Genomic DNA, 114539 nt, shown 5'->3' on the forward strand with positions numbered 1-114539 from the left:
TGTGTGGCGCACGACGAGCCGGCAGCAGATCCATATCCTCGCCTTCACCTGTGTCATCGCGCCCCTCACGATGGCGCCATTGGAGCTTCAGAGGCGGATCGTCGACGATGCGATTTCCGGCGGCTCGCTCTCGCTGATCGGCCTCTATGGCGCGGTCTATCTCGCCATCTCCCTCATCCAGGGCGGCCTCAAATACGCGCTGAACATGCAAAAGGCGCTGGTGCTCGAGACGGTGGCGCGAAGCCTGCGCCTTCAGATCCTCAGCGTCAGCCGGCCTCATATCGCAGGGGGCGAGGCCGAGCCGCCGCCCAATGTCGGCACCATGGTGTCGATGCTCCTGTCGGAGGCGGAGGATGTCGGCGGATTTGCGAGCGACAGCATCGCGGTTCCGGCGCTTCAGATCTCCACCATGTTCTGGGTCCTCGCCTACATGCTCTGGATCGAGCCGCTGATCGCAGTGCTCGCCGTCGCGATCTACCTGCCGCAGGCCGTCCTCGTGCCGCTGGTGCAGCACAAGATCAACCGCCTCATCAAGCGCAAGACCGAGCGGATGCGCCGGCTCGGCGCGACGGAAGTCCAGATCACGGGCGGTTACGGGTCGACGCGGCTCGCGCACATCCTCACCAACCACATCTTCACGCTGCGGATGATCATCTACAGGCTCAAATATTTCCTCACGTTTCTCGGCAATTTTCTCGATGCGCTCGGGCCGATCATGGTCCTGTGCGTCGGCGGCTATCTCGTCATCGCCGAGCAGACGAGCGTTGCGACGCTCGTCGTGTTCATCTCCGGCCTGCAGCGCATTTCCGATCCGTGGGACGTGCTGATCAACTTCTTCCGCACGACGCAGATCGCCCGCGTCTCCTACGGCATGATCGACGAGGCGTTGACGGTGGCGGGCCGCCCGCGCGCCTGAGGCGGCCAGTCAGGCCCGAACGTTCGCCCACCCCACCCGCGCGACATCCGGCACGAGCGTCGGGACGATGGCCGCCGCGCCGCGCAGTCCGCCATCGGCCGCCGTGATGACATGAACGGGGATGTCGCTCAGATAACGCGCCATGCGGCCCTTCGCGACGAAGGCGGCGCGGAACACCTCGCTGTCCAGGAAATCGAGGATTTTCGGAGCGATCCCGCCGCCGAGAAAGACGCCGCCGGTCGCGCCGACCACGAGGGCGACGTCGCCGGCGACGCGGGCGAGGATCCGCACGAAGGCGTCCAGCGTGCGCGGCGCCGTGCCGCCCTCCCCGCGCCGCGCCGATTCCACGATCTCCCGCGCAGTGCGCCCCGGTCCGCCGAAGGCGATGTCGATCGCCTCCAACCCGGCGCCGGACAGCACCCGCTCGACCGAGACGTGATCGTAAAGCGCCGAAAGGTGATCGTGGATGACCCATTCTTCTTCATTGATCGCGCCGAACGTCATGTGTCCGCCCTCTCCGGGCAACCCGGTCCAGCCGCGGGCGCACGGCACGAGGCTCGCAACGCCGAAGCCGGTGCCCGGACCGAGGACCGCGAGCGTCGCGCCGTCCTCGGCGCGTCCCGCCTTGATGGCGACGAGATCGTCGGGATCGAGTTGGGGGACCGCCCGCGCCAGAGCCTCGAAATCGTTGACGAGATGGGCGCCGAACACACCCGCCACCCGCCGAATGTCCGCCTCGCTGAACGACCATGGCGCATTGGTCAGCCGCGCGGCACCGCTTTCCACCGGCCCCGCGACCGCGAGGCACGCCGTTGCGGCGTGCACGCCGGTCTCGCTCAGATAGGTGGTCAACGCGTCCTCGAAGCTGGCGAAGGCCTTCGTCGACAGCGTTCGGCGGTTTCGGATGGTGTTGCCGAAGAGATCGCAGGTGGCGAACCGCGCGTGTGTTCCGCCGATATCGCCGATCAAGGCCTCACGTGAGGTCCATGGCATGGCGTTTCTCCCGTGCTCTGGCGTTCTGCGACGCCGATGTCGAATTCGGCGCGTGGGTCGACCATGGCGCCCCGCACCGTTCTGTCGAGGATCCTCACCCGATGGTCCGGTCGGATCCTGGTCTGGCCTTCGTGTCCGTCGCTGGTGTCGATGGGAATCCGGTGTCAGTTGGACAGGCTGTCGGCTTGCACGCGAAGGCGGACGACCTCCGAGTCGGACGTCTGGCTGAAATCGTTATAGTAAAGCCCCACGCCGACGAACGGCTCAGGCGTCTTCAGCGCCACCACCTCGTCGGCGATCTCGCGCAAGGCCGTCACCGCGTCTTCCGAGGCGACCGGCGCAGCGACCACGATCCGCGCCGGGTTTTGCGCTGCGACCGCCTGCGTCGCCGCGCGCATGTCGGCCCCCGTCGCGATCCCGTCATCGACCAGAATGACGGTGCGGCCGGCAAGCACCGGCGCGGCGCAACCGGCGCGATAGAGCGCATTGCGGCGGATCAGCTCGGACCGCTCCCGCTTGGCGACCGCCTCGATCACCTTGCGTCCGATCCCGAGCTCGGCGACGATGTCGTTGTTCAACACCTCGACATTGCCGTTGGCGATCGCGCCCATCGCGAGCTCCTCATGACCGGGGACGCCGAGTTTGCGCACCAGCATGATGTCGAGCGGCAATTCCAGCGTGCGGGCGACCTCGAAGGCGACGGGAACCCCGCCGCGCGGGAGTGCGAGGACGATCGCATCCATTCCCCGATACTTCGTCAGCTTGGCCGCGAGCCGTCTGCCCGCCTCGCGTCGGTCCACAAAGAACATGCCCACCTCCCGCAAAGGTTGACGGAGCGCGCTTGAAGATTGCGGCTGGCGCCGTGGTCCGTTTGCGATGTGTCAATCGCCTCCGAGATGCGCCTCCAGACGGTCGAGAAAGGGAAGCTGCCCGGCGAGAAGTTTGACGCGCGCCGCGTCGAGCCCGAACCAGGCGGCGCGGTCGACCTCCGGGAAGGTCTCGCTGCGCCCCGTCCCTCGCGGCCACTCCACGGTGACGAGGCCGCCGCCCCGGATTTCGGACACCGCCGCGTCGCCTTCGAGACAGAAGGCCTCGACCGTCTTGCCGCCGGCCTGGCGAACCCGGCCGAGCGACTGGAGCGCGCCGCTCGCGGTCGTGCCGATTTCTTCCGCGAACTCCCGCCGTGCGGCGGCATCGAGCGCCTCACCCGGCTCGGCGAGGCCCTTGGGGATCGACCATGCCCCCGCATCCCTGCGACGCTAGAAGGGGCCGCCGGGGTGGACGAGCAACACCTCGACGCCCCGATCGGGTGAACGGCGGTACATCAGGAGGGCAGCGCTTACGACCATCACGGAGACGGGATATCGCGCCGGCGGCCGTCGGTCACGAATGGGCCATGATCCAATCGGCGATGCTCGGCCAGGTCTCGGCATTCGCGCGCCGCCCGGCGAGTACGGCGAGATGCTGGAGCCCGACGCCGATCTCCGCCGGATGCTCCACGACATCGGTGTCGACGCCGTTCATCCTCGCGAAAAACGGGTCGACCGTGGCGCGCGGGCCGATCTCGTCCGCATCGTTCACCACCGCGAGCACCGGGGCTTTTAGGTCTTCCGGCCCGAGCGCGCGATTTTCGAGGAAAAGCTTTCCCTCGCCGAAGCGGTCTTCGCAATAGAGCCAATCGACGATCTGTTGCACGAGACGGCCGGGAAGCGGCACCTCGTCGAGGGCCCACCGCTCGATCCGAACATGGATGTCGAACGCGGCCGGGTCGGAAACGCTCAGGAATCCGTCGATCCACCGTGTCCACACGAAGGTGCTCGGAGCCAGAGCGGCGCACGATTGGGAGAGTTCCGACCCGGCGACGGTGCCAAAGCCCGACAGATGCCGCCCGTTCGCGCCGACGAGATCGCGGAACGGGCTCGAACCCGGCGCGAAACTGAGCGGCGCGCCGAGAAGGACGAGGCCGCGCACCCTGTCCGGTCGCAGCGTCGCGGCGATGGCGGCGAGCGTTCCCCCGAGCGAATGGCCGATCACGACCGGCGGCCCCTCGGCCGCGGCGTGCACCTCGGCCGCCTCGCTCGCGTCGGCGATCGCCTGCGCATAGGCCTCGATCCCGGCATTGCCGTCGCTTGTACCGGGCGGCCTCCATTCGAGGAGATAGACGCCGAACCCGCGATTGAGGCAGAACCGCACAACGCTCACATTCGGCAGAATATCCCAGATATAGGGCCGCTTGATGGGTGCCGGCACCATCAGGAGCGGAACGTTTCCGCCCCCGCTCCCAGCCTCGCCGAGATAATGGCGCAAGCGCCAGCGCGGGCCTTCCGCGATGACCTCATAGGGGCACTCCCTGACGCCGAAACCGAACATGTCGAGGGTTCGCGCCTGGGTGCGGCGCCATTCGTCGATCGCCCCGTGGTGAAGAGCGCGCAGGTTCGCGAAGAGTTTCGGATCGTTGGGGGGTGGTGGCTGGTGCTGCATCATCGTGCCCTCCGCGAGGCCGCGGCGCCGTCGGGACGGATCGCTCGCGCGGCCATCCCGGCGAGATGCCGGGCAATCACGGCTCGCGACGTGAACGGCCCGTGTGGCCTGCGCGCCTCCGCGGTGCCACGGGCCGGACAATCGACCGGCGCGCGGGCGTCACAGCGTCGCCTCGGCGGCGCGTCGCACAGCCCCCACGCCGCCGCAATGGCGGTCCGCGCCGCGCGCCTCGCTTCGGTGGGCGCTGTCCCTGCAACCATCGCACCGCTCCTGTTCACGATCATCATCGATGGCGGCGCGATCGGGCAGAACACTTGACGATCGTCAAGACACGCCGGAAAAAACCGGCCTTCGCCCCATCCCGCCGGCCGCGATTGGCCTTCCAGATGGCCGGAAATGGCCGGCGACATCGATGCCAATCCGCGCCAAAGCCGCGTAGGGTCGACGATGATCGATCGTCTCGCGCCGACCGCCGTCCGAGAGACGGCAAGGCGCGGGCGGCAACGGATGCGGGGGTTTCATGCGGACAGGCGAGACGGAGACGCACGATGTCGTCATCGTCGGCGCGGGCTCGGCCGGTTGCGCCGTCGCCGCGCGCCTGTCGGAGCGGGCCGACCTTTCGGTCGCCATCATCGAGGCCGGCGGGTCGGACCGCAGCATCTGGGTGCGGATGCCGATCGGCTATGGCGGCGCGTTTTACCACCCGGCCCTCAACTGGCGCTATTATACCGAGCCCGAGGCCGAGCTCGGCGGCCGGAAAGCCTACTGGCCGCGCGGCAAGGTGGTCGGCGGCTCCTCGTCGATCAACGCGATGGTCTATATTCGAGGCCAGGCGGCCGATTATGACGGGTGGGCGGCCGCCGGCAATCCCGGCTGGTCCTATGCCGACCTCCTGCCTTATTTCCGCCGTCTCGAGACGAACCTCGCCGGGGCCAACGAATGGCGCGGCGGCGACGGTCCGATCACCGTTTCCGACGTCAGCGAGGCCGCCCATCCCCTTTCGCACGCCTTCGTCAGGGCCGCCCAGGAGGCCGGCTTCGCCTATAATGGCGACTTCAACGGGCGCGATCAGGACGGCGTCGGTTTTTATCAGATCACGATGCGCCGGGGTCTGCGCTGCTCGGCGGCGACCGGCTATCTCCACCCCGCCCTCCGGCGACCCAATCTGCGCCTTCTCACCGAGGCAGCGGTCAGCCGCATCCTCTTCGACGGACGGCGTGCGGTCGGCGTCGAGTATCGCGCGCACGGCACCGTCCGCCGCATCATGGCGCGGCGCGAGGTGGTGCTGTCGGCCGGCGCCATCGGCTCGCCGCAGATCCTGCAACTGTCCGGGATCGGTGCGCCGGACAAGCTCGCAGCACTCGGCATCACGCCGGTCGCGAGCGCTCCCGCGGTCGGGCGCAATCTCATGGATCATGTCGGCTTCGATCTCGTCTACGAGGCGACGGTGCCGACCCTCAATGCGACGCTCGGGCCGCTCCTTGCCCGCGGCAAGGCCGGCCTTCGCTATCTCCTGACGCGCGGCGGGCCGCTGTCGCTCAGCGTCAACCAGGCGGGCGGCTTCGTGCGGGGCGACGCAAGCCGGACGCGGCCGAACCTCCAACTCTATTTCTCACCCCTCTCCTATACCCGCGCGGTGCCGGGCAAACGGCGCCTCACCGCGCCCGATTCCTTCCCGGGCTTCATGCTCGGCGTCTCGAACTGTCATCCGAAGAGCCGAGGCTGGTTGCACATCCGCTCGGCGGACGCGGCCGAGGCCCCGGAAATCCATCCGCTCTATTATTCCGCTCCTGAGGATCTCGACGAATTGTTGCGATCGGTCGACCTCATGCGCGCGATCGCCGCCCAGCCGGCCCTTGCCCCGCTGATCGCGCGGGAGCTGTCGCCCGGCCCCGACGTCACCGACCGCGATGGCCTGCTCGCTTATATCCGTGCCACCACGACATCGGTCTTTCATCCGTGCGGGACATGCCGGATGGGACCGGATGCCGAAGGCGGCGCCGTCGTCGACCCGGCCTTGAAGGTCCACGGGGTCGCCGGTCTGCGCGTCGCCGACGCCTCGATCATGCCGGCGATCACCGCGGGCAATCTCAACGCCCCGTCGATCATGATCGGCGAGAAGGCGTCGGACCTCATCCGCGCCGATCTCTAGCCGCTCTGCGCGCCCCTTCTCCGACCGGGCCGGTTAGCCGAGCGCCCGCAGGGCGGCAGCGAGGCGCTCCACCCCCTTTTCCATCTCGTGCGGCGCGACCGCGCTGAAGCCGAGCGTCAGCCCCTTCACGGCGAGGGGCGACAGCGCAAAGCGCGATAAAGGGGCCGTGGCAAGGCCGGCGGCGGATACCGCCTCGACGACGCGGGCCTCGTCGGCCCCCTCCGGCAGGAGGCCGACGGTGTGGAACCCCGTCTCGGTGGGAAGAAGCATGAGGCGTCCGTCGAGGTGCCGGGCGCCGGCAGCGAGCAGCGCGTCGCGCCGCGTCCGGTAGAGGTCGCGCATCCGGCGCAGATGCGCCGAGAAATGCCCTTCCGCGATGAAGTCCGCCACGATCGACTGCATCGCGTGCGAGACCCCGTGCGCGGCCGCCCCCAGCGTGCGCTCGAAGATGTCGACGAGGCCCGAGGGGACGACCGCATAACCGAGGCGGATCGCCGGAAAGAGCGCCTTCGAGAAGGTGCCGACATAGACGACGCGGCCCGCCCCATCGAGCGCCTTCAAAGGCGGGAGCGGCGAGCGGCCATAATGGAACTCGCCGACATAGTCGTCCTCAACGATCCAGGCCCCGCTTTCTTCGGCGGCGGCCAGAAGCTCGAAGCGGCGGTCGCGGCTCATCGTGTAGCCCATCGGGTGCTGATGGGCGGGGGTGACGAAGGCCATGCGCATGTTCGGGCAGGCACGCCGTCCGGCCGCGACGTCGAGCCCCTCCGCATCGACCGGGACGGGAACGAGTTCCGCCCCGCGCGACAGGAAGGCGTTGCGCGCGCCGATCGCGCCGGGGTTCTCCATCCAGACCCGATCGCCGGGATCGAGCAGCATCTGCGCGATCTGGAGGAAGGCGTCCTGCGCTCCGGCGAAGACGAACACCTCCTCCGGCTCGCAAACGAGGCCGCGATTGGCGCGCAGATGCCGGCAGATCGCCATCCGCAATTCCGGCAGGCCCGTCGCGTCGGGATAGGACATGATGTCGGCCCGCGCCCCACGCCAATATTTCGCCGACAGGCGGGACCATTGGGCCATCGGAAAGGCGTCGAAGGCCGGCATTCCGGTCACGAAGGGCCGCGGCGAGCAGGGGTGCGTGAGGCGCGGAAAGAACTGCTCGGAGATCTCGCGGCTGAAATGGGCAAGGCGCGGCAGATGACCGTCGGCCTCGAATGGCGTGCGATGGGCCGGCGGAGTGCGCACCTCGTCGCTGATATAGGTTCCGGCGCCCACGCGGCTGACGAGAAGCCCTTCGGAGGTGAGCTGTTCGTAGGCGGCGACCGCCGTCGTGCGCGAGACACCTTGCTCGCTGGCGAGCACGCGACTGGCGGGCAATCTTGTTCCCGGCGGAAGATCTCCCGCCAGAATGAGCTCGCGCAGGTGCGTCGCGAGCTGCATCGAAAGATTGGCCGCATCGTCCCGCTCGACCCTGAGTGTCGGGATCAATGCTCCTCCGGGATACTTCGTCACCGTCGCCCGTGTTTCGATTGGTCCGCCAGGTTCTGCGAAGTGGACCTTATCGGCAGACCGATTTGCAAGCGAAATTACGCCAAAGGCAACAAGTGAGAATGTCATGCGGCTGACACGCATCGAAACCTTCACGACTCCCAACGTGGGATTCGTGCGCGTGACCGACGCGACGGGCGCGGTCGGATGGGGGCAGGTTTCCGCCTATCATTCCGACATCACGATGACGGTGCTGCACCGCCAGATCGCCCCGTGGGTGCTCGGCGTCGAGTTCGAGGATCAGGACGACCTGTTCGACCGGGCGGCCGAAAAGGAGCACAAGTTTCCGGGCTCCTATATCTGCCGCGCCATCGGCGGGGTGGACACCGCGCTCTGGGATCTGCGCGGCAAGGTCGAGGGCGTTCCGGTGACGACGCTTCTCGGCGGCTCGCCGGGTCCGCTGCGCGCCTACGCCTCCTCCATGAAGCGCGACATCACCCCCGAGGCGGAGGCCGAGCGGTTCAAGCGGCTGCGCGACGAGAAGGGTTTCGACGCCTTCAAGTTCCGCATCGGCGCCGAATGCGGCCGCGGGCTCGACGAATGGGAGGGGCGGACGGAGGCGATCATTCCGGCGATCGCGAACGCCTTCAAGGACGAGAGCGTCACGCTGCTCGCCGACGCCAACTCGTGTTACGCGCCGCCCGCCGCGATCCATTACGGGCGGATGCTCGAGGATCACGGCATCACCCACTATGAAGAGCCGTGCCCCTATTGGGAGATGGAGCAGACCGCCGAAGTCGCCGCCGCGCTCGATATCGACGTGACGGGCGGCGAGCAGGATTGCTGGCTGCCGACCTGGAAACGGATGTTCGAGCTGCGGGCCGTCGACATCGCCCAGCCCGATATTCTTTATGCCGGCGGCATCGGTCGCACCTTGCGGATCGCCCGGCTGGCCGACGCGCACGGCCTCACCATAACGCCCCATTCCGCCAATCTGTCGCTGGTGACGCTGTTCAGCATGCACCTGTTGCGGGCCATTCCGAACGCCGGGAAATATCTGGAATTCTCGATCGAGGAGGCGGACTATTATCCCTGGCAATATGGCCTCTTCGTCAACGATCCCCATCCCGTCGAAGACGGCCATGTGCATGTGAGCGACGCGCCCGGCTGGGGCGTCGAAATCGACCCGGAATGGCTCGCCAAATCCGAATACGCCGTGAGCGAGGACGAGGCATGAACATCGACGCCACGATCGGCACCTATCTCACCACCGGCGCGCTCCCGGAGCTGCCCGCCGATCACTTCATCGCCGGCGCATGGACCGCGCCGGCCGCGAACCAGCGGATGGAAACGTTCGACGCCGGCCTCGGCAAGCCGTTCCACGACTTCGCCGCCGGCAATGCCGAGGACGTCGACCGCGCGGTGACGAGCGCGCACGAGGCGCAGGCGGCCTGGGGCCGGACCAAGGCGTCCGCACGCGGGGCGATCCTGTCACGGGCGGCGGCGCTCCTGCGCGAAGAGGCGGCGTGGTTCGCCTTCGTCGAGAGCCTCGACAGCGGCAAACCCTTGCAGGAAGCGGAGGGCGATGTCGCCGGCGCGGCGCGGGCGTTCGAGTATTATGGCGGCGCGGCCGACAAGATCGAGGGCGACACCTTCCCGATCGGCGATGCCTATCTCGGCTATAGCGAGCCCGAGCCGGTCGGCGTCACCGCGCACATCATCCCCTGGAACTTTCCGATCTCCACGGCGGCGCGCGGCATCGCCCCCGCCCTCGCCGCCGGCTGCACGGTCGTCGCCAAGCCCGCGGAGACGACGCCGCTCACGATGCTGATGCTCGGCGAGCTTCTGGTGCGCGCCGGCCTTCCGGCGGGCGTTTGCAATGTCGTCACCGGCACGGGAGCGGATGCGGGCGCGGCGCTCGTCTCCCATCCGCGCGTGCGGCACATCACGTTCACCGGCTCGGTGCCGACCGGCCAGGGCGTCATGCAGGCCGCATCGCGCCATGTGGCGAGCGTCGTCTTGGAGCTCGGCGGCAAGTCGCCCCTCGTCGTCCTCGCGGACGCCGCGCTCGACCAGGCGGCCGACGGGGTGATCGGCGCGATCTACGAAAATGCCGGTCAGGTGTGCTCGGCCGGCTCCCGCCTCATCGTCGAGCGCGGGGCCCACGATGCGTTGTTGGAGCGCGTCCTCGCCCGCGTCGCGGCGCTGCGGATGGGCCATGGCCTCCGCCGCTCGACGCTCGGCCCCCTCAACTCGGAGCCGCATTTGCAGCGCGTCACCGCCAAGGTCGACGCCGCGAAGGCCCGCGGCCTCGCCCCGATCGCCGGCGGATCGACGGCGGCCGACCCGGAGACCGGCTCCGGCTGGTTCTTCGAGCCGACGATCTTCGACGATGTCCCGTCCGATGATCCCGTGGTGCAGGACGAGATCTTCGGGCCGGTCCTCGCCGTACAGATCGCCGAGGATGCCGAGGACGCGACGCGCCTTGCCAACTGCACCGACTACGCCCTCGTCGCCGGCATCTACACGAACAACTTTTCCGCCGCCCACCGCATGGCGCGCGACATCGATGCCGGCCAAGTCTTCATCAACGAATATTTCGCCGGCGGGATCGAAGTCCCGTTCGGCGGCAACCGGATGTCCGGTTTCGGACGCGAGAAAGGGCTCGCCGCCATGCACAATTATTTACGCGTCAAAAGCATCGCGGCGAAGATCGGTTGACGCCCTTGGAGCCGAAAACCACGCCCTATTGGTGGGACTTCACCCCGCCCCCCGCCATCGAGCCGGAGGCCGTCCCGGCGAAGGCGGACGCCGTGATCGTCGGCTCGGGTTATACCGGCCTTCATGCCGCGCTTCGCATCGCCCGCGCCGGCCGGCGGGTGGTGATCCTCGAAAAAGGCGTTCTCGGCGAAGGTTGCTCCACCCGCAATGGCGGGCAGATCTCGACCTCGATCAAGCCCGGCTTCGACACCCTCACCAAGCGTCACGGCGCCGAGACCGCGCGCGGGATCGTCGCCGAAGGGGTCGCCTCGCGCGCCTTCGTGGAAGATTTCATCCGCGCGGAGACGATCGATTGCCATTTCGAGGCGTGCGGCCGCTTCCATGCCGCCGCGACGCCCGGCGCCTATGAGCACCTCGCCCGGATCGCCGACGGCCAGTCCGTCACCCTCGTTCCGCGCGAGCGTCAGCGCGAGGAGCTCGGCACCGACGCCTATCATGGCGGCGCGGTCTTCCACCGCCACGCCGCGGTCGATCCGGGCCGCTATTATGCCGGTCTCCTCGCCAAGGTGCGCGAGGCCGGGGCGACGCTCCTGCCCCAGACGCCCGCCATCGCGATCGACGACGGCCCGAACGCCGTCACGGTCTCGACCCCGCGCGGATCGATCAAAGCGCGCGACGTCGTCCTCGCGACCAACGGCTATAGCGGCGCCCTCTCCCAATGGCATCGCCGCCGGATCATCCCGATCGGCAGCTACATCATCGCGACCGAGCCGCTCGAGCCGAGCCTCGTCAAACGCCTCTTCCCAACAGGGCGGATCGCCTCCGACAGCCGGCGCGTCATCTATTATTATCGGGTGTCGCCGGACGGGCGCAGCATCCTGTTCGGCGGCCGCACGAGCGCGGGCGAGGTCGGCGCGAAGGTCGCCGGAGAGCGGTTGCGGGACGCCATGTGCGCGCTCTTTCCCGACCTTGCCGGGGCGCGGATCAGCCACGCCTGGATGGGCTTCGTCGCCTATACGTTCGACGCGCTCGCCCACACGGGCCATCGGGGGCGCATCCATCACGCGATGGGCTATTGCGGCTCCGGCGTCGGCATGGCCTCCTATCTCGGCATGAAGATGGGCTTGCGCGTGATCGGTGATCCGGCCGGCGAGACGGCTCTGATGCGTCCCGATTTTCCGACCCGTCCTCTTTATCGCGGCGATCCTTGGTTTCTTCCCGCCGCGGTCACGGCCTACCGCGCCCTCGACAGGCTCGGCCTATGACCAATCGGAATGCAAAACCGCGCGAAATGGACCTTTCACGTGGCACACTGGTGCGTTCCATTTTCAAAGTTCACGGCAATACGAACAACATTCACAACACGGGAGAAGACCATGACGTCGATACTACGCGCCCTTCTCGGTGGTACGGCGATTGCGCTGCTGGCCGGCAGCGCGAACGCTGAAACGCTTCGGCTTTTGACCTGGGGCAGCTACGCTCCCGATGAACTTGTCCAGAAATTCGAGGAAGAGTATCCCGACATCGATGTCGAGGTGACCTTCTCGAACAACGAAGAAATGATCGCCAAGCTTCGCGCGACCGGCGGCACGGGCTTCGACCTCGCCCAGCCGAGCCATGACCGGGTCTACGCCGCGCAAACGGAATACAACATCTACAAACCCCTCGACCTGTCGAAGATCGACGTCGACAAAATGACCCCGAAGCTCGTGGAAGGCGTCAAAGCCAACACCACGATCGACGGCGAGGTCTATTCCGTCCCCCACCAGTGGGGCACCTCCGGCATCATGGCGAACATCAAGGAAGCGCCGGATGCGAAGGGTTGGGGCGACCTGTGCGATCCGAAATATAAGGGCCGCACGTCGATGCGCCTGCGCCGGACCATCCTTCTCGGGATGGGGTATGCGCTGGGTTACGACCCCTTCTCCCTCTATGACGACAAAGCCGCCTATCAGGAGATGCTCGACAAGGTCACGGCGAAGCTGATCGACTGCAAGCAGATCATCAAGACCTATTGGACCGGCGGCGACGACCTGTCCGCGCTGATGCTCTCCGGCGAAGTCATCCTCTCCGAGACGTGGGACTCGACCGCCTTCAAGATCTACGCCGAGAACCCGGACATCGTCTTCATTCCGCCCGAGACCGGCGCGCTCGCCTGGATCGACACATTCACCCTGCCGCGCGGCGGTCAGGCCGACGACGCCGCCTATAAGTGGATCAACTTCGTCCTCCGGCCGGAAAACGTGAAGATCATGTCGGCGTCCACCGGCTCCCTCGCCGCCGTGCCGAACGCGGTCGAGCTTCTCCCGGACGACAAGCGGGCCGCCGTCGAAGCCGCATTCCACGATCGCGACATCGAAAACCTCAAATTCTTCGCCAACATCCCGCCGGGCCTCGAGGATATGGAAGGCATCGCGCTCGAGCGCATCAAGGCCGCATCCAACTGACCATGTCGAACGGGGCGGTGCGCGATGACGCGCCGCCCTCCACCGCCACCGAAGGGCCCGCGATGTATGACTTGAGTTGTTCCCGTGTGACGAAGAAGTTCGGCGCGTTTACCGCTGTGTCGGACGTGTCTCTCGACATTCCCTCGGGCTCTTTCTTCTCGATTCTCGGCCCGTCAGGGTGCGGCAAGACCACCTTGATGCGGATGATCGCCGGCTTCGAGACGCCCTCCGAGGGCGACATCAAGATCAAGGGCGAGAGCGTCGTGGCCGTTCCGCCCAACCGGCGCAACGTGAAGATGGTGTTCCAGCATCTGGCCCTCTTCCCGATGATGAGCGTCGGCGAGAATATCGCCTATGGCCTGCGCTGCCGCGGCGAGAGCCGGGCCGAGATCGGCAAGAAGGTCGCCGGTATTCTCGACCGGGTCGGCCTGCCGGGCACGACTGACAAACGGATCGAGCAGCTTTCGGGCGGCCAGAAACAGCGCATCGCGATCGCCCGGTGCATGGTGCTCGAGCCTGACGTCCTCCTCCTCGACGAACCGCTCGGCGCGTTGGACCTCAAGTTGCGCGAGCACATGAAGATCGAGCTGAAGCTGCTGCAGCACCAGTTCGAGACGACCTTCCTCTACATCACGCACGACCAGTCCGAAGCGCTCGTCATGTCCGATCAAGTCGCGGTGATGAACGCCGGGCGGTTCGAGCAGATCGGCAGCCCCAAAGCGCTTTACGACGCGCCGGTGTCCGGCTTCGTCGCCGGCTTCGTGGGCGACGCCAACTGCCTTCCCGGCACCATCGCCGATATGAGCGGCACCGAGGCGCGCGTGATGCTCGATGATGGCGGCGCCGTCGTCGGCACGGTCTCCGACGGCAGCACGGTCGGCGACGCGGTCGAGCTGTTCTTGCGGCCCGAAGCGCTCTCACTGCGGGACGGCGAGGACGGGATGCGCGTCGCCGGCACCGTCGACAGCCTCCTCTTCAACGGCGCCAACTCGCGTATCCTCGTCAAGATCGACACGGGGCAGATGATCGAGGTCGCCGACCCCTCCCACACCGCCGCAATGGCGGAAGGTGACCCGGTCAGCGTCTCCTGGCGGCCGGAGCGGGCGCGCGTCTTCGCGCGGAGAACGCGCTGATGGGGCGTGACGCGGGGCGCCTGTCGCTGTTCCTCCTCTTCACGCCGTTCGTGCTGTGGATCGGCCTCCTGATCGTGCTGCCCCAGATCGGGATCGGGTACGTGTCGCTGCGCGAGAAGATCGGGATCAACGAATTCTCGTTCGGCCTCAAGAACTATGCCGACTTCTTCAACGAGCCGATCTATCGCAACACGTTGTTGCGCACGGCCTGGATCTCGATCCTCGTCACCGCGCTCGCTTTGGTCATCGGTTTTCCGGTCGCTTATTATATCGCCAAGATCGCGAAGGAACGCAGCCGCGCCGCGCTCTTCCTGATGTGCCTCATCCCGCTCTGGGTGTCGGACCTCGTGCGCGCCTATGGCTGGATCGTCCTCCTGCGGGAGACCGGCGTCATCTCCACCGTGCTCCTGCGGCTCGGCATCATCTCCACGCCGATCGAGATGCTCTATAACGACGTCACCGTCATCATCGGCCTCGTCTATACGGTCATCCTGTTCATGATCGTCCCGCTGGTCTCGACCCTCCAGGGGATGGACGACGCGCTTCTCGAGGCGGGCTACAATCTCGGCGGCTCGCGCTTCACCGTCTTCCGGCGCATCATCGTGCCGTATGCGATGCCCGGCATCGTCGCGGGGTGCATTATCACCTTCATGCTGACGGCCGGCAGTTACCTCACGCCGGTTCTGCTCGGCGGCAAGAATTCGAGCTGGTTCACCGAGCAGATCTACAACCAGTTCATCACACGCTACAATTGGGAGGCCGGGGCCACCTTCGGCGTCCTCCTCCTCCTCTTCACGTCGCTGGTGGTGTGGGCCGGGCTGATGCTCACCGGGCAGAGCCTCGCGACGACGGTGGCGAAGGATTAGAGCATGCCCTCAGCCCCGCATCTTCGCTGGATCTACCGCGCCTATGTGGCGATCTTCTTCCTCTATCTGATCGCCCCGCTCATCGCGGCGGGGGCGTTCGCCTTCAACGATTCGCTGTTTCCGTCTTTGCCCTGGCGCGGCTTCACGCTCGACTGGTTCTTCTCGCCGACCGAGCCGAAACTCGGCCTCCTCCACGACAGCCGCCTCCTACGCGGCATGGGCAATTCGCTTTATATCGGCCTTCTCGTCGCCGCGCTCGCCGTGGCCGCGGGCACGTCGAACGCGTTCTTGTTCGAGCGCAAGCAGTTTCCGTTCAAGTCGACGCTCTACATTCTGATGATCGTACCGCTGGTGATTCCGGGCGTCATTCTCGGCATCTCGATCCTCGTGTTCGCCTCGATGATCGCCAATTTCGCGGACCGGCAACTCGGTCTCTTCGTCACCTGGCTGCGCCCCGGCATCCCGCTGATCGTCCTCGGCCAGGCGGCGTTTTTGACGACGATCACCTCGCTCGTCATTTCCGCCCGCCTTAAGAAGTTCGACATCTCGCTCGAAGAGGCGGCGCTCAATCTCGGCGCGTCCAAGCTGAGGGTGCTGATGACCGTGACGCTGCCGTTCCTGTTTCCGGCGATCTTCTCGGCCTTCATCGTGGCGTTCCTGGTCTCGTTCGAGAACTTCAACACCACCTTGATGCTGGTGGGCTCGGACGCGCCTTTGACGATCACGATGTACGACCGGATGGTGAAGGTCGGCTCCACCCCGGTCCTCAACGCCGTCTCGGTTGTGTTGATGCTGGGCTCGGGACTGCTCGCGCTGGCCTCCGTCCTCGTTCAGAGGCCGAGCAAATCCGCCTGAGGTGGCCGCCCGGCGCGGCCGATCCCGGCCCCCGGACATGAAAACGCGCCCCGCCCGCACGCCGAAAAAGCGTGCGGGCGGGGCGCGCGAGCGCAAGCGGCGCTAGGCGATCGAGGCGAAGGCCTCCGGCATCCAATGGACCTCGCGCCGGCTCGCCCGGAAGAAGCATTGCCCATATTTTGCGAGCTTGTCCTCGTCGATCTCGACGCCGAGGCCCGGCGCCTGGGGCATGTCGAACCAACCTCGATTGTGAAGGAGCGGCGTCTTGAAGATCGCATCGCGTGCCTCGGGCACCCAGCCCGGCGGCGACAGCGGATATTCATAAAGCATCTCATCGGCAAAGCCGCTCGCCGCGAACACGTGCGCGTTGACGATGAAGCCGAAGCTGGTGGACCAGCAATGCGGCGTGAATTTCAGCCCCGCCTCGCGGCAGAGCTTCGCAATGTCGAGGCATTGCTTGACGCCGCCCGCCCACATCGCGTCCGGCTGGAAGATGGCGTAGGCGCCCATCCGCAGCATCCGCGCGAGCTCGCTATAGCCGGCGAAATGCAATTCGCCCCCGGCGATCGGCACGCGCGAATAGGCCGTGAGCTCGGCCATCTCTTCATGCCACTCGCCGAAAAGCGGCTCCTCCACCCAGGCGAGCCCCACATCCGCCGCCGCGTCCGCGAACCGCTTCGCCCGGTCGAGCGACCAGAGCGGCGCGTCGCCGTTTTGCGTCAAGCGGAACGCCTGATTGCAGTCGACGGCGATCTTCATGCGTCCCGCCATGTGGGTGGCGACATCGCTGATATGGGCGATGTCGACCGCCTCGTCCCAGTCGTGGACGCGGATCTTCATCGTCTCGAAGCCTTCGGAAAGGCGCGCTTCCGCCTCCTCGCGCCGGGCCGCGGGCTCGCGCAATTCACCGGACGAAGCGTAAAGCTTCAGCCGGTCATGCGTGCCACCGAGGAGCTTGTAGAGCGGCATGTTCGCGGTCTTGGCGTTGATGTCCCAGAAGGCCGGCTCGATCCACCAATTGAAGTTGCCGCCGACCGCCATGATGTGGATCCGCTCACTGAGCCGGTCGATATCGGTGGGGCTTTCGCCGAGAAATAGGCTCGCGAGGAGATCGCCGAGGCCGGCTCGTTCGCGCCCGGCCGCCGGAAACGCGCTCCATCCGTCGACACCATCGTCGGTGATGAAGCGCACGACGCAGGAGGTGGTCTTCTCCCGTATCGTTCCGGGGATCCAGGATGGCGCGAACGGCGCCGGCAATGGCGCGCTCACATGATAGAGCTCGACGCGATCAAGCACCTGCATTCGTGGCCTCTTCTCAATCGGCTGATGGGTATCACGGCTGGCGCGGCGACCGCCGAAGGGCCGCGCCATTTTTGCGAGCCTATGGGGGGAATGAAGGCCGGTTGATATCCAATGCGATCATTGGGCGAGGCCAATCCGTGAGCCCGTGAGCCCGTTCCCGACCGACGCGTTGGCGTGACGAGCGCCGCCTTACGGCAGGGGCGTCGCATCTGGCGGGGCAGAAACTGCCTTTAGGCAATAATCCACATCGCCTATATGCCGCTTTTAGGGAGTTGGCATCATGACCAGAGCAGACCATGCGCTCGATATTCAACTCACCTGCGCGCTTCCGACGCGCCCAGTCTGCTGCGCCCGGCGGGTGCGCCGGGCGCAGCAGGATCCGTGAAATATGTGGTCACACCATGATCGAGCCACGTCGCCGGTGAGGCCAGTGCATGCAGAGCCGAGCAGCCCCCGGAGCTATCGCCCAATTGGCGACCGCACCGATCGCGCGACATCGCTTTGTCGCCACGGATCCTCCCAGCGCATAGAGATTGCACCGCCACCGGGCAGCACGCCCGGCCTCGACGGATCACAGCTCATTTATCCGCATCGTGGAATGTAAGTTGTTATACCAGTTGACAGTTAGGCCCATGCGCGCAAACCTTCCGACTGCAACGCTGCGAGAAGCCACACTGCTTTTATACAAGCGACGCCAATTGATATATCCGACGCGAGTTCGGACGGGAGGAAACAATGTCGAGACTGACGATCGCCACGATGGTGGCGAGCGGATGCGTCCTTGCGCTTGCGACGACCGCGTCTGCTCAAGATCTCAATGTTTGGTCGATTTCCTATAATAGCGACGCCCAGCGCAACGCGCTTCGCGGCGCGGCCGCGGCGTTCGAGGAGAAGAATCCCGGCACGAATGTCGAGATCACGATGCGCGGGACCGACGAGCACAAGACCGCACTGCGCGTGTCGGCGGGCTCGGACCGGGGACCGGACATCTATCTGAGCTGGGCCGGCCGTGGCCTCGGCGGCGAATATGTCCTCGCCGGACTGAGCCGCGACCTTACCGAATATTATGAGGGCACCGACCTCGCGGACCGCTTCTCGACGCCTGCCCTTGCCTTCGTCGACCAGTTCGGGGACGGCATGCACGGCGTCCCCTTCCGGTTTACCGGCGAAGCCGTGATGTACGACAAGCGGGCCTTCGAGAAGGCCGGCATCACCGAAGAGCCGCAGAGTTACGAAGAACTCGTCGCAGCCGCCGAGGCACTCAAGGAAGCCGGCATCCCCGCCTTCGCCTTCGGCGGGACCGTCAACTGGCATCTGATGCGGCTGATGGACAACATCCTCGAGGCGGTCTGCGATGCCGAAACGCACGATGCGTTGATGGAGATGCAGCTCGATTGGCGCGAAACCCCGTGCGCAGAGGAATCGTTTGCCGAGCTCGAAATGTGGGCGAACAACTACATCCTCTCCCCGTTCATGGGTATCGACAACAAGCAGGCCTTCTCCCTCTTCGTCGGCCAGCGGGCGGCGATGGTTCTCGAGACCGATTCCCAGGTGAACACCCTCGTCGAGGCCGGCGCTGATCTCGACGATTATGGGCTGTTCAAGTTCCCGACTCCGTCCGGCCGCCTCTACGGCTTCGCCGAATATCTCTACGTCTCCTCCAAGACGCAGAATCCCGAGCTCGCCATGGCGTTCATCGACATGTTCACCGGCGCGGAATATCAGAGCCAGATCAAGGGTGCATTCGGTGCGCTTCCGGTCAATGTCGAGGTCGATCCCGGCAGCGACAACGAGCTTTACAACACATGGCTCACGTTGCTCGAAGAAGCGCCGGGCACGTTTGTGAATGGCGACCAAGCCTTTCCGCTCGATGTCACCACCGAATATTTCCGCGTCATCAACCAGGTGGCGACCGGTGACCTGACGCCCGCCGAGGCGGCCGACGCGATGGCGACGTTCATCGACAACCGAGACTGAGCCACGCGCGCCCCGCAGTGCGGGGCGCGTCCTGCCGTCCGCCCCGGCCGCATGCGGCCATGCCAACGGATTTCGCGATGCTGAACCCGCGCCTTCTGCAGACGCCGCGCGCGCACGCGCTCATTCTGCTTGCACCGGCGCTCATCGTCTACACGGTGTTTGCCATATGGCCGATGATCAACGTCATCGTCCTCAGCGTGCAACGATGGGATGGGCTGTCCGATGCCCGAACGTTTGTCGGGCTCGCCAATTACGAGCATATCTTCTTGCGGGATCCCGTCTATTGGGTCGCATTCCGCAACACGATTTTGTGGACGGTGCTGTCGGTCATCTTCCCGCCGGTCATCGGCCTCTTGCTGGCCCTCGGCCTCAATGAACGCCTGTTCGGACGGGGCGCGCTGCGCGTCGTCTATTACTTGCCCGTGATCATCGCCCCGATCGCGGTCGCCACCATGTGGCGGTGGATGTACGACCCATTCTTCGGGCTGTTCAATCAACTCCTCACCAATGCCGGGCTCGAATGGCTCATCCGCGACTGGCTCGGGGACCGGACGATCGCCCTTTATTCGGTGTTCGTCGCCTACACGTGGCAATCCGTCGGCTTTTCCATGGTGCTGTTCCTCGCGGGGCTGCAAAGCGTCGACCGCTCCCTCGTCGAGGCGGCGCACATTGACGGCGCGAACCGTTGGCGTGTGTTCCGCCATGTGACGTTGCCGGCGCTGAAGCCTGTCCTCACCATCGTCCTTGTGCTGTCGATCATCAATTCCCTGAAGGCGTTCGACATCATCTACGGCATGACCCAGGGCGGCCCCGCCCAGTCGACGCAGATGCTCGCCCTCTGGGCGTTCACCCAAGCCATGCAGATCTTCGATTTCGGCCGCGGCGGTGCGATCTCCGTGACGCTGCTCGTGATCACGCTTCTGATCGTCGTGCCGTATCTGCGCTGGACGCAACGTGAGGAGGGCCGGCCATGACCGCTGTCACGACCACCCGCCCGGCCGACGAGATCGTCCCCGCGAAACGCCGTGATCCGCTGCTGATCGCGCTGTGGATCACCTTGGTGGTGATCGCCCTCATCTGGATCGCGCCGTTCGTCTTCATCTTCTTCACGTCGCTGAAGTCGAATGCGGAGGTAATGTCGTCGAGCGCCTTCGCCCCGCCGGCGTCGGTCCACTGGCCGAACTTCGAGGGAGCCTGGCGCAACGGCGATTTCGGCCGCACGCTCATCAACAGCACCATCATCTCGTTCGTGAAGGTGCCGCTCGGGCTGCTGATCTCGGCGATGGCCGCCTACGCCCTCGCCCGGATCCGCCTCCGGTGGAACAAGGCGCTGGTGCTCTTCGTCCTGTTCGGCACGATGATCCCCTTCCAGGTCATGCTCGCGCCGCTCTTCACGCTCGTGAACGGGCTCGGCCTCATCGACACCTATGTCGGCATCATTCTGCCCTATCTCGCATTCGGCGTGCCCTACCAGGTGTTCATCCTGCAAGGTTTCTTCCGCGCCGTGCCGAAGGAGCTGTCGGAGGCCGCTTTGATCGACGGCGCCTCCCACATCACCGTCTTCCGCCGGATCTTCCTGCCCATCTCGCTGCCGGTGCTGGCAGCGCTCCTGATCCTGGACTTCGTCAACACCTGGAACGAGTTCGCCATGGCACTCGTGATCCTGCAGGACAGCGCCATGTGGACGCTGCCGCTCGGGCTGATGTCGTTCCAAGGCCAATTCTCGAGCGATTACGGACAACTCAACGCGGCCATCGTGATGACCGTGCTGCCCGCCATGATCGTCTACCTGATCTTCCAACGATACTTCGTGAGCGGCCTCACCTCCGGCGCCCTCAAGGGCTGAAGATCGCGTCCAACCGAACCGAGGACCACACTTCCATGACGAACGCTACTGTCGCCCGCTGGGATATCTTCGAACATACGATGCAAGGACCGGCGGAGGGCAATCCCTACCTCGACGTGACCGTCGGCGCCGTGTTCCGACACGGCAACCGCACGCTGACGGTGCCCGGCTTTTACGATGGGAACGGCGTCTACAAGGTCCGCTTCTCCCCCGACACGGAGGGCGAATGGCACTTCTCGACGACCTCGGACGTCGCCGCGCTCGACGGCGCCAGCGGAACCTTTGTTTGCGGCCCGGCGCGGCCCGGCGTGCGCGGCCCGGTGCGCGTCCACAATCAGTTCCATTTCGCCTATGAAGACGGCACGGTCTACCTGCCCTTCGGCACCACCTGTTACGCCTGGACCCACCAGCCGCTCGACCTCCAGGAACAAACGCTGGAGACGCTGAAGACCGCTCCCTTCAACAAGGTGCGCATGGGCGTCTTCCCGAAGGATTATATCTACAACACCAACGATCCCCTCCACGACGTGTTCGAGAAGAAGGCCGACGGGACGCACGACATGGATCGGCCCGGCTTCGAGGCGTTCCGCCACTTCGAGAACCAGGTCGGCACGCTCGCCGAGATGGGCATCGAGGCCGACATCATCATTTTCCACCCCTACGATCGGTGGGGGTACTGCACGATGACCGAAGAGCAGGACAACCGCTATCTGCGCTATCTCGTGGCCCGTCTCGCGGCCTATCGGAACGTGTGGTGGTCGCTCGCCAACGAATACGACTTCCTCCTCGACACCAAGCCGATGGAGCGTTGGGACACCTTCTTCAGGATCATCGAGGAGAACGATCCGTCCCAGCATCTGAAGTCGATCCACAATGGCGATCCGGCGAAGAGCTACAATCACCGCCGCCCCTGGGTGGACCATTGCTGCATCCAGAACTGGGAGGTGAAGAAGACCGCCGAATGGCGCGAGGAGTACGGCAAGCCGGTCATCAACGACGAGCCGGAATATGAAGGCAACGTCCCGAAACATTGGGGCAATTGCGAACCGCACGAGCTCGTCAACCGCTATTGGATCACGATGGTGCGCGGCGGCTATATCGGCCACGGCGAGACCTTCATGCGGGATGACGATGTCCTGTGGTGGGCCAAGGGCGGCACGCTCGAAGGCCAATCCGTCGCTCGGATCGCCTTCATCCGCGAAATCATGGAAGACTCCATCATCGACGGACTGACGCCGGTGTCGACGACGACGAGCCGCGTCAGCCGACGCGTCGCCATGTCGACCGACGGCGACACGCGCTTCATCTACTGGTCGGAGCATCAGCCGCTGCAATGGGATGTCGGCCTGCCGGAGGACGACGGCGACTACGAGATCGACCTCATCGACGTTTGGAACATGACCGTGACGCCGCTTCCGAAGGGGCCGAACCCGCGCGTCCACAGCCAGCGGATCTCCGGCGGCGGCACGGTCAGCAATGTGTCGGGCGCAGCGTTCGGGGTCGAGTTGCCCGGCAAGCCATATCTCGCGCTGCGCGTTCGCCCGCGCCGCACTGGGAAGGAAACCGGCCATGGCAACGGTTGAGATCGCCGACGTCCGCAAGTCCTATGGCTCGGTGGATGTCATTCACGGCATATCGATGGCGATCGAGGATGGCGAGTTCGTCATCCTCGTCGGTCCATCCGGGTGCGGCAAGTCCACACTCCTGCGGATGATCGCAGGGCTCGAGGAGATCTCAGGCGGGCGGATCTCGATCGGCGACCGGGTGGTCAACAACCTGCCGCCGAAGGATCGCGATATCGCGATGGTCTTCCAGAATTATGCGCTCTATCCGCAGATGACCGTGGCGCAAAATCTCGGCTTCTCCCTGGAGATGGCCGGGCTCAAGAAGCCGCAGATCCGCACGAAGGTGGAGGAGACGGCCGAGATTCTGGGCCTCACGCCGCTCCTGTCGCGCAAGCCCGCGCAGCTTTCCGGCGGCCAGCGCCAGCGCGTTGCGATGGGCCGCGCCATCGTCCGCGATCCGGCCGTCTTCCTCTTCGACGAGCCGCTATCGAACCTCGATGCGAATTTGCGGGTGCAGATGCGGGCCGAGATCAAGGCGCTCCACCGGCGCCTCGGCTCCACGATCGTCTATGTCACGCACGATCAGATCGAGGCGATGACGATGGCCGATCGCATCGTCGTCCTGCGCGCCGGCATCATCGAACAGATGGGCACGCCGCTGGAGCTCTATGATCGGCCGGAGAATATGTTCGTCGCCCGCTTCCTCGGCTCACCGTCGATGAATTTCCTCAAGGGAACGTTGGCGGAGGGCGAGGAGCCGGCGCTCGTGCTGCCCGGCGGAGACCGCATCGTGCTCGCCTCTCGGCCCGAGGCGCGCGGCGAGATCGTGCTCGGCGTTCGCCCCCAGGAGGTCACGATCGACCCGGTGCGCGGGACGCCGGCGCGGATCGTCGTGACGGAGCCGACGGGGGCGGACACGCACATTGTCGCCCGCGTCGGCGACACGGATGTGACCTGCGTCGTCCAAGGCCGCGTCGAAGAGGGCCCGGACGACATCATCCCCCTCTCCTTCGCCGTCCCGTCGGCACATTATTTCGATCCCGAAACCGAGCAGCGCATCGACGCGGCGGGATCGGTCCTGGAACTCGCGGCAAGAAGCCAGCGCGCCGTGCAATGACGTGGTCCCGCCCCGCCGCGCCATCCCTCGGACGCAGCCGGACGCCGGACCGGAACCGCCCGATGCGGTGGCGGGGACCCTCCCCCGCCACATCATGTGCGATCCGCGCCGCCGTATAACCGACGGGCGGTTGCGCGGGTCTCAGGCGGCGGCGACGATCGGCTCGCCGATCGTGACGGTGAGGCTGCCGAGGCCTTCGATCGTGCCGACGAGCGTGTTGCCCGGCACCACCGGCCCGACGCCTGAGGGCGTACCGGTCATGATGATGTCGCCCGGCTCCAACGAATAATAGCGCGACAGCGTGGCGATGATCTCCGGCGTGCGCCAGATCATCAGATTGAGGTCCGAATCCTGCCGGACCGCGCCATCGACCTCGAGGCGGATCGAGCCGCTCGCGGGATGTCCCACGGTCTCCACCGGATAGACCGGACCGCACGGGGCGGAATGGTCGAACGCCTTCTTCAATTCCCACGGCAGGCGCGGCGCGTCAGGCGAGCCGAGCACCGTACGGCGGGTCATGTCGATGCAGATGCCGTATCCGTAGATGTGCGACAGCGCATCCTCCGGCGTGATCATGTAGCCGCCGGACTTCATGGCGACCATCAGCTCCAGCTCATAGTGGAGATTGTCGGTGCCCGGCGGATAGGGAACCGTGCCCCCGTCCTGGACCACCGCGTCGGCGGGCTTTTGGAAGATCAGCGGAAAATCGCGGGTCTCGTCGCCGCCCATCTCGCGCACATGCGCCACATAATTGCGGCCGACACAGTAGATCCGGCGCACCGGAAACCGATCGCTCGACCCCACGATGGGCAATGTCGGGCGAACGGGGGCCGCAACGGCCAGCGTACCATCGGATGTCATCGTCAATCCCAAATCCTAGCTGGCGCGTAGAATATTCATCAAATGGCCCTCGTCCAGAAGAATCTGCATTTTTTGATGATGCTCTGACGATAATGAATTTTCGTTGACAGCGGCGACCGGCGGTGCATGCTGATGCAAAGCAATACAGCCGAGAGGGTGCTGAATGTTTGGACGCCGGACTATTTTTGCCGCCATTGCGGCGTTGCCGCTCGTCATGTCGTCGACTTCATCGGGACTCACGCAAGACTTGACCGAGCTCACCTTGGCCCTCCCGAGCCCGGGTGGCCTGGGTTACTTCGGCCTCTACAACGCCATGGGCGAAGGATACTTCGAGGAGGAGGGCCTTGAGATCATTCCGCAGAGCGTGAACGGCTCCGCGCAGGTGATCCAGGCGCTTCTGTCCGGTCAGGCCCAGCTCGGCCATCCGGGGCCCGGCCCGGTCCTCAACGCCGTCGAGAACGGCGCCGAGATCGTTTACATCTACAATTACTTCGCCCGGAGCCAGTTCAACCTGGTCGTCCCGGAAGCGTCCGACTATCAGTCCCCGACCGACCTCAAGGGCAAGGTCATCGGCGTCGGCACCGCGGACGGTGCGGAGGTCGCCTTCGTGCGCTCCATCCTCGACGATGCCGGGATGACCGAGGGCGAGGATTACTCCTTCATCACCGTCGGTGAAGGCGGCATGGCGGTCGCCGGCTTCATGCAGAATTCGATCGACGCCTATGCCTCCGACACGGCGGGCGTTGCGACCCTTCAGCTTCGCGGCATTCCGCTGCGCATCCTCACCCCGCCGAAATTCCAGTCTTATTTCGGCAACGGCTACGCGGTCACGACCGAGTATTTCGAGAACAACCAGGACATCCTCACCCGCTTCGGACGGGCGCTCGTGAAGGGGATGAAGTTCGGCATGGATCCGGCGAACCGGGCGGCCACGCTGGAGCACGCCAAGCTCGGCAATCCCCAGCAGCTCGAAGACATGGAATTCGCGGACGCCCTTCTCGACGTCTATTTCAACCTCACGAGCCCGCTCGATCCCGACAAGGGCTTCGGCTATCAGGCCCCGGAAGCCTGGCAGCAATGGCATGATACACTCGTCAATGCCGGCGATCTCGACGCCCCGATGGACAATCTCGAGGCCGCCTATTCCAACGCGCTCATCGAAGCGTGGAACGCCGATTGATGGCAAGCGCGACTGCGATGGCCGGGTCCTCGACCCGGCCAAAGCCGGTTTATCAACTGGCGAACGTCTCGAAGACCTATGCCGACGGCGAGGTTCGTGCCCTCGAGGGTGTGAGCCTTACGGTGCGTGAGGGGGAATTCCACTCCGTCATCGGCTCATCCGGTTGCGGCAAGTCCACCCTCCTCAAGATCATGGCCGGCCTGACGCCGCCGACCAAAGGCCGCGTCGTCCTGTCCGGGACGCCGGTGAAGGGCGCACGCCCCGATATCGGCATGATGTTCCAGCAGGCGACGCTGTTTCCCTGGCGGACGACGCTGCAGAACATCCTCCTCCCGATCAAGATCCGCGAGGGCAAGCGCGCCGCTTTCGCCGCGCGGGAGCGGGCGGTCGCTCTCCTCGAACTCGTCGGCCTCAAGGGCTTCGAGGACGCCTACCCGGCCCAGCTATCGGGCGGCATGGCCCAGCGGGCCGCGATCTGCCGCATGCTCGTCACGGAGCCGCAAATGCTCCTCCTCGACGAGCCGTTCAGCGCCCTCGACGAGATCACCCGCGACTTCATGAATATGGAGCTGCAGCGGATCTGCCTGGAGCGCAGCGCCTCCGCCTTCCTCGTCACCCATTCGATCGCCGAGGCGGTCATCCTGTCCGACGTCGTCCACGTGATGTCGGCGCGGCCCGGCCGCATCGTCCGCTCGATCGAGATCGACCTGCCCCGCCCCCGCACCCTCGACATGGCGACGTTGCCGGCTTTCGGCGCGCACGTCAGCGAGATCCGCAACCTTCTCGACAAGGGAGCCTTCCTGTGAGCGAGCTGTCGCCGGCCGAACCCGTTCTCGAGGAACGAACCGCCTTCGAGGAGATGGAAGACACCGTCTGGACCGAGCACGTCTCGCTCGGCTCACTGGTGCCGCGCTGGATCGCGATGACCATCCTCCTCGTGTTCTTTCTCGGCGTGTGGCAACTCGTGACCTCGATCGGGATCGTCTCTCCGCTGATCCTGCCCGGCCCCGTCGCAACGTTCGAGGACGTGCTTTTCGTCGGCCAGAATCTGATCTCGGGCGGCTACACGCTTCCGGCCTTCTGGGTGACGGCGCAGGAGGTCATCTGGGGCTTCGTCTGGGCCGTCGTCATCGGCGTCACGCTCGGCGTCATCGTCGGCGAAACCTCGATCGGGGAACGGGCCGTGATGCCCTATATCGTCGCCATCGACACGATGCCGAAGCTCGCCTTCGCGCCGCTCTTCGTCGCCTGGCTTGGCTTCGGGATCGCCTCCAAGGTGGCGCTCGCGGCGTTCATCGCAGTCTTCCCCATCGTGGTGTCGACGGCGGCGGGCCTCCATGCGGCCGACGAGAATGCGCGGATGCTCTTTCGCAGCATCGGCGCCTCACGTTGGCAGACGCTGATCGAGCTCAAAATCCCGACCGGCCTGCCGCACTTCTTCACCGGCCTCAAGATCGCCGCCATCGGCGTCGTCTCCGGCGCGATCGCCGGCGAGTTCCTCGGCGGCGGACGCGGCTTCGGCGAGCTGATCCGCGTCGCGGCCGCGCAACTCGACACCTCGCGCGTTTTTTCGCTGATCATCTATCTCAGCCTGCTCGGGCTGTTGATGTTCGGCCTCGTCTCCTGGATGCAGTACAAGTTCGTCTTCTGGCACCGCTCCTCCCACGGGCGCGCGAAGGCGAGATCATAAGTCACCAGGATCCGACGGAGCATGTCACAGACGGACAAGACCACCCGCGCGACCACGATTTACCAGAAGGTGCGCGCCGACATCATCCACGGCGCCTATGCGCCCGGCGCCAAGCTGCGCATCGACGGTATCGCGGCGAAGTACGATGTCGGCAGCAACGCCGTGCGCGAGGCGCTCTCGCGCCTGTCGTCGGAACGGCTCGTGGAGCGGCACGAGCAGCGGGGCTATACGGTCCCCCCCGTGGCGCTCGACGATTGGCGCGTCCTCGCCCGCACGCGCTGCTTCCTCGAGGGTCACGTTCTCGCCGAATCGATGCGCCGCCGGGACGACCTCTGGGAAGAGGCCATCGTCGTCGCCTTTCATCGTCTGTCGCGGGTCTCTCGCGCCGCGCGCGAGACGGCGCGCGAGGAATGGGAAGACGCGCACCGCAACTTTCACAGAGCGCTGATCGCCAATTGCGGCTCCCCCTGGCTGATCGACTTTTGCGACATCCTCGCGGACCACGCGGCCCGCTATATCTCGTTCTCGAACGCCTTTCGGAAGGCGCCCCGCGACGGTCTCGCCGAGCACGAGGCGCTGATGAAGACCGTCCTCAACGGCACCCCGGGTGAAGCGAGCGACTGTCTGACGCGTCACTATACCCACACGCTCGAAGTCATCGAGGATCTCTTCGAGCGTGACGAGCTTGCGGGCGGTGGGCCGAGCGCCGGCCTTGCCGAACTCACCGGCTCGATCGCGGGCCTCGTCCGCAAAGACTGACGGCTCGCCCCGCGCCCTCCTTCCGTCGACACCAACCATGGTCCGGGACGGCCGCCCGCTCGCTCGCGGCGGTCGTTGCGGCCATTTCGGCCATGGCGGCCCACGCGGGGGCATGGGCGATCCGGCCCATTACCCAAAATGACCCAAACTTCCCATCGCCGCGCTTGTTGCGGTTCCGGCAACGGCATCAGGTTGGCGTGCCGCCCCCCACACGTGGGTCGGCCACGAAACCCGAAAATCGGGCAATGGGAGGAATACGATGCTTCGCCGACGGCTACTTTGTGCCTCTGCGCTCGTTGCGTGCCTGAGCGCCCCCGCAACGGCTCAAACGACGGTCGACCTGTGGCATGTCTTCAATATCGAGACGGACATGATCCACCAGGCGATCAAAGACTACAATGCGAGCCAGGACGAATACCGTATCGAACCGCGCGTTCTGCCGTTCGTGCAGTTGCAGACCGAGCTCATCAAGGCGGTCGCGACGGGTGACGTTCCCGACCTCATCACCGTCGACAATCCGGTTCTCGTCAGCCTCGCCGCGCAAGGCGCTCTCGAGGATCTCACCGATCTCGTTTCCGAGTCGGAGAATATCGACCCGGAGGTCTACGTCGAAGGGCCGTGGCGGTCCAATGTTTGGCGTGACCAGATCTACGGCGTGCCGCGCGACGCGAACACGATCGGCGTTTACTACAACAAGGACATGTTCCGCGAAGCGGGTCTCGACCCGGAAAGCCCGCCCGCCACGTGGGACGAATTGCGCGACGCCGCGCAAACGCTTGCCGGCGACGGCGTGAACGGCATCGCCTTCTCCGCCATCATGAGCGAGGAAGGCCCCTTCCAGTGGCTGCCCTTCCTCTACCAGGCCGGTGGCAGCCTCGATAACATCAATTCCCCGGAGGCGGTCGAGGCGCTGCAATTCTGGGTCGATCTCGTCGAGAGTGGATCGGCCTCGCCCGATGTCGTCAACATGCGCCAGTACGAGGCGGCCAACACCTTCATGGCCGGCAACGCGGCGATGGCGATCAGCGGGCCGTGGGAATTGCCGCGGATCGAGCAGGAGGCCGACTTCGATTGGTCGCTCGCCCTCCTCCCGGTCAAGGCCGACAAGAACATCCGCGCCTCCGCTCTCGGCGGCTACAACTGGGCGATCCCGGCCGGTGCGGAGAATGTCGACGGTGCGTTCGAGTTCATCGAGTTCATGAGCCGCCAGGACGTGCTGCAGAACGGTTGGGACACGGGCCGCCTGCCGCCGCGCACCGACATCACGGTGCCCGACCCGCGTTGGCCGGAGGCGTTCGCGACCTTCAACGAGCAACTTCAGACCGCGATCCCGCGCGGCCCGCACCCGCGCTGGCCGGAGATCTCCAAAGCGTTGCAGATTGCGATCCAGGAGGCGTTGACCGGCCGCAAAAGCGCGCAGGATGCGCTCGATTCGGCCGCCGCGACGATCAATCCGATCCTGCAAGAAACGCCGCTCTGATCCGCGCCAAGCGCCGCCGGTAAGCGGTCCCGACCGCAATCGGCGGCCGTCGGGCAAACCCGAATTCGCCCGAGGCCCGCAAGCGCTTCCGCCGATGGCGGGTGGCACCCGGGCAATCGCCCGAGCGCCACCCATGGTCCGTCCGGCATCGCCGCGCGGGCCGCGATCGCCGCGTTCCGCCACGAAGGTAATCCTCATGCAAACCCGTCGCGATGCCGCGATATTGTGGCTCTTTCTCATCTTGCCCGTCGGCTACATGGTCGCGTTCGTCGGCTATCCGGTGGTCTACAATCTCGTCATGAGCGTTCAGGACGTGACGCTCGGGAACCTCGCCACCTGGGACCGCCCCTTTGTCGGCCTCGGCAACTATGTCGAGTTGATCGCGAACGAGCGCTTCCGGCTCGTGGTGCGCAACTCGGTCATCTTCGTCACGGTGAACGTGGTGCTGCAGATCGCGTTCGGCCTCGCGATCGCGCTCTATTTCGAGAACCGCTTTCCCGGCGCGCGTTATATGCGCGGCCTCTTCCTCGCCGCCTGGATGTTGCCGCCATTGGTGATCGGCGCGCTGTGGAAGTGGATGTATGCGGCCGATTACGGCCTCATCAACTATGTGCTGGAGAGCATCGGACTGTCGGACGGGCCGATCTACTGGCTGTCCAATCCCGACATCGTCCTCGCCGCCGTGATCGCCGCGAACATCTGGTTCGGGACGCCCTTCATCATGCTGCTCCTGTCGGCCGGGATCGCCAACATCCCGCGCGAACTCTACGAGGCCGCCTCGCTCGACGGTGCCGGTGCGATCCAGCGCTTCCGCTTCGTCACCCTGCCGATGCTGAAGGCGACGCTCCTCGCCGTCGCGTGTCTCGCGACCGTCTACACGATGCGCGCCTTCGACCTCATCTGGGCCCTGTCCCAAGGCGGGCCGATCGATGCGAGCAACGTCCTGCCGCTCTACTCCTACCAGCTCTCCTTCGAGCAGTTCCGCTTCGGCGGCGGGTCGGCGGTCGCGACCTTCTCCTTCGTCGTCGTCTTCATCGTCGCGCTTCTTTATGTGCGCACGATCCGTCACGAAAAGGCCATGTGATGAGCGCCACCGCACCTTCGGAGGGTTTCGGCCTGCGCGGCAGCACGCTGACCCTGATCGGCATCGCACTCGTCGGGCTTTATCTCTTCCCCGTCTATTGGATGTACATTTCCGCGTTCAAAACCTCGTCGGAAATCTTCGCCGATCCGCCGACGATGTTTCCAGAAAACGGAACACTGAGCTCGTTCGTCTGGATCTTCACGCAGGAGCACGTCGGCCGTTACCTGCGCAACTCGCTGATCATCGCGGTCTCGACGATGGCTCTCACGATCGTCCTCGGCTCGCTCGGCGCCTACGCCATGAGCCGGATCCGATCGCGCGCGGTCGACGTCGCACTCGTCACCGTGGTCGTGTTGCAGACTTTTCCGGAGGCGCTGCTCGCGACGCCGATGTTCGTGATCTTCCGCGAGCTCGGCCTCCTCAACACCCATCTCGCCGTCGTCCTCGCGACGACGACGAAGACGCTGGGCTTTGCCCTCGTCTTCCTCCGGCCGATCTTCGCGCAAGTGCCGTTCGCCCTCGAAGAGGCCGCCTTCATCGACGGCGCGTCGCGCCTCCAGTCCTTCCGCCTGGTGGTGTTTCCGATGGTCCGAGTGGGCGTTCTCGTCGTCGCCGCCCTCACCTTCGTGATGGCCTATGGCGAGTTCGTTTATCCGCTGACGTTGCTGACACGGGCCGAACTCCAGCCCGCGCCGGTCGGAATCTATCAATTCGTCGGCGCAGAGTACGCCGATTGGCACCGGGTCATGGCGTTCGCCTCCGTCTTCGTGACGCCCGTCCTTCTCATCTTCCTCCTTTTGCAGCGGCGCATCGTGTCCGGCCTCACCAGCGGGGCGCTCAAATGATCCGTCGCACCGCGATAGCCTTCGGAGCACCCCGATGACGAACGAACCGCGTATCCTGGTGTGGAACGAGTTCCGCCACGAGCGAGAGAACCCGGCCGTCGCCGCCCATTATGGCGAGGGGATCCACACCGTCCTCGCCGCAGCCCTCACCGAGGCGGGCTATGCCTCCGTCGGGACCGCGACGCTCGACGAACCGGAGCACGGCCTCGCGGAGGCGCGCCTTGCCGAGACCGATGTTCTCCTCTGGTGGGGCCATCGCCATCACGACGCCGTGTCGGACGCTGTGGCGACGCGCGTCGTGGAGCGGGTCCAGCGGGGAATGGGGCTCATCGTCCTCCATTCGGGGCACTACTCCAAGGTTTTCAAGCGCTTGATGGGGACGCCGTGCTCGCTCAATTGGCGGGCCGACGGGGAGCGGGAACGGGTCTGGGTGGTCAAGCCCGAGCATCCGATCGCGGCCGGGCTCGGCCGTTATTTCGAGATCGCGCAGGAGGAGATGTACGGCGAGGTGTTCGAAATTCCCGAGCCCGACGAGCTTGTCTTTCTGAGCTGGTTCGAGGGGGGCGAGGTGTTCCGCAGCGGCTGTTGCTATACGCGCGGCCGCGGCCGGATCTTCTACTTCCAGCCCGGTCACGAGACCTTCCCGACCTATCACGACGCCCACGTCCGCCGCGTCATCGCCAACGCCGTCGGCTGGGCACGGCCGGACGCGATCGCCGACCCCTTCGCCAATGTGCGCCGCGATCCGCTGAGCCCCCTTGCGTCCGGCGCGGCCTAGGAGAACTGACATGGCACCCGTCAATATTCGCGATGTGCGCAAGGCGTTCGGTCATGTCGAGGTCCTGCACGGTGTCGATATCGACATCGAGGACGGCGAATTCGTCGTCCTCGTCGGCCCGTCGGGCTGCGGCAAGTCCACCTTGTTGCGCATGATCGCCGGCCTCGAAAGCGTGACCTCCGGCGATATTTCGATCGACGGCCGCACCGTGAACCGCTTGCCGCCGAAGGCGCGGGACATCGCGATGGTGTTCCAGAATTACGCGCTCTATCCGCACATGAGCGTCGCCGAGAACATGGCCTTTTCGCTCCGCCTCAAGGGCGCTTCGCGCGAGACGATGCATGAGGCGGCGAGCGGGGCGGCCGGCATTCTCGGCCTCGGCGACCTCCTGGCGCGTTATCCGCGCGAGCTGTCCGGCGGCCAGCGCCAGCGCGTCGCGATGGGCCGCGCCATCGTACGCGATCCGAAGGTCTTCCTGTTCGACGAGCCCCTCTCGAACCTCGACGCCAAGCTGCGCGTCTCGATGCGCTCGGAGATCAAGGCGCTTCATCAGCGGCTGCGCACCACCATCGTCTATGTCACGCACGACCAGATCGAGGCGATGACGATGGCCGACAAGATCGTCGTCATGCACGACGGGGTGGTCGAGCAGATCGGCGAGCCGCTCGAGCTTTATGACCGGCCGGCCAACCTCTTCGTCGCCGGCTTTCTCGGCTCGCCGTCGATGAACTTCCTCAACGGCACGATCCGCGCGGGCGGCGACCGGGCGGAGTTCGAGGTCGATGGCGGGGCGCGTCTTCCTTTGCCGACCGCGCCCGCGGCCTCCGACGGCCGTCCGGCCGTCTATGGGATCCGCCCGGAGCACCTCCTTTCCGACGCCGGCGGGACGGACGCCGAGATCGTCCTCGTCGAGCCGACGGGGGCGGAGATCCATGTCGTCGCCCGTCTCGGCAATGACGACGTCACTGCCGCGCTGCGCGAACGCCGACCCTATAGGGCTGGCGAGCGGATCCCGCTGGTGCCGGATCTCGAACACGTTCACCTCTTCGACCGCGACAGCGGCCGACGTCTCTGAGGAGTTCCCAATGCCGAGCATTCTCGTCGTCGGCACTGCCGACACGAAGGGGGCCGAGCTCGAGTTCGTCCGATCCCGGATCGCCGAAGAGGGGCTCGAGGCTGAGATCGTCGACGTGTCGACGACGCCGACGCCCTCCTCGCGCATCGTCGCGCAGGCTCACCCCGAGGGAGCCCGCGCGGTCTTTACCGGCGAGCGCGGCAGCGCGGTCGCCGCGATGGCGGAGGCGCTCGAGGCCCACATCACGGCGCGTCACGCGGCGGGCGACGTCGCGGGGGTGATCGGCCTCGGCGGATCGGGCGGCACGGCCCTCGTCACCCGCGCGATGCGAGCGCTTCCGGTCGGCCTGCCGAAGCTCATGGTCTCGACCGTCGCATCGGGAAACACTGCGCCCTATGTCGGCGCCAGCGACATCACGATGATGTACTCGGTCACCGACGTCGCCGGGATCAACCGCATCTCCCGCACCGTGCTCGCCAACGCCGCGGGGGCGATCGCCGGAATGGTGCGTCGCGCACCGGACACGGCGGCGGACGACCGGCCCGCCCTCGGCATTACGATGTTCGGCGTCACGACGGCGTGCGTGACGGCCGTCGTCGACCAGCTCGCGAACCAGTTCGACTGCCTCGTCTTCCATGCGACAGGAACCGGCGGGCAGTCGATGGAAAAGCTCGCGACCTCCGGTCTTGTCGACGGCATCATCGACGTCTCCACCACCGAGATCGCCGACCGGATCGTCGGCGGCATCATGCCGGCCTGGGAGGAGCGGCTGTCGTCCCTCGCGCCGACGGGCCTTGCCTATGTCGGCTCCTGCGGCGCGCTCGACATGGTGAATTTTGGCGCGCGCGACAGCGTCCCCGCCGCATTCGCGGGCCGCCTCCTCTACGAGCACAACCCGCAGATCACACTGATGCGGACAACGGCGGAGGAGAACGCCGCGTTCGGCCGCTTCATCGCCGAACGGCTCAACCGGTTCATCGGCCCCGTCACCTTCCTCATCCCGGAAAAAGGCGTCTCGGCGCTCGATGCGCCGGGTCAACCCTTCTGGGATCCCGAGGCCGACGCCGCGCTCTTCGAGGCGCTCGAACGCGGTTTCGAGAGCCGCGCCGATCACACGCTTCGCCGCCTTCCCCATCACATCAACGACCCGGCGTTCGCCACCGCGCTCGCCGACGCGTTTCAAGCGAATCTGAAAGGCCGCTGACATGCTCAGCTTCAAGAGATCCGACCTCCTCGCCCGGTTTCACGCCATGGCGGCGGAGGGCGTGCCCATTGTCGGCGGCGGCGCGGGCACCGGACTGTCCGCCAAGTGCGAGGAGGCCGGCGGCATCGACCTCATCGTGATCTATAATTCCGGCCGTTATCGCATGGCGGGCCGCGGCTCCCTCGCCGGTATGCTCGCCTTCGGCAACGCCAACGAGATCGTGCTCGAAATGGCGCGGGAGGTTCTTCCCGTCGTGAAATCCACCCCGGTGCTCGCCGGCGTCAACGGCACCGACCCGTTCTGCAATTTCGATCAGTTCCTGGAGCTCGTCCGCGCGGCCGGGTTCGCCGGGATCCAGAATTTCCCGACCGTCGGGCTGATCGACGGGGTCTTCCGCGCCAATCTCGAAGAAACCGGGATGGGCTACGACAAGGAGATCGAGCTCGTCGCCCTCGCCGCCCGGAAGGATCTCCTCACCACCCCCTACGTTTTCGACGAGGACCAGGCGCGCGCGATGGCGGCCGCGGGGGCCGACATCATCGTCGCCCATATGGGTCTCACCACCGGCGGCTCGATCGGGGCGGAGACGGCGATGACACTCGCGGAAGCCTCCGCCAAAGTCGGCGCGATCGCCGATGCGGCGCTTGCCGCGCGGCCCGATGTCCTCGTCCTGTGCCATGGCGGGCCGATCTCCTCGCCGGAGGATGCCGAGCGGGTCTTGCGCGACTGCCGCAATTGTCACGGCTTTTACGGCGCATCCAGCATGGAGCGTCTGCCGACCGAGGTCGCGCTCGTCGAGCAGACGAAGCGCTTCAAGGCGATTTCGCTCGCCCAATAGCTGCACGATCAACGACAAAACCGGGAGAACGCCGCATGGCGACCGTTTATGTGAGTGGCATCATCGACGCGCCGGCCGACGAGGTGTGGGCTTATGCGCGGGATTATAATGGTCACGACGAATGGCACCCCTTGATCGCCGAGAGCACGATCGAGGACGGGCTTGCGTCCGACACGGTCGGCTGCGTGCGCAATTTCACGCTCACCAATGGCGGGCATCTGCGCGAACGATTGATCGAGTTCTCCGACCGCCAGCGCTCGTTCACCTACGAGATCATCGTCTCGCCGATGCCGATCGCGAATTATGTCGCGACCTTCCATGTGATGCCGGTGACGGAAAGCGGCCAATCGTTCGTCGAATGGTACGCCAACTTCGACGTGTCGCCGGAGGACGAGCCGACGATCCGCGAACAGGTCGGGCGCAACACGTTCGCGGCCGGTATCGCCGCGCTCGAAAAGGCGGTGCACGCGCGGCGGACATGACCGCCGCGCTCACGCCTCCCGGCCGGAGCGGGTGTCGAGACCGAGACGGCGCATCCGGTTGTAGAGGGTCTTGCGGGAAATGCCGAGAAAGTCGGCGGTCGCGCCGCGGCGAAAACGATTGCGGCGGAGCGCGTCGAGGATCCATTCGCGCTCCGAACCGAACGCGCTGACGGGACGGGCGGCCCCGCCCTGCCCGATCAGGGCGGACAGCTCCGGCACCGTGATCAGCTTTGCTTCGGCGCGAAGGGCCGCCTGCTCGATCTCCCGCTGCAGCTCCATCACGTCTCCCAGCCACTGGTGATCGGCGAGGATCCGGTGCGCGCCGCCTTCGAGCGCGAGATCGGGCCGCCTCAAACGGACGCGCACCTTGCGCAGGACCGCCTCGATCACCGCCGGTAGATCCTCCTGCCGGCGCAAGAGAGGCGGCACCTCGAACGTCGCAAAGCCCGCCGCCTCCAAGGCGATTTGCACACTCGCGGCGTTTTCCGCGTGCGGGTCCGTCGCGACGATCACACGGACGTCGACATCGTGCGCCGCGGCGTCGCCGAGCGGACGGACGCGCCGCTCCGTCGCGACGTCGGCGAGCTCGCGGACGATATCGAGCGTCGCACTCGCGATCTCGTGGACCAAGAGGGTCGAGCTCGCCCCGACATCGACGAAGCCGAGCTGCGCCTTCTCGGCCCCCGGCGCGGCTCCGGTGGCCGCCCCGAAAAGGGCCACGCGCTGAGCCGTCGGATCCTTTCCCGATAGATGAAGCGACAGGAGGTGCCGGACACGCCGGCGGGAAAGCGCGTGGAGATGCTCCGCGATATCCTGCACACCCTGCTCCGGGCGAGCCAGAAGCAAGATCGGCACGTCGGCTCCGGCAAGGCGCTGGAGGACCGCCCGCGCCTCACGGGCCTCGGCAGAGCTGCCGACGAGGGCCGGCGGCACGGCGGCCGAGGCGCGTGCCGTCGGCTCCGTGCGCGACCGGATGCGTTCGATCGTCTTAAAGCTCGCCGTCGTGGCCTCGATCGCGCTTTCGAGCGGCACGCGGTCGATCGTCGAGCCGCCGATATAACCGTCGATGCTCGTGATCCGGCACAGCGCTTCGAGATGCTTGGGGCTCACGATCGGGCCCCCCTCGACCATGCACACCGCTTCCGGTGCGATCGAGCGGACTTTGCGCGCCACCTTGCTGACATGCAGCGCCGCCGCCTCGACGTCCGCGAGCAGCTCGAGCCCCCGCGCACCACCCTGGTTCCAGCCGAGGCCGATATTGACGGCATCGACGCCGCGCCGCGCCGCCGCCTCCGCCTCGGCCGGATCGTGGGTATAGGCGATGGTGAGAAGGCCGACATCACGCGCCGCGGCGAGGAGATCGAGCTCGCGCGCAAAGCCGAGCCCGTTCTCTTCGAGCACGTCGCGAAAGCGGCCGGTGACCATCGTGGCGGTGGGGAAATTGGTGAGCCCGGCGAACCCGTCGGCCTTCGCACGCGCGACGATCGCCTCGATCGACTGGCGCGGATCGAAAACGCAGGCGCCGAACACCACCGGCACGATGGCGCGAGGCAGGATCTCGCGCACGGCAAAATCGCGCACGAAGGCGTTCGACTCGCCGAACGGCAACATCGCGGTGAGCGAGGGCTCGCCCATCGATCGCAAACGCCCGGCATTGATGGCGATCAGGAGATCCGCGCCCCCCCGAATCGCGAAGTTCGCAGCCATCCCCGTTCCGATGGCCGCACCGAGCAGCAGATCCTGCCGGCGTCGCAGAAGGCGGGCAGACGGCCGTTCGATCGGCGGCTCGCACCGCTCCGCCGTTTCCGGTCGGACCGGTGCGGGATCCACCTCACGCACTGCGGCTGATATAATCCTGGACATCGATCGCCGCGCCGGTGCGCTGGCTTTCGATCGCGGCGAAAATCAGCGCCGTCGACTGAAGGTTCACCGACACTTCGGTCTCCATCGCGGGGCCGCCATCGAGCCAGGCGCAGAATTTCTCGATCAGCCACGTGTTGAGCCACTTAGGCTGGGTGATGAGCTGGAGCTTCTGCCCCGCCCCTTCCCGGCTCCTCTGGCGCACGAGATCCTGCCGCTGGAAGATCTCGACCTCGCGGTTGGACAGGATCGCCGTCCCCTCCTCGCACTCGACCCGCACATATTCGCGCGTCCAGTCGTTCATCCCGACCGCGGCCGAGGAGGAGCCCTCGTAAACGCCGCGCACGCCATTCTCGAACACCATCGAGACGATGCCGTCGGTGTCGCCGGCATACTCGGCCCAGTCAGGCTTCCAGGTGGAGGCGAAGAGCGTCTTGCAGGGCGCGCCCGCGAAATCGGCGACGAGATCGAGATGATGGACGGCTCCCTCGATGAGCAGCGGGTCGGCCATCGTGTGACGGAACAAGGCGCCCCAGGCCATGTGCTTGCGAAGGTCGGCCATATAGCGGCAGGAGACGAGGTTCACCTTGCCGAGCTTGCCGGAGCGGACGACCGACCGAAGCGTCGTCTTGTCCTGGTCGAAGCGATGGCTCATGGTGACGGCCATCTTCCGACCCGCCTCCCGCACCTTGCGCGCGATCCGGACCGAGCCCTCCATGGTATCGGCGATCGGCTTTTCGCACAGGATGTCGACGCCTGCCGCGATCGCATGGTCGATGACCGTCTCGTGGTGGTTGGGCGGGACCACGACGGTGCAGAAATCCGCCTCGACCTCAGCGAAGGCCTTCGCGGGATCGGTATAACATTTGCTCTCCGGCAGTCCGAGCAGCCGCGCGCCGAGCGCGAGGGCCTGCGGGTCCGTGTCGACGACGGCGACCACCTCGACCGTGCCGTCGGCCACGTTCGCGGACAAGAATTCGGAACACCAGCGGCGGCCGAACACGCCGACGCCGACATGAATGAGACGTTTTCGAGCCATCAGACCCGCTCCTCCTGGGGAATTGCTGTGCCGTGAGTGTGCGTCCACAGGTGCCCGACGCGTTTGCGGCCTTCGAGCGTCGTCTCGAAGAACACCGCTTTCACCGCCTCCGGCGCTTCCGGCATGTCGTGATGATGGCCCATTCCGATGGCGAGACAGTCGCCGGGCCGCATCTCCGCGCTGGTCGGACCGACGACGACACGGCCGCGCCCTTCAAGAAGGATCCAGTATTCGTCACAGTCGTGATAATGCGCGTCGACGCGGGTTTTCTTCGGATAGGCGACGGGATCGCCATGATCGGACGGGTTCGCCTCCTCGGCGACGCGGAAGATCCCGCACCCGCCCATCTCCTCGCCCCAGTCGCCTTCGAGGACGACGGCCTGCGCGGCCGGGCCCGGCGCGCTCAAGACACATTTCGATGGCGCAAGATCGAAGAATTGCGCCTCTTTCAGGACCTGCGAGCGATCGGCGCTGCGAAGCTGAACCGTTCCCGACGTGACGAGGACACGGCCACGCGGAGCCGCGATCTCGACCGCGACATCACCACCGGAGGGAAGGTCGACGATGCGAAACCCGCGCAGCCCGCACCATGCGGGCGGAGTCTCGCCCTGACGGAATATCGTACCCATGTCCTCCCCTTGCGGTTCTCGTTATTGGGTTGCTATCCCGTTTGCCGTGGGCACGGTGATGAGGAAATAGCACGGCGGCGGGCTATGGGTAATTTTGGGCAAAGCGCGCAAGCGGAGCGCACCGTGGTCCTCACCGCGCATTGGCCACCGGCCCGTGCGGTGGACGACCTTGCGATCTATTGCCCGGCGCTCGCCGGATTGCCCGACGCGATCGCACCTTGGCTCGCGATATTGCCGGTCCACGACGCAAATGCCGTCTTGCTCGAGGCGCTCGAAGGCGCCGCCTTCTCGGCCGCGCCGACGCGCCCGGATTTCGCGGGCGTCTGCCTCGTCGATCCGTTCCGCCAACGGCGCAAAGTCCTGCAAGCGGTCATCGATGCCGGGATCGGCGGGATCGCCAACCTTCCGACCGTCGCGACCTTCGCCGGCCCGGTCCTCGGCGACCTCGAAGCGCTCCGGGTCGGGCTCGACCGCGAGCTCGACGGCCTCACCGAAGCCGCCGCCATGGGCCTTGCGACCGCTGCCGTCGTGACCGATCGGGCCATGCTGTCGCGCGCCGAGCAAGGCGGCTTCGACACCGTCCTCATGTGCGAGCCGTCAGGCGCCTTGTCGATCCTGAAGTAAGCGGCCAACGCGCGCCGATCGCCGCCCGGCCGCAATTCCGGTCGAGCGGCAAGGTGGATCAGAGGAGGATCACGTCGCCCGGATCGAAGCCGATCGCCATTCCGGGGCCGATCAACGTGATCGAGCCGGCCTCGCCGAAATCGAACACGCCGAAGCCGAAGCCGCCGTCATAGGCAAGCGCGACCTCAAGCTCGGTCAGGCCCGAATTCTCGATCACGAGAGTGTCCTGGAACGGGTTGAAATAGACCGTGTCGTCGCCGATCGGGGCCGAGAAGTCGAAGACGACGACATCGGCGCCGCGGCCGCCATACATCGTGTCGTCCCCGGCACCTCCGTTCATGACATCCTGGCCGCTCTGCCCGAAGATGAGATCGTTCCCCGCTCCGCCGAGAAGCCAATCGTCCCCGCCGCCGCCGACCAGCACGTCGTTGCCGTCGAACCCTTCGAGGGAATCGTTGCCTGTGCCCGCGACGATCCGGTCGTCATCGTCGCTGCCGATGAAGTAAATATCGGCGCCCAGATGATCGGTGACGGTGGAGGCCCGCACCGTTCCGATGAAATCATCCACGACGACCACGGAATCGCGCGTCATCTCGTCGTAGAATTCCGATCCGAGGATCTGCGTGATGCCGTTGATATAGTTTGGAATGTTATGGACGAGGAGAAGGTTGACGGCGAGGTCCGCGATTTCGAGCGCCGTCTGCCCGGCCTGCGGTGTCGGGAAGACATATGACGCGTCATAATAGACGATGTTGTTGGTGGCCGTCGCATAGTCCGGCTTGCCGGGCTCCTCCGACTTGAACACATCGTCATTCTCGTAGCCGATATTGAGAATGCCGACGTCATCGGGAAAGAACTCCGGGTTGGCGAACGACACATACACCGCGTCGTCGAACGCGCCGCCATACTCCGTCGCCGAGACATTGCGCAGCTGGGCGACCGCGCCCGCGCCGAGACTATGGCCGGTGATCCAGATGGTATCGATGTCGTTGCCTTCGTCCGCCGCATAGGCCGCGACGGCTTCGAGCAGCGCATCGAAGTTCTGGATATACTCGTCGTTGCCGTCGATCTGCGGATAGAGCACCGTTTCGAGAAGGCTTTCGGTGCCCTGGAACGACACCACGAGCGTGCCGTCCTGTTCCATGACCCGCGCGGCGGCGCTGAAATAGGACTGGTAGCCCGAGATAAAGTAATTTCCTCGAAAGAACCCGTCGGTAATATTGCCGACATATCCTAAATCTTCGCCGACCAATGTGTTCCATCCCGCCGGGGCGGTGCCGGGAACGTTCGGAAGCGAATTGGGCTCATAGGCGGCTTGCGCCAGGTCGACGAACGTCAAAATTTGTTCCGGCGTTAGATGCCGCCGCAATTCCGGCCGTGCGCGATGTCGAGGTTCGGTCGCGGACGGGAAGCCTGATCCTGCGCCATGATGGGCCGCTCGATGCCGTTCTCGCCGCGCTCTGCGAAGCCGGGCTCCTCGAGATCCTGCCCGAGGAAGCGCCGACGTTCATCGACCCGATCGGCACTGCGACGGCGCGGCTCGCGGCGGCCGACCGCTACATGACACGCGTGACCTTGGGCCGGGCCGATCTGTCGGGAACGGCCTTCGCCGTGCTCCTCATCGCCGGGATGTTCCAGGTGGCGCGCGGCCGCATTCTGAGCCCGGCCGTCACGCTGCTCGGACAGGCGGCGACGATCGCCCTCCTCCAGCATCCGCAGTCGCGGCCGAACCCACGCGCGCATGACGCGCCTCCGCCACCGCAAACGCCAGCGCCGTAAAGAGCGCCGCGACCGCGGCCTCGCGGGCGCGAAGGCGGCCGATCCCGAGCGCCCTCCCGAACCCTCGCGCCACGAACGGCACCGCGAGGATTCCCGCCGCCGCGCCGAGCATCGCCACGAGCCGGCGCTGCGACAGGCGCGCCGCCACGCCGTCATTGCGCGATCGATCGCGAAGCACGAGACCGTGCACGATCTGCCCGAGCGCCAGAGTGAGGAACGTGACGGTCCGCGCCCGCGGGCCGGTGCCGCTGCGGGCCATCATCGTGAAGTGCGCCGCAAGGGCGGACACCGCGAGCCCCGCCGCGTCGAGCATGATGGTGCCGGTCTCCGTCCGCTCGAACAACGGCGCTGCCGCCTGTCGCGGCGGCCTCAGCATCACGTCCCCGCGCGCCTCGGCGAGGGCGAGGCCGAAGGCCGGCATCGTGTCGGTCACGAGGTTGAGCCAGAGAAGCTCCATCGCCGTCTCCATCTCGCCCCGGCCGTGCAGAGATTCCACCAGCATCACCATCAGCTCCGACAGGTTCGTCGAGACGAGATAGCGGATCGCGGCGCGCACATTGTCTTCCGCGGTGCGCCCGCGGCCGATGGCGCGGCCAAGGCCGACGAGATCGCCGGCGATTACGATATCCGCGACCTCGCGCGCGGTGTCGGTGCTTTTCTGACCGATCGCGACGCCGACGGCCGCCGCCCGAAGCGCCGGCCCGTCATTCACCCCGTCGCCGATCATCGCGACGGACCGCCCCTCGCGCTGCAACGCGCGCACGATCCGCAGCTTGTCGCCCGGCCCGACGCGGGCGAACACCGACGTGCCGCGGGCGAGCCGGCCGAGCGCCGCCTCGTCGAGCCTCGCGATCTCAGCCCCCTCCACCACCGTGAGCACGCCGGTCCGCGACAGGCTCAGCGCCTGCGCGACAGCGAGCGCCGTCGCCGGTTGATCGCCCGTGATCATCACCGTGCGCACCCCCGCTCTGTGGAAGAGGTCGATCGCCGTGTGCGCCTCGGGCCGGATCGGATCGGCGAGCGCCACGAGCCCCAGAAAGACGAGGTCGCCGATTGCCCCGTCCCCCATCGCCCCGCCCCGGCGGGCCACGCCGAGAACGCGAAGGCCACGCCGTGCGAGCGTGAGATTGACGGCCATGATCTCCTGCCGCCGCGCCTCGTCGAGAGGCCGCACGCCGGCCTCGCTGAGCTCGGCCGTGGAGAGCGCCGACAGCTCGTCCGGCGCGCCTTTCACTGCGATTTCGGCGCCCTCTCCCCGGCGGTGCTCGGTCGCCATCCAGCGGCGCAAGTGATTGCGCGCGCGCGAGGCGGTGACGGGCGCGGCATCGCGCATCCGGTGATGGTCGACGCCGACGGCATCGGCAAAGCGCAGAAGCGCCGTCTCGGTCGACGAGCCCGTGCCGCGCGAAAGGCTCGCCTCGTTGCACAGCGAAACCGCTTCCGCGAGCGCCACCAGCTCCGCATTGGAGGTGGCACTCCACGCCTCAGCCCCACCCGTCTCCCACAGTCGCCCGGCGGTCGCCGCATAGACGACAGCCATCCGGTTTTCGGTGAGGGTGCCGGTCTTGTCGAAGGCGATCGTGTCGATCGAGCCGATCGCCTCCACCGCCGGCAAGGCCCTCACATAGGCGCGGTCCTTCTCCATCGCGCGCGCTCCGAGGGCGAGGACGGAGGTCGCCACCGCCGGCAGCCCCTCCGGGATCGCGGAGACGGCGAGCGCGGCGACCGATTTCAGGAGAAGCGCCACCGGCTCGCGGCGCAGGAGGCCAACGCCGAGAACCGCTCCGCAGATCGTGAGCGAACCGAGCGTCAGCACCGTCGACAGCGATGCGAGCTTGATTTCGAGCGGCGGTCGCGGCGGCGTCGCCGCGCCGATCAGCGCCCGCATCCGCGCAAGGTCAGTGTTCGTCCCGACACCGAAGACGACCGCGCGCCCGTCCCCGCCGGTGACGACCGTTCCCGCGTGGACGATGTTCGCCCGCTCGGCGATCGGCGCGGTGATGGCGGTGCGCATCGGCGACTTCGCGGCGGGCACGCTCTCGCCGGTCAACACGCTCTCGTCGACCGTCAGATCGCGCGCGTCGATCACCCGCGCATCCGCCGGCACGAGAACGCCGGGCGCGAGGACCACGACGTCGCCGCGGACGATCTCGTGCGCCGGACATTGGCGGACAGCGCCACCGCGAACCACCCGCGCGCCATGGTCCACCGGCTTCGACATCCGCCGGATGAGCGCCTCGGTCGCGTTCTCCGAGGTAAAACCGATGCCGGTGTTGAGCGCGATCGCCCCGATCGTCACCAGTGCATCGATGATCCCGCCGGTCGCGATGGAGAGGACCGCCGATCCAGCGAGCAGCGCCATCGGCAAGGTCGCGATCTGCTCGAAGAGGATGTCCCCGCGGGAGCGGCCGCGCGGTGCGGGACACGCGTTCGCTCCCTCGGCCGCACGCCGCCGGCGGACTTCGCCCTCGTCGAGCCCTTCGGACGCACTCTCCAATGCGGCGAGCGCACCGCTGACATCGAGGCGCGCGGCCACCTCCACCGAGACCCCATGCCCGGCCGGGGGCGCCGGCCCACAGCCGGCCGAAAGGTCCGACAGAGCTGCGTCGAGCCTCGCCGCCACCTCGCCTGCGCTTTGCGATGGGGAATGCGTCAAGAGGATCGAGCGCGTCGCGGCATGGGCCGAACGCAGCGTGATCCCGTGTGCGCCCAACGTCGCCGCGAGGATCGACACGGCGGACGCGCCGGGCCATGCCGCGAGAGCAAAACGCGTACGCCCCGGCAGGTGGTGCCGCACAAAGGTGGCAGGCCGGCGCGCAATCTCGTCCATCGGATGTCCCGGTGCCGAGGCGCGGGCCGCGTGGGCGGACGGCCGCGCCTCATCGCGCCATCACTCGGCCGCGCCGGGGCCCTGCGCTTGACGCTCGTCAACCGCAACGGAGGAATTCGTGCCGAATGACTTTCGTCAAAGGATGCGGGACCGAAGACGCCGATCGTCGCCGTCCAATCCGAGAGGACGAGGGCCATGACACGCACAGACGTTCGCTTGCACCAAGGCGATTTCGTCCTCGTGGCCGACGGCGGCAAGGCGCTTTTGTTGACCAACGAAGGCACCCCGGCGGCGCCGCGCCTCAGGACATTGCACGTCGTCGAGATCGACAACCCACCGACGCACGAGCAAGGCGTCGAGCGCCCCGGCCACTTCGACAAGGACACCAGCTCACGGCGTGGCGCGTTCGAGGCCGCCGACCTTCACGCCGCTGCCGAATCCCGCTTCGCCGCGACGATCGCGCAGATGCTGGCGCGGGAGTGCACGGCTGCCGGCACCGGCCGCATCATGATCGTCGCCGCGCCGCGCATGTTGGGCGCCTTGCGCGGGATGATGTCGGACGGGGTTCGCCGGAAAGTGGTCGCCGAGATCGACGCCGACCTCACGAACAAGCCGCTCGACGCGATCGAAACCCTGATCTCGAAACATTAACGCGCTGGCGCAGAGCCCCGCCGACCGGCGCCGGGGCCGCGCGCGCACCAACGCCGGCGAGGTGGCTCGATGCTTCAGCGAGAGCAACAGATCCATTTCTGGTATATCGTCCTCGCCATTCTCGGCGTCGTCTTCCTGCGCGATCTGTGGACACAGTATAGCGCCGTCGAACCTATTCCCTACAGCCAGTTCGAGACTGATCTCGCCGCGGGCTCGATCAAGGATGTCGTCGTCGGACCCGACACGATCCGGGGAACCTACACCGCCCCGCGCGAGGGTCGGACCGCGTTCGTCACGACACGGGTCGATCCGGCGCTTGCCGAGACGCTGCGCAAGTCCAACGTCACCTTTTCCGGCCAGGCGCAGAACACGCTCCTCGTGACGATCCTGTCGTGGATCCTGCCGACGCTGTTGTTCTTCGGCGTCTGGGCCATCCTCGTGCGGCGCATGGCGGGCGGCGGCGTCGGCGGGCTCATGGCGATCGGCAAGAGCCGGGCGAAAATCTACATGGAGACCGACACCAAGGTCGGTTTCGACGATGTCGCGGGGGTCGACGAGGCGAAGGAAGAGCTGCGGGAGGTCATCGAATTTCTGAAGGCGCCCAAAGAATATGGCCGTCTGGGCGCTCATGTGCCGAAGGGAATCCTCCTCGTCGGCCCGCCGGGGACGGGCAAGACGCTCCTCGCGCGCGCCGTCGCAGGTGAGGCCGGTGTGCCTTTCTTCTCGATCTCGGGCTCGGAATTCGTGGAGATGTTCGTCGGCGTCGGCGCGGCGCGGGTGCGCGATCTCTTCGAGCAGGCGCGGCAGAAGGCACCCGCCATCATCTTCGTCGACGAGCTGGACGCCCTCGGTCGCGCGCGCGGCGCGTCGCAGCTCGTCGGCGGACATGACGAGCGCGAGCAGACGCTGAACCAGCTCCTGTCCGAGCTCGACGGGTTCGATCCGAGCGTCGGTGTCGTCCTCCTCGCCGCGACGAACCGGCCGGAAGTCCTCGACCCCGCCCTCCTGCGGGCGGGCCGGTTCGACCGGCAGATCCTCGTCGACCGGCCCGACCGGCTCGGGCGCATTCAGATCCTCAACGTCCACCTCAAGAAATTGACCCTCGCGAGCGACGTGGACGTCGACACGATCGCCGGCCTCACCACCGGCTTCAGCGGCGCGGACCTTGCCAATCTCGTCAACGAGGCCGCCCTTCTCGCGACACGCCGGCGGGCGCTCGCGGTCGCGCTGGAGGACTTTACCGGCGCCGTCGAGCGGATCGTCGCCGGGCTCGAAAAGCGCAACAGGATCCTCAATCCCCGCGAGCGCAAAGTCGTCGCCTATCACGAGATGGGCCATGCGCTCGTGGCGATGGCGCTGCCGGGGGCCGACGAGGTGCACAAGGTCTCGATCATTCCGCGCGGCATCGGCGCGCTCGGCTACACGATCCAGCGACCCACCGAAGACCGCTTTCTCATGTCGCGGGAGGAGCTCGAGAACAAGATCGCCGTGCTGATGGGCGGCCGCGCGGCCGAGGACGTGGTGTTCGGCGAATTGTCGACCGGGGCTGCCGACGATCTCGTGAAAGCGACCGATATCGCCCGCTCGATGGCCGCCCGCTATGGCATGGTCGAGGCGCTCGGCAATGTCAGCTACGAACGCGAGCGAAGCCTCTTCCTCAACGATGACGGCGGCGTGCCGCATTTTGAACGCGGCTATAGCGAGCGGACCTCCGAACGGCTCGACGACGCGGTCCGCGCGATCATCGACGATGTATATGTGCGGACCCGCGAGATCCTGAACCGCAATGCCGACCTCCTCCATCGCGCCGCGGCGGACCTCCTCGCCCGCGAGACGCTCGATGCCGCTGCGCTCGGTCAGTACCGAGCCGCGTTGGCCCCCTCACCGGCCACCGCGACGCCCGGTTCGCTGCTTCCCCCGGCGGCGGAATAGGCTCGGCCAAACCCCTCGCCCCCTGCCGCGAAGGGGTCATCTCGGCGGCGTGCGGCTCCCCTCCGTCGAAAGGGCATCGGCGAATGCGACGGCGAACCACTCCGCCGCCGCCTCGGCGACGGCCTTCAGGGCCCCCGTCTCCTCGAAGAGGTGCGTCGCGCCTGGGACGACGAGGAGCCGCGACCTCGCATTCAATCGGCGCAGTGCCGCGCGATTGAGGGCGAGGACGTCGGTGTCGCTCCCGCCGACGATCAGGAGCGTCGGCGCGACGACATGGGCGAGCGCGTCGGTCGCAAGATCGGGCCGCCCACCGCGCGAGACGACGGCGGCGACGCCCGCGCCCTGTCGCGCTGCCGCGATCAGCGCCGCCGCAGCCCCCGTGCTCGCCCCGAAATAGCCGAGCGCGCGGTGGGAACCCCGGTCCGCCTCCCGGATCGTCCACTGGCCGACGGATTGGAGCCGTCCGGCGAGCAAGGGAATATCGAAGCGGAGGTGCGCGGTGCGCGCGTCCTCGACCTCTTCGGCCTCGGTCAACAGATCGATCAGGAGCGTCCCGAGCCCGTGATCGCGCAGAACCCGCGCCACGAACCGATTGCGCGGACTGTGCCGGCTCGACCCGCTGCCATGCGCGAAGACGACGATCCCCTCCGCCTCCTCCGGCACCTCGAGGCTACCGCGAAGGTCGGTATCACCGACCCGCACCATGATCTCGCCGGATCGCGCAAACTCCATCAGCGCCTCCCGATGGCCGCCGCCGCGGTCACAGGCCGGTGGGGTAGGTTTCGGCCACCTCGTCGGACGGCCGCGGGCGGGCGTGGGCGAGCGGCTCCAGCGCCCGCGTCGCATCGATATGGACGACGGCGTCGAACTGGTCGGAAAGCCGGGCGTAGAAATAATGGCTCTGCCGCTCCGTCTGCGGCAAATAAAGCACCCCGATCGCCCGTTGCAGCCGCGACAGGTCGAGATGGCGGTGAAGAGCCTCGTTCTCGCGCAAGAACAGGAGGAAGGCCGGCAGGCCGACATCGTGGAAGATCTGTTCCGTGCTCTCCGCGATCGCCGGACGGACCGGCTTCACCTCCCCCGGCCCGTCCCAGGCGCTTGCCGCCCGGACGCTGCCATGATGGGTGGAAAAGCCGATGAGGACGGCGCTCCGCCCATGCGCCTCACGCACCAGGGAGCCGATATTCCACTCCCCGCGCTCACCCATCTCCGTCGCCCGCGCGTCACCGATATGGGAGTTGTGCGCCCACACGACGATTTTGACCGGCCGTCCGCGCTGGGCATGGAGATGGTCGGCGATCCCGTAGAGCGTGCTCGCCATGTGCTTGTCGCGCAGGTTCCAGGAGGTGACGCGCCCCTCGAACATGGTGCGATAATAAAGCTCGGCATTGCGCACCACGGCGGCATTCTGCTCGGCGCAATAATAGTCTTCGCCGGCGGCGAACCCGTCGCGCGCCAAATATTGATACCGGCTGCGGCGCAGCGTGACGAGCTGTTCGAGCACCTCCCGCTCACACCCGTGGGATAGGCCGAGCATCGTCGCATAGCCATATTCCTGCGGGTTGCGCACATGGCGGTCGAAGCACCCATAATGTGCCCGCGCGGTCGCCGCCGCCGCCGGGTCGACCCGGTCGAGATAGGCGACGACCGCCGCGATCGAGGATTCGAGGCTGTAAAGGTCGAGGCCGTAAAAGCCCGCCTTCTCCATCGGATCGGCGATCGTGTCGTTGTGCGCCCGCAGCCAGGCGAGAAAGTCCCGCACGACGGTGTTGCGCCACATCCAGCTCGGAAAGCGCTCGAAATCGACGAGCGCGTCGTCGGCATCGTCGATCGTGGGATCGCCGCGGACATAACGGTTGGCGCGGTAGGCGTCCGGCCAGTCCGCCTCCGCCGCCACCGCCGCGAAGTCGTGCTCCTCGATGAGGCGCTTCGTGAGCGCGGCGCGCAGAGCATAGAACTCTTCGGTGCCGTGCGTCGCCTCGCCGATGAGCACGAACCGCGCCTCTGCCGACAAAGCGAGGAGACGGTCCAACGCGCCATCCGATCCGGCGAGCGGCATCGCCTCGGCCCGGATCTCGTCGATCAATCGTTGCGCTGCGTGCATGGGGCTCACCATTCGTCCGGGCGCATCGGATGGCGCTTGCGCCGATGCCGGCGGGCGAGCGTCGTCGCCGCAACGCCGGCCAGCATGGGGCGAGCCTCTCCGCCTTACGCGCGCGTCGATTGATGAACGTCAATCCGGGGCCGGCGCGTCGGCTCGACGCTGGCCCTCGCCGCATCGCCCTTTGCCGAGTTGCGACGGCGGCCCCTCTATCCATCGGAGATCAGCAATGGACGACATAACGCTCCGGCAGGAAGTCCTCGACGAGCTCGAATTCGAGCCGGGACTCGATGCCGACCATATCGGTGTCGCCGTCGACAAGGGGATCGTCACCCTCTCCGGTCACACGAGCAGCTACCACGAGAAGATATTGGCGGAGGAAACCGTCCAGCGCGTCAAAGGCGTGCGCGGGATCGCCGAGGAGATCGAGGTTCGCTATCCCTTCGAGAAGAAGACTGCGGACGATCAGATCGCCAAACGGGCCGTCGACGTCCTCACATGGGACGTTCGCGTGCCGCACGACCGGGTCAAGATCAAGGTCGAAGACGGTTGGGTGACGCTGTCGGGCGAGGTCAACTGGAATTTCCAGCGCCAGGCGGCGGTCGACACCGTGCGCAGACTGGGCGGCGTCGTCGGCATCAACAACCGCATGACCGTGAAGCCCCGAGTGTCGGCGACCGACGTCAAGAAGAAGATCGAGGAATCGATGAAGCGCAGCGCCGAGATGGAGGCGAACGGGATCCGCGTCAGCGTGACCGACGGGTGCGTGACGCTCGATGGCCACGTAAAGGCCTGGTACGAGCGGCGCCTTGCGGAAAAGGCCGCCTGGTCCGCCCCCGGCGTCGCCGCCGTCGAGGATCGCATCAAGATCGGCTGACCCCGTCTTGCCGCGAGACGGTCAGAGCGACAGGGCGGCGCGATGGACGAGATCGTCGAGCCCCTCGCCGCCATCGGCGATATAGGCGCGGAGCTGCTCGCGCATTCGCGGCTCCCAGAAATCCTTGATGTGGGCGGCCACGCGTTCGGCCTGGTCGTCCCCCGGCTGGCTGCGGAAGAAGACGGCGATCTGGTTCGCCATATGGACCATCTTTTCAGGCGCCATCAGACTCGCTCGAATGAGGCCACACGGGCCGATTGAACCGTTTCAATCGGCGGCATATCGGCCCCGACGCGTCATGACCGTATCGTGTGAAGCGCATCACCGCCTCATTCCGCCGCGATGATGCGGCGGGAGCGCTCGGCCTGCGCCGTATAGTCCTCCTGCCAGTCGGTCGGACCGTTCGACAGGCCGACCTGCACCGCGGTCACCTTGTATTCGGGGCAGTTGGTCGCCCAATCCGAAAAGTCCGTGGTGATCACGTTCGCCTGGGTGCGAGGGTGGTGGAAGGTCGTATAGACGACGCCCGGCCCCACCCGATCGGTGAGGAGCGCGCGCATGGACGTCTCGCCCGCTCGCGAGGTGAGCTTGACCCAGTCGCCATCCTCGATGCCACGCACCTCGGCGTCATGCGGGTGGATCTCGAGGCGGTCCTCCTCGTGCCACGCGACATTCTCGGTCCGCCGCGTCTGCGCCCCGACATTATATTGCGACAGGATGCGCCCGGTCGTGAGGAGGAGCGGGAAGCGCGCGCCGGTGCGCTCGTCCGTCGCGACATAGTCGGTCACGATGAAGCGGCCCCGGCCGCGCACGAAGCTATCGACATGCATGATCGGCGTTCCCTCCGGCGAGGCGTCGCCGACCGGCCATTGCACCGAGCCTTTCTCGTCCAGAAGCTCGTAGCTGACCCCGGCGAAGGACGGTGTCGTCGCCGCGATCTCGGCCATGATTTCGGCGGGATGGGTGTAGCTCCACCCCGCGCCCATCGCATTCGCGAGGCGCTGCGTCACCTCCCAGTCGGCATAGCCGTTGCGCGGCTTCATCACCTCACGCACGCGGTTGATTCGCCGCTCGGCGTTCGTGAACGTCCCGTCTTTTTCGAGGAAGGTGGAGCCCGGCAGGAAGACGTGGGCGTAATTGGCGGTCTCGTTCAAAAAGAGATCGTGCACGATCACGCACTCCATCGCCGCCAAGCCGGAGGCGACGTGTTTCGTGTCGGGATCGGATTGCAGGATGTCCTCGCCCTGGCAGTAAAGCCCCTTGAAGGTGCCACCCACCGCCGCGTCCAGCATGTTCGGAATACGCAGGCCCGGCTCCGGATCGATCGGCACGCCCCAAGCCGCCTCGAAGATCGCCCGCACGTCGGCATTCTTGACGTGACGGTAGCCCGGAAGCTCATGCGGAAAGGAGCCCATATCGCACGAGCCCTGCACGTTGTTCTGGCCGCGCAGCGGGTTCACGCCGACACCGGGGCGGCCGATATTGCCCGTCAGCATCGCAAGGTTCGCAATGCCCATCACCGTCGTCGAGCCCTGGCTGTGCTCGGTGACGCCGAGACCATAATAGATCGCGCCATTGCCCCCGGTCGCATAAAGCCGCGCGGCGGCGCGCAGATCGGCCGCCGGAACGCCGGTCAGCGCCTCCGTCTCCTCCGGCCCGCGCGCGGGATCGGAGACGAACTCGGCAAAGTGCAAGAACTCGTCCCAGTCGCACCGGGCGCGGATGAACGCCTCGTCATAGAGCCTTTCGGTGACGATGACGTGAGCCATCGCGGTGACGACGGCGACGTTGGTGCCGGGCCGCAACGGCAGATGATGCGCCGCCTCGACATGGGCCGAGCGGACGAGATCGATCCGGCGCGGATCGATGACAATGAGCTTCGCCCCCGCCCGCAGCCGCTTCTTGAGGCGCGAGGCGAAGACCGGATGTCCGTCGGTCGGGTTCGCGCCGATCACGATCACGGTGTCGGTGTGCTCGACGGAATCGAAATCCTGCGTGCCGGCGGAGGTGCCGAAGGTCTGGCCGAGCCCGTAGCCGGTCGGCGAGTGGCACACCCGCGCGCACGTATCGGTGTTGTTGTTGCCGAAGACGGCGCGGGCGAGCTTTTGGACGAGGAACGTCTCCTCGTTGGTGCAGCGGCTCGACGTGATGACGCCGATGCTCTTCTGGCCGTATCGCTCCTGGATCGCGCGCAGGCGGCCGGCGGCGAAGGTCAGCGCCTCGTCCCACGAGACTTCTCGCCACGGCTCGTCGACGCTGTCGCGGATCATCGGCGACAGGATCCGGTCCTTGTGGCTTGCATAACCATAGGCAAAGCGGCCCTTGACGCAGGAATGACCGCGGTTCGCCTTGCCGTGCTTGTAGGGCTCCATGCGCACCAAAGTGTCGCCCGCAAGCTCGGCCTTGAACGAGCAGCCGACACCGCAATAGGCGCATGTCGTGACGACGGAGCGGGTCGGTGTCCCGAGCGCGGCGACGGACTTTTCCTGCAATGTCGCCGTCGGGCACGCCTGGACGCACGCCCCGCACGAGACGCAATCGGAGGAGAAAAAGTCGTCCGACGCGGCGCCCGCCTTGACGCGGCTGTCGAAGCCGCGGCCCTCGATCGTCAGCGCGAAGGTGCCCTGCACCTCCTCACACGCGCGCACGCAGCGGCTGCAGACGATGCATTTCGACGGATCATAGGTGAAATAAGGGTTCGATGCGTCCTTCGCGATATAACGCGGGTTCGCCTCCCCCTCCGGCATCCGAAGCCGCGCCTCGGCTTGCGAGCGCGCGCCGGTGCCGGACGGGTCATAATGGTTCTCGCCCGGCGTATAGCGCACGTCCCGCAGGCCCACGGCGCCGGCCATGTCCTGCAATTCGCAATCGCCGTTCGCCGCGCAGGTGAGGCAGTCGAGCGGGTGGTCGGAGACATAGAGCTCCATCACCCCCTTGCGGATCTTGCGGACCCGCTCCGACTGGGTGTGCACCACCATCCCGTCGGTGACCGGCGTCGTACAGGAGGCCGGCGTGCCGCGCCGCCCGTCGATTTCGACGACGCACAGACGGCACGAGCCGAACGCCTCGAGACTGTCGGTCGCGCACAGCTTCGGGACGGAGAGCCCCACCTCGGCCGCGGCGCGCATCACCGAGGTTCCGGCCGGAACCGTCACGGAAAAACCGTCGATGGTGAGCCTCACGGGCGCCCCCTCGCGGGCGGGCGTTCCCATATCGCGATCGTCGAGACCCATCGTGGCGGTCATTCTGCGGCCTCTTTCATGATGTGGAAATCGCCGGGAAAATGGTCGAGCGCCGACATCACGGGATAGGGCGTGAAGCCGCCGAGGGCGCACAGCGAACCATCACGCATCGTCTCGCAAAGATCGGTGAGGAGCGCCGACGCGGCGGTGTCGCCATCGGCGATACGGTCGATCGTCTCGACCCCGCGCACCGCGCCGATACGGCATGGCGTGCACTTGCCGCAGCTTTCGACGGCGCAGAACTCCATCGCGAACCGCGCCATTGCGAGCATGTCGACCGTGTCGTCGAAGACCACGATCCCCGCATGGCCGATCAGCCCGCCTTCGGCGTCGAACTCCTCGTAGCCGAGCGGAGTGGCGAACTTCTCACGCGGAAAATAAGCGCCGAGCGGGCCGCCGACCTGCACCGCCTTCACCGGCCGCCCGCTCGCCGTGCCGCCGCCGATCGTGTCGACGGCATCGCCGAGCGTCATGCCGAAGGCGGTCTCGAACAGGCCGCCCCGCTTCACGTTGCCGGCGATCTGGAGCGTCACGGTCCCGCGAGAGCGGCCGACGCCGAAGGCGGCATAATGGTCCGCCCCCTTCTCGAAGATCACCGGGACCGTGGCGAGCGAGATGACATTGTTGACGACGGTGGGCTTGCCCAAAAAGCCCTCCAGCGCAGGCAGCGGCGGTTTTGCGCGAACCGTCCCGCGCTTGCCCTCCAGCGAATTGAGAAGCGCCGTCTCCTCGCCGCACACATAGGCCCCCGCGCCGACGCGGATCTCCATGTCGAACGCCCGGCCGGAGCCCAGAATGTCGTCCCCGAGAAGGCCGCGATCGCGGGCGATGCCGACGGCGGCGTTCATCACCTCGATCGCGTCGGGATACTCGGAGCGCAGATAGACGAAGCCTTTCGACGCGCCGACGCCGAGGCCGGCGATCGCCATGCCTTCGATGAGGCTGAAAGGATCGCCCTCCATGATCATCCGATCGGCGAAGGTGCCGGAGTCGCCCTCGTCCGCATTGCAGACGATGAATTTGCGGTCCGCTTCGGCGTCGAGAACCGTCTTCCATTTGATGCCCGTCGGAAAGCCCGCCCCGCCCCGGCCGCGCAACTTCGAGGCCGTCACCTCCGCGACGATCGCCGCGCCGGTCATCGCGAGGGCGCGCCGAAGGCCGGCGAGACCGCCATGGGCGGCATAATCGTCGAGGTCGAGGGGATCGATCACGCCGCAGCGGGCGAAGGTCAGCCGGGTCTGACGGGCGAAGAAATCGATCTCCTCCACCCGGCCGAGACCGGCCAGCGTTCCGTCGAAGAAAGCCGGTATGTCGGCGGTGCGGAACGGGCCGAACGCCTCCCGCCCGTCGCCCCGATCGACCTCCACGAGAGGTTCGAGGAACACCATCCCGCGGGAGCCGTTGCGCACGATCTCGACCGGAACGCCGCGCCGCTCCGCCTCCGCCCGGATCGCCGCCGCGACATCGTCGGCGCCGAGCGCCTTGGCGGCGCTGTCGCGGGGAACGTAGACCCTCACGCGCCCGCCTCCGACAGGATCGCCTCGATCCGCGCCGCGTCGACCCGGCCGACGACCTTACCGTCGACCATCGCCGCCGGACCGCACGCGCAAAGGCCGAGACAATAGACCGGCTCGACCGTCACCGCCCCGTCGGGGGTCGTCTCGTGCCAGCCGATGCCGAGGCGTTGCAGCGTGCGCGCGGCGACCTCCGCGCCCCCCACCGACTGACACGCTTCGGCCCGGCACAGCCTGACGACGCGGCGGCCGGTCCGTTCCCGTCGGAAGTCATGATAGAAGCTGACGACGCCGTGAACTTCGGCCCGGCCGAGATTGAGCATCTCGGCGATGACGGGCACCGCCGCCTCAGGGATGTGGCCGAACCGGGCCTGCACGGCATGGAGGATCGGCAGGAGCGGACCGTCGAGCGCCCGATGCGCGTCGACGATGGCGCGGACGCCGTCCAACTCGAACGGCGGGGGTGCCGGCGTCACATTCGGCGGACGTTGCATAGCAGCCATTCATCATCGAACCCGCTTGCGTTGTGACGCCCTCATACACCGCGGGTCAATATCGACATACCGTCAATCGATAGACGCTATCGATCGTCAGAGGCTGGCGATCCCCTTCGCCTCCCCCAGCAATGCGGTGAGGAGCGGGGTGTGCGGCTCGCGATAGGGCGCGACGAGGCCCACCCTGTAATGATGCTGATGGCCGTCGAGCGGAATCTGGCGGATCGGTTTGCCGACCGCGAGGAAGTCGGCGAGATCGCGCGGCAGGACGGACATTGCGGCCCCCGCCATCACGGTCGCCGTCAGGACGACGGTCGAGTTCGATTCCACCACCGTCTGCGGCGCGGCGTTCGACGCGGCGAGATTGGCGTTGATGATACGCCGGTTCTGCATGTCCGGCGTAAGGAGGCAGAGCTTTGCCTCGGCAAGCTCGCCCCAGGCGACCGATCGGCGCTCGGCGAAGGGCGAGGCCTCATCGCACAAGAGCACATAGACCTCCTCGTAGAGCGGCACGGTGCTCACCCGATCGAGGGGCTCATTGTCGAGATAGGAGACGCCGGCATCGACCTCGAGATTGTCGAGCATCGAAAGGATATCGCCCGAATTGCGCGACAGGATCGTGAACTGGACCTTCGGATGCTTCTCACTGAACGTCGTCGCGAGCTTGGCCGCCCACGTGAGCGCGGTCGGGATCACCGCGATCCGCAAGCGCCCGGCGAGGCCATGGCGCGAGGCTCGCATCTCCTCGCGCATCTGGCGCGTGTCGGCGACGATCCGCCGTGCCCAGAGGAGCGTCGTGTGCCCCTCCGGCGTCAGCCCGCCAAAGCGCGAGCCCCGGACGACGAGTTGCACGCCGAGCTGCTCTTCGAGCTGCTTGATGCCGTGCGACAGGGTCGGCTGGGTGATGCCCAACACCCTGGCGGCGCGCCCGAAATGCTTCTCGGTGGCAACGGCGATGAGCATTTCGAGCCGGTCGATCACGACGGAGATATCCCGTAGATTGCGCGATCGTCGACCCTAGGCGCCGCCTCGCTCCGCCTTCAAGAGGACGCCCGCCGCTTCCGCCGCGCAACGGGGGAGCGTTCAGTCGAGATCGCGGCGCATCGTGGCCATGCCGGACCGGCGCGACAGCTCCTCATAACCCGCACTCTCGTAGATCTTGAGGGCCGGCGCATTCTCGGTCTCGACCTTCAGGCTGAGCGACAATGCTCCCAGCTCGCGCGCCTTGTCTTCCGCCATTTCGACGAGGGCGTGACCGGCGCCGCCCCTCACCTCGGGCGCGACATAGACATAGGCAAGGTGGCGCACCTCTGGGCCGACGCCGACGCGCAGCGCGAAGAAGCCCACCTCACGCCCCTCCCCGTCGAGCACATAATAGGACGCGTCATCGGGCTCGCAGAGCCACGTTTCGGACCATTCGAGCGGGTCGAACGGATGCTTTGCGCTCGGATTGACGAGGGCGAGATCGGATTCATCGGTGAGGAGGGACGACAGCGGCGTCAGATCGAACGGAGCGTTCGGACGGACGGATAACGTCACGTTGGGGCCTCTTGCGTTGGCGTGGGGCTTTGGCGTGTTTGGGCCGCGCCTCGCATGAAAAAGGGGCCGATGGCAACCGGCCCGGGCCACCGACGCGGGTGGGCGATTTGCTTTTCGGCCGGGCGGCGTGCATGTCGCCTCGGTCTCAATCTCTGCGAACCGTCCGATGCCCGCATTCCGCAATCTGTCCGCGATCGGCCGCGCGCTCCTGCCGGCCTTGCCCGCCCCCTCGCCCGCCGAGACGTGGCGGGCGCCGCTCGGCGCCTGTGTCGGCCTCACATTGTGCGCGCTTTGCGTCCTCGCGATGCAGGCGGCGCATGGCGGGCTCTGGTTCCTCGTCGCCCCGCTCGGGGCATCGGCCGTGTTGCTCTTTGCGGTGCCCAACAGTCCGTTGGCACAGCCCTGGTCGGCCGTCGTCGGCAACACGGTGTCGGCGGTCGTCGCGGTCGCCGTGCTCCAGGTCGTGCCGCCGCCCTTCGATTTCGGGATCGCCGTCGGCGGCGCGATCGCGGCCATGATGATCACCCGGTCGCTCCATCCACCAGGCGGCGCGGTGGCCCTCCTCGCCGTCATCGAAGCGGAGACGGTGCGGGAGATCGGAATTCTCTTCGCACTCGTTCCCGTCGGCGCGACGACCACGCTCCTCGTCCTGTCGGCGATCGTCTATAACCGCCTCACCGGACGGGTCTATCCGTTCCGCCAACCCCACTCGCAACCCGGCGCGGAACGCCGCCTTGGTCTTTCGAGCGAAGAGCTCGGCGCCATTCTCGGGCGCTTCAACCAGGCGAGCAATGTGGGTGTCGCCGATCTCGCCCGCCTCCTCGCGGCCGCCGAGCACGAGGCCGCCGCCCATCGCTTCGATCAGACGCGCTGCGCCGATCTGATGACGAAAGACCTGATCACCGTCTCGGCCGAGACGCCCCTCACCCGCGCCGTGTGGCTGTTTCAGAAGCACGCGATCAAGAGCCTCCCGGTCGTGGGCGCGGACGGTGCACTCCTCGGCATCCTTCTCCAGGGCGATCTCATCGAAGCGCTCACGCTCGGCCGGCCCGTGCGGCGCTCCCCCAATGCGCGCCGTCTGCGCCGACCCTTGCGGGATCTCCTCGCCGAGGACGCGATGCAGGACGCCGCGACGACCGTGACCGAGGACACACCCGTCGGCGCCCTGTTGAACCGCCTCGCGAGCCAGGCCGTCCAGGTGGTACCGGTGATGCGCGGGCCGAAGGTGGTCGGCATCATCACGCGCTCGGACATCATCGGCCTTCTCCTGCGCGGTTCGGCCGAGCGGAAGGCCGCATAAGGTCGGCCCGCCGGCGACATCGCACCGCAGCGCGGACGCGCCCCGACTTGCGCAACGTCAAGGCCGGACGGCGCGGGCGTCGTAGCATGGCCCCGACGCCGGAAAATGTTCAGCGGAGGGGACGACGATGGCCAAGACGATGCGAGCGGCCGTGGTGCGCGAGTTCGGCGCGCCCTTGCGGATCGAGGACGTTCCCGTGCCCGATCCCGGCGACGACGCGATCCTGGTGAAGGTCGAAGCCTGCGGCGTCTGCCACACGGATCTTCACGCCGCCTCGGGGGATTGGCCGGTCAAGCCCGCACCGCCGTTCATTCCCGGCCATGAGGGGATCGGCCGCGTCGTCGGCGTCGGGCGCAATGTGCGCGGCGTCAAGGAAGGCGACCGGGTGGGCGTGCCGTGGCTCCATGCCGCCTGCGGCCATTGCCACCATTGTGTGGGCGGCTGGGAGACCTTGTGCGCCGAGCAGACGAACACCGGCTACAGCGTCAACGGCGCGTTCGCGGACTATGTGCTCGCCGCCAACGGCTTCGCCGCCCCGATCCCGGACGGGCTCGACCCGGTGAAGGCCGCGCCGCTTTTGTGCGCCGGGGTGACGGTCTACAAGGGCATCAAGGAGACCGAGGCCCGCCCCGGTCAGACGATCGTCGTCTCCGGCATCGGCGGCCTCGGCCATATGGCGGTGCAATATGCCAAGGCGATGGGCCTTTACGTCATCGCCGTCGACGTTGCGGACGACAAGCTGGACCTTGCCCGCCGCCTCGGCGCGGACGAGACGGTGAACGCCATAACCACCGACCCGATCGAAGCGGTGCAGGCTGGCGGCGGCGCAGAAGGGGTGCTCGTCACGGCGGTGAGCCGCGAGGCGTTTCGCCAAGGCGTCGGGATGCTTGCCCGCCACGGCACGATGTCCCTCGTCGGCCTGCCTCCCGGAACGTTCGATCTCGACATCTTCGACATCGTTCTCGGCCGCAAGACGATCCGCGGCTCGATCGTCGGCACACGGCTCGATCTCGACGAGGCGCTCGATTTCGCCGCGCGCGGGATCGTCTCCGCAAACGTCGCGCCGGTACCGCTGGAGGCGGTCAACGACGTGTTCGACAAGATGCGCGCGGGGACCATCGAGGGCCGTCTCGCTCTCACTTTGTGACCGGGTAAGTCGGCCGGTCCGCGCCCTCAGCGCCGGATCCAGCGCGCGCCGTCTTTCACATAAGAGCGCTTCACGGCCGCCCAGGCGATGCGGTGGGATCGCGCCTCGCGGTCCCGCTCCCTCGGATCGCTGTCGAAGGCGTGATTGAACGCCGCGCGGTAGATCTCCTGCGCGTGCGGCGGCAGGTGCGTGCGCAGCGAGATCGGCAGATCCTCTTTCGCATCATACGGCATCGCCGCTCCTCCTCGCCTCATCCCACCGTCCGGCCGGCGGGCCGTCTCAGATGTCCAGCTCCGGCTCCGGCGTGCGCTTCGGCTCCTCCGGCAACTCCGTCATCGTCGCTTCCGTGAGGAGGAGGATGCTCGCCACCGAGACGGCGTTTTCGAGTGCGACCCGCACCACCTTGGTCGGGTCGACGATGCCGGCCTCCATCAGATCGACATAGGTCTTGCGTCCCGCGTCGAAGCCTTCGCTCCCGCCTTTCTCCAGCATCCGCGCGACCACGACGCCGCCATCGGCCGCCGAATTCTCGGCGATCTGCCGCGTCGGCGCTTCGAGGGCGCGCTTCAGGATCTGGATGCCGGTGCGCTCGTCCCCCTCGCTGTTCGCCTCTTCGTCGGCCACCGCCGCGATACAGCGCAGCAGCGCGAGACCACCTCCCGGCACGATGCCCTCCGCGACAGCCGCCTTCGTCGCGCTGATCGCGTCGTCGAGCGCCTCCTTGCGTGCCTTCATTTCCGACTCCGACGGCGCGCCGACCCGGATCACCGCGACGCCGCCGGCGAGTTTGGCGAGGCGCTCCTGCAATTTCTCGCGGTCATAGTCGCTCGTCGACGTCTCGATCTCGCGGCGAATCTCGGCGATGCGCGCGTCGATCGCCCGCCGCTCGCCGCCACCTCCGACGATGGTCGTCGTATCCTTGTCGATGACGATGCGCGCGGCCTTACCGAGATGCTCGACGGCGACATGCTCGAGCGCGGTGCCGAGATCCTTGGAGATCACCTGCGCACCGGTCAGGACCGCGATATCCTGGAGCATTGCCCGACGCCGATCGCCGAACCCCGGCGCCTTCACCGCGCAACACCGCAGCGCCGCCCGAAGCTGGTTGACGATCAATGTCGCAAGCGCTTCGCTCTCGACGTCCTCCGCGATGACGAGCAGCGGACGGCCGAGCTTTGCGACCTCTTCGAGGAGCGGAAGAAGATCCTGGAGCGTGCCGACCTTCTGATCCGACACCAGCACCAGGGCATCCTCGAGGACGGCTTCCATCGCCTCGGGGTTGGTGACGAAATAGCGGGAGAGGAAGCCGCGATCGAACTGCATGCCCTCCACCACCTCGAGGACGGTATCGGTCGTCTTCGATTCTTCGACGGAGACGACACCCTCGTCGCCGACCTTTTCCATCGCGTCCGCAACCAGCTCGCCGATCGCCGGATCGTTGTGGGCGGAGATCGTCGCGACCTGCGCCTTTTCGAGGCGGGTCTTCACCGGCCGGGACAGATCCCGCAACGCCGCGACGGCGCGCCAGGTGCCACGATCGAGGCCGCGCTTGATGTCGATCGCGCTGGCGCCGGCGACGACATTGCGCACGCCGTCGGCGAAAATCGCGTGGGCGAGGATCGTCGACGTGCTGGTGCCGTCTCCGACCATCTCCCCGGTGCGCTCGGCCGCCTGCCGCAACATCCGCGCGCCGAGATTCTCCTCCGGGTCCTTGAGGTCGACCTCTTTGGCGATCGTCACCCCGTCATTGCAGACGAGCGGCGCGCCCCACTTCTTTTCGATGAGCACCGATTTCGAGCGCGGGCCGAGCGTCACGCGCACGGCGTCGGCGAGCTGGGTCGCGCCGCGCAAGACCTTCTCTCGCGCCGCCGAATGAAACAGGATTTGCCGATGCGCCATCTCGCCGCCCTTCTCGCCTCGACCAGCGATAAAAGCGGCGCGAGAACGGCGCTTGACGAACGTCAACGCCCGCGCGGCCGCGTGTCCGGGCCGCGCTATGTGGTCGTGACGACCTTGACCGCCGTGTCACGGCGCAGAACGTCCACCACCACCTGCGAGCCGGTCCCATAGAGCGCGATGTCGATCGTTCCGCCGACCACCGCGATCCGGCTCAGGCGGACCTCCTGGAGGAATCGCGGCAAGACGGGATGGTCGAAACTGACGATGTTCGTGGCCGGATCGAAGTCGAAGCCCAGGCAGGGGCGGAGGGCCGAAAGCGGCGCTGCCGCCGCCCAGGCCTGGGGAATGCAGGCGACGGGGTAGAAGGTCGGCCCGCGGCTGCGCTGACGTCCGAAGCCGCAAATCAGCTCCGGCAGCCGGCTGAGATCGAGATAGAGCGAGGCGTCGAATATGCCTTCGAGGATGCGCGCCGCGTCCCGGCGATAGCCGTAACGGGCAAGGCCGGCGGCGACGAGCGCGTTATCGTGCGGCCAGACCGATCCGTTGTGATAGCTCATCGGATTATAGCGCGCCTCACCGGACGCGATCGTGCGCACCCCCCAACCGGAGAACGATGCCGGCGCCATCAGCGTGCTTGCGACGACGGCCGCGCGGTCCTCGAAGGCGATGCCGGTGAAGAGGGCATGACCGGCATTGGAGGAGCGGACGCGGCAGGGTCGCTTTCGCCCATCGAGCGCGATCGCGTAGGTGCCGAGCGCGGCGTCGAAGAAGGCCGCGTCGAACTTTGTGCGAAGTGCGTCCGCCTTCGCCTCGAACGCGCCGCCGCGGACGGCGTCGCCGAGCGCCCGCGCCATCGTGGCGGCGGCGACATAGGCGGCATAGACATAGGCCTGCACCTCGGCGAGCGCGATCGGCCCCTCGGCGAGCGTGCCGTCGGCGTGGAAGACCGCGTCATAACTGTCTTTCCAGCCTTGATTGGCGAGGCCGTTCGCGGCCTGACGCTCATATTCGACGAAGCCGTCACCGTCCCGATCGCCGAACGTCTCGATCCACCGGAGCGCCGCCTCGATCGGCTTCCACAGCGTGCGGATGGTGGCAAGGTCGCCGGTCTGGCCGAAATAGGCCCCGCACAGCATCACGAAGAGGGGCGTTGCGTCGACGCTGCCATAATAGCGGCGGAACGGAACCTCGCCGAGCTCGGCCATCTCCCCGTGCCGAACCTCGTGAAGGATCTTGCCGGGCTCGGCATCGCTCTCCGGCTCGATGTCGACCGCCTGATTGGCGGCGAGATAAGAGATCACCCCGCGTGCGATCATGGGATCGAGCCAGAGCACCTCCCACGCGGTGATCAGCGCGTCCCGACCGAAGACGGTGCTGTACCAGGGAATTCCCGCATAGGGATAAGGCCCTTCCGGCTCGTCGGTCAGGAGCATGTAGATGTCGGAGACGCTGCGCCGGACGGTCTCGTTGAAGCTCTCGTGCGAGGTCGAGACGGCCGCCGCCCGCGAGGCGGAGCGGCGCAGCGCGCGCCGGGCATTGCGCATGGCGCGGAAGAAGCCGAGGCACGGCTCGCGCTCGGCCTCCCGGTCGCACAGGATCGCGACGAAGAGCGACCGCCGCTCGCGCGGTGCCAGATCGAGCGTGAATTCGACGCGATCGCCGGCGAGCCGGTCCGGCGGCGGATCGAACATGATGCGGGTCGTCCGGCGGCGGTCGTCGAGCCCGGTATAGGAGAGCACGACCCCCGCCCGCTCCAATTCGGCGGGATGCATCGTCCCGCGCCGCGCCCGCCGTGCGCCGCGCACCTCGAAGATGTCGGCAAAGTCCGCGCCGAAGGCGATGCCGATCCGCACCCGCCGCCGGATCATATCGTAGTTGCGGACGATGAGCCGCTCGAAGCACCCCGCCTGCCACAGGAGGCGGGAACGCCCGATATGCAGGAGGTCGTGGTCGAGCCAGCAATGCCCGTCATCCCCATAAAGGTCCGGGTTGGTGAGATCGCAGCTCAGCACGGCATTGTCGTCCCGCACGGTGGAGCTCAGCAGGATCGGGCACGCCCCCTCGATCGTGAGGGCGAAGCCGGACAGATAACGGGTGTCGCGATGATAGAGACCCTCGGGGCTGCCGGGGCCGGCGATCGCGTCGCCGTTGTGGTCGAAGACGGCGAAGGTGTCTCCTTGTTTCAGCGTGCGCGGCCGGCGCTCCTGCAAAAGGGCCGTCGCCGGGATGACGAACGGCGCCTGAAGCCCGCCCCCGTCCGCCGGGGTCGCCCACGCACCGGAATCCGCTGAACCTGTCGCCATCGCCCCGAACCGCTCCCCACGGCCTCATGCCGGCTTTTCGATGCCGCTCCCGCTTGCCGGTAACGGGACGAACGGCAGGCGCGCCGCGCCCGGCAGCGCGCGATAGATCGCAAGATAGTCCCGCGCCATGCGGCGGGCCGTGAACCGCTCCTCGAACAGGCGCCGCACATTGCGGCGGTCGAGCTCCCCGACGCGCGCCACCGCCGCGACCATCGCGTCGACATCCTCGACGACGAAACCGCTTTCCCCGTCGACGAGGATTTCCGACACCGCGCCCCGATCGAGCGCGATCGTCGGCGTCCCGCACGACATCGCCTCGATCATCACGAGCCCGAACGGCTCCGGCCAGTCGATCGGGAAGAGGAGCGCGCGGGCCTCGCCCATGAACGCCGCCTTCCGCCGCTCGTCGACCTCCCCGATATAGTCGACATTCGGGCACGCCTTCACCATCGGCGCGATGACTTCGTCCCAATAGGCCTGATCGACGGGATCGATCTTCGCGGCGATCTTGAGCGGCAGGCCCGTGCGCACCGCGACCTCGATCGCCGTGTCGGGCCCCTTCTCCGGTGAGATGCGGCCCAGAAAGGCGAGGTATCCGTCCTTGCCTCTCGGCGAATAGGGCAGACGGTCCCGCGGCAAGCCATGGTACACCGTCCCGACCCAATGCGCCTCCGGGAGCGGCCGGCGCTGGTCGTTCGAGATGGAGACCAGCGCCGCGTCGCGAAAATGCGAGAAGAGCGGTTTCAGATCCGGCAGATCGAGCCGGCCGTGCAGCGTCGTCACCGTCCGGTCCATCATCGATTGCAGCATCGGAAGGTGCAGATAATCGATATGGAAGTGCAGGATATCGAAGCTTTCCGCCCGCCGCCGCACATCGTCGAGCAGCATCACATGATAGGGCAGCATGTCCCTGACGGCGGGATCGAGACGGAGCGCACGCGGCCAACCGGGAACGAGCTGCGCGGCGGTCGTGGAATCGCCGCTCGCAAAGAGCGTCACCTCGTGCCCCTCGCGAACGAGCTCCTCGGTGAGATAGGACACGATCCGCTCCGTTCCGCCATAAAGGCGAGGCGGCACGGCCTCCGCGAGCGGCGCGATCTGGGCGATCCTCATCCTAGCCTACGCTGTACAAAGGCCTCAGAACGCTCGCCGGATTAAACGTTTGTCTCGGCGGCCGATTGACGAAGCTCAATCCTCCCGCCCCCTCAAAGGCCTTCGAGATCGATCACCAGCGCAGCGTGATCGCTCGCATGAGGATGATGCCACCCCGCACCGCCCCCAGCACCGATAAATCCCCCCTCCGCACCACCGAGACCGAGCCGGATGACGCGCGGCACCGCCGTCGGCCAGCGCCGCGCGAGGGCGGGCGAGGCGAAGAACCCGTCCGGCCGGCCAAAAGGATGCGCCGGCGGCTGGTGATAGGACCAGCGCTCCCTCTCCGGCAGGCGAAGCATCAGATCGGCGGAGAAGTTCCCGAGGATCGGCGCGATCGCCGGACCGTTCCCGGCCTGACGTTCCACCGTCTCGTTAAGATCGCCGAGGATCAGCCAGAGCGCGGCCGCCGCATCGGGAAAGCGGCGCTCGACCAAGCGGCGGACGGCGCTCGCCTCGAGCCGGCGCAGGCGCCACGCGATGTCAGGATCAGGATACGGCGCCTTGAGATGGCAGACGAAGAGCGTGAGAGAACCGGCCGTCACCTCGAGACAGTCGCGCCGGAAGACGCGCTCCTCCGCCCCGACCTCCGCGATCGCATCGAGGCCCAGCGACGCCGGCGTCGCATCGGCATGGCTGACGCTCCGGTCGATGCGAACCCGGCTCATCAGCGCGACATCGAGCCCTCGCCCGTCATTGCCGGGGCGGCAGATCCGGTGCGGGTATGGCGCCACGCCGGCGGGAACGAGCACCGTGTCGTGGAAATAATCGAGCGTTGCCTGATCGAAGACCTCCTGGAGGGCGACGATATCGGCGTCCGCCTCTTTGAGGACGGCGGCGGTGAGGCGGCGGTCGAGCGCATCGAAGGCGGTGGCGGTTCGACGATCGGCGGGAACGTCCTCGTCGCGCGCACCATCGAGATGACCGTCGGCGCGAAGGCGCATATTCTGGACGTTGAAGGTCGCGATCCGCATGGGCGTCCGTCCGTCCCGCGCGGCCCGACCCCCAAGCCGCGATGCCTCCTCGCCCGTCCCCACGGCCGCCCGGATGGCCGCGGTCGATCAGGCCGGTGTTTTCCGCGCGAGATAGACGCGCATCAGGATGTCCTGGTCATGATCGCCGAAGCCACGGCCGAAGATGTTGATGCCGCCGGGATGCTTGGCATTCTCGGCGATCCCCACCCGCATCCGCACCGAATGGTGCTCGGTGAGCTTGAGGTCGGATAAGGTCACGTCCGAACAACGCTCGCCGTCCACATAGCTTCCATCGTCGGTGATCCGCCACCGCGTGAGCTTGCCGTATTGCGAGCCTTCGAGCTTCCACCAATGCGGCGTGTAGGCGCCGCGCTTGTCACCGAAATCGCCCGGCGAGCACCAGGTTCCGATCTCGACGCCATTGACCCACACCGTGATGTCGGACGGCCAGTTCTCGTTCGTGCCGGGGACTTCCGAGGACAGCTCCATCGCAAATTCGATGGCGTCGATCCCTGCCTTCAAAACTTTGGCGTTGTTGGGAAATTTATATTCGACATAGCCGCGGCCGAACCACAACAAGGCCGCGCCCATGCGCCTCGGATCGAGGAAGAGATCCGGCACGTCGAGAACGCCGACAATGCCTTGCAGCGAGCACAGCCCACACGGCGCGCTGACATCGCAGCTCGTATAAAGGCCGAGCGGCATCGACACGTCGACATGGTCGTCGCGCGTGTCGACGCCCTCGGCATCGAGCCGGATGACGATCTCGCGATAGCGGGCGGAGCAGATCTTCTGCTGACCCTTGACGGCCTTGCAGACGCGCGTGTCGATCAGCTCGGCCTCTTCGAGGATCTTCACGTGCGTCGCAACGGTCGACTGCGGCAAGTCGAGCGCGGCGGCGATCTCGTTGACGTTGATCGCCCCGCGTTTTTGCACGAGCCGCAGGATCTTGATCCGCACCGGGGAGGCCAGCCCGCGCAAGACGGGATAGCTGTGATCCGGATTGACGTTGAGAAATGTCCGTCCGACGTCGTCATTCGCCCGCATGCGGTTCGCCCTCTCCGGGTGGGCTGTGTCGCCCATCGGATTTTATCGTTCGACGAGGCGGATCACATTCCACGATAGCGGCTTCAGCGTAGCGCTGATTGTGCCGCCTTGCACCCTCACACCCTCCAGTGGTTTGCGGGTGATCCGGTCCGGCTCGTCCTTGGTGTTGATCGCCTCGAGATCGCCGTCATGCAATTCGTGCGCGTCCTCAAGCGTCAGATCGGCGAACGAGCGCGCCGTCACGTCGAGCTGCATCTCCTCGGTGAGGTGCCGGTTGAGGGCGAAGATGGTGAGGGTTCGCCGGTCCGGGTCGTAGACGCTCGCCGTCTTCAGATACGGCACGTCCTTGGCGGGATAATAAAGATCCTGCGTGTTGCGCGGGTCGTAATAGCGCGCATCATAGGTCGGCGACTTCACCTGCCCGTTGAGGACGCGTCCTTGGCCGTGGGCGCTCATGTCGGCGAAGGGGAAGAAGATCGTCTGCCGCCAGGCCGGGCCGCCGGTCTCGGTCATGATCGGGGCGATCGCGTTGACGAGCTGCGCAAGGCAGGCGCAACGCACGCGGTCGGCATGGTTGAGCAGCGAGATCACGGCCCCGCCGAAGGCGAGCGCGTCCTCCATGTTGTAGATCTCTTCGAGGATCTCGGGCGCGACGGGCCAACCCGGCTTCGTCCGCCCCTCGCTGCCGCGGCGGGTGCGATACCACACATTCCACTCGTCGAAGGACAGCATGATCCGCTTGTCGGACAGACGGCGCGCGGCCACGGCGTCGGCGATCGCGACGACCTCCTCGATGAAATCGTCCATGAGGTCGGGGCTCGCGAGGAAGGCGGCCGTGTCCTCGGCATAGTTGTTGAGGTAGGTGTGAAGGCTGATCCATTCGACGTGGTCGAAGGTGTGCTCCAGCACCGTGTCCTCCCACTCGCCGAAGGTCGGCATCCGCCGCGAGGAGGAGCCGCAGGCGGCGAGCTCGATCGACGGATCGATCCAGCGCATCATCTTGGCGGCCTCGGTGGCGATACGGCCATATTCGGTGGCGGTCTTCGCCTCCATCTGCCACGGCCCGTCCATCTCGTTGCCGAGACACCAGAACTTCACGTCATGGGGCTCCGACCAACCGTGCTCGGCGCGAAGGTCCGAGTAGTAGGTGCCGCTCGGATGATTGCAATATTCGACGAGATTGCGCGCCGCGTCGCCGCCGCGCGTGCCGAGATTGACGGCGAGCATCGGCTCGATGCCCGTCGCCCGGCACCAGTCGATGAACTCGTTCGTGCCGAAGGTGTTCGGCTCGGTCGACCGCCAGGCGAGATCGAGCCGCTTCGGACGGTCCTCCACCGGCCCGACCGCGTCTTCCCAATTGTAACCGGAGACGAAATTACCGCCGGGATAGCGCAGGATCGTGGGCCCAAGCTCCTTCACCAGCGCCATGACGTCCTTGCGGAAGCCCTTCTCGTCGGCCTCCGGGTGGCCGGGTTCGTAGAGGCCGCCATAGATGCAGCGGCCGAGATGTTCCGCGAACGCGCCGAACAGGCGCGGATCGGTGGTCCCGACAGCGAAGTCCTTGTTGAGCAGGATTGAGGCGGCAACCATAGTTGAGACTCCATTCGATAGCGTCGGTGTGGCGACGGTCGTGCGAGACGGGGTGTCGGATCAGGTGGGTTCGAGCGTCGCGGCGTCGGTCTCGGCGAGCGCCGAGCCGGTGATCGCCGCGTCGGGAGACAGGACCGCCGCCTTCAGCTCGCGCGAATAGGGATGTTGCGGGTCGGCGAGCACCGTGCGCGCGTCGCCGGCCTCCACGACCTCGCCCTTTTGCATGATGATGATGCGGTCGGAGATGTAATATGCCGTCGCGAGATCGTGGGTGATGTAGATGATCGACACGCCGAGATCGTCGCGCAGCGTCATGAAGAGGTTGACGATCGAGGTGCGCAGCGAGGCGTCGACCATCGACACAGGCTCGTCGGCGACGATCAGCGCGGGCCCCGGAATCAAAGCCCGCGCGATCGCGATGCGCTGAAGCTGACCGCCCGAGAGCTCGTGCGGAAAACGGCCCTTCACCTCGGCGAGCGACAGCCCGACCTTGCGCAGCGCCTCGTCCGCCTGCCGTTCCACCTCGTCACGCCGGCTCACGCCATTGAAGCGGCGCGCCGTCATGAAGAGATAGCGGTCGACCTTCTTCAGCGGATTGAAGGCCTCGAACGGGTTCTGAAAGATCGGCTGTACCCGCTTCATGAAGGCGAGACGGTCGCGTCGGCTCTTGATCGCGGCGACGTCCTGTCCCTCGAAACGGATTGCGCCATCGCTCGGCGGCACGCTCGCGAGGATCATCCGCGCAAGGGTCGACTTGCCGGAGCCCGACTCGCCGATGACGGTGAAGATCTCCGGCCGTCCGGCTTCGAGCGCGAAAGAGACATTTTCGACCGCGCGAACCCGGTGGCTGCCCAGAATGCCGCCCATTGCGTACGTCTTGCCGACCTTGTCGACTTCGAGAAGATGGGTCATGCGGCAATGCTCCGCGTGGCGTTCGCGATCCCGTCCGGGATCGTCTCCGGCTCCGCCGCGAAGCAGGCGACGCGGCGCCCCTTGCCGGCGGTCACGAACGGCGGCACGACCGTGCGGCACACCTCCATCGCCATCGGGCAACGGGGGTGAAAGCGACAGCCGGGCGGCGGGTCGGCGAGGTTGGGCGGCGTGCCCTTGAGCCCCTCGCGCGGCGTCCGATCGCCGATCCGCGGCAGGCTCGAGATGAGATGTTGGGTATAGGGATGCTTCGGACTGGCGAAGAGGTCCGAGGTCGCCCCCTCCTCCACGAGCCGGCCGGCGTACATAATGCCGAGCCGGTCGCACAGATTCGCGTGCACGCTCATGTCGTGGGTGACGAAAAGAAGGGAGGAGCCGATCTCGCGCTGCACCTCACGGATCATCGCGAGGACGCGCTTTTGCACGACGACATCGAGCGCGGTCGTCGGCTCGTCGGCGATGATGAATTCCGGCTTGCAGACGGTCGCGAGCGCGATCGTCACCCGCTGGCGCATGCCGCCCGAAAGCTCGTGCGGATAGGCATCGAGGACGTGCGGCGACAGGTGCAAGCGGTCGAGGTGGGCGACGACGACCTCCTCGAACGCACGGCGCGAGGGGGCCGCGATATGGCGCGCGGCGAAATCGATGAAGGCCTGGCGGACCCGGCGCACCGGGTTCAGCACGTTCATCGAGCCCTGCATGATATAGGACAAATGTCGCCAGCGGATCGCGTCGAGATCGGCCGGAGCGCCGGAATATAGGTCGATCGACTTGCCGCGGAAGTCGAAGTGTACCTTACCGCCGACGACGGTGAGCGGCGGCTGGATCGCGCCGGCGATGGTCTTGATGAGGCTCGTCTTGCCGGAGCTCGATTCGCCGGCGATCCCGTAGATCTCGTTCGGCATGATGCGGATCGAGATGTCGTCGACCGCGCGCACCTCCCGCTTCACCCCGAAAAGGTCGAGGACATAATAGGCGCGCAGATCCTCCACCGAGAGGACGGGGCGGACGGACGCGTCGGGCGTCGCCATCGCTGCGCCGGCGCCGGGTTGGGTGAGCGTCGTCATGCGGCCCCCTTCATGCGCGAGAGGCGGCTGCGCGGATCGATGTATTCGTTCATCGAGACGGCGAGCAGGAAGAGACCGATGAACAGGATCACGACCATCAAGACCGGGAAGAGGATCCACCACCACACTCCCGCCACGAGGGCGGTGTGCTGGTTCGCCCAGTAGATCATCGTCCCGATCGTCGGCGTGTTGATGTTGGTGAAACCGAGGACGGACAGCGTCACCTCGAGCCCGATCGACCAGTTCATGTTGTTCATCGTGGTCGAGAAGACGATCGGCATGACGTAGGGCAGATGCTCTTGCGACACGATCTGCCGCGTCGTCATGCCGGAAAAGACGCTCTGCTGGGTGAACTCGCGGGTTCTGAGGCTCATGGTGACGGAGCGGATCAGGCGCGCGTCATAGGCCCAGCCGAGACACGCCATGATGATCGCGAGCCCGACCCACGACATAGAGTCCCGCATCACGAAGTAGAAGAGGACGAGGATCGGAAAGAGCGGGATCACGACGAAGGTGTCGTTGATCGACATCAGCACCCGATCGACGGCGCCGCCGAGATAGCCCGACACGAGACCGATCAGGAGCGAGAGAATGCGCGACAGGATGGCGACCGAAAGGCCGAAGAGCAGCGTGTTGCGCATCGCGAAGGTGAGCCGCCAGAAGGTGTCCTGCCCGCGCGAGGTCGTCCCCATGATGTGCTCGGCCGAAGGCGGCATGTCGGGAAAGACGACGTAGATGAGATCCGGTTCGTAAGGCGACACGAACGACAGCGCCGAGACGATGACGACGATCGCGAGGAGGAACATCCCGATCGCGAACTCGATATTCGTCCGCAGAAGGTCGAAGACGACGCGCATCACGCCACCTTCACGCGCGGATCGAGGAGCGGATAAGCGAGATCGATGATGAGGACTGCCGCCGCGACCGAAACGATGGAGATCGTCGTAATGCCGAGGACGAGCGAGTAGTCGCCGGCGTGCACCGCATCGACGAGCAGCGAGCCGATGCCGGGATAGCCGAACACCTCCTCGGTGATGATCGCACCGTTGAAGATCGCGCCCAGCGACATCGCAAGGCCCGTCATCTGCGGCACCAGCGCGTTGCGCATGACATAGCGCGACAGGATCCGGCGGCGGTTGACGCCGCCGAGCTCGGCATATTGCACATAGTCCTCCGTCACGATGTTGGAGACGAGGGCCCGCATGCCCATGAACCAGGAGCCGAGGCCGACCAGGATCAGCGACAGAGCCGGCAAGATCGAGTGATAGAGGACCGATAGAATGAAGGTCGCATCCCACCGCGGCGCGAGGTTCATCCTGTATCCGCCCGATAGCGGAAAGATCGGCCACACGTAGGCGAACAGGATCAGCAGAACGAAGGCGACGATATAATAAGGGATCGGGTGAAGCCCCATCGCCAGAACGCCGGACATCTTCAGGAGAACGTTTGAGCGATAGTAGCCCGCCAGTCCGCCGAGGATGTTTCCGAGCACCCAGGCGATGATCGTGGCGGTCACGAGAAGACCGATGGTCCACGGCAGCGCCCGCGCGATGAGCTCCGACACCGGCGTCGGGAAGGCCGAGAGCGAGGGGCCGAAATCACCCTGCAGGATGCGCCCCCAGAAGGTGACGTATTGCTGGATAACGTTGCCCTCGGTGCCGTAGAGCTCGCGAAGCGTCTCACGCAGCATCGCAATCGCCTCAGGGCTCGTTGAGCCGAAAGCCGCCGCCGCCGAAATGGTCGTCTCGACCGGATCGATGGGGGTGAGGTGCGTGACGAAGAAGGTGATCGAGATCCCGACGAAGACGACGAGGACGAACTGCCCCAATCGCTTCAGGATGTACTGTCCGTAGCCGTGCATGGTGGAACCGCCGTTGATCGAACTGGGGGGCGGGGCACGGACGCCATCGGCGCCGCGCCCCGCACGGGGATCAGTCCGGCTTCGTCGGCCGCAGCTGGGTCATCATGTACTTGGTGTTGGCCCAGTTGGGGACGGGATTGGTGTACGGGTTGTCCGCCGTCGGGTAACCCGTCCAGTAGGTCGTATCCATCACCGTGAAGACGTTGTAGGCCATCAGCGGGATGATCGGCATTTCGCGGACCATGAGCTTGGCGTAGTCCCTGCCGAGCTCGACCGCTTCTTCGGTATCGAAGCCGACACCACGGATCTTCTCGATGATCTCGTCGAGTTCGGGGCTCGAATACCGCTGCCAGTTGCGCGGCGGCTGCGGCGCGCCCGGCTCGGCGATGAACTCCGAGTGCCAGCTGTCGAGGAAGAAAGCGAGGTCCGGGTGGCCGCCCAGCGTCTCGACCGACCAGGAGATGATCGCGTCGAAATCACCGGTATTGCGTCGCTGGATCAGCGTGCCTTCGGCGACCTCGGTCTCGGCGTCGATGCCGAACTGGCGCCAGGCCTGTGCGATCATCGTCCCGGCGCGTGTCATCACCGGCCGCTTTTCGCCCTCGACTACGATGCGGATGCGGAAGGGCTCGCCATCCGGCGTGTACCACTGCCCGCCCCGCTTCTCGAAGCCGGCCTTTTCGAGGAGCTGCGCGGCAGCCTCCGGGTTCGGCTTCCACCACCCCTGTCCGAAGGCGGCCTGGATCGCCTCAGGATCGGACGGGATCGCGTCGCCCAGCGAGGCACGAAGCTGCTCGGCGAGGGCTAGGGTGATCTCGGTGTCGTAGGGCTTGATCGTCCCCTGCCCCGTGTCGAGCTCGAATTCCTCAAGCCAGCTTTCGAGCGGCTTATGATAGTCGCTCGGATGGGTGCCGGTGGGCGGAATGGCGATCGCGGAGATCGTCGCCGCACCACGATAAGAGGCCATCGAGACGGCCTTGATATCGATGAGGAGCGCCAGCGCCCAACGCACATCGCTGTCGGAGAAGACCTTGTTCTGATGGTTGAAGATCAACGACGGCAGCGTCGGATCGGGGTGCGCATAGGGGAACCCGTCGAACCAGGCGACCGACGAGGGCGACTGGCGCGCGAGGGTGAACATCCCCTCCGGCGCGACATCGTGGATGATGTCGAGCTCATGATTGAGCTGCGCGATGACCCGTTTGTCCGGCGGACCGGGGTCCGTGTACGCGACATAGGTCGGTCCGGGCTCGCCGAAGCGGGCGACGGACGTGTTTTCCCAGTCTTCGCGCTTTTCCCAGGTGAACCATTTGCCGTTGGGGTCGAACGCCATCAGCTTGTAAGGGCCGAGGCAGACCGGCGGGTTGAACGCGAATTTCAACGGATCGCCGGCGTCCGCGAAGACGTGCTCCGGCATGATCCAGAGGGCGTTCCAACGCACCGTGAAGATGATGTGGAAGCGCGAATTGGGCTTCTTCAGCTTGAAGACCACCGTGTGGGGATCCGGCGCCGTCGCCTCCTCCACGTTGATCTGGATCGGTGCGCTCCAATAGAGCCCATTCGAATTTTTGTGAGTCTCGACCGTGAAGAGCACGTCGTCGGCGGTGAACGGCTCGCCGTCACTCCAGGTGAGCCCTTCGCGCAGTTTGACGGTCATCTCGGTGAAGTCGTCATTATACTGCGGCGGCTCGGCGGCGAGGGAGTTGTCCCATGCCCCGTCGAGCCCTTCATCCGAGTCGACATACCACAGCGTGTCCATGCAAAGCTGCTGCAGGCCTGTCGACCGTCCGCCTGCATTCACAGACCAGTAATTGAACCAACTCGCATTTTTGATGGTTCCTTCTGGATTTTCCACGATGAGCGTCTGCTCTCGCGGAAGATCAGTGACTTGCGATTGAGCAAAAGCCACCGTTGTCGCGGCCAATGTGCTGACCGCGACCGTAAGTGTACGCCCGATTGCCATTGTCGCCTCCCTAGGCAACTTGTATCTTTTTGTTGCACTTGGAAGCGTACTAGTTGTGCGGACTGTATCAAAGTCCTTTTGCAACCGTATCAGTATCTTTGGTTTGAATGTAAAAACGCCCGCTTCGCATGGCTCGACCCCGCTCTCGACGGCTGCCATGCGACGATTGGTTCCAAATGCGACGCCCGGCGTCAGCGCGTTGCGGGCCGCAAAAGTCGCGATCAGGCCGGGCCGCTGTGGCGACGGCTCGGCGCGCACGTGTCGGCGATCCCCGCCTCCGTCACCACGAGATCGAGGGGAATGTCGTGGGGCTGGGGGAAGATCGTCGCAAGCCGGGCCGCGCTGAAGCCGACCCCGATCGCGAATGGACGCGGTGCGAGCGCCGCCAAAGTCCGGTCGAAATAGCCGCCCCCATAGCCGAGGCGGTAGCCCGCGCCATCCCATCCGACGAGGGGCGCGAGGACGATGTCGGGCGTCAGCGTCTCGCCGGTGTCGGCTGGGACGGGAATATTCCAAACGCCGCGCATCATCCGCGCCCCCGGCGACCAACGGCGAAAATGGAGCGGCGCGGCCCGTTCGGCGACCACGGGCAACGCGATGATGACGCCGGCCGCATGGAGCGCGGCCATCAGCGCACGCAGATCCGGCTCCCCTTTCATCGGCCAATAAACCGAAAGGATCCGGCCCGCTCCCGCGTCGAAGCGCTTGGCGAGGAGGGTGTGGAGATGCTGCGCGAGCGCCGCGCTCGCCGCATGGCGCGCCGCAGGGCTCAACGCATCGCGCTCGCGGCGCAGGCGGATCCGTTCCGACCGGCGCCAACGGGCGACATCGATCGCCTGTTGCGGATCGACGGCGAGAGGGTCGAACTCGCCCGCTGAACAGGGCGGTGACGCGTAGCGCCTCAGCGCATTCTCATCGGCGGGCATATCGCCCTCCTCCAGGTTCGCGCCGCAACGATGGGGGCATCCGTCGACGGCGCGGCTCGGCGGAGGACGCGGGCAGGCTTTATGTCGGCACGGTCGTCAGCCTTTCGGCGAGCCATTCGCGCAGCACGACCGCCTGGTTGTGCTCGATGTCTTTCGCGGCAAAGAGAAGAATGACGGGCCCCTTCCGGCACCAGGCGAGGCAGCGCTCGACCGCATCAGGATTGTCCCGGAGTTCGGCGCGATATCGCGTGCGAAAGTCCGCCCACTTGTCCGGATCGTGTGCGAACCATTTGCGCAGCGCGGTCGTGGGCGCGACCTCGCGGATCCAATCGTCGGCGTGAAGGTCCGCCTTCTTGATCCCCCGTGGCCAGACGCGGTCCACCAATAACCGCGCGGCCCGCCTTTCGGTCGGCGCGTCGTAGACCCGCGCGATGCCGATCGCGGGCGTCACCGGATCAACCGCCGCCGGCGACCGGAACCCGCCCGGGCGCTGCACCGCGCGGATCGCGCAGGCTGGCGGCGGCCTCGCGCCGCGCTGCCGTCAGTTCCACCGCCATCTGCAGCGAGCGGGCGATGCGTTCGGCGCGCTCGATCACGTGGTCCGCCCCGGCGGGCGTGCACACCTCGTGCGCCGTCTCGCGGAAGAGCATCAGCCAATGCGCAAAGTGCGCCGCCTCGACCGGAAGCGGCGCATGGAGGGGAACCGGGCGGCCGTGATAGCTCCCCGTCATGAGAGCGACGGAGCACCAGAAGCCCACCATCCGCTCGAGGTGCCGCGCCCAGTCCGTGATGCGCGCCGCGAAGATCGGGCCGAGCAAGTCGTCGGCGCGGATCTTGGCGTAGAACCGATGGACGAGCGTGCGCAGAACCGCCTCGTCGAGGCCGGTCTCCTCCATGATGGCGGCCGTCATCTCCGGGCGGGAGGAGGCGACGATCGGGATCGTTTCGGATTCGTGTGCGGTCATGGCCCATCTCGCCAACGCGGTCTTGCCATCAGACTAGGATCTCGAATAGGTATTGTAAATACCGATTCATCGGAGCTCGACGAGCCGTGCGCCTCACCTCCTTCACCGATTACGGGCTGCGCATGTTGATGCGCATGGCGAGCGACCCGGACCGCCTTTTCTCGACCGCCGAGCTCGCACGGGAGTTCGGCGTGCCGCGCAACCACCTCGCCAAGATCATGCAGCGCCTCGCCCGAACCGGCCTCGTGGAAACGCGGCGCGGTGGCGGCGGCGGCGCCGTTCTCGCGGCCGAGGCCGGTCGCACCGGCCTCGGGACGATTGTCCGCCTGTTGGAAGAGGGCCAACCTCTCGTCGAATGCTTCGCCGCCGATGGCGGCCACTGTGTTGTCGATGGACAGTGCCGTCTCAAAGTCCGCCTTCGCGCCGCCGAAAGCGCCTTCTTCGCCGACCTCGACCGATCGACTCTCGCCGACATCACGCTTCCCCGGCCCGTCCCCGCGTGACGCCCTCGGCGCTCGGCCATCGCCAGGATGGGGTCACTTTCGTATGAATGGCGCCCCTATGAAGCCGCCGGCATGATAAACGGCCGAACCGCACGTTAAACGTCCCCGCAAGCGAGCTCTGACCATGACCATCACCAAGCACGAGGAACTCGAGGGGCTGAAGGAGATCGGCCGCGTCGTCGCGATCACTATGCACACCATGGCCAAAGCGATGGAGCCCGGCATGACGACGCGCGAGCTCGACGAGATCGGCCGCGACCTGTTGGAGCGCGAGGGCGCCCTCTCCGCCCCGCAATCCTGTTACGATTTTCCCGGCGCGACCTGCATCAGCATCAATGAGGAAATCGCGCACGGGATCCCCGGCGACCGGGTGATCGCGGCGGGCGATCTCGTCAATATCGACGTGTCGGCCTCGAAGGATGGCTATTTCGCCGACACGGGGGCGACCTTCCGTGTCCCGCCGGTGAATGCCGGGCTCGACCGGCTCTGCCGCGACGGCCATCGAGCGATGGAAATCGGCATTGCGCAGGTGGGAAGCGGCAAGCCGATTTCCGGGATCGGCAAGGCGATCGGGCGTTTCGCCTCCGTGCGCGGCTACACGCTGATCCGCAATCTCGCGAGCCACGGCGTCGGCCGCTCCTTGCACGAATATCCCGAGGAGATCGCAACCTGGCCGACGCGGAACGACAAGCGGCGGCTCGCGAAAGGCCAGGTGCTGACGATCGAGCCCTTCCTGTCCAAAGGCGGCCAGTGGGCGAGCGAAGGGCGCGATGGCTGGACGCTCTACAGCGAGCCGCGCGCCCCCGTCGTCCAATATGAGCACACCGTCGTCGCGACGGATCGCGGTGCGCTCGTCCTCACGCTGCCGGGGTGAATGGCGGCCGGCGCGCCGCGAACCTTGCGCCGCGCTGGACGAGCCCCATGTTTGAGGTGTTACGTTATAACACCTCACCAGGCCGCCCGAGCCGCATGAAGCCGGGTGGCCGCCCCGCCTCCCAAACCAGACATCGTGGAGCATCGATATGAGCGCCTCGCGCCAACCGACGGACGTCATCGTCCTCACCGGATTTCTCGGCGCGGGGAAGTCGACCCTGCTGCGAACGTTCCTGACCGGCCGGGAGAGCGCGGATTGCGGCGTCATCATCAACGAGTTCGGTGATGTCGCGATCGACCACGATCTCGTCGCGGAGGGGCTGCCGGAGGTCGCCGTGACGACAACTGGCTGCCTCTGCTGCACGGCGGGAAGCGACATTCGCGCCTCGATCGCCGAGCTGCACGATGCGGCCGCCAAGCTCGGCCGCCTCCCCTTGCGCCGGGTGATCGTGGAGACCACGGGCCTTGCGAACCCCGCGCCCGTGATCAACCAGCTCGTCGCCGGCGCCGTCCCCGCCTTCGGGCTGCGCGATCACGTTGTCGCCCGTCACTACCGGCTCGCCGGCGTCGTCGCGGTGTTCGATGCCGTCGAGGGGCCGGCGACGCTCGAGCGGCACAGCGAATGCGTCAAGCAGATCGCCTTGGCCGACCGCATCCTCCTCACGAAGGCCGACCTTCTCGACGCCGCGGATCGGACCGCTGAAACGCGCCATCGCATGGAACTCCTCGGACAGATCAACCCCGATGCGCCGATCACCGATATTTCGGCCGAGGATTTCGATATCGAGGCCGCCTTCGCGCCCCGCCATTATGCCCCGCGCGATCTCGGGGCAAACCTTGAGGGCTGGTTGCCGGATGCGTCCCCCGACAGTGGCCACGATCATCACCATGGGCACGAGCATGGACACGGTCACAACCATGACCACCATCACGAGCCCGTCCGGCGCGCCGACGGCACCTTCGGCATCGGCACCGTGAGCGTCATGAAGGACGAGCCGATCGAGAAGAGCGCGCTGGCGCACGCCCTCGATCTCGCCGGTCTCTTCTATGGTGCCAACCTGTTGCGGATGAAGGGGATCGTCGCCTTTTCCGACGAGCCGGACACGCCCCACGTCCTTCAGGTGGTGCAACACGTCATCCACCCGCTGGAACGGCTCGAAAAATGGCCGAGCGAGGACCGCCGGACCCGCATCGTCGCCATCACCCACGGCATCGACCCGCAGGTGGTGGAGGAAATGCTGTCCGCCATGACCGCGAATGGCGCCCAAATCGCCCCGGAGGCGGCACCCACCGCAGAGATGCCGACGCGCTGAACGCGCCGGCGCGCCCTCGTCCGGGACGTCCGTCCGGCGCGCCCGTCAGGCGCCGGCGCGGCCCCAGGCGGGAAATGGATCCGGCAATCGGCGAAAGGCGGCGGGATCGAAGCGGCGCCCGTCCGGCTCGCCGACGAGGCAGGCGTCGAGCGCGGCGCGGATCGCCGCTTCGTCCATCCCCGTTCCGATGAAGACGAGCTCCTGGCGCCGGTCGCCCCAACCGGGCGCCCAATGACGCGTCAGCATCGCCTGCCATTCCGAATGCTCGGGCCAGCGCTCTTTGGGCACCGCGGCCCACCAGAGCCCCATCGCGCCCGTCCGCCCGATTGATCCGGCGAGGCTGAACTCGCCAACATAAGCCGGCCGCGTCGCGAGCCAGAACAAGCCCTTTGCACGGATGAGGCCCGGAAAACTCGTCGCCGTGAAGGCCTGAAAGCGCTCCGGATGGAATGGCCGGCGGGCGCGATAGACGAAGCTCGACACGCCGTATTCCTCCGTCTCCGGCACGTGGCTCGAAAACGAGTTCAGCTCCTTGAACCAGAGGGGATGCGCGTGCGCCGCGTCGAAATCGAAACGGCCGGTATCGAGCACGGCGTCGAGCGCGACGCGCCCGAAATCCGTCTCGATCAGCCGCGCGTCGGCATTCAGTGCCCTGATGATGGCCCGCACATTCGCGAGCGTGGAGGGATCGACCTCACTCACCTTGTTGAGGACGACGATATCGGCAAACTCGATCTGGTCGACGAGGAGATCGACCAGCGTTCGCTCGTCCTCGTCCCCCGCGACCTCGCCGCGATCCTTGAGGAAATCGCGGCTGCCATAGTCGCGCAGTAGGTTCGCGGCATCGACCACCGTCACCATGGTATCGAGACGGGCGACGTCGGAGAGGGAAATTCCGGCCTCGTCGCGGAACTCGAACGTCGCCGCGACCGGCAGTGGTTCGGCGATCCCGGTGCCCTCGATCAGGAGATAGTCGAAGCGGTCCTCGCCGGCGAGGCGGCGCACCTCGGACAGAAGGTCGTCCCGCAAGGTGCAGCAGATGCAGCCGTTCGTCAGCTCGACGAGCCGCTCGTCGGTCCGCGAGAGTGTTCCGCCATTCCGCACGAGGTCGGCGTCGATATTCACCTCGCTCATGTCGTTGACGATCACCGCGACGCGGCGACCCTCGCGGTTGTTGAGAACGTGATTGAGAAGCGTCGTCTTGCCCGCTCCGAGAAAGCCGGAGAGGACGGTGACGGGCAGTCGCCCATCCTGTCGCACCGGCTTTCGCAGGGTCTCGCGGTCGTCGAACTCGGTCATCCGGGCACCTGTGTAACGTTATGTTATAACATAACACTAGCCAGCCAACCGATCCCCCGCAAGCGCCCGACCGATCTCAGGCGCCTACCGTTCGGTCGGTCGGGGTGCCTCGTCAGACGGTGATTGCGGGAAGCACGACCTCCTCGACGAGGTCGTGCAGGTCGCCGACATGACCGTCGCTGCGCGCCGGCCGCGTCGGATCGGAGGTCACGGCGATGGTGAGCGCGACGTCATCCATGATGTAGATCATCTGGCCGCCATAGCCGCGCGCGTAGACGGCCCGCGTCCCGCCAATCTCCGTCTCGAACCAACCGAAACCGTAGGCATCGCCGGAGAAGGGAGAGCGGGTGCGCATGACGAGCGAGGTCTCGATCCAATCCGACGGGACGACCTGCGTTTGCCCATAGCGGCCGTCGAGGCGGACGAGTTCGCCGATCTTCGCGAGCGCGCGGGGCGACAGCGCCATGTTGTTGCCGCCCATATAGTAGCCCTGCGGATCGCGCGTCCAAGCCGGGATCGCGATGTCGAGCGGCTCGCCCAACCACTCGCGCGCGAGGTCGAGAAGGCTGCGATCGGCCAGGCGCGCGATGACGACGCCGAGAAGGTGATAGCTCCCCGTGGAGTACTGGAAGCGCTCGCCCGGCTCCGCCTCGAACGGGCGCGTCAGCACATAGCGGACCCAATCGGGACTTTCGACCCACGCGCCATAATTCGGCCCCGAGGTCCGTTCGAGACCCGCCTGCATCGTGAGAAGGTCGGCGATCGTGATGGCTTCGACCCGCGGATCGGCATCATCCGGCAGAAGATCGGGCACGAGAGCGCCGAGCGTCGCGTCGGTCCCCGGCAGGATGCCCCGATCGATGGCGATCCCGGTCATCAGCGCGACGATGGATTTCGAGACGGATTTGACGTTGACCGCCTGTTCGAGGCTCGGCCCGCGAAACACCTCCTCGAAGCGCGTCTCGCCGTGATGCAGGATCGTCAGCGAGTGGAGCTGATCGAGGCCGGCCGCCTTCTCGGCCAGCCCGTCGAACGACACGGCGTTGGCCGCAAGGAGGCTGGTCGGCATCGCGGCCGCTCCGAGGAGCGAAGCAAGCACGGCACGTCGATCAAGCGACAACGACTTCATGAACTCTATCCCAACTGTTCCGCGGACCGTGCGGCCCTTAGCGAGCCGGGGTGATACGACCATCGCCGTCGACCACCCCAGGCGGCGAATGGCAGCACCATCCGGCCTTCGCGCGCCCGGCGCAAAACGCGTTTGCGTGTTCCGCCGGCCGGGCGAGGCGCCGTCGCCTCAAGGGTCCGGCGCGACGAGAAGGAGCTCGAAGGTGATGAGGACGGGCGCCCCGCCCGGCCGCAGCGTGCCACGAAACTGGCCGCCCGCGGGATCGACGCAATGGACCGGCAGGCGGTCGGCCCGCGCGCCGGGCAGCGTCAGAACCTCCGAAAAGAGCGACTCCATCGTGGCAGCATCGGTGAAATCGGCGCCGATCAGGCTGCCGATGCCGAAGACCGCCGCGTCGGGCCGTCCGAAAAGGTCGATCGACAAGGCGGGCAACGCCGCCGTCAGCTCCTCGAACGGGGTCAAGGTCATGATCGCGGCGTTCGGCTCGCCCGTCTCCGTCGGGATCGGACAGGCGCGGAAGATGGAAAATGCGGTCTCCGCGTCGTCCATCACGTCGAACCGGCCGCCGGTGAAGATGTAGCCCGTCACCGCCATGTCTCGGGCGATCGTCACATCGCCGGGCAAAAGATGGCCGGCGCGCTGGACGCCGTCGTCATTCCAGACCGCGTGGCAATGGAGGAACCACGCGCCATTCTTGCGGCCGACGGTGGCGACGGCATGCTCGAGCGCGGCGAACGCTCCGCCGTGCGTGTCGCTATACCAGGCGACGCGGATGCCGTCGGGCGAGCCGCCGCGGGGCATCACGAACTGGAAGGGGCCGATCTCCAAGCCGTCGAGGACCAACATCGCGCTGTCGCCGCCCTCACCCGCCACCGCCTCGGCGACGGCATCCATCAGCGTCCGCCCGCCGGCAAGGCGCAGGGCGACACGGCGCACCGTGCCGGGCACGACATGCTGCCGCGCGATGCCACGGGGGCCGGGATGGCGGATCGCGTCCGTCCGGCTCATCGGCGGGTCGCAGCGCGCATCGCGCGCCGTTCCGACGAGGTGCCGTCGCGCCCCGTCATGGCGCAAGGGCCGGACGACGGGTCCGGCCGCGGATCGATGGAGGGGAACATGTCGAAACGGCCTCGCGCGGATGAGATCGGCAACGACTATAACGGCCCGACGCCCCACACGTTAAGGGCGGCCCCGTCGCCGAGGCCGCCCTTTTTTCGCCGAACGCGGCGCGCTTGCGCCACCGCGTCACCTGTCCCCGGACGCGCCGGGTCAGGTCGTCGGTTCGGTCGCCACGGCGTGGTCCGACGGGAATGGCCGCACCCCGGTGAGGCGCCGCAGCGCCACGTAGAAGACCGGCGTGAAGAAGAGGCCGAAGATCGTGACGCCCAGCATCCCGGAGAACACCGCCGTCCCGAGCGAGACGCGCATCTCCGCGCCCGGCCCTTCCGCCAGCATCAGCGGCACCACGCCGAGAATGAAGGCGAAGGCCGTCATCAGGATCGGACGCAGGCGCAGCCGGCACGCATCGACCGTCGCCTCGATCAGCGATTTGCCTTCCGCCTCCCCCTGCCGCGCGAACTCGACGATGAGGATCGCGTTCTTCGCCGCCAGACCGACGAGCACCACGAGCCCCACCTGGGTGAGCACGTTGTTGTCGAGCCCGCGCAGGTTCACCCCGATGAGGGCCGCGAGGATCGACAGCGGCACGATCAGGATGATCGCGATCGGCAGCACCCAGCTCTCATAGAGCGCCGCCATCGCGAGGAACGCGAAGAGCACGGCGAGGCCGAAGATGAGCACCGCCGAATCGCCGGTCGATCGCTCCTGGAAGGCGAGCTCGGTCCACTCATAGGAGATCCCCGCCGGCGCGACCTCCTGCACCGCCCGCTCCATCGCATCGAGCGCATCTCCCGTCGATGTTCCGGGCGCCGCGTTCCCCTGGAGCGGCACCGACACGTACATATTGTACCGCTGGACGAGCGCCGGGCCCGCCTCCTCCCGCACCGACATCACGGTGCCGAGCGGCACCAGCGCACCCGACTCGGCTCGAACCTTGAGCCGCAGGAGATCCTTGACGGAGGCGCGGAACGGCGCGTCCGCCTGGGCTCGGACCTGGAAGACCCGGCCGAAGGCGTTGAAGTCGTTCACGTAGGCGGTGCCGAAATTGGTGCTGAGCGCGTCGAAGATATTGGGGATCGGCACGTTCAGCATCCGCGCCTTGTCGCGCTCGATGTCGAGATAGATTTGTGGGCTCGACGCCGAGAAGGTGGTGAAGACACCGGCAAGGCCCGGCGATTCGGCGGCGACGTTCATCGCCTCATAGGCGGAGGCGAGCACCCGGTCGACATCGGCCCCGTCACGGTCCTGGAGCTGGATCTTGAAGCCGCCCTGGTTGCCGATACCGGGCACCGACGGAGGCGGCACGGCGATGATGAAGGCCTCCTCGATCGACTGGAGCCGGGCATAGAGCGCGCCGATGATCTCGGTCGCGCCGTGTCCCTCCTTCAGCCGCTCCTCGAAGGGTTGAAACCCCGCGAAGATCGCCGCCGAATCCGACTGGTTGGTGAAGGTCGCGGCGGAGAATCCGGCGAAGGCCACGGCGTCCTTCACCCCCGGCGTCGCCTTGATGATGTCGGAGGCCTCACGCGTCACCGCGTCCGTGCGGGACAGGGACGCCCCGTCCGGCAGCTTCAGCACGACGATCGCATACCCCTGATCCTGTTCGGGGATGAAGCCTTGCGGCGTCGTCGTCAGCATCCACCAGGTCGCGAAGAGGAGCGCGACGAAACCGCCCACCATGATCGTGAGCATCACCGCCCCGGAGACGAAGAAGCGCACCATCGCCCCGTAACCCCGTGCGAGGAGGTCGAAGCCGCGGTTGAACCCGCCCGCGAGAGCGGCGCCGATGCGGCCGATCCCGCGCGGCTCGCGATGCTCGTGACGCGACTTCAGGAAGAGCGCCGCGAGCGCCGGTGACAGCGTCAGCGAGTTGAGGCCCGACAGGGCGGTCGCCGCCGCGATCGTCACCGCGAACTGCTGGTAGAATTGACCGGTGATGCCGGGAATGAAGGCGGTCGGCACGAACACGGCGACGAGCACCAGCGTGATCGCGATGACCGCCGAGCCGACCTCGTTCATCGTGCGGTGGGAGGCCGCCCGCGGGTCGAGCCCCTCGTCGATATTGCGCTCCACGTTCTCGACCACGACGATCGCGTCGTCGACGACGATGCCGATGGCGAGCACGAGGCCGAAGAGGGTGAGAAGGTTCAGCGAATAGCCGAACGCCAGCATGACCGCGAACGTGCCGATCAACGACACCGGAATCGCGATGATCGGAATGATCGCCGTCCGCCACGACTGGAGGAACACGACGACGACGAGGATCACGAGGAGCATCGCCTCGACGATCGTCTTGTAGACCTCGTAGACCGACTCGGCGATATACTCGGTCGGATTGTAGACGATGCTGTATTCGAGCCCCGGCGGGAAGTCGGCCGCCAGCGTCCGCATCGTCGACTGGATCTCCTCCGCCGCGTCCAGCGCATTGGTGCCGGGACGCTGGAAGATCGCGAGCGCCACCGCCGGCTGGTTGTTGAGATAGGAGTTGGTGACGTAATCCTGCGCGCCGAGCTCGATGCGGGCGATGTCCTGAAGCTGGATCAGCCGCCCATCCTCGGTGTCTTTGACGATGACGTAACGGAAGTCACGCGCTTCGTCGAACCGGCCCTGGGTCGTGACCGCGAGCTGGAACGCGTTGCCGTCCGGCTCCGGCGGCGCGCCGACGGTGCCGCCGGACACCTGGACGTTCTGCTCGCGCAGCGCCTGGACGACATCCGACGCGGTCATGCCGTAGGCCGAGAGCCGCTCCGGGTTCAGCCAGATGCGCATCGCATAGCGCCGCTCACCGAAGATGATGAGATCGCCGACGCCGTCGAGCCGGGTGAGGATGTCCCGCACGCGGCTGCGGGCATAGTTCGAGATATAGAGCTGGTCATAGGTGTCGTCCGGCGAGAGCATGTGGACGACCATCATCAGGTCCGGCGACGATTTCAGCGTCGTGATGCCGAGGCGGCGCACCTCCTCCGGCAAGCGCGGCTCGGCGATCGCCACCCGGTTCTGGACGAGCACCTGCGCCTGATCGAGATCCGTGCCGAGGCGGAACGTGATGGTGAGCGCCATCGAGCCGTCGGCGGTGGAATAAGACGACATGTAGAGCATGTCCTCGACGCCGTTCACCTCCTCCTCGATCGGCGTCGCGACGGTGCGGGCGATCGTGTCGGCGTCGGCACCCGGATAGGACGCGCGGACGACGATCGTCGGCGGCGCGATCTCCGGATACTGGGCGACGGGAAGCTGCGTGTAAGCGAGCCCGCCCAGAATGACGATGAGCAGCGAGACGACCGTCGCGAAAATCGGACGGTCGATGAAGAAATGTGACAGAGACATTGGTCTAGCCCTCCGTCGGCTCGTTCGTCGGCGGCAGTTCGGTGAGCTTCGGCGTCACCTTCACGCCGGGGCGCACCCGCATCAGCCCCTCGATGACGACCGTCTCCGTCCCGTCGAGGCCCGACCGGATCACCCGATAGCCGTCGATCCGCGGGCCGGGCCGCACGGGCTTGGCTGAAACGGTGTTCTCCTCGTCGACGACATAGACGATGCGTTGGTTCTGGTTGGAGGCGACCGCCTTGTCGGGCAGCATGATGCCGTCGTGCGGCAGCGAGCCCGGCACGTTGACGCGTCCGAACATGCCCGGCTGCATGATGAAGTCGGAATTGTCGAGGCGCGCGCGCAGGCGGATCGTGCCGGAGGCGTTGTCGACCCGGTTCTCCGCGAAATCCAACTTTCCGGTAAACGCGCCGTCCCGCTCGTCGGCGAGGCGCACCTTCACGTCGAGCCCGCCGCCTTGCTGAAGGTCGGTCCCCCGCACCCGCGCATCGCGGGCGTAGTTGAGGAGCGAGCGCTCGTCGATATCGAAATAAATGTCGATCGGATCGAGCGAGACGATGCGCGTCAGCACCGTCTGATCGGGTTGGACGAGATTGCCGACCGAAACGAACCGGCGATCGATGCGGCCGGCGATCGGGGCGCGGATCTCGGTATAGTCGTAATCGAGGCTCGCCGTGCGGGTCGCCGCCTTCGAAGCCTCGGCGTGGGCCTGGGCCGCGAGATAGGCCTGGATCCGCTCATCGTGCTGCGATTGCGGGATCGTGCCGCGCTTGAGAAGATCGGCGCCGCGGTCGAACTGCTGCTTGGCGTATTCGAGTTCGGCACTCGAAACGCGCTCTTGCGCCTCGGCCCGTTCTTTTTCCGCGGCATAGGGACGTTGATCGATCGTGAAGAGGAGGTCGCCCTCCTTCACGATCTGTCCGTCGGTGAAGTGGATTTCGGCGAGATAGCCAGACACGCGGGCCCGGACCTCGACCTCGTCGACCGCGGCGAAGCGGCCGACGAACTCGTCGTCCTCGACAATCTTTCGAGCCACGGGCTTGGCGACCGTCACCTCCGGCGGTGGCGGAGCCTCGGCTGTCTGCGCTTCGGGTTCGCAAGCCGCGAGGCCGAAGGCAACGGCGCCGAGAAGAAGAAATTGCAGGCGTGACAAAGGCGCCTCCTGTTGGGCAGGCCAAAGCGACGCCGAATATGGACACGCTGTAATGCGACACAATGGGTGTCACTGCACATATTTTACATAGAACGGCCCGCATCGTCGCCGGAACACGGTGAACTCGGATCTTGAAAGGGTCGTCTCGCGAAGCGCACCGATGTGCCGGTCGAGCACCAAGGCATTGTCGCTATGGACAAAATCGGAGTGACGCGCTTCCGCCGGATCGTGTCGGGCACAAGGCGGCGTCGCCGCTCAATTCGAATCCACAACGGGCACAATCAGAGGCGGGCCCTTTGCAGGCCCGGATGCAATTTTGGTTTGCATTGCCCGAAATGCAACATGCGTTGCGCCGCACCACGAAGATGTGATGCGGCGCTGCTGTCAATTAACGGATGACGCAAGTAGATGGCCGCAAAAGGAACGGCCCGATCCTCCCCGCATCATCGCGCGAGGCCCTTTGCGGCCGCCGGCGGGATCGGCGCCCGCGTCAGGTCACATATTCTCGCTGCGCCAGGCCTCGACGTCGGCGGCGACCTCATCAGGCGACCAGTCGTTCGCCGGAGCGATGAATTTCGGTTCGAGGAAGGCGGACGGATCGGCGCTTTCCTCGATGAGGCCGAACTTCATCATGCCGGGCTGGATGTCGGTCCATGTCGCGGTCTGGAGGTCGCCCGCCTGATCGGTCACGGAGACGTTGAGGCGGATCGCGTTCTCCAGATATTGCTGGCCGAACTCGGGATCTTCCCACTCCTCCGGCACCGCCGCGCGCGCCATCTCGGCAACGACGTCCGGCGCGATGGTCGCAACGTGCATCGCCTTCGACCAGGCCCGCAAATACCCCTCCAAAAGATCGGCCTTCCCCTCTACCGCCTTGTCGAGCGCGACGAAGACGTTGCCGGGCTTGGCCGACACCTCGGACGGCGTGATGAGGTCGATGTCGATGCCGTTCGCGCGGATCGCCAACCAGTCGGGACCGGAACCGGCGATCGCCGCGACGGTCTGATCGCGGAAGGCCGATGCGAGCGTCGGCCCCGCTTCGCCGACGACCACCATCGTGACGTCGTCCTCGGTGAGATCGCGGGCGTCGAGCGCGATCTGCATCGTCACCCTGTCCCGGTCGGAGACGAGACCGACCGTCTTGCCCTCGAGATCGGCGACATCGGAGACGTCGCTTTCGGCCGACACGGCGATGCCGTCGGGCGCGGTCTGCATCACCTCGTAGACGACGTTGATCGGCACGCCCGCCGCGACCGCCTGGAGGACTTCCGCCGAATCCATCATCGCGATGTCGGCCTGCCCGTTGCGCAGGAAATTCACGTAGGGGATCGGCGAGTCGGACGGCAGGAGATTGACCGCAATCCCCTCATCCTCGAAGTAGCCGAGCGCCTCGCCGACGATCAGCGGAAAGTAGTTCGCCGAGCGCTGCTTCGGCATGATCGCGTTGACGGTCTGCAGCTCTTGCGAAAAAGCCGGGCCGACCGTTGCGACTGGCAGCGCCAAGGCGGTGGCGGTGCCCAGAATTAGGACGCGCGTCGTGTTGCGCATGCTGTTTCCTCCTGGTGCTTCTGTGTGGTTGGCCGAAGCGTCTGGGGGGTGGCGCGCGCCGTCCATCTGGCCTGCCGCCTTCGACTTACGGCCGCCATGCGCGCATCCCGACGCCAGAAGACGATCCGGTCGTCGAGGATCTCGATGAGGTAGAAGAGCAAAAGCCCGAGCAGCGACATCGACAGGAGCGCTGCGATCGCATTGTCCATCTGCAGCGCGAACGCGTAGCGCTGCATGAGAACGCCGATGCCGGCCGTGCCTTGCGAGAACTCGGCCACGACCGCGCCGACAAGGGCCGTCGTGATGGCGATCTTGAAGCCCGCGAAGACGAGCGGGAGCGCTTCCGGCACCTGCAGTTTCAAGAAGGTCTGCCAGCGGCTCGCCCCGAGGGAGCGGAACATCTCGATCGTCTCCTCGTCGACGCGGGTGAGCGCGATCAGCGTGTTCACGAAGACGGGGAAAAAGCAGACGATGGCGCCGAGGGCGATCTTGGAGGCGTAGCCGAAGCCGAACCAGGCGATCACGATCGGCGTCAGCGCGAGGCCGGGCGTCACGTTGAGGACGATCGCATAGGGCGAGACATAGCGGCGAATATTGGCGTTGAGCGCCGAGCCGACGGCGAGCGCGAGCCCGATGCCGCCACCGATCAGAAAACCGCCGAACGCCTCGTAAAAGGTGACGGCGAAGTGCCAGTAGATCGTGCGGTCGACCACATAGAGCTTCCACAGCCCCTGTGCGATCTCGAGCGGCTGCGGCAGCAGGATCGTGTCGATCAGCCCGGCGCGCCCCGCCCCTTCCCAAAGAAGGATCACGGCAGCGAAGACGAAGAGGTGCTTGCCGACCTTTTCCGCAAAGGTGACGGCCGTGTCGATCCTCATGGCCGGCCTCCGGATCGCTCGGCCCATCGCCGCGCGCGGCGGCGGGAGACCGTCTCCATCCGCTCCGCGTCGGTCCAAAACACGATGAACCGGTCGAGCGCCTCCATCAGGCGGAAGATCGCGAAGCCGAGCACGGTGAGGGTGAGGACGCACACGAACGCCGAGGCCATGTTGAGGACGCCGGTATATTGGGAGATCAGAACCCCCATCCCGGCATTCGAGGCGATGAACTCGGCCACCAGCGCGCCGCCGAGCGCGGAGGCCATGGCAAGGCGCAGACCGCCGAGAATGTCCGGCATCGCGTTCGGCAGCATGACGAGGCGGAACGTCTGGAGCTTCGAGGCGCGCATGGAGCGCATCATGCTGATGTCGTCCTCGTCGACATTCAGCATCCCGTTCAGCGTGTTGACGAACGGGGCGAAGAAACAGACGAGCATCACGATGAGGACTTTGGAGCTCCAGCCGAAGCCGAACGCGGCGATGATCACCGGCCCGATCGCGATGCGCGGTGTCGCCTCGATGACGATGACATAGGGCTTCAGATAGCGCCGCACCCGGTCCGACATGCCGACCACGAGGGCAAGGCCGATGCCCATGAGGGAGCCGGCGAGGAAGCCGGAGATCACCTCGCCGACGGTGAGGCCGAGGTGGGGCCAGATGTTGCCCTGTGTCACATAAAGCCGCCAAAAGCCCGCGAGGATGCTGGACGGTCGCGGGAAGAAGAGCGGATCGAGGACCCCGGCGCGTGAGCCGATCTCCCACGCTGCGAGAAGCGTCGCGAGGATGAGGAGATGGTTGACGACGACGAGGCCGGATCGCTCGCCCCCCGCGCGGGGCGGACTGTCGCCGGCCGCGCTCATAGCCGCCCGCCCAGCGTGCCACGCACCTCGGCGACGAGGGCGTTGAACTCCGGCGTCACCTGGATCGCCGGATCGCGCGGCCTCGGCAGCGGCACATCGACGATCGCGGCGATCTCGCCCGGACGCGGGGTCATCACGAACACGCGGTCGGCGAGGAAGATCGCCTCGCCGATATTGTGGGTCACGAACATCGTCGTGGCCCCGACCTCGCTCGTGATGCGCGACAACTCGACATTGAGCCGCTCGCGCGTGAACTCGTCGAGCGCGCCGAAAGGCTCGTCGAGGAGGAGGACGTCTGCGCCGGTCTGAAGGAGCCGCGCGAGGGCAACGCGCTGCTGCATGCCGCCCGAAAGCTGACGCGGAAAGGAGAAGGCGAAATCGGTAAGCCCGGTCAGCTCCAGCAAGCCTTCCGCCTTCTGCCGGTCGGCCTCGGTCACCTTGCCGGCGATCTCGGCCGGCAGAAGCACGTTCTCGATGGCGGTGCGCCAGGCGAGCAATGTGGGCTTCTGGAACATCATCGCGACGTCGGTGTGCGGCCCCTTCACCGGCTCGCCATGGACGCGCAGATCGCCGCCGCTGCGTTCGAGCAGACCCGCGACGATACGCAAAAGCGTGGACTTTCCGCAGCCAGACGGCCCCACCAGCGCAATGAACTCGCCGGGCCGGACGTCGAACGTCGCGCCGTTCAGCGCCACGACGCGGCCGTCGCCGAACGTCTTCGAGACATCGTGAGCGCTGATGACCGGGACGTCACCCCGCGCTGTTTCGGGCGTAGCGGACTGGTGCCTTTCGGCGATGGCCATCGGGTCTCCCCCCTCTCCCTCCGACGTCCGCGTTCTTGCAGCGCAGGATCGTCTCGTTGTCGGGCCGTGGCTCAGGTCACGGGCCCAGCATGGCGTTGCGGATCGCGACGAGGTGATTGCGGATCGCCTCCTCGGCGGCTTCGGCGTCGCGCTGGCGCAGCGCGTCGAGGATCTTTTCGTGATCGGCATGGTAGCTCGCCCGGGCCGTCTCGGTGAGCGTCCGCCGCTTGAGCGCACCCCACTCGGCGGTGTTGCGCGCCTCGGTCACGAGCCGATAGGCGGCGATCATCACGGGATTTTTCGTCGCCATCGCCACCGTCTCGTGGAAGGCGGCGTCCCAATGCTCGAACTGCTCGATGGTCTCGGCCGCGCCGCCGGAGGCGATGCAGCGCTTCATCTTCTCGAAGTCCGCGGCGGTGCCGTTCGCCGCGATGAGGCGGGCAAGGGTCGGCTCGAACGCAAGGCGCGCGTCCATCACCTGGATCGGGCTCGTGACCTCGCCGAGGCTCGGGCTCGCGGTCTCGGTGGCGGCGACGTAGGTGCCGCTGCCGGCGACGCGGATGATCCGTCCCTCCCCTTCGAGCACGCGAAGGGCGTTGCGCACGGCGCCGCGGCCGACCGAAAGCGTGCTGCTGAGCGCCCGCTCTGTCGGCAGCCGGCTGCCGGCCGGGTATGTGCCCGCGTCGATCGCGCTCAAAATATAGTCCCGGATCGTTTGATCGGTGGCCTGCATCGCCATGGCGTTCTCCTAACCACTTGGTGCGCCAAACTCGGCCTAATTGTCAACAGAGGTTTGTTGTGGTTGACATATTGGTCTGTTTTGGTGTTCCAACTATCGGCTTCGAGACGAAAGGTCGTGCCCATGAGCGAATCGCCCGAACCCGCATTGACGATCCTAAGCGGCGGCGCCGCCAACGGGCTCGTCTCCCGCCTCGAACCCCGCTTCACCCGTGAGACCGGCCTCGCCATCCGCGGTGATTTCGGCGCGGTCGGCGCGGTGCGCGACCGGATCGTCGCCGGCGAGGCGGTGGATATCATCATCCTGACGCACGCCCTGGTGGACGCGTTGGCCGACGATGGTCACGCCGAACGCGCATCGATCCGCGATATCGGCACCGTCACCACGGGAATTGGTGTGCAAAGTGGTGAACCAATTCCCGACGTCTCGACACCAGAGGCGCTCCGCTCCCTTTTGTCGGATGCCACGGCGCTCTACGTTCCCGACACCACCCGGTCGACCGCGGGTCGCCACGTGGCCGGCGTGCTCGCCGCCCTGGGCCTCGCGTCCCGGTTCGGGCCGCACCTCAAGGAATTTCCCAACGGGCAGACCGCGATGCGCGCCATGGCGGCGGACGCGATCCCCGGCGCGGTCGGCTGCACGCAGATCACCGAGATCCTCAACACCGAAGGCGTCGACTATGCCGGCGACCTTCCCGGCGCGCACGGGCTCGCCACCGTCTACACGGCCGCCGTCCACAGCGCCGCCGCCAATGCCGACGCCGCCCGCCGCCTCGTCACGATCCTCACCGATCCGGCCGAGGCCGACGCGCGCCGCGCCGCCGGTTTCGCCTGAGCGAGACCACCGCAAAGCCGGGCGCCCGCCCGGCCTTCATCCATCAACGATCATGAGCGGGAGTGGAGGACATGAAGCTCGTCACGTTCGAGCACGACGGCGCCGTCAAGGCCGGCACCCTGGAGGGCGACACGATCGCCATCTGCGATGACGGGCCCGACGCGGACACCGCCGTTCTACAGCGCATCCGGTCCGGCGAGACCGGGCCGTGGCCGCCCATCGCCACGGTGTCCGTCGACGCGGTGCGCCTTCTCGCGCCGGTCCCGCGGCCGCTGCGCGACATCATCTGCGTCGGCAAGAACTATGTCGCCCACGCCGCCGAGTTCCACAATTCGGGCTTCGATTCCACCGGCAAGGAGGCGACCCCCTCCTATCCTGTGATCTTCTCGAAGGCGATGACCTCGATCGTCGGCCCCGAGGCCGACGTGAACGCCTCCCTCGATCCGACCAAGAGCGTCGACTATGAGGGCGAACTCGGCGTCGTCATCGGCAAGACCGCGCGGCGCGTCGCGAAAGCGGACGCGTTCGACTATGTCTTCGGCTACACCATCATCAACGACGTAACCTCCCGCGAACTCCAGAAGCGCCACAATCAGTGGGTCATCGGCAAAGGGCTCGACACGTTCTGCCCGATGGGCCCCTTCGTCGCGACCAAGGACGAGGTTCACGATCTCGATGCTCTGGAGCTCGTGACGAGCGTCAACGGCGAGGTGCGCCAACGGGCGGTGGTGAAGGATCTCATCTTCGACATCCCGACCCTCATCGCGACGATCACCGCCACCGCCACCCTTTTGCCGGGCGACATCATCGCCACCGGCACCCCGGCCGGCGTCGGCATCGGGTTCGATCCGCCGGTCTTCCTGTCTTCGGGCGATCGGATGGATGTGTCGATCACCGGGCTCGGCACACTGTCGAACCCCGTCGTCTAACCGCGACGGAGACCGCGCCGCCGGTGAGCGGCGCGGTCTCCGTGCGCACCGTTAAGCTGCGCCCGGCAGGAAGCGCGCTTCGGTCTCGATCAGCGCTTGATAGAGGCGGTCGGTCTCGGCGCGCCCGAAGGCGGTCGCAGGCGGGCCGAAGCGCTCGAACGTCTCGGCCAAACCGAGCCGTCGCGCCATGAACTGGCGCCCATAGGTCAAGAGCACGTCGATCGATCGGTTCATGAAGACGATCAGCGGCAAGAGCGCCGCCTCGATCGCCTCCGCCTCCGCCCGCGCCTCAGGCGTTCCCCGTTCCCACAGACGCTGGATTTTCACCTGAAGGGGCAGGCAGTCGGGCGCCGGGATGAGACCGTCCGCCCCCGCCCGCAAAAGCCGCGTGTGCTCGATGCCGCCATGGCCGCCGAAGCTCGCCAACGTTCCCGCCGTCGCGGCGATCAGCGGCTCGGCGTTCACCACCGGCCCCTCCGCCTTCGCGATGGTGATGGCCGGCACCTCCCGATGGAGCCGCAACAGCCCGTCTGCATCGAAAGCGTTCGCGAGATGCTCGGGATTGTTCTGGATGCCGATCGGGCAATCGAAGCCCTCGGCGATCTCGGCGAAGAAGGCGATCAGCGCCGCCTCGTCGAGCGGGCGCCGCAAAGGCGGCTGGAAGATCAGCCAATCGGCCCCGGCCGCGCGCGCATCGCCCGCAAAGGCGCGCTGCTCGGCCACCGTCTCGCCGGTCACCGTGACCGACAGCGGCGCGCGCCCGGCAAGGAGCCGCGCCGTCAGCGCTGCGATATCAAGCCGTTCGCGCGCATCGATGCGGTGCGATTCGGTGACGAGCCCCAACACCGCGACCCCGTCCGCCCCCGCCTCGACGACGTGTTCGACCTGGCGCGCCATCGCCGCCTCGTCGAGCGATCCATCCGGCCGCCAGAACGCATAGAGCATGGGGTAGACGCCGAACGGCCGGCCGCTTGTCTCGTCCATCATTCCTCCCGGTCCGACGTCTATTCATCGGACTTAGTGTGTGCATTCCTCACCTTGAAGAGACGAATCCTCAGATGAATGCTTGCGCCGAATTTTGCCGTGTGACAGTCTCCGGCGCAATCAGAAACGAGGACGAACGTTAGGGAAATGATGGCCAACCTGACCGAGCGGCTCGCGAGCCTTTACACCGGCGTCGTCTATGACGTGATGCGCGACATGGGCTTTGCCGCCGCCGTCCTGCCGCACGACATTCGCCCCCTCGACCCCGAGACCAAGATCGCCGGCCCCGCCTTCACCCTGCGCGGCCGCCCCGACAAGACGGTCGACGCGCACACCACGCTGCTCGAATGGACCGGCTTTCTGTCGAAGGCCGCGCCCGGCCATGTCGTCGTGTGCCAGCCGCAGGATTCGGTGCGGGCGCTGATGGGCGAACTCTCAGCCGAGACGCTGAAGCACCGCGGCGTGCTCGGTTATCTGGTCGATGGCGGCTCGCGCGACGTCGACTTCATCAAGAAAATCGGCTTTCCCGTCTTCTGCCGCTACACGACGCCGGTCGATATCGTCGGCAACTGGATCCCCGAAGCGTTCGACGAGCCGGTCACGATCGGCAACGTCGTCATCCGCGCGGGAGATTATATTCTGGGCGACCAAGACGGGACGATCGTCATCCCCGCCGCCGACGCCGAGCGCATCATCGAGCGCGCGGAAGCGGCCGTCACGACCGAGAATCTCGTTCGCGAGGCGATCATGAAGGGGGAAGACCCGCAACAGGCGTATTTGAAGTACGGCAAGTTCTAGCCATGGCGGCGGCCGCGGGCGCAATCGGCGCGAGCAATCTCGGCAAAGGCAAGATCGCCCTCGCCGTCTCGGTGCTCGGCGAGCAGATCGCGAACGGCGCGTTTCCAGCCGACAAGCCGCTGCCGGTGGAGGCGGATCTTGCCGAGAGGCTCCATGTCGGCCGCAGCGTGCTACGTGAGGCGATCAAGGTGCTGTCGAGCAAGGGCATGGTCTCCGCCCGCCCGCGCCATGGCACGGTCATCCAGCCGCGCAGCCGCTGGAACCTTCTCGACCGTGACGTGCTCCACTGGGTGCTGCGACCGGGTCAGGTCGATCCTGATCTCGTGCGCGACATCCTGGTCGCCCGCCGCATCATCGAGCCGGAGGCCGCCCGCCTCGCCGCGCTGAACTCCACCATCGCCGACAAGGCCGCGATCCTCGGCGCGTGTGCCGAGATGCGGGCCTCCGTCGGCGACGCGGAGGCGTCTGTCCGCGCCGATATCGCCTTCCACAACGCCATTCTGGAGGCATCCGGCAACGCCATCCTGCTCGCCTTTTCGCCGGCTCTGAGTGCGATCCTCAGCGCCTTCTTCCAGATCAGCATTCAGAACCCGGACGTCTTTCCCGGCAACCTGCCGGCGCACGAACGGGTCGCCCATGCCGTGGCGGCGGGCAATGCCGACGAGGCCCACGCCGCGATGCTCTCCGTCCTCTCCTACACCGAGGACGACGTCTCGGAGCGCCTGTCGCTCCATCCATAAAAACACGTTCGGAGGAACACTGTGATGAACGTCAAAACTCTCCTGCTCGCGACGGCCGCCGTCGCGACGTTCGCCGGGCCGGCCTTTGCCGAATATCCCGAGCGCCCGATCACGATGCTCGTCTCCTGGTCGGCCGGCGGCGGCACCGATGCGGTCGCCCGCGCCCTCGCCAACCAGATCGAGGCCGAGCTCGGCGTGCCGGTCAATGTCGTGAACCGCACCGGCGGGGCCGGCGTCGTCGGGCATACCGAAATGGTCAATGGCCGGCCCGACGGCTATACGATCGGCCTCGCGAGCGCCGAGCTGTCCACCTATTACTGGTCCGGCACGGCGCAGTTCACCGCGATGGACGTGACGCCGATCGGTCTCGTCAATCTCGACGCCTCCGCGTTCAACGTGTCCGCCGACAGCGAATGGACCGACCTGCGCGCCGCGCTCGATGCGATCGCGGCCGAGCCGGCCGGCACCTACAAGCTCTCCGGCATGGCGCCGGGCGCAGGCTACCACCTCGCCTTTTCGACCCTCCTCAACCATGAGGGCATCGATCCCAACAAGGTGACGGTCGTGCCGAGCCAGGGTGCGGCGCCGGGCTTCCAGGAGCTCGCGGCCGGCGGTGTCGAGATCGTCCCGTCCTCGCTTCCCGAGGCGAAGTCGATGATCGATGCCGGTCAGGTGAAGACGCTCGCCGTCCTCTCCGAAGAGCGCCTCAACGCCTTCCCCGACGTGCCGACGGTCAAGGAAGCGATCGACGTCGACCTCGCCGGCGGCACCTGGCGCGGCATCGTCGCCCCGAAGGGCATCCCCGACGAGGCGCGCGAGAAGCTCGTCCAGGCCGTCGAGACCGCGTGGAACTCGGAGGAATTCCAGTCCTTCATGGCCGATCGCGGCTTCGGCGTGACGTATCTCTCGGGCGACGAATTCGGCGAATATCTCGCGCAGCAGCATGAGCAGAACGGCGAGATCATGGGGCTCCTCGGCCTCCGTCACCGAGACTAATCATGCTGAAGGTCAGCGACCTATGTTCGGGGCTCGCCATCGCCGGCCTCGGACTCGCGATCTTTGCGCGCGCGCAAAGCTTCGTATCGGTCGGCGCTTCTCCGATCAGCCCCTCCTTCTATCCGGGGCTGGTCGGATTGGTGCTCACGGCCTGCGGGCTCGGCCTCGCGATCTCCGCCATCCGGCGCGGTGATGTCCGCCCCCTCGCGACGGTCCCCGCGTGGATGGCGCGGCCGGGCAATATCGTCGCCGTCCTGTCGGTGCCGGTCGCGATCGTCGCCTACGGGCTCGCGAGCCCAGCGCTCGGCTTCCTGGCGACCTCGGTGCTCGTGATGTTCGGCCTCCTCCTCGCCTTCCGTGTCAGCGTTCTGTGGAGCGTCGCGGTCGCGCTGATCCTCCCGGCCCTCCTCCACCTCATTTTCGTGGTCCTCATGCGCGTCCCCCTGCCGTCCGGCATCGTCGAGGGGTGGCTCCGATGAACTTCATCACAGCGGTTCAAGCCGTTTTCGAGCCGACGACGCTCGCCATCATCGTGGCCTCGGCGCTGTTCGGCCTCTTCGTGGGCTCCATGCCGGGGCTGACGGCGACGATGGCGGCGGCGCTCCTCGTGCCCCTCACCTTCTACATGGACCCCGTCCCGGCGATCGGCGCGATCGTGACGTGCTCGGCGATGTCGATCTTCGCCGGCGACATTCCGGGCGCGCTCCTGCGCATTCCCGGTACGCCCGCCTCGGCGGCCTATGTCAGCGAGGCCTATCAGCTCGGCCGGCAAGGCAAGCTCTCCAAGGTGCTCAGCGTCAACCTGATCGCCTCGGCGATCGGCGGCCTGTTCGGCGCACTGGTCCTCATCTTCCTCGCCCCGCAGCTCGCCCGCGTGGCGCTGAACTTTTCGAGCTATGAATATTTCTGGCTCGCGTTGATCGGCCTTTCCGCCGCGACGCTCGTCAGCACCGCCGATCCGCTGAAGGGCCTCGTCGCCCTCTTCATCGGCCTCTTCCTCGCGACCGTGGGGCTCGATGTCGTCACCGGGATGCCGCGCTACACGTTCGGCATGGTCGACCTGATGGGCGGCGTCTCGCTGATCGCAGCTCTGATCGGCCTCTTCGCCATCGCCGAGCTCTTCCGCAAGGCGGGGACCATCCACGAAGACCTGCCGCCACCCGAAGAGGTGCGCGGGGCGATCCTGCCGGCGGGGATCTCGGCGATCGTCGAATATCGCTGGGGCGCGCTTCGCGGCTGCACCATCGGCACCTTTCTCGGCATCCTGCCCGGCGCCGGGGCCGATATCGCGGGGTGGATCTCCTATGCCGTCTCGCGGCGCTTCTCACGCACGCCGGAGAAGTTCGGCAAGGGGCATATCGAGGGCGTGGTGGACGCCAGCGCCTCCAACAACGCCTCACTGGGTGGGGCCTATGTGCCGGCTCTGGTGTTCGGGATTCCGGGCGATTCGATCACCGCGATCGTGATCGGCGTCCTCCTCATCAAAGGCATGAACCCCGGCCCGACGGTGTTCACCCAGAGTGGCGACATCGTCGCGGCGATCTTCGTCGTCTTCATCCTCGCGAACCTTCTGTTGATCCCGTTCGGGCTGATGGCGATCCGCCTCGCGCGCAATGTGCTGTCGATCAATCAGCGCATCCTCCTCCCGGTGATCTTGATGTTCTCGATCGTCGGCGCGTTCGCGGTGAACAACGCCGTGTTCGATCTGTGGATCATCCTCGCGCTCGGCCTCGTCGGCTGGTTCATGGAAGAAAACGGCTTTCCGATCGCGCCGATGGTGCTCGGCCTCGTCCTCGGCAAGGTCGTCGAGGAGAGCTTCACCAACTCGATGATCAAGGCCGGCGGCAACCTCGTCGCCTTCGTCGACCGCCCGGTCGCCGGAACGCTGGCCTTCGTCTTCTTCGCGATCTGGTTGATCCCGCCATTCATCCGCCTCGGTCGCCGCCTCGCGCGGTGACGAACGCTGGCGCCGCCCCCCCGCGGCGCCAGCCTTTCCATGGCGCCATCAGCTCGGTGAGGCTCCGGCACCAGCGCGCGTCGGGATCGCGCGAAGACGTCGAAGAAAACTGAATTCTTCGAAAGTCAAACAGCCAGTTGCAAATGAAACTCAGAACGAATCTCAAGTCTTTGAAAGATTTGACGATCCGTTGCTTGCCGCCTATATGACCGCTCGCGGGCGTTGCTTCCGGGGCTGGCCACGGCAACGGTGACGACACCCGATCGCAACGCACGAGACGGTTGGAAATTCATCCCGCCCCCAAAGGTGTTGGACCACGCTCGCCACGCGGTGGGCGGGACGAACCGTCGACGGCAAATCAGGACCGCCCGCCATGTCGCCATTCGGGATCGCAGTGCTCGCGGTCAGCATGTCCGTCGATGCGTTCGCCGTATCGGTCGGGCGCGGGGCCTCGATCGGCCGCCCGCGCATCCGCGAAGCGCTGCGGACCGGCCTCGTGTTCGGTGTCATCGAGGCGGTAACGCCGGTGCTCGGCTGGGCTGCGGGCGTCGCCGCCAGCCGCTATGTGGAGGCGGTCGACCATTGGATCGCCTTCCTGCTCCTCGCCGGGGTCGGCCTCCACATGCTGTGGAACGCCGGACGACCGAGCGAGACGGTGGACCGCGGCGGCAACGCGCTCCTGATCCTCGTGGCGACGGCGATCGGCACCAGCCTGGATGCGATGGCCGTCGGCGTGTCGCTCGCCTTCCTCGACGTGAACATCGCCGTGATCGCCATCGCAATCGGCCTCACGACCTTTCTCATGTCGTCGGGCGGAATGCTCGTCGGCCGCCTGATCGGCGATCGATTGGGCCGCGCCGCGGAGGTGATTGCGGGCATCGCCCTTTGCGGGATCGGCGCGATGATCCTGGTGGAGCATCTCGGCCTCATCGGATGATGGGAGAGAGGCGGCCGTGTGGCCGCCCCCTCCGCCCCGCTCAGCCGACGCCGTTCACCCGGCCAAGGAACCCGCGAATGAGGTCCGCAATCTCGGCGGCGTGGGTTTCGAGCGCAAAATGCCCCGTCTCGAAGAGGTGGATCTCCGCCCCCGGCACGTCGCGCGCATAGGCCCGCGCCCCGTCCGGCCCGAAGAACGGGTCGCCGTCGCCCCAGACCGCGAGGATCGGCGGCTGATACTGGCGGAAATAGGCCTGCCATTCGGGATAGAGCGCGACGTTCGTCTTATAGTCGCCGATGAGGTCGAGCTGGATCTCGGCACCGTCCGGCCGGTCGAGGATCGCCTGGTCGTGGGCGATCCCGTCGGGGCCGATGCGGTCGCGGATCGCGTCCGGCACGCCGTGCAGATACTGCCAAAGCGTCGTCTCGCGGGTTTGGAGCGCCTTCAGCGCCTCGCGGTTCTCCGCCGTCGGGTTCTCCCAATAGCGCCGGACCGGATCCCAGGCCGGCAGCAGCCCCTCCTCATAGGCGTTGCCGTTCTGGGTGATGATCGCGGTGACGCGCTCGGGATGCATGGTGGCGAGGCGGAAGGCCGTCGGCGCGCCATAATCGAACACGTAGAGCGCATAGCGGGTGAGGCCGAGCGCTTCGGTGAAGCCCTCCATCGCCTTGGCGAGATTGTCGAACGTGTAGGCGTAGCGACCGCGCGGCGGGGCCTTGGTCGAACCGTAGCCGGGCAGATCCGGCGCGACCACCCGGTAACGATCGGCGAGCCGCCAGATCAGATCCCGGAACATGTGACCCGACGACGGATAGCCGTGCAGGAGCAGAAGAACCGGCGCGTCCTTGGGCCCGGCCTCGCGATAGAAGATCTCGAGCTCGCCGACATTCTGCGTCGCGTAGCGGGTGGTGATGGCGTTCATGATAGGCTCTCCGAAGAGGTGTTGAGGGCGTGGCGGCGCCGCTTTCCGGCGCCGCTGTTCGAGGGCGCGGCGACTCAGTCGTCGCCGGCGCCGGCGCAGCCTTCTTTCAGCCACAGCTTTTCGCGCAGGACCGCGATCTCGCCTTCGAGCGCGGCGATCCGTTCGTCGCGCACGGTAACGGCCTGTGCGACGTCCTCCGCCTCGAAGTGCTGCGGGATGTGTTGCGGGCAGTTGATGTCCCACGCCGTGATGCGCAGCACGAAAGCGCGCTCCACGCGGGCGCGATAGACGCCCGCTTCGACCTCCGGCGGCGTCACGCGGGCGATGAGCTCGGGATCATCCTCGACCACGCTGAGCTCGCCCCAGATCTTGATGCGCTGGCGCCGGGCATAGTTGATGAGGAAGAGGTGCGCCTTCCGGTTCTCGGCGGCATTGCCCATCGAGATATATTGCTGGTTGCCGGTGAAGTCGGCGAAACCGAGCGTCGTCTCGTCGAGCACCTTGATGAACCCGGCCGGCCCGCCGCGATGCTGGATATAAGGCTGACCATCCGCGCTCGCGGTGGCGAGGAAGGCGCTGCGCGTCCCGGCGAGGGCAGCGCGAAGGCGCCCGTCGACGGTGCTGCGCCAGCCGCCCCGCCTCTCGATCGCTTCGTAAAGTTCGCGCGAGCCCTTCGCCGCCTGCAAGGCTTTGACGGTGGGCGTGAACGCGACATCGCTCGCAGGATGCATCGCCATATGTGATCCCTCCTCCTTGCCGCATGGGTTGGCGCGGTGCGTGACCGTGCGCGGTGGGTCAGAGGTAGATCCGTCGGGACACGATAATAATACCCGTTCTTCGGCATTCACCCTTGCGCATTATGATGGTAATGCGCAAAGCGCGGGCGAGTGCATCGGGGATCGGGAATGGACAGGTTGCGCGGCATGGAGGTGTTCGTCGCGGTCGCCGACGCCGGAAGCCTCGCCGAGGCGGCGCGCCTCATCGGAATGAGCGCGCCCGCCGTGACGCGCGCCATCAATGCGCTCGAAACCCGCCTCGGCGTTCGCCTCTTCACGCGCACCACGCGCTCGCTTCGCCTCACGGATGCGGGGGCGCTCTATCTCGCGCGCTGCCGCGATCTTCTCACCGCCATCGCCGCAGCGGAGGAAGAGGCGGTCGGCCGGCATGGTCAGCCGTCCGGCCGCCTGCGCATCACCTCGCCGACCCGCTTCGGGCAGCTCCACGTCGTGCCGGTGCTGACCCGGTTTCTCGACGCCTATCCGCAGGTCTCGATCGAGGCGATCTTCGTCGACCGCGTCACCAATCTCGTCGAAGAGGGGTTCGATGTCGCCGTGCGGATCGGGCCTCTGCCCGATTCACGCCTCGTCGCGACGCGGGTCGGCACAGTGCGGCGCGTGGTGTGCGCCGCACCGGACTATCTCAGCCGCTATGGACGGCCGGAGACGCTCGCCGATCTCGCCGGCCACCGGCTCATCGCCGCGACGCCGATGAACGCGGCCGACGAATGGTCTTTCGGGGAGGCCGGAAGCGTCGCCTTCACGCCGCGCCTTCGCGTCAGCACGATCGACGCGGCGATCGCCGCGGCCCGCCATGGCTGGGGCCTCGCGCGCGTCATTTCCTATCAGGTCGTGGACGACTTCGCCTCGGGCACGCTCGTCAGCGTCCTCGACGAGGTGGACCCGGCGGAGCTCCCGGTGCATCTCCTGCGCGCCGAAGGGCGCGTCGCGTCCGCCAAGGTCCGCGCCTTCGTCGACCATGCGAAAGAGGCGCTCGGCCGCGTCCTCGCGTTTGAGGCCCCGTCGTCATAAATGGAGACCTGATGGGTGCCTCTGTCCAATCTGACCCGGGACGCACAAGAGATACCGCTGCTGAAGGGCGATAACCCGCAACTGTACAATTCGGACGGGATATCGATGAGGTTATCGTGAACGACGCCATCAGCGATGGCTGCCCATGGAAATGATGGACATCATACAAAGCCCTCTATGCCCACCTTGAAAGAAATATTCGATGGCGCCTTAACTCCCAGAGGGAGCCCTCCGGCGTCGCCGATCGAACTCTCGACCTCCCTCGATTATATCCGAAAGAACGGATATTATATACATTCTGCGGAAGCATTTATATTAAAGAATGGGAGAGAGATCCCAGACCTGACATATGCAATATTGGGACTAGATGGAGAAATGAATATCGAGGCTCATAACAATATCGAAAAATCCTTCGATCTAGCCAGATACAAGATCAATTTGGCCAATGAAAGCGGCGAAGATGTAAGGTTCGTTATCTGGCTGAGTGAAATATGATCGGAGCGCTGGTTGCTAGCGATTAGGGCTTTGGTCGAGACGGATTAGGTCTCAAGTCACGCCATGTTTGACAGACGAAGAACCAAGGCTGGCAGCGGGCAAGGGATCGGTTTGAAATAGCGGGCTTCACTCACGCTACGACGCTTGGCTGAGGACCCGTTTCGTTCCCACGACTTCTAGCAGTGCTTGTGATCCAAGCTAAACCGACAGCCCTCTCAGATGGCCGATTGCAAGACATGACCAAGGAAACCCAACTGGCCGTCGCCGATCTTCGCGCAACGCCGGATTGAGCAAGAGCCAACCGTCTGGTTCATCGCGCGTCTATGCGTTCACGATCGAGAGCCGGCCACCCTATCGGATCCACTTGGCTCGCAACGTGAACGGGATCGCCCGCGCGTCAGCGGGCGGCGATGCCGAGGGCGCGGGCGGCGACGCACAGATCCTGTAACGCGAGGCCGGTGCTGTCGAACAGGGTGCGCTCCGCCGCATCCGTGCGTCCCGGCACGGTGCCGGCGAGCACATCGCCGAGTGTGACGGCGCCGGCGCGCGCCTGCGGGACGGCCTCGATCTCACCCAGCGTCGCCGACTGTTCGATATCGTCCACGACGAGGCGCGCCGCGGTGACGAGTTCGCCGTCCATCTCCCGCTTGCCGCGGGTGTCCGAGCCCATCGCGTTGATGTGGGTTCCGGGCCGCACCCATTCGGCCGGAAAGAGCGGTTCCGCCGCCGGGGTGATCGTGATCACCACATCCGCCGCCCGCACCGCCGCCTCGACGGTCGCGGGCGCCGCCTCGATGCCGCGCGCGGCGAGACGGTCGCGGAGCGCCTCCACCCCCTCCGGGCTTCGACCCGCGAGGAGTACCCTCGTGAACGGGCGCGCGAGAAGCGCCGCCTCCACCTGGCTCGCCGCCTGCTTGCCCGTCCCGATAATGGCGAGCGTCGTCGCATCCTCGCGGGCGAGCGCACGGATCGCGATCGCGCCGACGGCGGCCGTGCGCGCCTCGGTCAGCCAGTTCGCCGCGACCGCGCCGATCACGCGGCCGGTCTCGCGCTCGAAGACGAGCGTGGTCGACTGGTGGTTGTCGGGCTTGTCGGCATGGCGGGCATTGCCCGGCCAATAGCCGCCGGCTTTGAGGCCGACGATCCCCGCCGAGGGCAGCTCGGCCGACTTCACGCCGAACGTGCCGCGCCCCTCGGCGACGCGCTCGCGAACGGCCGGAAACAGGCGCGCCGTCCCGGCGGCGAGATCGCGCAAGGCGGCCTCGACCGCCTCGACGGCGTCGGAAAGGCTCACCCGCGAGCGGGCTTCGGTCTCATCGACCACGATCATCATGCTGGCTTTCGTGTCGCGCTCAGGCAAAGCCCGGAAGGGCCGAAACGCGCGCGTAGAGGGCCGACGAGGCGTCGGCATAGGCTTCCATGATGGAAGAGTGATTTTCGCCCGGCGCCACGAAGAAATCGGCATCGAGCCCGGCGACCTGGCACTTCTCGGCATAGAGCGCGGACTGGGCGATCCAGCCGGGGCTTTCCGCGCCGCCGACGACGATCTCCATCGCGACGCCCTCGGGCGGCGTCATCCGCATCGGGCTCACCGCGTCGACATCGGCCGGATCGAGCCGGATCTCCGCATTGACCGAGACGGACGGAACCGGCGTCAGATCGTAGAGCCCGCTGACGAGGACGAGGCTCCTCACCGTGCCCGCCGTCCGGGCGCGATGCTCCGGGGCGCTGAGCGCGGCGGCGAGGAGATGCGCCCCGGCGCTGTGGCCGGAGGCGACGACGCGCGCCGGGTCGAAGCCATGGGCTTCGGCGAGCTTCGGCAGCGCGGCGAGAAGGTCGGCGGTCTGCGCCACGATCTCCGCGACGGTGGCGGCGGGGCAAAGCTGGTAATTCGCGGCGATGAAGGTCGTGCCGTTCGCCACCAGCGGATCGGCGAGGAAGCTGAAATCGCGCTTGTCGCGACCGCGCCAGTATCCGCCATGGAGGAAGAGATGGGCGGGGCCGCCGGCCGCTCCCTGAAAGAGGTCGAGCGTGCTGTCGGGCCGTGCGCCATAGGCAATGTCGCCGACGAAGGCGAGGCGCTCGCGCGTTGCCGCGCTGCTCTCATCGGCGCGGTCGCGATATTGGGCCGAATCCGGCGTCGTGACGCGCGGATTATACTGCCACTCGTGATCGCGGCGGCTCACGCGGCCACCTCGCGCGCCATCAGATGCTCCCAGAGCTGGCGGCGATGATGGGCGAAGGCGGGACTTTCGCGGATCTCCTCGCCCCGCCCGGCGCGCGGACGGGGAATGTCGATATCGATGATGGTCGCGATCCGCCCCGGCCGCGCCGACATCACGACGACGCGGTCGGCGAGCATGATCGCCTCGTCGATCGAGTGGGTGACGAACATGATCGTCTTCGCCATCCGCTCGGACAGCGCGAGCATTTCATTCTGGAGAATTTCGCGCGTCAGGGCGTCGAGCGCACCGAACGGCTCGTCGAGCAGCAGGATGGCCGGGTCGACGGCGAGCGCGCGGGCGATCCCGATGCGCTGCTGCATCCCGCCCGACATCTGGCGCGGATAGTGATCGGCGAAGGCGGCGAGGCCGACGGTTTCGAGCGCGGTGCGGATGCGCTCCTTCTGCTCCGCCTTCGGAACGCGGCGCGCGTCGAGCGCGAAGGCGATGTTGCGCGCGGCGGTCAGCCACGGCAGGAGCCCGTATTGCTGGAAGACGAAGCCGCGCTCGGGCCCCGGTCCGGTGATCTCCCGCCCGTCGATCTTCACCGATCCCGCGGTGCGCTCTTCGAGGCCCTGGACGATCCGCAACATCGTGGTCTTGCCGCAACCCGACGGCCCGACGATCGTGATGAACTCACCCGCAGCGACGTCGAGATCGAAGCCTGCCAGCGCTTCCACCGTCCGTCCCTGACGGTCGACGAAGGTCTTGGACAGGCCGGAAATGGAGAGGGTCTTCATGCTAATCGGCTCCGGCGGGATCGGGCACCGGCGGTGCCCGCGGGAAAGCCACGGGCGCAACGCGCCCGCGGCGATGGTGTCGGTCGGCTCAGTTCTCGAAGCGACCGATCTCGTCGAGAACCTCCAACAGGATCGACTGGTCGAGGACGGCCTCGACCGGCAGGACCTCCGGCTGCATGCCGGCGGCCACGTTGAGCTCCTGCATGTACGTCGCGGCCTCGTCGCTCACGAGGCCGTCCGGGTTCCAGATGCCGCCGGTGTAGAAGTCGTAGAAGGCGGCAAGGTCCTCATCGGAAAAATCGAAATGCGCCTTCGCGATCTCGAGGGCCTCCGCTTCGTTCTCGAAGATGAAGCGGGTGGCGAGCAGCTCGGCGGTGATGAAGCGCTTGAGGACGTCGCGGCGCGTCTCGATGCTCTTCACCGACACGTCCCAGGGCAGCATCACATAATTCGGCAGCGCCTCGCCGACGACGGACATGAGGTCGATGCCTTCGGCGCGGTCGGCCTGGGGCGAATAGGAGGCGACCGTGGCGTCGACCGTGCCGGCGAGGATCGCGTTGCGACGCGCGCTGGAGCCGGAAACGGCGACCCAGTTGATCGTGTCGATCTCCGCCTCCGGAACGCCCGCCTGACGCAGCAGCGCGAGGATCACGACATGAGGCAGAGAACCGGGGCTCGACACGGCGATGTTCTTGCCCGGAAAGTCCTCGATGGAGGAAATGCCCGAGTCCGGCCGGACCCAGAGCGCATAATGCAGACCCGTCGCGATCCCGCCGATCGTGCGGACCTCGGCGCCCTTGCCGACGGCGATCAGCGTCTCGGCCATACCCGCCTCGATCACGTCCGACGAGCCGGAGATCAGGCTGCGGATGGGGATCGAGGAGTCGGCGATATGATCGAACGACACGTCGAGACCCTGGTCGGCGTAAAAGCCCTTATCCTGCGCGACGAACTCCGGGAGGCTGACGAACATCTTCGCCGGGAGCGCGACGGAGAGCCTGTCGGCGGCTTGGGCGACCGGGGCGGTGAGCCCGGCCGCGGCGATCGTCGCGGCGATCGCCAAACGCGTCATCGTGCCTTTGATCTTCATGGGACGTCTTTCTGGGTTTGCGGTGCAACGGAAAGGCGATGGGTCAGCGCCAGGCGCCGAGACGGTCCTCGACGACCCGCACGATGGCGGTCAGCACGTTCCCGATGATGGCGAGCACGAAGACCGGGACGAAGGCCTTGGCCGTCTCGAACTGGTTCGTGTAGTTGATGATGAGACCGCCGAGACCGGCGATGGACGTCAGGAATTCGGCCACGATCATCGCGATGATGCCGCGCGAGACGGCAAGGCGCATCCCGGAGGCGATGTACGGCGTCGCCGAGGGCAGGACGATGCGGCAGAAGCTCATCCACGCCCCTGCCCCGAACGCCTTGCCGATATCGAGATAATTCTTCTCGACATTGCGCACGCCCGCGAGCGTGTTGATGATCACCGGGAAGACGGCGAACAGCGCGATGATGATCACCTTCGCCGTGAAGCCGATGCCGACCCACAGCATCAAGATCGGGACGAGCGCGATCAGCGGCATCGAATAGAGCGCGTTGATATAGGGATCGAGCGCGACCTCGACCGTCCGATTGACGCCCATCAGAACGCCGATCAGCATGCCGATCGCAGCCGCGACCGCGAAGCCGACCCCGAACGCCAGCATGCTCTGGCCGGTGGCGGCAAACAGCTCGCCCGTTTTCGCAAGATCCCATGTCGCGACGAGAACGTCGGTCGGCACCGCGACGAGCAGCGGATTCGCCTGCCGGCCGAAGAACTCCCACAGCCCGATGATGATCACCGCGGTGGCGATCCGAACCATCGAATCACGCCCGAGACCGCGCCGCGGACGCGCCGGAAGGGTCGGCTGGGAGGTGGTGGGCTGGGTGCTCATCGAACGTCCGAACATGTTTCAGCAACGTGACAACGGTACCTTCGTCTATCGGGATGTCAACCTGACTGTCTGACAAGATGACAACAAAAACGAATCCGATTATTCTTTGGGCACGGGAGAGAACGCCATGAACAAGATCCAGCGCGTTGCGGCGCCTGTGCGCGAGCAGGTGGAGCGCCATCTGAGGACCGCCATCGAGACCGGCGATCTGCCGCCCGGCGCGCGGCTCATTGAGCGCGAGCTCTGCGAATCCTTGGGCGTCAGCCGCCCGCTGGTCCGGGAGGCGCTGCGCCGGCTCGAATCGGACGGGCTCGCCGTATCCCTCCCGGTCGGCGGAATGTGCGTGACGCGCCTCAGCTTCGCCGACGCGCTCGAGATCTACGCCGTCCGCAAGGAGCTCGAAGGGCTCGCGGCGGCCGAGTTCGCCCTCCGCGCGAGCGAGGAGGACCGGGCGCGGCTCGGCGCGATCGTCGGCGAGCTTCACGCCGCGCTAGAGGCCGGCGACGGCGGCCCGCTGATCGACGCCAAGAACGAGTTCTATGCTCTGTTGGCGCGCGGTGCTGGCAACCGCTTCCTCGCCGAGATCCTGTCGAAGATGCACGGGCGCATCCGCCTCCTGCGGGGCACCTCCCTCTCGGCGCCGGGCCGCACGGCCCATATGGTCGCCGAGCTCGCCGCGATCGCCGAAGCGGTGCTGAAGCGCGATCCCGTGCGCGCCCGCGCACTCGCCGAGGAGCACATCCTCAATGCGATGACCGCGACGCGGGCTTCGCTCGCGATGGACGAGGCGGGCTGAGGCTCCTCCCTCGCGCCGGTCCGCCCGCCGGGGAGAATGCCCGAGCGCGGTTCGGCGACACTCCACCCACCGGCGCCCCGCGCGAACGCCGTCGAGGCGCCGCCGGCCATCGTCTCGGCCGAGCCGTGCTGGTCGACGTCGATTTGAGGTGCACGCGAGGTTTCGCCGGAGCGGCCGCGGTCTTCGGCCGGCATTCTGTGTCAGCTTTGCGGCATTGAAGCGGCACTGAAGCAAGGCGATAGTTGCAGCCCTGCATCAACCCGGCCCGACTCGACCAATCGCCAGATTGTGTTGTTGTCCAAACTATTGCAAGGTCGAAGCCCCTTCGATGAAGGGCGAGAAGGCCGAGAATTTTTAGTTTATTCCTATAGCGCGATAGGATTTCTCCTCGGATTTCGAAGGGTCGTATTGTTTTTACGTTTAAGGGAGGGACTGCCGTGGCAATTATCAACGTAGAATCAGGTCAATCCATTCAGACGGCCATCAACAACGCGGTGGCTGGCGACACGATCCTGGTCGCACCGGGCGTCTATAACGAAGACGTCGTCATCACTAAGTCGTTGACGCTGCTGTCCACCGGCGGTGCCGACGTCACGACGATCAACGGCCAGAACGGGGCGCTCGGCGCGATCGAGATCGATCCCAACGTCAACGACGTGACGATCGGCGACATCGGTCAGGGCTTCACGATCCTCGGGAACAACGGCAATGGCGCGATCGAGATGGGCGCCATCTATCTCCAGGGCGACCACGACAACGTGACGATCCGTGGCAACGTGCTCGAGGCGCGCGGCGATTCAGCGATGACGTCGGAATATAGCGCGACGGTCACCAACCTCGTGATCGACAACAACGCCTTCACCGGCCAGACCTTCGAGGGCACCATCCCGGAGGGGGACGGCTTCAGCGGTCAGTTCAACGTAGGCAACAACGCGCCGCGTCAGCTCGTCGTGCTCGGCGCCGAAGGTCAGAATACGTCGAACGTCACGTTCACGAACAACGAGGTGTCCGGCACCGCTGGCGGCATCAATGCCAACGGCGATCCGCAAGGCAACACGCTCGTGACCATCGACGCGGAGAATTCGGTGATCTCCGGCAACACCTTCACCGGGTTCACCAATCGCTACGCCTACGCCCTGCGCGCGCGTGAAGACAACACGGACGTCGTCAACAACACGTTCGACGCCGAAGCGAGCGGCAGCGAGAACACCGCGCGCATCTTGGTCGAGTCGGACAATCCGGGCGAGGTCGCGTTCAATACCCAGATCGCCCCGGACGGGACCACGACCTCCGGCGGCTCCAGCGAAAACGACTTCATGATCGGCACGTTCGATGACGAAGTCCTCGCCGGCGCCGGCGGCGACGACCGCTTGTTCGGTTTGTTCGGCGACGACACGCTCGACGGCGGCACCGGAAACGACCGCCTGTTCGGCGGCCTCGGTGACGACCGCATCGACGGCGGCGAAGGCCGCGATCACGCCTGGGGCGGGTTCGGTGACGACGTTTTCGCCTTTTCCGATGGCGACGGCAGGTTCATCGTCCACGACTTCCAGGGCGGCGCTCGCTTCGGCCCCTCCCCGACCCCGTCCTTTTCGGACCTGGTCTTCGGCCGCGATATGATCGAAGTGAATGTCGACGGTTTCGACAGCCTCGCCGACATCCTCGAGGTGGCCGAACAGCGCGGCCTCAACACCGTGCTGGACTTCGGCAATGGTGACAGCATCGTTCTGAAGAACACGCTCGTCTCGAGCCTCGACGAGGCCGACTTCTCGTTCCCGGTCGAGGACGTCTTCGTCTAAGACCCTCGCGCGACGGGGCGAGCGGGCTTTTCAACCCGTTCGCCACCAAAAAAGGCCGGCCAGGGTCACCCCGGCCGGCCCGTATCCGTCCCGAAAGGCCGCCACATCGCTGGCGGCCTTTCTGTTTGGCCCCTCAGAAGCGCTTCACGAAGCGCAGGCTGCCGGAGTGGTTGGAGTAATCGTCTCCGAACGCGCCGTCATAGTCGGCCCGCACGTCGAAACCGTTCGTGTTGGAGATCTGCACGCCCGCACCGATGCGGGCGAGAACGTCCGCAACGGGAAGCGTCGTCTTGAACGTCCCGGCGCTGGCCGGCGCGCTGTCGAGCTTCGCCTCGGTCTTCCATTCGTCCTCGGTCGACAGGCTGAGGCCCGCGGAGGCGAAAAACCGGGCGTCCCAACCCGCGGACGGCTTGAACCGGGCGCCGATCTCGACAGCCGGGGTCGCGACGACGGCGAACTGGTCCTGGCTCTCGACATCGAGATTATAGGCCCCGGCGCCCGTCTCCGTGTAGGCCCCCGAGTGGGCATAGAGCGCGTCGACATCGAGGAACGGGCGGACATAGGCGACATCGTTCGCGGCGGTGTAGGCAATCCGCCCACGCGCCCCGAGGGTGTAGAGGTCGCTCTCGCCGTGCGCCTTGCCGGCGAAGCCGGGCGTCACCACCGAGCGGTTGATGTCGTACCAGCCATAGCTGCCGGAAACCGCGCCGGAGACCTGGAACGCGCCGATCTCCCGCTTGACGGCGAGCGCGGCATAGACCGTGTCGCCATCCGACTTCGAGAAGCCGTCGGAGCTGTCATAGCGGGAGTTCTCGTAACCCGCGGCAAAGCCGAGGAACCAGTTCTCGCTGAACTCGGCCTGTCCACCCGCCGCAAAGCCCCAGAGCGTGCCGTCATAGCCCGGCGCGCCGCCCTGATCGATCACCGCACCGCCCATTTCGGCCCACGTGCAGGCGTCCTCCGTCACCATTGCGTCGTCTCCCTCGAAGGCGGGGCACCGCATCGCCTGGTCGAGGCGCCCGAGGGAGAGGACGGTCTGCGCCGCCGCGGCGGCTTGCGAGCCGCCCGGCGACAGCGAAGACAGAGCCTGCGCATAGGCCGACCCGCCATCGCCCATCGCGGACAGGCGGTTATAGTCGGCGAGGATCCGGGCATACCGGGTGCCGTCCGCCGCGAACAGCGCGTCGAGGTGCCCGCCCACTCGCCTCTGATTGCGCGACAGAAGCGCGAACGCCTCGCTGAAGCGCGTCTCGGCGACCCGAAGCTCCACCCCGTCGCCGCGCGTGCGCGCCTCGAAGTCGACGGCGGGCGTGTCGACCGCCTCGATCGTCCCGGTGATCGCGCCGTCCGCGGTGATCACCGTCGCGACATTGCGGGCGATCATCGTGGCGTCGACCGCGATCGACCCGTCGAGTGAGGCATCGCCCGCCACGTGAAGGCGCGAGGCGCGGCCGCGCCGGAAATCGGCGACGGTCGCCGTCGTGCCGGTGCGCGTCTGGCTGAAGTCGCCCGTGATGGTGAGCCTTTCGGTCTCGTAAACGCCGCTGCCGATCAACATGCGGCCGGCATTGTTGACGTGCGCCTCGTAGAGGTTCGCGTCCCGCAACGTCTGGTCCGAGGTGTTGTTGACGGTGATGGCGGTGTTGCCGTCGGCGTTCGAGCCGGTGACGTTGCCGGACAGTGTCCCGGCATTGTTCACGGTGAGCACCCCGCCCTCGGCGGTCGTCTCGTCGCTGATATAGCCGATCGCCGCACCGCCCGAACCGGCGACGATGGTCGATCCCTCCGCGATGTTGACGGCATTGTCGTGCCCGTCGGCGACGAAGATCGCATAACCGTCGCTGCCGCTGCCGCCGGTAATGTCGGCATTGGCGTTGACCGTCACGATGCCGGCCGTGCTCGGTGCCTGGCTCTGCGCGAAGATGCCGACGGAGCCGGTTCCCGTGGTCGACACACCGCCATTGGCGGTGACCGTCACAGCGGCCGCCGTGCTACTCCCGCCGCCGCCGGTGTTGGCGCCGGCGAATGTGCCGGAGGAATCGCCGCCGACACCACCGCCGCCCCCGATCGACTGGGCGATGATCCCGTGGGCATATGTCCCCACCGTGCTCACCGGAATGTCCAACGTCACGGACACCGCCGCGCCGTCGCCGCTCGCTCCGCTGGAGCGGTTGATGCGGCCGAGAGGACCGCTCCCCACATCACCGGCCACGCCGCCGCCGCCGCCGATGGACTGGGCGATGATGCCGTGCGCGCCGTCATAATAGGTCCTCACGCTGCCGGAGGTGATGTCGAGCGTCACGGTGTTCGCGCTGCCGCCGCCGCCGCCCGATCCCCCGAGATTGACGCTGAGGATATTGTCGGCCGAGCCCACCCCGCCGATACCGCCGCCACCGCCGATCGATTGGGCGATGATGCCGTGCGCCCGCGCGCCAAAGGTTTTGACATTGGCACCGAAGCTCGCGTCGATGATGCCGCCGACGCCGCCTCCGCCGCCGGCGCCGCCGACCGCGACGTCGATGGAATAGTCGTCGTCACCGCCTGCGGACGTGTCGGACGTGCCTGTTCCGCCGATGCCGCCGCCTCCGCCGATCGACTGGAGCACCATGCCGTAGGCGTCATCGCCATAGGTGTAGGCGTTGATGAAGCCCTTGACGGTGACGGTGTCGCCGTCGCCGGAGCTCCCGCCATTGCCGCCATCGCTGCCGCCGAGGCTGAGGCTGCCGCTCGCCGAGTCGGAGCCGTCCCCGCCTTGACCGCCGCCCCCGCCGATCGACTGAAGCACGACCGCATGGGCCATGTAGCCGTTGGTCGTGACGGTCGCGCCGGGCGCGTTGTCGTCGAACGTCGCCGTCACGAGCCCGCCGCTGCCGCCGGAGCCACCCGAACCGCCGATGCTGAGATCGACCTGGCCGGTGTCGCCCGACGAGGAGGAGTAGGCGGTACCGCCGATACCACCACCGCCGCCGATCGACTGCGCGACGATACCGTCCGCCCAGTCGGCGGTCGTGGTGATGCTGCCCTGATAGTCGACCGTGACGCTGCCCGCCTGGCCGCCCGTTCCCCCGGACCCGCCGACGGACGCCGTCAGCGTGACGTCGACGCCATCGTCATCATCGTCGTCATCATCGTCGTTGGTGATGGCGGCGACGCTATCGTCATCATCGCTCGCCGTGTCGCTCGTGGTGCCGACGGAACCGGCGAGGCCGCCGCCGCCGCCGATCGATTGGGCGAGGATGCCGTCGGCATCGATGCCCGCGGTGGTGATCGTCGCCCCGTCCATCGTGACGGTGACGTCCTTGCCGGCGCCGCCTTGGCCGCCCGATCCGCCGAGACTGACGCTCACGGTGCCGCAATAGCTCTCGGATTCGGAGATCGCCGAGCCGTGGCATGTCGCTTGGCTGTCGTCCTCCGCGACTTCCTCCCCACCCGACGATTGAACCTCGCCGCTCAAAGTGAGATTGCCGCCTTGGACGGTCCCACCGCCGCCGCCGACCGACTGCGCGATCACCCCGCGCGCGCCGTCGCCAGCGGTGCTGATCACGGCGTCCTCATAAAGGGTGACGTCGGCGCTGCCGCCGTCCGCGCCGAGTTCGCTCGCCTCGACATTCAGCGAGCCGACATTGAGCGTGACGTTGAAATTGCCGTTGCCGGCGATCTGTTTCGTCGTGCTGTTCGGCACGCCCGAGTTGCCGCCGCCCCCGCCGATCGACTGAACCATGACGGCATTGGCGAACTGG

The 114539-nt window shown here is 66.6% G+C and carries 102 protein-coding genes and 1 pseudogene (2 of these 103 running past the window's edge); 47 read left to right on the plus strand and 56 right to left on the minus strand.

Annotated elements, in window-relative coordinates:
- Nucleotides 1-916 carry the 3' portion of an ABC transporter ATP-binding protein gene (locus L1787_RS15620; protein ID WP_235709757.1) on the plus strand. Its footprint begins 173 nt before the window's first position, so 916 of the gene's 1089 nt are visible here — the last part of the coding sequence; its start codon lies off the left edge, out of view; it ends in the stop codon at nucleotides 914-916.
- A 9-nt stretch (nucleotides 917-925) separates the two neighbouring features.
- On the opposite strand, the gene glk is transcribed toward L1787_RS15620, so the two are convergent.
- From glk to L1787_RS15640, 4 genes and pseudogenes are all read right to left on the minus strand, one after another.
- On the minus strand, nucleotides 926-1909 hold the full coding sequence (gene glk, locus L1787_RS15625) for a glucokinase (RefSeq protein ID WP_235709758.1): 984 nt from the start codon (nucleotides 1907-1909) through the stop codon (nucleotides 926-928).
- 164 nt (nucleotides 1910-2073) lie between these two features.
- Nucleotides 2074-2718 carry a phosphoribosyltransferase gene (locus L1787_RS15630; RefSeq protein ID WP_235709759.1) on the minus strand — a complete coding sequence of 215 codons (645 nt, stop codon included), beginning with the start codon at nucleotides 2716-2718 and terminating at the stop codon, nucleotides 2074-2076.
- Nucleotides 2719-2790: 72 nt separating this feature from the next.
- A pseudogene (locus tag L1787_RS15635) lies at nucleotides 2791-3150 on the minus strand (NUDIX domain-containing protein); the annotation flags it as partial.
- A 142-nt stretch (nucleotides 3151-3292) separates the two neighbouring features.
- A complete protein-coding gene (locus tag L1787_RS15640; protein WP_235709760.1) occupies nucleotides 3293-4393 on the minus strand; it encodes an alpha/beta fold hydrolase in 1101 nt (366 codons plus the stop codon).
- A 517-nt stretch (nucleotides 4394-4910) separates the two neighbouring features.
- Between L1787_RS15640 and L1787_RS15645 the strand changes: the two genes are divergently transcribed.
- On the plus strand, nucleotides 4911-6542 hold the full coding sequence (locus tag L1787_RS15645; RefSeq protein WP_235709761.1) for a GMC family oxidoreductase: 1632 nt from the start codon (nucleotides 4911-4913) through the stop codon (nucleotides 6540-6542).
- A gap of 33 nt (nucleotides 6543-6575) precedes the next feature.
- Here the strand turns inward: L1787_RS15645 and pdxR are convergent, their stop codons facing one another.
- Nucleotides 6576-8030 (minus strand): MocR-like pyridoxine biosynthesis transcription factor PdxR, encoded by a 1455-nt coding sequence (gene pdxR / locus L1787_RS15650; RefSeq protein WP_235709762.1) that lies wholly within the window; start codon nucleotides 8028-8030, stop codon nucleotides 6576-6578.
- A 127-nt stretch (nucleotides 8031-8157) separates the two neighbouring features.
- On the opposite strand from pdxR, the gene L1787_RS15655 reads away from it, so the two are divergent.
- The 7 genes from L1787_RS15655 to L1787_RS15685 all read left to right on the plus strand — a co-directional run bounded on the left by L1787_RS15655 (nucleotide 8158) and on the right by L1787_RS15685 (nucleotide 16052).
- The gene (locus L1787_RS15655) at nucleotides 8158-9267 is read left to right on the plus strand and encodes a mandelate racemase/muconate lactonizing enzyme family protein (RefSeq protein ID WP_235709763.1); all 1110 of its coding nucleotides are present in this window, start codon (nucleotides 8158-8160) and stop codon (nucleotides 9265-9267) included.
- Complete coding sequence (locus tag L1787_RS15660; protein ID WP_235709764.1) at nucleotides 9264-10751, plus strand: aldehyde dehydrogenase family protein; 1488 nt, start codon at nucleotides 9264-9266, stop codon at nucleotides 10749-10751. The genes L1787_RS15655 and L1787_RS15660 overlap by 4 nt, the downstream gene beginning before the upstream one ends.
- Nucleotides 10752-10756: 5 nt before the next feature.
- Nucleotides 10757-12016, plus strand: a complete 1260-nt coding sequence (locus L1787_RS15665; RefSeq protein ID WP_235709765.1) for an NAD(P)/FAD-dependent oxidoreductase — start codon at nucleotides 10757-10759, stop codon at nucleotides 12014-12016.
- 111 nt (nucleotides 12017-12127) lie between these two features.
- Nucleotides 12128-13198, plus strand: a complete 1071-nt coding sequence (locus L1787_RS15670) for an extracellular solute-binding protein (RefSeq protein ID WP_235709766.1) — start codon at nucleotides 12128-12130, stop codon at nucleotides 13196-13198.
- 86 nt (nucleotides 13199-13284) lie between these two features.
- Nucleotides 13285-14331 (plus strand): ABC transporter ATP-binding protein, encoded by a 1047-nt coding sequence (locus L1787_RS15675; RefSeq protein WP_235709767.1) that lies wholly within the window; start codon nucleotides 13285-13287, stop codon nucleotides 14329-14331.
- Nucleotides 14331-15197, plus strand: coding sequence for an ABC transporter permease (locus L1787_RS15680; RefSeq protein WP_235709768.1), 867 nt, complete (start codon nucleotides 14331-14333; stop codon nucleotides 15195-15197). The genes L1787_RS15675 and L1787_RS15680 overlap by 1 nt, the downstream gene beginning before the upstream one ends.
- 3 nt (nucleotides 15198-15200) lie before the next feature.
- Entirely contained in the window at nucleotides 15201-16052 is an 852-nt protein-coding gene (locus L1787_RS15685) for an ABC transporter permease (protein ID WP_235709769.1), read from the plus strand.
- Between the two features lie 102 nt (nucleotides 16053-16154).
- Here the strand turns inward: L1787_RS15685 and L1787_RS15690 are convergent, their stop codons facing one another.
- The gene (locus L1787_RS15690; protein ID WP_235709770.1) at nucleotides 16155-17354 is read right to left on the minus strand and encodes a mandelate racemase/muconate lactonizing enzyme family protein; all 1200 of its coding nucleotides are present in this window, start codon (nucleotides 17352-17354) and stop codon (nucleotides 16155-16157) included.
- A gap of 735 nt (nucleotides 17355-18089) precedes the next feature.
- Between L1787_RS15690 and L1787_RS15695 the strand changes: the two genes are divergently transcribed.
- The 5 genes from L1787_RS15695 to L1787_RS15715 all read left to right on the plus strand — a co-directional run bounded on the left by L1787_RS15695 (nucleotide 18090) and on the right by L1787_RS15715 (nucleotide 23859).
- Nucleotides 18090-19331, plus strand: coding sequence for an ABC transporter substrate-binding protein (locus L1787_RS15695; protein ID WP_235709771.1), 1242 nt, complete (start codon nucleotides 18090-18092; stop codon nucleotides 19329-19331).
- A gap of 77 nt (nucleotides 19332-19408) precedes the next feature.
- Nucleotides 19409-20305: a carbohydrate ABC transporter permease gene (locus tag L1787_RS15700; RefSeq protein ID WP_235709772.1), complete on the plus strand. Its 897-nt coding sequence runs from the start codon at nucleotides 19409-19411 to the stop codon at nucleotides 20303-20305.
- A complete protein-coding gene (locus L1787_RS15705; protein WP_235709773.1) occupies nucleotides 20302-21177 on the plus strand; it encodes a carbohydrate ABC transporter permease in 876 nt (291 codons plus the stop codon). The genes L1787_RS15700 and L1787_RS15705 overlap by 4 nt, the downstream gene beginning before the upstream one ends.
- A 35-nt stretch (nucleotides 21178-21212) precedes the next feature.
- On the plus strand, nucleotides 21213-22760 hold the full coding sequence (locus tag L1787_RS15710; protein WP_235709774.1) for a DUF5060 domain-containing protein: 1548 nt from the start codon (nucleotides 21213-21215) through the stop codon (nucleotides 22758-22760).
- Entirely contained in the window at nucleotides 22747-23859 is a 1113-nt protein-coding gene (locus tag L1787_RS15715) for an ABC transporter ATP-binding protein (RefSeq protein WP_235709775.1), read from the plus strand. Before L1787_RS15710 ends, L1787_RS15715 begins: the two co-directional genes overlap by 14 nt.
- Before the next feature lie 141 nt (nucleotides 23860-24000).
- On the opposite strand, the gene L1787_RS15720 is transcribed toward L1787_RS15715, so the two are convergent.
- Both L1787_RS15720 and L1787_RS15725 read right to left on the minus strand, forming a co-directional pair.
- Nucleotides 24001-24720, minus strand: a complete 720-nt coding sequence (locus L1787_RS15720; RefSeq protein ID WP_235709776.1) for a fumarylacetoacetate hydrolase family protein — start codon at nucleotides 24718-24720, stop codon at nucleotides 24001-24003.
- A gap of 15 nt (nucleotides 24721-24735) precedes the next feature.
- Nucleotides 24736-24981, minus strand: a complete 246-nt coding sequence (locus tag L1787_RS15725; protein WP_235709777.1) for a hypothetical protein — start codon at nucleotides 24979-24981, stop codon at nucleotides 24736-24738.
- 1 nt (nucleotide 24982) lies between these two features.
- On the opposite strand from L1787_RS15725, the gene L1787_RS15730 reads away from it, so the two are divergent.
- From L1787_RS15730 to L1787_RS15785, 12 genes are all read left to right on the plus strand, one after another.
- On the plus strand, nucleotides 24983-25900 hold the full coding sequence (locus tag L1787_RS15730; protein WP_235709778.1) for an ABC transporter substrate-binding protein: 918 nt from the start codon (nucleotides 24983-24985) through the stop codon (nucleotides 25898-25900).
- A complete protein-coding gene (locus L1787_RS15735; protein WP_235709779.1) occupies nucleotides 25900-26706 on the plus strand; it encodes an ABC transporter ATP-binding protein in 807 nt (268 codons plus the stop codon). Before L1787_RS15730 ends, L1787_RS15735 begins: the two co-directional genes overlap by 1 nt.
- Nucleotides 26703-27590: an ABC transporter permease gene (locus L1787_RS15740; RefSeq protein ID WP_235709780.1), complete on the plus strand. Its 888-nt coding sequence runs from the start codon at nucleotides 26703-26705 to the stop codon at nucleotides 27588-27590. The genes L1787_RS15735 and L1787_RS15740 overlap by 4 nt, the downstream gene beginning before the upstream one ends.
- A 21-nt stretch (nucleotides 27591-27611) precedes the next feature.
- Nucleotides 27612-28349 (plus strand): GntR family transcriptional regulator, encoded by a 738-nt coding sequence (locus tag L1787_RS15745; protein WP_235709781.1) that lies wholly within the window; start codon nucleotides 27612-27614, stop codon nucleotides 28347-28349.
- Nucleotides 28350-28719: 370 nt separating this feature from the next.
- Nucleotides 28720-29829, plus strand: coding sequence for an ABC transporter substrate-binding protein (locus tag L1787_RS15750; RefSeq protein ID WP_235709782.1), 1110 nt, complete (start codon nucleotides 28720-28722; stop codon nucleotides 29827-29829).
- A 196-nt stretch (nucleotides 29830-30025) separates the two neighbouring features.
- Nucleotides 30026-30913 (plus strand): carbohydrate ABC transporter permease, encoded by an 888-nt coding sequence (locus L1787_RS15755; RefSeq protein WP_235709783.1) that lies wholly within the window; start codon nucleotides 30026-30028, stop codon nucleotides 30911-30913.
- Complete coding sequence (locus L1787_RS15760; protein ID WP_235709784.1) at nucleotides 30913-31758, plus strand: carbohydrate ABC transporter permease; 846 nt, start codon at nucleotides 30913-30915, stop codon at nucleotides 31756-31758. Before L1787_RS15755 ends, L1787_RS15760 begins: the two co-directional genes overlap by 1 nt.
- Nucleotides 31759-31792: 34 nt before the next feature.
- Entirely contained in the window at nucleotides 31793-32536 is a 744-nt protein-coding gene (locus tag L1787_RS15765; protein ID WP_235709785.1) for a ThuA domain-containing protein, read from the plus strand.
- 10 nt (nucleotides 32537-32546) lie between these two features.
- Complete coding sequence (locus tag L1787_RS15770; protein WP_235709786.1) at nucleotides 32547-33611, plus strand: ABC transporter ATP-binding protein; 1065 nt, start codon at nucleotides 32547-32549, stop codon at nucleotides 33609-33611.
- A 10-nt stretch (nucleotides 33612-33621) separates the two neighbouring features.
- Nucleotides 33622-34815 (plus strand): Tm-1-like ATP-binding domain-containing protein, encoded by a 1194-nt coding sequence (locus L1787_RS15775; RefSeq protein WP_235709787.1) that lies wholly within the window; start codon nucleotides 33622-33624, stop codon nucleotides 34813-34815.
- Nucleotide 34816: 1 nt separating this feature from the next.
- Nucleotides 34817-35653 carry a phosphoenolpyruvate hydrolase family protein gene (locus L1787_RS15780; protein WP_235709788.1) on the plus strand — a complete coding sequence of 279 codons (837 nt, stop codon included), beginning with the start codon at nucleotides 34817-34819 and terminating at the stop codon, nucleotides 35651-35653.
- Nucleotides 35654-35688: 35 nt separating this feature from the next.
- Complete coding sequence (locus L1787_RS15785) at nucleotides 35689-36135, plus strand: SRPBCC family protein (protein WP_235709789.1); 447 nt, start codon at nucleotides 35689-35691, stop codon at nucleotides 36133-36135.
- Nucleotides 36136-36144: 9 nt separating this feature from the next.
- Here the strand turns inward: L1787_RS15785 and L1787_RS15790 are convergent, their stop codons facing one another.
- From L1787_RS15790 to L1787_RS15800, 3 genes are read right to left on the minus strand one after another with little or no spacing between them, the layout of a single operon-like run.
- Nucleotides 36145-37998 (minus strand): phosphoenolpyruvate hydrolase family protein, encoded by a 1854-nt coding sequence (locus tag L1787_RS15790; RefSeq protein WP_255720536.1) that lies wholly within the window; start codon nucleotides 37996-37998, stop codon nucleotides 36145-36147.
- Nucleotides 37967-39034 (minus strand): Gfo/Idh/MocA family protein, encoded by a 1068-nt coding sequence (locus L1787_RS15795; RefSeq protein ID WP_235709791.1) that lies wholly within the window; start codon nucleotides 39032-39034, stop codon nucleotides 37967-37969. The genes L1787_RS15790 and L1787_RS15795 overlap by 32 nt, the downstream gene beginning before the upstream one ends.
- Nucleotides 39034-39663 (minus strand): cupin domain-containing protein, encoded by a 630-nt coding sequence (locus tag L1787_RS15800; RefSeq protein ID WP_235709792.1) that lies wholly within the window; start codon nucleotides 39661-39663, stop codon nucleotides 39034-39036. Before L1787_RS15800 ends, L1787_RS15795 begins: the two co-directional genes overlap by 1 nt.
- 123 nt (nucleotides 39664-39786) lie before the next feature.
- Between L1787_RS15800 and L1787_RS15805 the strand changes: the two genes are divergently transcribed.
- A complete protein-coding gene (locus L1787_RS15805) occupies nucleotides 39787-40287 on the plus strand; it encodes a phosphoenolpyruvate hydrolase family protein (RefSeq protein WP_235709793.1) in 501 nt (166 codons plus the stop codon).
- Nucleotides 40288-40345: 58 nt separating this feature from the next.
- Here L1787_RS15805 and L1787_RS15810 read toward each other — a convergent pair whose 3' ends face one another.
- Genes L1787_RS15810 through L1787_RS15820 form a run of 3 tightly spaced genes read right to left on the minus strand, consistent with a single transcriptional unit; the run spans nucleotide 40346 to nucleotide 44896 of the window.
- Nucleotides 40346-41626 (minus strand): alpha/beta hydrolase family protein, encoded by a 1281-nt coding sequence (locus tag L1787_RS15810; protein ID WP_235709794.1) that lies wholly within the window; start codon nucleotides 41624-41626, stop codon nucleotides 40346-40348.
- Between the two features lie 14 nt (nucleotides 41627-41640).
- On the minus strand, nucleotides 41641-42000 hold the full coding sequence (locus L1787_RS15815; RefSeq protein WP_235709795.1) for a hypothetical protein: 360 nt from the start codon (nucleotides 41998-42000) through the stop codon (nucleotides 41641-41643).
- Nucleotides 41957-44896 (minus strand): cation-translocating P-type ATPase, encoded by a 2940-nt coding sequence (locus L1787_RS15820; RefSeq protein ID WP_235709796.1) that lies wholly within the window; start codon nucleotides 44894-44896, stop codon nucleotides 41957-41959. The genes L1787_RS15815 and L1787_RS15820 overlap by 44 nt, the downstream gene beginning before the upstream one ends.
- Nucleotides 44897-45091: 195 nt before the next feature.
- Between L1787_RS15820 and L1787_RS15825 the strand changes: the two genes are divergently transcribed.
- A complete protein-coding gene (locus tag L1787_RS15825) occupies nucleotides 45092-45547 on the plus strand; it encodes a baeRF12 domain-containing protein (RefSeq protein WP_235709797.1) in 456 nt (151 codons plus the stop codon).
- Between the two features lie 69 nt (nucleotides 45548-45616).
- Nucleotides 45617-47479, plus strand: coding sequence for an ATP-dependent zinc metalloprotease FtsH (gene ftsH, locus L1787_RS15830; protein WP_235709798.1), 1863 nt, complete (start codon nucleotides 45617-45619; stop codon nucleotides 47477-47479).
- 36 nt (nucleotides 47480-47515) lie between these two features.
- On the opposite strand, the gene L1787_RS15835 is transcribed toward ftsH, so the two are convergent.
- Together L1787_RS15835 and L1787_RS15840 are read right to left on the minus strand one after the other, a co-directional pair.
- Entirely contained in the window at nucleotides 47516-48211 is a 696-nt protein-coding gene (locus tag L1787_RS15835; protein ID WP_235709799.1) for a dienelactone hydrolase family protein, read from the minus strand.
- A gap of 28 nt (nucleotides 48212-48239) precedes the next feature.
- Entirely contained in the window at nucleotides 48240-49583 is a 1344-nt protein-coding gene (locus L1787_RS15840) for an erythromycin esterase family protein (RefSeq protein WP_235709800.1), read from the minus strand.
- Nucleotides 49584-49809: 226 nt separating this feature from the next.
- On the opposite strand from L1787_RS15840, the gene L1787_RS15845 reads away from it, so the two are divergent.
- Nucleotides 49810-50457: a BON domain-containing protein gene (locus L1787_RS15845; protein WP_235709801.1), complete on the plus strand. Its 648-nt coding sequence runs from the start codon at nucleotides 49810-49812 to the stop codon at nucleotides 50455-50457.
- A gap of 21 nt (nucleotides 50458-50478) precedes the next feature.
- Here L1787_RS15845 and L1787_RS15850 read toward each other — a convergent pair whose 3' ends face one another.
- The 6 genes from L1787_RS15850 to L1787_RS15875 all read right to left on the minus strand — a co-directional run bounded on the left by L1787_RS15850 (nucleotide 50479) and on the right by L1787_RS15875 (nucleotide 57246).
- Complete coding sequence (locus tag L1787_RS15850; RefSeq protein ID WP_235709802.1) at nucleotides 50479-50682, minus strand: formate dehydrogenase subunit delta; 204 nt, start codon at nucleotides 50680-50682, stop codon at nucleotides 50479-50481.
- A gap of 104 nt (nucleotides 50683-50786) precedes the next feature.
- Nucleotides 50787-53690 carry a formate dehydrogenase subunit alpha gene (gene fdhF, locus L1787_RS15855; protein WP_235710064.1) on the minus strand — a complete coding sequence of 968 codons (2904 nt, stop codon included), beginning with the start codon at nucleotides 53688-53690 and terminating at the stop codon, nucleotides 50787-50789.
- 8 nt (nucleotides 53691-53698) lie between these two features.
- Complete coding sequence (locus tag L1787_RS15860) at nucleotides 53699-55216, minus strand: formate dehydrogenase beta subunit (protein ID WP_235709803.1); 1518 nt, start codon at nucleotides 55214-55216, stop codon at nucleotides 53699-53701.
- A complete protein-coding gene (locus tag L1787_RS15865; protein ID WP_235709804.1) occupies nucleotides 55213-55707 on the minus strand; it encodes a formate dehydrogenase subunit gamma in 495 nt (164 codons plus the stop codon). The genes L1787_RS15860 and L1787_RS15865 overlap by 4 nt, the downstream gene beginning before the upstream one ends.
- A gap of 96 nt (nucleotides 55708-55803) precedes the next feature.
- On the minus strand, nucleotides 55804-56688 hold the full coding sequence (locus tag L1787_RS15870; RefSeq protein ID WP_235709805.1) for a LysR family transcriptional regulator: 885 nt from the start codon (nucleotides 56686-56688) through the stop codon (nucleotides 55804-55806).
- Between the two features lie 102 nt (nucleotides 56689-56790).
- Nucleotides 56791-57246 carry a GNAT family N-acetyltransferase gene (locus L1787_RS15875; RefSeq protein ID WP_235709806.1) on the minus strand — a complete coding sequence of 152 codons (456 nt, stop codon included), beginning with the start codon at nucleotides 57244-57246 and terminating at the stop codon, nucleotides 56791-56793.
- Nucleotides 57247-57412: 166 nt separating this feature from the next.
- Here L1787_RS15875 and L1787_RS15880 point away from each other — a divergent pair, with 166 nt between their 5' ends.
- Together L1787_RS15880 and L1787_RS15885 are read left to right on the plus strand one after the other, a co-directional pair.
- On the plus strand, nucleotides 57413-58546 hold the full coding sequence (locus L1787_RS15880) for an HPP family protein (protein ID WP_235709807.1): 1134 nt from the start codon (nucleotides 57413-57415) through the stop codon (nucleotides 58544-58546).
- Between the two features lie 127 nt (nucleotides 58547-58673).
- A complete protein-coding gene (locus L1787_RS15885; RefSeq protein ID WP_235709808.1) occupies nucleotides 58674-59693 on the plus strand; it encodes a zinc-dependent alcohol dehydrogenase in 1020 nt (339 codons plus the stop codon).
- 26 nt (nucleotides 59694-59719) lie between these two features.
- Here L1787_RS15885 and L1787_RS15890 read toward each other — a convergent pair whose 3' ends face one another.
- From L1787_RS15890 to L1787_RS15960, 15 genes are all read right to left on the minus strand, one after another.
- The gene (locus tag L1787_RS15890; protein ID WP_235709809.1) at nucleotides 59720-59926 is read right to left on the minus strand and encodes a ChaB family protein; all 207 of its coding nucleotides are present in this window, start codon (nucleotides 59924-59926) and stop codon (nucleotides 59720-59722) included.
- Between the two features lie 46 nt (nucleotides 59927-59972).
- Entirely contained in the window at nucleotides 59973-61592 is a 1620-nt protein-coding gene (gene groL, locus L1787_RS15895) for a chaperonin GroEL (RefSeq protein ID WP_235709810.1), read from the minus strand.
- 95 nt (nucleotides 61593-61687) lie between these two features.
- On the minus strand, nucleotides 61688-63895 hold the full coding sequence (locus L1787_RS15900; RefSeq protein WP_235709811.1) for an amylo-alpha-1,6-glucosidase: 2208 nt from the start codon (nucleotides 63893-63895) through the stop codon (nucleotides 61688-61690).
- A gap of 24 nt (nucleotides 63896-63919) precedes the next feature.
- On the minus strand, nucleotides 63920-65008 hold the full coding sequence (locus tag L1787_RS15905; RefSeq protein WP_235709812.1) for a glycosyltransferase family 4 protein: 1089 nt from the start codon (nucleotides 65006-65008) through the stop codon (nucleotides 63920-63922).
- Nucleotides 65009-65100: 92 nt separating this feature from the next.
- Complete coding sequence (locus L1787_RS15910; protein WP_235709813.1) at nucleotides 65101-66021, minus strand: endonuclease/exonuclease/phosphatase family protein; 921 nt, start codon at nucleotides 66019-66021, stop codon at nucleotides 65101-65103.
- A gap of 87 nt (nucleotides 66022-66108) precedes the next feature.
- Nucleotides 66109-67104: an ArsR/SmtB family transcription factor gene (locus L1787_RS15915; RefSeq protein ID WP_235709814.1), complete on the minus strand. Its 996-nt coding sequence runs from the start codon at nucleotides 67102-67104 to the stop codon at nucleotides 66109-66111.
- Between the two features lie 6 nt (nucleotides 67105-67110).
- Entirely contained in the window at nucleotides 67111-68658 is a 1548-nt protein-coding gene (gene arfA, locus L1787_RS15920; protein ID WP_235709815.1) for an arabinosylfuranosidase ArfA, read from the minus strand.
- A gap of 60 nt (nucleotides 68659-68718) precedes the next feature.
- Nucleotides 68719-69570 carry an ABC transporter ATP-binding protein gene (locus L1787_RS15925; protein WP_235709816.1) on the minus strand — a complete coding sequence of 284 codons (852 nt, stop codon included), beginning with the start codon at nucleotides 69568-69570 and terminating at the stop codon, nucleotides 68719-68721.
- The gene (locus L1787_RS15930) at nucleotides 69567-70619 is read right to left on the minus strand and encodes an ABC transporter ATP-binding protein (protein WP_235710065.1); all 1053 of its coding nucleotides are present in this window, start codon (nucleotides 70617-70619) and stop codon (nucleotides 69567-69569) included. The genes L1787_RS15925 and L1787_RS15930 overlap by 4 nt, the downstream gene beginning before the upstream one ends.
- Nucleotides 70620-70651: 32 nt before the next feature.
- Nucleotides 70652-71515 carry an ABC transporter permease gene (locus L1787_RS15935; protein ID WP_235709817.1) on the minus strand — a complete coding sequence of 288 codons (864 nt, stop codon included), beginning with the start codon at nucleotides 71513-71515 and terminating at the stop codon, nucleotides 70652-70654.
- Complete coding sequence (locus L1787_RS15940; protein WP_235709818.1) at nucleotides 71512-72516, minus strand: ABC transporter permease; 1005 nt, start codon at nucleotides 72514-72516, stop codon at nucleotides 71512-71514. Before L1787_RS15940 ends, L1787_RS15935 begins: the two co-directional genes overlap by 4 nt.
- 70 nt (nucleotides 72517-72586) lie before the next feature.
- On the minus strand, nucleotides 72587-74479 hold the full coding sequence (locus tag L1787_RS15945; protein WP_235710067.1) for an ABC transporter substrate-binding protein: 1893 nt from the start codon (nucleotides 74477-74479) through the stop codon (nucleotides 72587-72589).
- 221 nt (nucleotides 74480-74700) lie between these two features.
- Nucleotides 74701-75405 carry a 5-formyltetrahydrofolate cyclo-ligase gene (locus L1787_RS15950; RefSeq protein WP_235709819.1) on the minus strand — a complete coding sequence of 235 codons (705 nt, stop codon included), beginning with the start codon at nucleotides 75403-75405 and terminating at the stop codon, nucleotides 74701-74703.
- A 79-nt stretch (nucleotides 75406-75484) separates the two neighbouring features.
- Nucleotides 75485-75856, minus strand: a complete 372-nt coding sequence (locus tag L1787_RS15955) for a DUF488 domain-containing protein (RefSeq protein ID WP_235709820.1) — start codon at nucleotides 75854-75856, stop codon at nucleotides 75485-75487.
- Between the two features lie 4 nt (nucleotides 75857-75860).
- Nucleotides 75861-76370 carry a group III truncated hemoglobin gene (locus L1787_RS15960; RefSeq protein WP_235709821.1) on the minus strand — a complete coding sequence of 170 codons (510 nt, stop codon included), beginning with the start codon at nucleotides 76368-76370 and terminating at the stop codon, nucleotides 75861-75863.
- Nucleotides 76371-76456: 86 nt separating this feature from the next.
- Here L1787_RS15960 and L1787_RS15965 point away from each other — a divergent pair, with 86 nt between their 5' ends.
- From L1787_RS15965 to L1787_RS15975, 3 genes are all read left to right on the plus strand, one after another.
- A complete protein-coding gene (locus tag L1787_RS15965) occupies nucleotides 76457-76873 on the plus strand; it encodes an RrF2 family transcriptional regulator (protein ID WP_235709822.1) in 417 nt (138 codons plus the stop codon).
- Between the two features lie 124 nt (nucleotides 76874-76997).
- Complete coding sequence (gene map, locus L1787_RS15970) at nucleotides 76998-77747, plus strand: type I methionyl aminopeptidase (RefSeq protein WP_235709823.1); 750 nt, start codon at nucleotides 76998-77000, stop codon at nucleotides 77745-77747.
- Between the two features lie 148 nt (nucleotides 77748-77895).
- On the plus strand, nucleotides 77896-79059 hold the full coding sequence (locus L1787_RS15975; RefSeq protein WP_235709824.1) for a CobW family GTP-binding protein: 1164 nt from the start codon (nucleotides 77896-77898) through the stop codon (nucleotides 79057-79059).
- 45 nt (nucleotides 79060-79104) lie between these two features.
- Here L1787_RS15975 and zigA read toward each other — a convergent pair whose 3' ends face one another.
- From zigA to L1787_RS16025, 10 genes are all read right to left on the minus strand, one after another.
- Complete coding sequence (zigA, locus tag L1787_RS15980) at nucleotides 79105-80358, minus strand: zinc metallochaperone GTPase ZigA (protein WP_235709825.1); 1254 nt, start codon at nucleotides 80356-80358, stop codon at nucleotides 79105-79107.
- A gap of 112 nt (nucleotides 80359-80470) precedes the next feature.
- Nucleotides 80471-81427, minus strand: coding sequence for a serine hydrolase domain-containing protein (locus tag L1787_RS15985; RefSeq protein ID WP_235709826.1), 957 nt, complete (start codon nucleotides 81425-81427; stop codon nucleotides 80471-80473).
- A 228-nt stretch (nucleotides 81428-81655) separates the two neighbouring features.
- Nucleotides 81656-82495, minus strand: coding sequence for a PPC domain-containing DNA-binding protein (locus L1787_RS15990; protein ID WP_235709827.1), 840 nt, complete (start codon nucleotides 82493-82495; stop codon nucleotides 81656-81658).
- 261 nt (nucleotides 82496-82756) lie between these two features.
- Nucleotides 82757-85933 carry an efflux RND transporter permease subunit gene (locus L1787_RS15995; protein ID WP_235709828.1) on the minus strand — a complete coding sequence of 1059 codons (3177 nt, stop codon included), beginning with the start codon at nucleotides 85931-85933 and terminating at the stop codon, nucleotides 82757-82759.
- Between the two features lie 4 nt (nucleotides 85934-85937).
- On the minus strand, nucleotides 85938-87086 hold the full coding sequence (locus L1787_RS16000) for an efflux RND transporter periplasmic adaptor subunit (protein ID WP_235709829.1): 1149 nt from the start codon (nucleotides 87084-87086) through the stop codon (nucleotides 85938-85940).
- 495 nt (nucleotides 87087-87581) lie between these two features.
- Complete coding sequence (locus L1787_RS16005) at nucleotides 87582-88634, minus strand: ABC transporter substrate-binding protein (protein WP_235709830.1); 1053 nt, start codon at nucleotides 88632-88634, stop codon at nucleotides 87582-87584.
- A complete protein-coding gene (locus L1787_RS16010; protein WP_235709831.1) occupies nucleotides 88610-89512 on the minus strand; it encodes an ABC transporter permease in 903 nt (300 codons plus the stop codon). The genes L1787_RS16005 and L1787_RS16010 overlap by 25 nt, the downstream gene beginning before the upstream one ends.
- The gene (locus L1787_RS16015; RefSeq protein ID WP_235709832.1) at nucleotides 89509-90372 is read right to left on the minus strand and encodes an ABC transporter permease; all 864 of its coding nucleotides are present in this window, start codon (nucleotides 90370-90372) and stop codon (nucleotides 89509-89511) included. Before L1787_RS16015 ends, L1787_RS16010 begins: the two co-directional genes overlap by 4 nt.
- Complete coding sequence (locus L1787_RS16020) at nucleotides 90369-91175, minus strand: ABC transporter ATP-binding protein (protein WP_235709833.1); 807 nt, start codon at nucleotides 91173-91175, stop codon at nucleotides 90369-90371. The genes L1787_RS16015 and L1787_RS16020 overlap by 4 nt, the downstream gene beginning before the upstream one ends.
- 76 nt (nucleotides 91176-91251) lie before the next feature.
- Nucleotides 91252-91914, minus strand: a complete 663-nt coding sequence (locus tag L1787_RS16025) for a FadR/GntR family transcriptional regulator (RefSeq protein ID WP_235709834.1) — start codon at nucleotides 91912-91914, stop codon at nucleotides 91252-91254.
- Nucleotides 91915-92037: 123 nt separating this feature from the next.
- On the opposite strand from L1787_RS16025, the gene L1787_RS16030 reads away from it, so the two are divergent.
- The gene (locus L1787_RS16030; protein ID WP_235709835.1) at nucleotides 92038-92748 is read left to right on the plus strand and encodes a substrate-binding domain-containing protein; all 711 of its coding nucleotides are present in this window, start codon (nucleotides 92038-92040) and stop codon (nucleotides 92746-92748) included.
- Between the two features lie 71 nt (nucleotides 92749-92819).
- Nucleotides 92820-93677, plus strand: a complete 858-nt coding sequence (locus tag L1787_RS16035) for a fumarylacetoacetate hydrolase family protein (protein ID WP_235709836.1) — start codon at nucleotides 92820-92822, stop codon at nucleotides 93675-93677.
- A 51-nt stretch (nucleotides 93678-93728) separates the two neighbouring features.
- Here the strand turns inward: L1787_RS16035 and L1787_RS16040 are convergent, their stop codons facing one another.
- Nucleotides 93729-94661, minus strand: a complete 933-nt coding sequence (locus tag L1787_RS16040; RefSeq protein ID WP_235709837.1) for a dihydrodipicolinate synthase family protein — start codon at nucleotides 94659-94661, stop codon at nucleotides 93729-93731.
- Nucleotides 94662-94808: 147 nt separating this feature from the next.
- Here L1787_RS16040 and L1787_RS16045 point away from each other — a divergent pair, with 147 nt between their 5' ends.
- The 6 genes from L1787_RS16045 (at nucleotide 94809) to L1787_RS16070 (ending at nucleotide 100089) form a co-directional block, all read left to right on the plus strand.
- A complete protein-coding gene (locus L1787_RS16045) occupies nucleotides 94809-95459 on the plus strand; it encodes an RraA family protein (protein ID WP_235709838.1) in 651 nt (216 codons plus the stop codon).
- Between the two features lie 2 nt (nucleotides 95460-95461).
- Complete coding sequence (locus tag L1787_RS16050) at nucleotides 95462-96199, plus strand: FadR/GntR family transcriptional regulator (RefSeq protein WP_235709839.1); 738 nt, start codon at nucleotides 95462-95464, stop codon at nucleotides 96197-96199.
- A gap of 24 nt (nucleotides 96200-96223) precedes the next feature.
- Nucleotides 96224-97195 (plus strand): tripartite tricarboxylate transporter substrate binding protein, encoded by a 972-nt coding sequence (locus L1787_RS16055; RefSeq protein WP_235709840.1) that lies wholly within the window; start codon nucleotides 96224-96226, stop codon nucleotides 97193-97195.
- Between the two features lie 2 nt (nucleotides 97196-97197).
- On the plus strand, nucleotides 97198-97674 hold the full coding sequence (locus L1787_RS16060) for a tripartite tricarboxylate transporter TctB family protein (protein ID WP_235709841.1): 477 nt from the start codon (nucleotides 97198-97200) through the stop codon (nucleotides 97672-97674).
- Nucleotides 97671-99152 carry a tripartite tricarboxylate transporter permease gene (locus L1787_RS16065; RefSeq protein ID WP_235709842.1) on the plus strand — a complete coding sequence of 494 codons (1482 nt, stop codon included), beginning with the start codon at nucleotides 97671-97673 and terminating at the stop codon, nucleotides 99150-99152. The genes L1787_RS16060 and L1787_RS16065 overlap by 4 nt, the downstream gene beginning before the upstream one ends.
- A gap of 373 nt (nucleotides 99153-99525) precedes the next feature.
- On the plus strand, nucleotides 99526-100089 hold the full coding sequence (locus tag L1787_RS16070) for a manganese efflux pump MntP (RefSeq protein WP_235709843.1): 564 nt from the start codon (nucleotides 99526-99528) through the stop codon (nucleotides 100087-100089).
- A 40-nt stretch (nucleotides 100090-100129) separates the two neighbouring features.
- On the opposite strand, the gene L1787_RS16075 is transcribed toward L1787_RS16070, so the two are convergent.
- Nucleotides 100130-101011, minus strand: coding sequence for an alpha/beta fold hydrolase (locus tag L1787_RS16075; protein WP_235709844.1), 882 nt, complete (start codon nucleotides 101009-101011; stop codon nucleotides 100130-100132).
- Between the two features lie 74 nt (nucleotides 101012-101085).
- On the minus strand, nucleotides 101086-101748 hold the full coding sequence (locus L1787_RS16080; protein WP_235709845.1) for a pyridoxamine 5'-phosphate oxidase family protein: 663 nt from the start codon (nucleotides 101746-101748) through the stop codon (nucleotides 101086-101088).
- A 168-nt stretch (nucleotides 101749-101916) separates the two neighbouring features.
- On the opposite strand from L1787_RS16080, the gene L1787_RS16085 reads away from it, so the two are divergent.
- Together L1787_RS16085 and L1787_RS16090 are read left to right on the plus strand one after the other, a co-directional pair.
- Nucleotides 101917-102819, plus strand: coding sequence for a LysR family transcriptional regulator (locus L1787_RS16085; protein ID WP_235709846.1), 903 nt, complete (start codon nucleotides 101917-101919; stop codon nucleotides 102817-102819).
- A 135-nt stretch (nucleotides 102820-102954) separates the two neighbouring features.
- A complete protein-coding gene (locus tag L1787_RS16090) occupies nucleotides 102955-103314 on the plus strand; it encodes a hypothetical protein (RefSeq protein ID WP_235709847.1) in 360 nt (119 codons plus the stop codon).
- A gap of 397 nt (nucleotides 103315-103711) precedes the next feature.
- Here the strand turns inward: L1787_RS16090 and L1787_RS16095 are convergent, their stop codons facing one another.
- From L1787_RS16095 to L1787_RS16115, 5 genes are all read right to left on the minus strand, one after another.
- Nucleotides 103712-104647 (minus strand): ornithine cyclodeaminase family protein, encoded by a 936-nt coding sequence (locus tag L1787_RS16095; protein WP_235709848.1) that lies wholly within the window; start codon nucleotides 104645-104647, stop codon nucleotides 103712-103714.
- A 19-nt stretch (nucleotides 104648-104666) separates the two neighbouring features.
- Nucleotides 104667-105500: an alpha/beta hydrolase gene (locus L1787_RS16100; protein WP_235709849.1), complete on the minus strand. Its 834-nt coding sequence runs from the start codon at nucleotides 105498-105500 to the stop codon at nucleotides 104667-104669.
- Nucleotides 105497-106276 carry an ABC transporter ATP-binding protein gene (locus L1787_RS16105; RefSeq protein WP_235709850.1) on the minus strand — a complete coding sequence of 260 codons (780 nt, stop codon included), beginning with the start codon at nucleotides 106274-106276 and terminating at the stop codon, nucleotides 105497-105499. Before L1787_RS16105 ends, L1787_RS16100 begins: the two co-directional genes overlap by 4 nt.
- An 88-nt stretch (nucleotides 106277-106364) precedes the next feature.
- The gene (locus L1787_RS16110) at nucleotides 106365-107366 is read right to left on the minus strand and encodes an ABC transporter substrate-binding protein (RefSeq protein ID WP_235709851.1); all 1002 of its coding nucleotides are present in this window, start codon (nucleotides 107364-107366) and stop codon (nucleotides 106365-106367) included.
- Nucleotides 107367-107409: 43 nt separating this feature from the next.
- Nucleotides 107410-108204: an ABC transporter permease gene (locus L1787_RS16115; RefSeq protein ID WP_235709852.1), complete on the minus strand. Its 795-nt coding sequence runs from the start codon at nucleotides 108202-108204 to the stop codon at nucleotides 107410-107412.
- A gap of 127 nt (nucleotides 108205-108331) precedes the next feature.
- Here L1787_RS16115 and L1787_RS16120 point away from each other — a divergent pair, with 127 nt between their 5' ends.
- On the plus strand, nucleotides 108332-109000 hold the full coding sequence (locus tag L1787_RS16120; RefSeq protein ID WP_235709853.1) for a GntR family transcriptional regulator: 669 nt from the start codon (nucleotides 108332-108334) through the stop codon (nucleotides 108998-109000).
- Between the two features lie 437 nt (nucleotides 109001-109437).
- Nucleotides 109438-110799: a calcium-binding protein gene (locus L1787_RS16125; RefSeq protein ID WP_235709854.1), complete on the plus strand. Its 1362-nt coding sequence runs from the start codon at nucleotides 109438-109440 to the stop codon at nucleotides 110797-110799.
- Nucleotides 110800-110932: 133 nt separating this feature from the next.
- Here L1787_RS16125 and L1787_RS16130 read toward each other — a convergent pair whose 3' ends face one another.
- Nucleotides 110933-114539 carry the 3' portion of an autotransporter outer membrane beta-barrel domain-containing protein gene (locus L1787_RS16130; RefSeq protein ID WP_235709855.1) on the minus strand. 1442 nt of this gene lie beyond the right edge of the window, so the window shows 3607 of its 5049 coding nt (coding positions 1443-5049); its start codon lies beyond the right edge, outside the window; it ends in the stop codon at nucleotides 110933-110935.

Origin of the sequence: Acuticoccus kalidii (assembly GCF_021556395.1) — a bacterium.
In the GTDB taxonomy this organism is placed as follows: Bacteria; Pseudomonadota; Alphaproteobacteria; order Rhizobiales; family Amorphaceae; genus Acuticoccus; species Acuticoccus kalidii.

What these genes read in the sequence shown, in the direction of transcription:
- glk (WP_235709758.1), bottom strand. Translation starts at nt 1,909, where the DNA reads ATGCCATGGACCTCACGTGAGGCCTTGATCGGCGATATCGGCGGAACA.
- L1787_RS15630 (WP_235709759.1), bottom strand. Translation starts at nt 2,718, where the DNA reads ATGTTCTTTGTGGACCGACGCGAGGCGGGCAGACGGCTCGCGGCCAAG.
- L1787_RS15640 (WP_235709760.1), bottom strand. Translation starts at nt 4,393, where the DNA reads ATGATGCAGCACCAGCCACCACCCCCCAACGATCCGAAACTCTTCGCG.
- L1787_RS15645 (WP_235709761.1), top strand. Translation starts at nt 4,911, where the DNA reads ATGCGGACAGGCGAGACGGAGACGCACGATGTCGTCATCGTCGGCGCG.
- L1787_RS15655 (WP_235709763.1), top strand. Translation starts at nt 8,158, where the DNA reads ATGCGGCTGACACGCATCGAAACCTTCACGACTCCCAACGTGGGATTC.
- L1787_RS15660 (WP_235709764.1), top strand. Translation starts at nt 9,264, where the DNA reads ATGAACATCGACGCCACGATCGGCACCTATCTCACCACCGGCGCGCTC.
- L1787_RS15670 (WP_235709766.1), top strand. Translation starts at nt 12,128, where the DNA reads ATGACGTCGATACTACGCGCCCTTCTCGGTGGTACGGCGATTGCGCTG.
- L1787_RS15680 (WP_235709768.1), top strand. Translation starts at nt 14,331, where the DNA reads ATGGGGCGTGACGCGGGGCGCCTGTCGCTGTTCCTCCTCTTCACGCCG.
- L1787_RS15685 (WP_235709769.1), top strand. Translation starts at nt 15,201, where the DNA reads ATGCCCTCAGCCCCGCATCTTCGCTGGATCTACCGCGCCTATGTGGCG.
- L1787_RS15690 (WP_235709770.1), bottom strand. Translation starts at nt 17,354, where the DNA reads ATGCAGGTGCTTGATCGCGTCGAGCTCTATCATGTGAGCGCGCCATTG.
- L1787_RS15695 (WP_235709771.1), top strand. Translation starts at nt 18,090, where the DNA reads ATGTCGAGACTGACGATCGCCACGATGGTGGCGAGCGGATGCGTCCTT.
- L1787_RS15700 (WP_235709772.1), top strand. Translation starts at nt 19,409, where the DNA reads ATGCTGAACCCGCGCCTTCTGCAGACGCCGCGCGCGCACGCGCTCATT.
- L1787_RS15705 (WP_235709773.1), top strand. Translation starts at nt 20,302, where the DNA reads ATGACCGCTGTCACGACCACCCGCCCGGCCGACGAGATCGTCCCCGCG.
- L1787_RS15710 (WP_235709774.1), top strand. Translation starts at nt 21,213, where the DNA reads ATGACGAACGCTACTGTCGCCCGCTGGGATATCTTCGAACATACGATG.
- L1787_RS15715 (WP_235709775.1), top strand. Translation starts at nt 22,747, where the DNA reads ATGGCAACGGTTGAGATCGCCGACGTCCGCAAGTCCTATGGCTCGGTG.
- L1787_RS15720 (WP_235709776.1), bottom strand. Translation starts at nt 24,720, where the DNA reads ATGACATCCGATGGTACGCTGGCCGTTGCGGCCCCCGTTCGCCCGACA.
- L1787_RS15735 (WP_235709779.1), top strand. Translation starts at nt 25,900, where the DNA reads ATGGCAAGCGCGACTGCGATGGCCGGGTCCTCGACCCGGCCAAAGCCG.
- L1787_RS15745 (WP_235709781.1), top strand. Translation starts at nt 27,612, where the DNA reads ATGTCACAGACGGACAAGACCACCCGCGCGACCACGATTTACCAGAAG.
- L1787_RS15750 (WP_235709782.1), top strand. Translation starts at nt 28,720, where the DNA reads ATGATCCACCAGGCGATCAAAGACTACAATGCGAGCCAGGACGAATAC.
- L1787_RS15755 (WP_235709783.1), top strand. Translation starts at nt 30,026, where the DNA reads ATGCAAACCCGTCGCGATGCCGCGATATTGTGGCTCTTTCTCATCTTG.
- L1787_RS15760 (WP_235709784.1), top strand. Translation starts at nt 30,913, where the DNA reads ATGAGCGCCACCGCACCTTCGGAGGGTTTCGGCCTGCGCGGCAGCACG.
- L1787_RS15765 (WP_235709785.1), top strand. Translation starts at nt 31,793, where the DNA reads ATGACGAACGAACCGCGTATCCTGGTGTGGAACGAGTTCCGCCACGAG.
- L1787_RS15770 (WP_235709786.1), top strand. Translation starts at nt 32,547, where the DNA reads ATGGCACCCGTCAATATTCGCGATGTGCGCAAGGCGTTCGGTCATGTC.
- L1787_RS15775 (WP_235709787.1), top strand. Translation starts at nt 33,622, where the DNA reads ATGCCGAGCATTCTCGTCGTCGGCACTGCCGACACGAAGGGGGCCGAG.
- L1787_RS15780 (WP_235709788.1), top strand. Translation starts at nt 34,817, where the DNA reads ATGCTCAGCTTCAAGAGATCCGACCTCCTCGCCCGGTTTCACGCCATG.
- L1787_RS15785 (WP_235709789.1), top strand. Translation starts at nt 35,689, where the DNA reads ATGGCGACCGTTTATGTGAGTGGCATCATCGACGCGCCGGCCGACGAG.
- L1787_RS15790 (WP_255720536.1), bottom strand. Translation starts at nt 37,998, where the DNA reads ATGTCCAGGATTATATCAGCCGCAGTGCGTGAGGTGGATCCCGCACCG.
- L1787_RS15795 (WP_235709791.1), bottom strand. Translation starts at nt 39,034, where the DNA reads ATGGCTCGAAAACGTCTCATTCATGTCGGCGTCGGCGTGTTCGGCCGC.
- L1787_RS15800 (WP_235709792.1), bottom strand. Translation starts at nt 39,663, where the DNA reads ATGGGTACGATATTCCGTCAGGGCGAGACTCCGCCCGCATGGTGCGGG.
- L1787_RS15815 (WP_235709795.1), bottom strand. Translation starts at nt 42,000, where the DNA reads ATGCTGGAGGAGGGCGATCGTCGCCGCCTGTCCGAGCAGCGTGACGGC.
- L1787_RS15820 (WP_235709796.1), bottom strand. Translation starts at nt 44,896, where the DNA reads ATGGACGAGATTGCGCGCCGGCCTGCCACCTTTGTGCGGCACCACCTG.
- L1787_RS15825 (WP_235709797.1), top strand. Translation starts at nt 45,092, where the DNA reads ATGACACGCACAGACGTTCGCTTGCACCAAGGCGATTTCGTCCTCGTG.
- ftsH (WP_235709798.1), top strand. Translation starts at nt 45,617, where the DNA reads ATGCTTCAGCGAGAGCAACAGATCCATTTCTGGTATATCGTCCTCGCC.
- L1787_RS15835 (WP_235709799.1), bottom strand. Translation starts at nt 48,211, where the DNA reads ATGGAGTTTGCGCGATCCGGCGAGATCATGGTGCGGGTCGGTGATACC.
- L1787_RS15840 (WP_235709800.1), bottom strand. Translation starts at nt 49,583, where the DNA reads ATGCACGCAGCGCAACGATTGATCGACGAGATCCGGGCCGAGGCGATG.
- L1787_RS15845 (WP_235709801.1), top strand. Translation starts at nt 49,810, where the DNA reads ATGGACGACATAACGCTCCGGCAGGAAGTCCTCGACGAGCTCGAATTC.
- L1787_RS15850 (WP_235709802.1), bottom strand. Translation starts at nt 50,682, where the DNA reads ATGGCGCCTGAAAAGATGGTCCATATGGCGAACCAGATCGCCGTCTTC.
- fdhF (WP_235710064.1), bottom strand. Translation starts at nt 53,690, where the DNA reads ATGGGTCTCGACGATCGCGATATGGGAACGCCCGCCCGCGAGGGGGCG.
- L1787_RS15865 (WP_235709804.1), bottom strand. Translation starts at nt 55,707, where the DNA reads ATGCAACGTCCGCCGAATGTGACGCCGGCACCCCCGCCGTTCGAGTTG.
- L1787_RS15880 (WP_235709807.1), top strand. Translation starts at nt 57,413, where the DNA reads ATGCCCGCATTCCGCAATCTGTCCGCGATCGGCCGCGCGCTCCTGCCG.
- L1787_RS15885 (WP_235709808.1), top strand. Translation starts at nt 58,674, where the DNA reads ATGGCCAAGACGATGCGAGCGGCCGTGGTGCGCGAGTTCGGCGCGCCC.
- L1787_RS15890 (WP_235709809.1), bottom strand. Translation starts at nt 59,926, where the DNA reads ATGCCGTATGATGCGAAAGAGGATCTGCCGATCTCGCTGCGCACGCAC.
- groL (WP_235709810.1), bottom strand. Translation starts at nt 61,592, where the DNA reads ATGGCGCATCGGCAAATCCTGTTTCATTCGGCGGCGCGAGAGAAGGTC.
- L1787_RS15900 (WP_235709811.1), bottom strand. Translation starts at nt 63,895, where the DNA reads ATGGCGACAGGTTCAGCGGATTCCGGTGCGTGGGCGACCCCGGCGGAC.
- L1787_RS15905 (WP_235709812.1), bottom strand. Translation starts at nt 65,008, where the DNA reads ATGAGGATCGCCCAGATCGCGCCGCTCGCGGAGGCCGTGCCGCCTCGC.
- L1787_RS15910 (WP_235709813.1), bottom strand. Translation starts at nt 66,021, where the DNA reads ATGCGGATCGCGACCTTCAACGTCCAGAATATGCGCCTTCGCGCCGAC.
- L1787_RS15915 (WP_235709814.1), bottom strand. Translation starts at nt 67,104, where the DNA reads ATGGGCGACACAGCCCACCCGGAGAGGGCGAACCGCATGCGGGCGAAT.
- arfA (WP_235709815.1), bottom strand. Translation starts at nt 68,658, where the DNA reads ATGGTTGCCGCCTCAATCCTGCTCAACAAGGACTTCGCTGTCGGGACC.
- L1787_RS15925 (WP_235709816.1), bottom strand. Translation starts at nt 69,570, where the DNA reads ATGACCCATCTTCTCGAAGTCGACAAGGTCGGCAAGACGTACGCAATG.
- L1787_RS15930 (WP_235710065.1), bottom strand. Translation starts at nt 70,619, where the DNA reads ATGGCGACGCCCGACGCGTCCGTCCGCCCCGTCCTCTCGGTGGAGGAT.
- L1787_RS15940 (WP_235709818.1), bottom strand. Translation starts at nt 72,516, where the DNA reads ATGCACGGCTACGGACAGTACATCCTGAAGCGATTGGGGCAGTTCGTC.
- L1787_RS15945 (WP_235710067.1), bottom strand. Translation starts at nt 74,479, where the DNA reads ATGGCAATCGGGCGTACACTTACGGTCGCGGTCAGCACATTGGCCGCG.
- L1787_RS15950 (WP_235709819.1), bottom strand. Translation starts at nt 75,405, where the DNA reads ATGCCCGCCGATGAGAATGCGCTGAGGCGCTACGCGTCACCGCCCTGT.
- L1787_RS15960 (WP_235709821.1), bottom strand. Translation starts at nt 76,370, where the DNA reads ATGACCGCACACGAATCCGAAACGATCCCGATCGTCGCCTCCTCCCGC.
- map (WP_235709823.1), top strand. Translation starts at nt 76,998, where the DNA reads ATGACCATCACCAAGCACGAGGAACTCGAGGGGCTGAAGGAGATCGGC.
- L1787_RS15975 (WP_235709824.1), top strand. Translation starts at nt 77,896, where the DNA reads ATGAGCGCCTCGCGCCAACCGACGGACGTCATCGTCCTCACCGGATTT.
- zigA (WP_235709825.1), bottom strand. Translation starts at nt 80,358, where the DNA reads ATGACCGAGTTCGACGACCGCGAGACCCTGCGAAAGCCGGTGCGACAG.
- L1787_RS15985 (WP_235709826.1), bottom strand. Translation starts at nt 81,427, where the DNA reads ATGCCGACCAGCCTCCTTGCGGCCAACGCCGTGTCGTTCGACGGGCTG.
- L1787_RS15990 (WP_235709827.1), bottom strand. Translation starts at nt 82,495, where the DNA reads ATGAGCCGGACGGACGCGATCCGCCATCCCGGCCCCCGTGGCATCGCG.
- L1787_RS15995 (WP_235709828.1), bottom strand. Translation starts at nt 85,933, where the DNA reads ATGTCTCTGTCACATTTCTTCATCGACCGTCCGATTTTCGCGACGGTC.
- L1787_RS16005 (WP_235709830.1), bottom strand. Translation starts at nt 88,634, where the DNA reads ATGCGCAACACGACGCGCGTCCTAATTCTGGGCACCGCCACCGCCTTG.
- L1787_RS16010 (WP_235709831.1), bottom strand. Translation starts at nt 89,512, where the DNA reads ATGAGGATCGACACGGCCGTCACCTTTGCGGAAAAGGTCGGCAAGCAC.
- L1787_RS16015 (WP_235709832.1), bottom strand. Translation starts at nt 90,372, where the DNA reads ATGAGCGCGGCCGGCGACAGTCCGCCCCGCGCGGGGGGCGAGCGATCC.
- L1787_RS16020 (WP_235709833.1), bottom strand. Translation starts at nt 91,175, where the DNA reads ATGGCCATCGCCGAAAGGCACCAGTCCGCTACGCCCGAAACAGCGCGG.
- L1787_RS16025 (WP_235709834.1), bottom strand. Translation starts at nt 91,914, where the DNA reads ATGGCGATGCAGGCCACCGATCAAACGATCCGGGACTATATTTTGAGC.
- L1787_RS16030 (WP_235709835.1), top strand. Translation starts at nt 92,038, where the DNA reads ATGAGCGAATCGCCCGAACCCGCATTGACGATCCTAAGCGGCGGCGCC.
- L1787_RS16035 (WP_235709836.1), top strand. Translation starts at nt 92,820, where the DNA reads ATGAAGCTCGTCACGTTCGAGCACGACGGCGCCGTCAAGGCCGGCACC.
- L1787_RS16040 (WP_235709837.1), bottom strand. Translation starts at nt 94,661, where the DNA reads ATGGACGAGACAAGCGGCCGGCCGTTCGGCGTCTACCCCATGCTCTAT.
- L1787_RS16045 (WP_235709838.1), top strand. Translation starts at nt 94,809, where the DNA reads ATGATGGCCAACCTGACCGAGCGGCTCGCGAGCCTTTACACCGGCGTC.
- L1787_RS16050 (WP_235709839.1), top strand. Translation starts at nt 95,462, where the DNA reads ATGGCGGCGGCCGCGGGCGCAATCGGCGCGAGCAATCTCGGCAAAGGC.
- L1787_RS16055 (WP_235709840.1), top strand. Translation starts at nt 96,224, where the DNA reads ATGAACGTCAAAACTCTCCTGCTCGCGACGGCCGCCGTCGCGACGTTC.
- L1787_RS16060 (WP_235709841.1), top strand. Translation starts at nt 97,198, where the DNA reads ATGCTGAAGGTCAGCGACCTATGTTCGGGGCTCGCCATCGCCGGCCTC.
- L1787_RS16065 (WP_235709842.1), top strand. Translation starts at nt 97,671, where the DNA reads ATGAACTTCATCACAGCGGTTCAAGCCGTTTTCGAGCCGACGACGCTC.
- L1787_RS16070 (WP_235709843.1), top strand. Translation starts at nt 99,526, where the DNA reads ATGTCGCCATTCGGGATCGCAGTGCTCGCGGTCAGCATGTCCGTCGAT.
- L1787_RS16075 (WP_235709844.1), bottom strand. Translation starts at nt 101,011, where the DNA reads ATGAACGCCATCACCACCCGCTACGCGACGCAGAATGTCGGCGAGCTC.
- L1787_RS16080 (WP_235709845.1), bottom strand. Translation starts at nt 101,748, where the DNA reads ATGGCGATGCATCCTGCGAGCGATGTCGCGTTCACGCCCACCGTCAAA.
- L1787_RS16085 (WP_235709846.1), top strand. Translation starts at nt 101,917, where the DNA reads ATGGACAGGTTGCGCGGCATGGAGGTGTTCGTCGCGGTCGCCGACGCC.
- L1787_RS16090 (WP_235709847.1), top strand. Translation starts at nt 102,955, where the DNA reads ATGGCTGCCCATGGAAATGATGGACATCATACAAAGCCCTCTATGCCC.
- L1787_RS16095 (WP_235709848.1), bottom strand. Translation starts at nt 104,647, where the DNA reads ATGATGATCGTGGTCGATGAGACCGAAGCCCGCTCGCGGGTGAGCCTT.
- L1787_RS16105 (WP_235709850.1), bottom strand. Translation starts at nt 106,276, where the DNA reads ATGAAGACCCTCTCCATTTCCGGCCTGTCCAAGACCTTCGTCGACCGT.
- L1787_RS16110 (WP_235709851.1), bottom strand. Translation starts at nt 107,366, where the DNA reads ATGAAGATCAAAGGCACGATGACGCGTTTGGCGATCGCCGCGACGATC.
- L1787_RS16115 (WP_235709852.1), bottom strand. Translation starts at nt 108,204, where the DNA reads ATGAGCACCCAGCCCACCACCTCCCAGCCGACCCTTCCGGCGCGTCCG.
- L1787_RS16120 (WP_235709853.1), top strand. Translation starts at nt 108,332, where the DNA reads ATGAACAAGATCCAGCGCGTTGCGGCGCCTGTGCGCGAGCAGGTGGAG.